Annotated in this window: 97 protein-coding genes, 2 tRNA genes, 1 other RNA gene, 2 pseudogenes and 1 riboswitch (2 of these 103 cut by a window edge); of the genes and pseudogenes, 43 read left to right on the forward strand and 59 right to left on the reverse strand. The window is 72.4% G+C overall.

The annotated features are described in order from the left end of the window. Positions 1-283: the 5' portion of a thioredoxin-dependent thiol peroxidase gene (bcp, locus tag OO52_RS14810; RefSeq protein WP_030651057.1), read on the reverse strand. 185 nt of this gene lie to the left of the window's left edge; only the first 283 of its 468 coding nucleotides appear in the window; the start codon lies at positions 281-283; its stop codon lies off the left edge, out of view. Between the two features lie 93 nt (positions 284-376). Between bcp and OO52_RS14815 the strand changes: the two genes are divergently transcribed. The 3 genes and pseudogenes from OO52_RS14815 to sugE all read left to right on the forward strand — a co-directional run bounded on the left by OO52_RS14815 (position 377) and on the right by sugE (position 1566). Further along, on the forward strand, positions 377-706 hold the full coding sequence (locus OO52_RS14815) for a DUF3618 domain-containing protein (RefSeq protein ID WP_030651059.1): 330 nt from the start codon (positions 377-379) through the stop codon (positions 704-706). A 22-nt stretch (positions 707-728) separates the two neighbouring features. Beyond that, positions 729-1088 carry a GroES family chaperonin gene (locus tag OO52_RS14820; RefSeq protein WP_014672972.1) on the forward strand — a complete coding sequence of 120 codons (360 nt, stop codon included), beginning with the start codon at positions 729-731 and terminating at the stop codon, positions 1086-1088. 57 nt (positions 1089-1145) lie between these two features. Then, a riboswitch (guanidine-III (ykkC-III) riboswitch) is annotated at positions 1146-1208 on the forward strand. Positions 1209-1244: 36 nt separating this feature from the next. Then, positions 1245-1566 (forward strand): annotated as a pseudogene (gene sugE, locus OO52_RS14825) (quaternary ammonium compound efflux SMR transporter SugE). 27 nt (positions 1567-1593) lie between these two features. Here sugE and OO52_RS14830 read toward each other — a convergent pair. Further along, positions 1594-4431 (reverse strand): transglycosylase domain-containing protein, encoded by a 2838-nt coding sequence (locus OO52_RS14830; protein WP_037670751.1) that lies wholly within the window; start codon positions 4429-4431, stop codon positions 1594-1596. Positions 4432-5664: 1233 nt separating this feature from the next. On the opposite strand from OO52_RS14830, the gene OO52_RS14835 reads away from it, so the two are divergent. From OO52_RS14835 to OO52_RS14850, 4 genes are read left to right on the forward strand one after another with little or no spacing between them, the layout of a single operon-like run. Next, positions 5665-6465 carry an ABC transporter permease gene (locus OO52_RS14835; protein WP_030657482.1) on the forward strand — a complete coding sequence of 267 codons (801 nt, stop codon included), beginning with the start codon at positions 5665-5667 and terminating at the stop codon, positions 6463-6465. Continuing rightward, positions 6458-7297, forward strand: coding sequence for an ABC transporter permease (locus tag OO52_RS14840; RefSeq protein ID WP_106971988.1), 840 nt, complete (start codon positions 6458-6460; stop codon positions 7295-7297). Before OO52_RS14835 ends, OO52_RS14840 begins: the two co-directional genes overlap by 8 nt. Before the next feature lies 1 nt (position 7298). Beyond that, positions 7299-8261 carry an ABC transporter ATP-binding protein gene (locus OO52_RS14845; protein ID WP_106971989.1) on the forward strand — a complete coding sequence of 321 codons (963 nt, stop codon included), beginning with the start codon at positions 7299-7301 and terminating at the stop codon, positions 8259-8261. A 9-nt stretch (positions 8262-8270) separates the two neighbouring features. Further along, positions 8271-8924, forward strand: coding sequence for a DUF1707 SHOCT-like domain-containing protein (locus OO52_RS14850; protein ID WP_030657476.1), 654 nt, complete (start codon positions 8271-8273; stop codon positions 8922-8924). 19 nt (positions 8925-8943) lie between these two features. Here the strand turns inward: OO52_RS14850 and OO52_RS14855 are convergent, their stop codons facing one another. The 3 genes from OO52_RS14855 to OO52_RS14865 form a co-directional block, all read right to left on the reverse strand. Beyond that, entirely contained in the window at positions 8944-9336 is a 393-nt protein-coding gene (locus OO52_RS14855) for a hypothetical protein (RefSeq protein WP_030657475.1), read from the reverse strand. 114 nt (positions 9337-9450) lie between these two features. Beyond that, positions 9451-10185 (reverse strand): ribonuclease PH, encoded by a 735-nt coding sequence (gene rph, locus OO52_RS14860; protein ID WP_014672980.1) that lies wholly within the window; start codon positions 10183-10185, stop codon positions 9451-9453. 77 nt (positions 10186-10262) lie between these two features. Beyond that, positions 10263-10496, reverse strand: coding sequence for a glucose PTS transporter subunit EIIB (locus tag OO52_RS14865; protein ID WP_014672981.1), 234 nt, complete (start codon positions 10494-10496; stop codon positions 10263-10265). Between the two features lie 155 nt (positions 10497-10651). Between OO52_RS14865 and OO52_RS14870 the strand changes: the two genes are divergently transcribed. Together OO52_RS14870 and OO52_RS14875 are read left to right on the forward strand one after the other, a co-directional pair. Next, entirely contained in the window at positions 10652-11938 is a 1287-nt protein-coding gene (locus OO52_RS14870; RefSeq protein WP_030657472.1) for a PTS transporter subunit EIIC, read from the forward strand. 154 nt (positions 11939-12092) lie between these two features. Next, the gene (locus OO52_RS14875) at positions 12093-13355 is read left to right on the forward strand and encodes a PTS transporter subunit EIIC (protein ID WP_030657470.1); all 1263 of its coding nucleotides are present in this window, start codon (positions 12093-12095) and stop codon (positions 13353-13355) included. A gap of 73 nt (positions 13356-13428) precedes the next feature. On the opposite strand, the gene OO52_RS14880 is transcribed toward OO52_RS14875, so the two are convergent. Then, positions 13429-14181 carry an MBL fold metallo-hydrolase gene (locus OO52_RS14880; protein WP_030657468.1) on the reverse strand — a complete coding sequence of 251 codons (753 nt, stop codon included), beginning with the start codon at positions 14179-14181 and terminating at the stop codon, positions 13429-13431. Positions 14182-14419: 238 nt separating this feature from the next. Here OO52_RS14880 and OO52_RS14885 point away from each other — a divergent pair, with 238 nt between their 5' ends. Further along, positions 14420-14878, forward strand: coding sequence for a type II toxin-antitoxin system PemK/MazF family toxin (locus OO52_RS14885; RefSeq protein WP_030657466.1), 459 nt, complete (start codon positions 14420-14422; stop codon positions 14876-14878). A gap of 6 nt (positions 14879-14884) precedes the next feature. On the opposite strand, the gene OO52_RS14890 is transcribed toward OO52_RS14885, so the two are convergent. The 8 genes from OO52_RS14890 to clpS form a co-directional block, all read right to left on the reverse strand. Further along, the gene (locus OO52_RS14890; protein ID WP_030657464.1) at positions 14885-15346 is read right to left on the reverse strand and encodes a hypothetical protein; all 462 of its coding nucleotides are present in this window, start codon (positions 15344-15346) and stop codon (positions 14885-14887) included. A gap of 169 nt (positions 15347-15515) precedes the next feature. Then, positions 15516-16466, reverse strand: a complete 951-nt coding sequence (locus OO52_RS14895) for a PLP-dependent cysteine synthase family protein (protein WP_030657462.1) — start codon at positions 16464-16466, stop codon at positions 15516-15518. A gap of 17 nt (positions 16467-16483) precedes the next feature. After that, entirely contained in the window at positions 16484-16762 is a 279-nt protein-coding gene (locus OO52_RS14900) for a MoaD/ThiS family protein (RefSeq protein WP_014672988.1), read from the reverse strand. A gap of 88 nt (positions 16763-16850) precedes the next feature. Continuing rightward, complete coding sequence (locus OO52_RS54210) at positions 16851-16946, reverse strand: putative leader peptide (RefSeq protein ID WP_309550412.1); 96 nt, start codon at positions 16944-16946, stop codon at positions 16851-16853. Between the two features lie 79 nt (positions 16947-17025). Continuing rightward, the gene (locus OO52_RS14905) at positions 17026-17448 is read right to left on the reverse strand and encodes a Mov34/MPN/PAD-1 family protein (protein WP_030657461.1); all 423 of its coding nucleotides are present in this window, start codon (positions 17446-17448) and stop codon (positions 17026-17028) included. Between the two features lie 178 nt (positions 17449-17626). Continuing rightward, the gene (locus OO52_RS14910; protein ID WP_030657458.1) at positions 17627-19045 is read right to left on the reverse strand and encodes an amino acid permease; all 1419 of its coding nucleotides are present in this window, start codon (positions 19043-19045) and stop codon (positions 17627-17629) included. A gap of 329 nt (positions 19046-19374) precedes the next feature. Beyond that, complete coding sequence (locus OO52_RS14915) at positions 19375-19980, reverse strand: DUF2017 domain-containing protein (RefSeq protein WP_030657456.1); 606 nt, start codon at positions 19978-19980, stop codon at positions 19375-19377. 10 nt (positions 19981-19990) lie between these two features. Continuing rightward, entirely contained in the window at positions 19991-20308 is a 318-nt protein-coding gene (clpS, locus tag OO52_RS14920; protein WP_004000915.1) for an ATP-dependent Clp protease adapter ClpS, read from the reverse strand. A 57-nt stretch (positions 20309-20365) separates the two neighbouring features. Here clpS and OO52_RS14925 point away from each other — a divergent pair, with 57 nt between their 5' ends. Next, positions 20366-21712, forward strand: a complete 1347-nt coding sequence (locus OO52_RS14925) for a nicotinate phosphoribosyltransferase (RefSeq protein ID WP_030657454.1) — start codon at positions 20366-20368, stop codon at positions 21710-21712. A 95-nt stretch (positions 21713-21807) separates the two neighbouring features. Then, positions 21808-22401, forward strand: coding sequence for an isochorismatase family protein (locus tag OO52_RS14930; protein ID WP_030657452.1), 594 nt, complete (start codon positions 21808-21810; stop codon positions 22399-22401). A gap of 78 nt (positions 22402-22479) precedes the next feature. Here the strand turns inward: OO52_RS14930 and OO52_RS14935 are convergent, their stop codons facing one another. Together OO52_RS14935 and OO52_RS14940 are read right to left on the reverse strand one after the other, a co-directional pair. Continuing rightward, entirely contained in the window at positions 22480-22800 is a 321-nt protein-coding gene (locus tag OO52_RS14935) for a hypothetical protein (protein WP_030657450.1), read from the reverse strand. Between the two features lie 121 nt (positions 22801-22921). Continuing rightward, entirely contained in the window at positions 22922-25279 is a 2358-nt protein-coding gene (locus OO52_RS14940; protein ID WP_030657448.1) for an immune inhibitor A domain-containing protein, read from the reverse strand. Positions 25280-25640: 361 nt separating this feature from the next. On the opposite strand from OO52_RS14940, the gene OO52_RS14945 reads away from it, so the two are divergent. After that, complete coding sequence (locus tag OO52_RS14945; RefSeq protein WP_030657446.1) at positions 25641-25877, forward strand: hypothetical protein; 237 nt, start codon at positions 25641-25643, stop codon at positions 25875-25877. A gap of 93 nt (positions 25878-25970) precedes the next feature. On the opposite strand, the gene OO52_RS14950 is transcribed toward OO52_RS14945, so the two are convergent. Both OO52_RS14950 and OO52_RS14955 read right to left on the reverse strand, forming a co-directional pair. Next, positions 25971-26696 carry an RDD family protein gene (locus OO52_RS14950; RefSeq protein WP_030657444.1) on the reverse strand — a complete coding sequence of 242 codons (726 nt, stop codon included), beginning with the start codon at positions 26694-26696 and terminating at the stop codon, positions 25971-25973. A 65-nt stretch (positions 26697-26761) separates the two neighbouring features. Then, on the reverse strand, positions 26762-28291 hold the full coding sequence (locus OO52_RS14955) for an RDD family protein (RefSeq protein ID WP_030657442.1): 1530 nt from the start codon (positions 28289-28291) through the stop codon (positions 26762-26764). A gap of 235 nt (positions 28292-28526) precedes the next feature. Here OO52_RS14955 and OO52_RS14960 point away from each other — a divergent pair, with 235 nt between their 5' ends. After that, positions 28527-28940, forward strand: a complete 414-nt coding sequence (locus tag OO52_RS14960) for an SsgA family sporulation/cell division regulator (protein WP_030657440.1) — start codon at positions 28527-28529, stop codon at positions 28938-28940. 20 nt (positions 28941-28960) lie between these two features. On the opposite strand, the gene OO52_RS14965 is transcribed toward OO52_RS14960, so the two are convergent. Further along, positions 28961-30367 carry an FAD-binding oxidoreductase gene (locus tag OO52_RS14965; protein WP_030657438.1) on the reverse strand — a complete coding sequence of 469 codons (1407 nt, stop codon included), beginning with the start codon at positions 30365-30367 and terminating at the stop codon, positions 28961-28963. Between the two features lie 92 nt (positions 30368-30459). Between OO52_RS14965 and OO52_RS14970 the strand changes: the two genes are divergently transcribed. Then, positions 30460-31932 carry a tetratricopeptide repeat protein gene (locus OO52_RS14970; RefSeq protein ID WP_030657436.1) on the forward strand — a complete coding sequence of 491 codons (1473 nt, stop codon included), beginning with the start codon at positions 30460-30462 and terminating at the stop codon, positions 31930-31932. A 9-nt stretch (positions 31933-31941) separates the two neighbouring features. Here the strand turns inward: OO52_RS14970 and hppD are convergent, their stop codons facing one another. After that, positions 31942-33090 carry a 4-hydroxyphenylpyruvate dioxygenase gene (gene hppD / locus OO52_RS14975; RefSeq protein WP_030657433.1) on the reverse strand — a complete coding sequence of 383 codons (1149 nt, stop codon included), beginning with the start codon at positions 33088-33090 and terminating at the stop codon, positions 31942-31944. A gap of 122 nt (positions 33091-33212) precedes the next feature. On the opposite strand from hppD, the gene OO52_RS14980 reads away from it, so the two are divergent. Next, complete coding sequence (locus tag OO52_RS14980) at positions 33213-33692, forward strand: Lrp/AsnC family transcriptional regulator (protein ID WP_030657431.1); 480 nt, start codon at positions 33213-33215, stop codon at positions 33690-33692. 21 nt (positions 33693-33713) lie between these two features. Here OO52_RS14980 and OO52_RS14985 read toward each other — a convergent pair whose 3' ends face one another. The 3 genes from OO52_RS14985 to OO52_RS14995 form a co-directional block, all read right to left on the reverse strand. Continuing rightward, entirely contained in the window at positions 33714-34505 is a 792-nt protein-coding gene (locus OO52_RS14985) for a S16 family serine protease (RefSeq protein WP_030657430.1), read from the reverse strand. A 74-nt stretch (positions 34506-34579) separates the two neighbouring features. Then, on the reverse strand, positions 34580-35692 hold the full coding sequence (gene menC / locus OO52_RS14990; protein WP_030657429.1) for an o-succinylbenzoate synthase: 1113 nt from the start codon (positions 35690-35692) through the stop codon (positions 34580-34582). Continuing rightward, positions 35689-36438, reverse strand: a complete 750-nt coding sequence (locus tag OO52_RS14995; RefSeq protein ID WP_030657428.1) for a chorismate synthase — start codon at positions 36436-36438, stop codon at positions 35689-35691. The genes menC and OO52_RS14995 overlap by 4 nt, the downstream gene beginning before the upstream one ends. A 102-nt stretch (positions 36439-36540) precedes the next feature. Here OO52_RS14995 and OO52_RS15000 point away from each other — a divergent pair, with 102 nt between their 5' ends. Continuing rightward, the gene (locus tag OO52_RS15000; RefSeq protein WP_030657427.1) at positions 36541-38109 is read left to right on the forward strand and encodes a PucR family transcriptional regulator; all 1569 of its coding nucleotides are present in this window, start codon (positions 36541-36543) and stop codon (positions 38107-38109) included. On the opposite strand, the gene dapE is transcribed toward OO52_RS15000, so the two are convergent. From dapE to OO52_RS15025, 6 genes and pseudogenes are all read right to left on the reverse strand, one after another. Next, entirely contained in the window at positions 38090-39145 is a 1056-nt protein-coding gene (gene dapE, locus OO52_RS15005; protein ID WP_030657426.1) for a succinyl-diaminopimelate desuccinylase, read from the reverse strand. The two genes, OO52_RS15000 and dapE, sit on opposite strands and share 20 nt — an antisense overlap. After that, positions 39142-40521, reverse strand: a complete 1380-nt coding sequence (locus OO52_RS15010) for an amino acid permease (RefSeq protein ID WP_167347958.1) — start codon at positions 40519-40521, stop codon at positions 39142-39144. Before OO52_RS15010 ends, dapE begins: the two co-directional genes overlap by 4 nt. 227 nt (positions 40522-40748) lie before the next feature. Continuing rightward, positions 40749-40916, reverse strand: a pseudogene (locus tag OO52_RS52645) (1,3-beta-glucanase); the annotation flags it as partial. A gap of 66 nt (positions 40917-40982) precedes the next feature. Continuing rightward, entirely contained in the window at positions 40983-41624 is a 642-nt protein-coding gene (locus OO52_RS15015) for an IclR family transcriptional regulator (RefSeq protein WP_030657424.1), read from the reverse strand. 631 nt (positions 41625-42255) lie between these two features. Continuing rightward, positions 42256-44055, reverse strand: a complete 1800-nt coding sequence (locus tag OO52_RS15020) for a DEAD/DEAH box helicase (RefSeq protein ID WP_030651591.1) — start codon at positions 44053-44055, stop codon at positions 42256-42258. Between the two features lie 139 nt (positions 44056-44194). Next, positions 44195-45640 (reverse strand): MFS transporter, encoded by a 1446-nt coding sequence (locus OO52_RS15025; protein ID WP_078876964.1) that lies wholly within the window; start codon positions 45638-45640, stop codon positions 44195-44197. Between the two features lie 176 nt (positions 45641-45816). On the opposite strand from OO52_RS15025, the gene OO52_RS50755 reads away from it, so the two are divergent. The 3 genes from OO52_RS50755 to OO52_RS15035 all read left to right on the forward strand — a co-directional run bounded on the left by OO52_RS50755 (position 45817) and on the right by OO52_RS15035 (position 46650). Beyond that, a tRNA-OTHER gene (locus tag OO52_RS50755) sits at positions 45817-45914 on the forward strand. An 18-nt stretch (positions 45915-45932) separates the two neighbouring features. Beyond that, a tRNA-Cys gene (locus tag OO52_RS15030) sits at positions 45933-46004 on the forward strand. Positions 46005-46134: 130 nt separating this feature from the next. Continuing rightward, positions 46135-46650 carry a GNAT family N-acetyltransferase gene (locus OO52_RS15035; RefSeq protein WP_030651596.1) on the forward strand — a complete coding sequence of 172 codons (516 nt, stop codon included), beginning with the start codon at positions 46135-46137 and terminating at the stop codon, positions 46648-46650. Between the two features lie 62 nt (positions 46651-46712). Here OO52_RS15035 and OO52_RS15040 read toward each other — a convergent pair whose 3' ends face one another. The 8 genes from OO52_RS15040 to OO52_RS15070 all read right to left on the reverse strand — a co-directional run bounded on the left by OO52_RS15040 (position 46713) and on the right by OO52_RS15070 (position 56362). Continuing rightward, positions 46713-47870: an SUKH-4 family immunity protein gene (locus tag OO52_RS15040; protein ID WP_030651598.1), complete on the reverse strand. Its 1158-nt coding sequence runs from the start codon at positions 47868-47870 to the stop codon at positions 46713-46715. Positions 47871-48096: 226 nt separating this feature from the next. After that, positions 48097-48225 carry a hypothetical protein gene (locus OO52_RS53970; protein WP_258055457.1) on the reverse strand — a complete coding sequence of 43 codons (129 nt, stop codon included), beginning with the start codon at positions 48223-48225 and terminating at the stop codon, positions 48097-48099. Continuing rightward, positions 48222-50531: a xanthine dehydrogenase family protein molybdopterin-binding subunit gene (locus tag OO52_RS15045; RefSeq protein WP_030651601.1), complete on the reverse strand. Its 2310-nt coding sequence runs from the start codon at positions 50529-50531 to the stop codon at positions 48222-48224. The genes OO52_RS53970 and OO52_RS15045 overlap by 4 nt, the downstream gene beginning before the upstream one ends. Further along, on the reverse strand, positions 50528-52492 hold the full coding sequence (locus OO52_RS15050) for a 2Fe-2S iron-sulfur cluster-binding protein (protein ID WP_030651604.1): 1965 nt from the start codon (positions 52490-52492) through the stop codon (positions 50528-50530). Before OO52_RS15050 ends, OO52_RS15045 begins: the two co-directional genes overlap by 4 nt. After that, positions 52489-53382, reverse strand: coding sequence for an FAD binding domain-containing protein (locus OO52_RS15055; RefSeq protein ID WP_030651608.1), 894 nt, complete (start codon positions 53380-53382; stop codon positions 52489-52491). The genes OO52_RS15050 and OO52_RS15055 overlap by 4 nt, the downstream gene beginning before the upstream one ends. 252 nt (positions 53383-53634) lie before the next feature. Beyond that, on the reverse strand, positions 53635-55272 hold the full coding sequence (locus tag OO52_RS15060; RefSeq protein WP_030651610.1) for a beta-N-acetylhexosaminidase: 1638 nt from the start codon (positions 55270-55272) through the stop codon (positions 53635-53637). A gap of 206 nt (positions 55273-55478) precedes the next feature. Further along, positions 55479-55760, reverse strand: a complete 282-nt coding sequence (locus OO52_RS15065) for a DUF3039 domain-containing protein (protein ID WP_030651613.1) — start codon at positions 55758-55760, stop codon at positions 55479-55481. Positions 55761-55789: 29 nt separating this feature from the next. Further along, the gene (locus OO52_RS15070) at positions 55790-56362 is read right to left on the reverse strand and encodes a YqgE/AlgH family protein (RefSeq protein ID WP_030651615.1); all 573 of its coding nucleotides are present in this window, start codon (positions 56360-56362) and stop codon (positions 55790-55792) included. 278 nt (positions 56363-56640) lie between these two features. On the opposite strand from OO52_RS15070, the gene murA reads away from it, so the two are divergent. Then, the gene (murA, locus tag OO52_RS15075) at positions 56641-57981 is read left to right on the forward strand and encodes a UDP-N-acetylglucosamine 1-carboxyvinyltransferase (RefSeq protein WP_030651620.1); all 1341 of its coding nucleotides are present in this window, start codon (positions 56641-56643) and stop codon (positions 57979-57981) included. A 333-nt stretch (positions 57982-58314) separates the two neighbouring features. On the opposite strand, the gene OO52_RS15080 is transcribed toward murA, so the two are convergent. The 6 genes from OO52_RS15080 to OO52_RS15105 form a co-directional block, all read right to left on the reverse strand. After that, on the reverse strand, positions 58315-58596 hold the full coding sequence (locus tag OO52_RS15080) for an HU family DNA-binding protein (RefSeq protein ID WP_014673024.1): 282 nt from the start codon (positions 58594-58596) through the stop codon (positions 58315-58317). A 321-nt stretch (positions 58597-58917) separates the two neighbouring features. Further along, a complete protein-coding gene (locus OO52_RS15085) occupies positions 58918-60333 on the reverse strand; it encodes an NAD-dependent malic enzyme (RefSeq protein WP_030651623.1) in 1416 nt (471 codons plus the stop codon). Between the two features lie 378 nt (positions 60334-60711). Continuing rightward, the gene (locus tag OO52_RS15090; protein WP_030651628.1) at positions 60712-63057 is read right to left on the reverse strand and encodes a HelD family protein; all 2346 of its coding nucleotides are present in this window, start codon (positions 63055-63057) and stop codon (positions 60712-60714) included. Between the two features lie 69 nt (positions 63058-63126). Continuing rightward, the gene (locus tag OO52_RS15095; RefSeq protein WP_196944902.1) at positions 63127-63894 is read right to left on the reverse strand and encodes an anti-sigma factor family protein; all 768 of its coding nucleotides are present in this window, start codon (positions 63892-63894) and stop codon (positions 63127-63129) included. A gap of 62 nt (positions 63895-63956) precedes the next feature. Next, positions 63957-64541: a sigma-70 family RNA polymerase sigma factor gene (locus tag OO52_RS15100; RefSeq protein ID WP_009188888.1), complete on the reverse strand. Its 585-nt coding sequence runs from the start codon at positions 64539-64541 to the stop codon at positions 63957-63959. A 250-nt stretch (positions 64542-64791) separates the two neighbouring features. Then, entirely contained in the window at positions 64792-65388 is a 597-nt protein-coding gene (locus OO52_RS15105) for a CGNR zinc finger domain-containing protein (protein ID WP_030651636.1), read from the reverse strand. Positions 65389-65915: 527 nt separating this feature from the next. On the opposite strand from OO52_RS15105, the gene OO52_RS15110 reads away from it, so the two are divergent. Beyond that, on the forward strand, positions 65916-67289 hold the full coding sequence (locus tag OO52_RS15110) for a nitrate/nitrite transporter (RefSeq protein WP_030651638.1): 1374 nt from the start codon (positions 65916-65918) through the stop codon (positions 67287-67289). Between the two features lie 86 nt (positions 67290-67375). After that, the gene (locus OO52_RS15115; RefSeq protein WP_030651641.1) at positions 67376-68527 is read left to right on the forward strand and encodes a uroporphyrinogen-III synthase; all 1152 of its coding nucleotides are present in this window, start codon (positions 67376-67378) and stop codon (positions 68525-68527) included. A gap of 370 nt (positions 68528-68897) precedes the next feature. On the opposite strand, the gene OO52_RS15120 is transcribed toward OO52_RS15115, so the two are convergent. Continuing rightward, a complete protein-coding gene (locus OO52_RS15120) occupies positions 68898-69374 on the reverse strand; it encodes an ATP-binding protein (RefSeq protein ID WP_030651644.1) in 477 nt (158 codons plus the stop codon). A gap of 228 nt (positions 69375-69602) precedes the next feature. Between OO52_RS15120 and OO52_RS15125 the strand changes: the two genes are divergently transcribed. The 3 genes from OO52_RS15125 to OO52_RS15130 are packed head-to-tail and all read left to right on the forward strand — an operon-like array spanning position 69603 to position 71038. After that, on the forward strand, positions 69603-70457 hold the full coding sequence (locus OO52_RS15125) for a helix-turn-helix domain-containing protein (RefSeq protein ID WP_030651647.1): 855 nt from the start codon (positions 69603-69605) through the stop codon (positions 70455-70457). Positions 70458-70466: 9 nt separating this feature from the next. Further along, entirely contained in the window at positions 70467-70670 is a 204-nt protein-coding gene (locus tag OO52_RS47220; protein ID WP_078629663.1) for a DUF397 domain-containing protein, read from the forward strand. A gap of 32 nt (positions 70671-70702) precedes the next feature. Further along, a complete protein-coding gene (locus tag OO52_RS15130) occupies positions 70703-71038 on the forward strand; it encodes a hypothetical protein (RefSeq protein ID WP_030651650.1) in 336 nt (111 codons plus the stop codon). Positions 71039-71042: 4 nt separating this feature from the next. On the opposite strand, the gene OO52_RS15135 is transcribed toward OO52_RS15130, so the two are convergent. The 3 genes from OO52_RS15135 to OO52_RS15145 form a co-directional block, all read right to left on the reverse strand. Further along, positions 71043-73193, reverse strand: a complete 2151-nt coding sequence (locus OO52_RS15135) for a bifunctional polysaccharide deacetylase/glycosyltransferase family 2 protein (protein WP_030651653.1) — start codon at positions 73191-73193, stop codon at positions 71043-71045. A 22-nt stretch (positions 73194-73215) separates the two neighbouring features. Next, positions 73216-73971 carry a hypothetical protein gene (locus tag OO52_RS15140; protein ID WP_030651656.1) on the reverse strand — a complete coding sequence of 252 codons (756 nt, stop codon included), beginning with the start codon at positions 73969-73971 and terminating at the stop codon, positions 73216-73218. 853 nt (positions 73972-74824) lie between these two features. Beyond that, the gene (locus OO52_RS15145) at positions 74825-75802 is read right to left on the reverse strand and encodes a LysR family transcriptional regulator (RefSeq protein ID WP_030651659.1); all 978 of its coding nucleotides are present in this window, start codon (positions 75800-75802) and stop codon (positions 74825-74827) included. A gap of 84 nt (positions 75803-75886) precedes the next feature. Here OO52_RS15145 and OO52_RS15150 point away from each other — a divergent pair, with 84 nt between their 5' ends. Then, entirely contained in the window at positions 75887-77194 is a 1308-nt protein-coding gene (locus OO52_RS15150) for an MFS transporter (RefSeq protein WP_234339747.1), read from the forward strand. A gap of 64 nt (positions 77195-77258) precedes the next feature. Here OO52_RS15150 and ssrA read toward each other — a convergent pair. From ssrA to ftsE, 5 genes are all read right to left on the reverse strand, one after another. Then, positions 77259-77628, reverse strand: a transfer-messenger RNA (tmRNA) gene (gene ssrA / locus OO52_RS46515). A 114-nt stretch (positions 77629-77742) separates the two neighbouring features. Next, positions 77743-78285, reverse strand: coding sequence for an SsrA-binding protein SmpB (gene smpB / locus OO52_RS15155; RefSeq protein WP_030651665.1), 543 nt, complete (start codon positions 78283-78285; stop codon positions 77743-77745). A gap of 80 nt (positions 78286-78365) precedes the next feature. Continuing rightward, positions 78366-79553 (reverse strand): S41 family peptidase, encoded by a 1188-nt coding sequence (locus tag OO52_RS15160; RefSeq protein ID WP_199819962.1) that lies wholly within the window; start codon positions 79551-79553, stop codon positions 78366-78368. 68 nt (positions 79554-79621) lie between these two features. Beyond that, positions 79622-80539 carry a permease-like cell division protein FtsX gene (gene ftsX / locus OO52_RS15165; protein WP_030651672.1) on the reverse strand — a complete coding sequence of 306 codons (918 nt, stop codon included), beginning with the start codon at positions 80537-80539 and terminating at the stop codon, positions 79622-79624. A gap of 42 nt (positions 80540-80581) precedes the next feature. Further along, entirely contained in the window at positions 80582-81271 is a 690-nt protein-coding gene (gene ftsE, locus OO52_RS15170; protein ID WP_030610589.1) for a cell division ATP-binding protein FtsE, read from the reverse strand. A 262-nt stretch (positions 81272-81533) separates the two neighbouring features. Between ftsE and OO52_RS15175 the strand changes: the two genes are divergently transcribed. Further along, positions 81534-81734, forward strand: a complete 201-nt coding sequence (locus OO52_RS15175) for a hypothetical protein (protein ID WP_030651675.1) — start codon at positions 81534-81536, stop codon at positions 81732-81734. 76 nt (positions 81735-81810) lie between these two features. Here the strand turns inward: OO52_RS15175 and OO52_RS15180 are convergent, their stop codons facing one another. From OO52_RS15180 to OO52_RS15195, 4 genes are all read right to left on the reverse strand, one after another. Further along, on the reverse strand, positions 81811-82740 hold the full coding sequence (locus tag OO52_RS15180; protein ID WP_030651678.1) for a hypothetical protein: 930 nt from the start codon (positions 82738-82740) through the stop codon (positions 81811-81813). Between the two features lie 294 nt (positions 82741-83034). Then, positions 83035-84141 carry a peptide chain release factor 2 gene (gene prfB, locus OO52_RS15185; protein WP_030651680.1) on the reverse strand — a complete coding sequence of 369 codons (1107 nt, stop codon included), beginning with the start codon at positions 84139-84141 and terminating at the stop codon, positions 83035-83037. A gap of 85 nt (positions 84142-84226) precedes the next feature. Further along, positions 84227-85453: a serine/threonine-protein kinase gene (locus tag OO52_RS15190; RefSeq protein ID WP_030651681.1), complete on the reverse strand. Its 1227-nt coding sequence runs from the start codon at positions 85451-85453 to the stop codon at positions 84227-84229. Between the two features lie 111 nt (positions 85454-85564). Then, entirely contained in the window at positions 85565-87310 is a 1746-nt protein-coding gene (locus OO52_RS15195; protein ID WP_030651682.1) for a serine/threonine-protein kinase, read from the reverse strand. A 396-nt stretch (positions 87311-87706) separates the two neighbouring features. Here OO52_RS15195 and OO52_RS15200 point away from each other — a divergent pair, with 396 nt between their 5' ends. The 7 genes from OO52_RS15200 to OO52_RS15230 all read left to right on the forward strand — a co-directional run bounded on the left by OO52_RS15200 (position 87707) and on the right by OO52_RS15230 (position 102196). After that, positions 87707-91429, forward strand: a complete 3723-nt coding sequence (locus tag OO52_RS15200; protein ID WP_030651683.1) for an FtsK/SpoIIIE domain-containing protein — start codon at positions 87707-87709, stop codon at positions 91427-91429. A gap of 232 nt (positions 91430-91661) precedes the next feature. Continuing rightward, complete coding sequence (locus tag OO52_RS15205; RefSeq protein ID WP_030651684.1) at positions 91662-93044, forward strand: ABC transporter substrate-binding protein; 1383 nt, start codon at positions 91662-91664, stop codon at positions 93042-93044. Between the two features lie 70 nt (positions 93045-93114). After that, positions 93115-94395, forward strand: a complete 1281-nt coding sequence (locus tag OO52_RS15210; protein ID WP_030651686.1) for a carbohydrate ABC transporter permease — start codon at positions 93115-93117, stop codon at positions 94393-94395. Next, a complete protein-coding gene (locus OO52_RS15215) occupies positions 94392-95300 on the forward strand; it encodes a carbohydrate ABC transporter permease (RefSeq protein ID WP_030651688.1) in 909 nt (302 codons plus the stop codon). Before OO52_RS15210 ends, OO52_RS15215 begins: the two co-directional genes overlap by 4 nt. Positions 95301-95454: 154 nt before the next feature. Continuing rightward, on the forward strand, positions 95455-97662 hold the full coding sequence (locus tag OO52_RS15220) for a bifunctional glycosyltransferase/CDP-glycerol:glycerophosphate glycerophosphotransferase (RefSeq protein ID WP_030651690.1): 2208 nt from the start codon (positions 95455-95457) through the stop codon (positions 97660-97662). Positions 97663-97787: 125 nt separating this feature from the next. Next, a complete protein-coding gene (locus OO52_RS15225; RefSeq protein ID WP_030651693.1) occupies positions 97788-99989 on the forward strand; it encodes a bifunctional glycosyltransferase/CDP-glycerol:glycerophosphate glycerophosphotransferase in 2202 nt (733 codons plus the stop codon). 5 nt (positions 99990-99994) lie between these two features. After that, positions 99995-102196 (forward strand): bifunctional glycosyltransferase/CDP-glycerol:glycerophosphate glycerophosphotransferase, encoded by a 2202-nt coding sequence (locus OO52_RS15230; RefSeq protein ID WP_030651696.1) that lies wholly within the window; start codon positions 99995-99997, stop codon positions 102194-102196. Positions 102197-102253: 57 nt separating this feature from the next. On the opposite strand, the gene OO52_RS15235 is transcribed toward OO52_RS15230, so the two are convergent. Continuing rightward, complete coding sequence (locus tag OO52_RS15235; protein ID WP_030651699.1) at positions 102254-102667, reverse strand: organic hydroperoxide resistance protein; 414 nt, start codon at positions 102665-102667, stop codon at positions 102254-102256. 74 nt (positions 102668-102741) lie between these two features. Between OO52_RS15235 and OO52_RS15240 the strand changes: the two genes are divergently transcribed. Beyond that, complete coding sequence (locus OO52_RS15240) at positions 102742-103233, forward strand: MarR family winged helix-turn-helix transcriptional regulator (protein ID WP_030651702.1); 492 nt, start codon at positions 102742-102744, stop codon at positions 103231-103233. Here OO52_RS15240 and OO52_RS15245 read toward each other — a convergent pair. Further along, positions 103181-104665: a glycosyltransferase family 39 protein gene (locus OO52_RS15245; RefSeq protein WP_030651707.1), complete on the reverse strand. Its 1485-nt coding sequence runs from the start codon at positions 104663-104665 to the stop codon at positions 103181-103183. The two genes, OO52_RS15240 and OO52_RS15245, sit on opposite strands and share 53 nt — an antisense overlap. 225 nt (positions 104666-104890) lie before the next feature. Between OO52_RS15245 and OO52_RS15250 the strand changes: the two genes are divergently transcribed. From OO52_RS15250 to galE, 3 genes are read left to right on the forward strand one after another with little or no spacing between them, the layout of a single operon-like run. Continuing rightward, a complete protein-coding gene (locus OO52_RS15250) occupies positions 104891-106162 on the forward strand; it encodes a glycosyltransferase family 87 protein (RefSeq protein ID WP_030651710.1) in 1272 nt (423 codons plus the stop codon). A gap of 44 nt (positions 106163-106206) precedes the next feature. Next, complete coding sequence (locus tag OO52_RS15255; protein ID WP_234339749.1) at positions 106207-107898, forward strand: glycosyltransferase family 2 protein; 1692 nt, start codon at positions 106207-106209, stop codon at positions 107896-107898. Next, on the forward strand, positions 107895-108875 hold the full coding sequence (gene galE, locus OO52_RS15260) for a UDP-glucose 4-epimerase GalE (protein WP_030651716.1): 981 nt from the start codon (positions 107895-107897) through the stop codon (positions 108873-108875). Before OO52_RS15255 ends, galE begins: the two co-directional genes overlap by 4 nt. An 87-nt stretch (positions 108876-108962) precedes the next feature. Here the strand turns inward: galE and OO52_RS15265 are convergent, their stop codons facing one another. Next, entirely contained in the window at positions 108963-109601 is a 639-nt protein-coding gene (locus OO52_RS15265; protein ID WP_030651719.1) for a TetR/AcrR family transcriptional regulator, read from the reverse strand. 202 nt (positions 109602-109803) lie between these two features. On the opposite strand from OO52_RS15265, the gene OO52_RS15270 reads away from it, so the two are divergent. From OO52_RS15270 to OO52_RS15285, 4 genes are all read left to right on the forward strand, one after another. Further along, positions 109804-110718 (forward strand): ABC transporter permease, encoded by a 915-nt coding sequence (locus tag OO52_RS15270; protein WP_030651722.1) that lies wholly within the window; start codon positions 109804-109806, stop codon positions 110716-110718. Continuing rightward, positions 110711-111610 (forward strand): ABC transporter ATP-binding protein, encoded by a 900-nt coding sequence (locus OO52_RS15275; RefSeq protein WP_030651725.1) that lies wholly within the window; start codon positions 110711-110713, stop codon positions 111608-111610. Before OO52_RS15270 ends, OO52_RS15275 begins: the two co-directional genes overlap by 8 nt. Positions 111611-111712: 102 nt before the next feature. Beyond that, complete coding sequence (locus tag OO52_RS15280; RefSeq protein ID WP_030651728.1) at positions 111713-113923, forward strand: CDP-glycerol glycerophosphotransferase family protein; 2211 nt, start codon at positions 111713-111715, stop codon at positions 113921-113923. Then, on the forward strand, positions 113920-115343 hold the 5' portion of the coding sequence (locus OO52_RS15285; RefSeq protein WP_030651731.1) for a glycosyltransferase family 2 protein. 241 nt of this gene lie beyond the right edge of the window; the window shows 1424 of its 1665 coding nt (coding positions 1-1424); its start codon is at positions 113920-113922; the stop codon falls past the right edge of the window. The genes OO52_RS15280 and OO52_RS15285 overlap by 4 nt, the downstream gene beginning before the upstream one ends.

The following is a 115343-nucleotide window of genomic DNA, read 5'->3' on the forward strand; positions in this document are numbered from 1 at the left end:
CGGCGAGGAGGGTGATCTTCAGGGACTCCTTGTCGCGGAACTTCGCCAGCTTCTCCGGGCTGTCGGGGGAGATGCCGATGACGTCGTAGCCGGCGCCGGCCAGCAGCTCCAGGTTGTCCGTGAAGTCGCAGGCCTGCTTGGTGCAGCCGGGGGTCAGGGCGGCCGGGTAGAAGTAGACGATGACCTTGCGGCCCTTGTGGTCCGAGAGGGACACCTCGGTGCCGTCGGCGTCGGGGAGGGTGAAGGCGGGGGCCACGTCCCCCGGCTGGAGTCGCTCGCTCATCGGGCCAGCCTAACCGGGGGGCCTTGCGGTGCGGCGCGGACCGGAGCTGACAAACTGTTCGGAACAGCATCAGCAGACTTCGGAGGCCGTACGGTGGCGGACACGTCGGACACCAGAACCCCGGCGCAGATCGAGGCGGACATCAAGCGCCGCCGTGAAGTGCTGGCCGAGACGCTCGACGAGATCGGGGTGCGGGTGCATCCGAAGACCATCGTCGGCGATGCGAAGGCCAAGGTCATCGCCAACGTCGACCACACGGTCGGACGGGCGTACGTGCAGGTCAACCGCGTCGTGAGTGAGGTACGGGCACAGCTCGTGAACGATCAGGGGGCGCCGCGTCTGGAGCGGGTGGTGCCCGTCGCGCTGGTCGTCGTGGGGGTCGTGGGGCTGCTCGCCCTCGGGGCCCGGCGGCGCAGGGACTGACCAGGACAGGTAGGTTCGAGCCGTGAGCGCCAACAGAAACGAGCACAGCACTCCCCACCACGACAAGCTGCCCATCCGGATGCTGCACGACCGGGTTCTCGTGCGGCAGGAGACCGGTGAGGGCGAGCGGCGGTCGGGGGGCGGCATTCTGATTCCCGCCACCGCGGCGGTCGGCCGGCGGCTGGCCTGGGCCGAGGTGGTCGCCGTCGGCCAGAACGTACGGACGGTGGAGCCCGGCGACCGCGTCCTGTTCGACCCGGAGGACCGGGCGGAGGTCGAGGTGCGGGGCGTGGCGTACGTGCTCATGCGCGAGCGTGACCTGCACGCCGTCGCCGCGGACCGGTTCGAGGGGTCGGAGGACTCCACGGGGCTGTACCTGTAGAACCACGGACGAAGAGGGCCGGTGACCATGGTCACCGGCCCTCTTCGTCATGGTTTTGCTATGTTCGGAAGGAACCCGACGAGACGCGCCGTACCGGGTCGAAGGCAAAGACGACGCACCCCGGAGAAGAGTCGCCGTGTCTCGGAGGTGCCTGTCATGGCCTGGGTTCTGCTTGTCGTCGCCGGTCTGCTGGAAGTCGGCTGGTCGATCGGGATGAAGTACAGCGAGGGGTTCACCCGGCTCGTGCCCCAGCCTGTTCACCGGCGTCGGCATCGTCGCGAGCATGGTCCTGCTGTCGTACGCGGCGAAGTCCCTGCCCATCGGTACGGCCTACGGCGTGTGGGTGGGTATCGGCGCGGCCGGTGCGGCGGTGCTCGGCATGGTGGTGCTGGGTGAGCCGGTCACCGCCGCCCGGATCTTCTTCGTGTGCCTGTTGCTGGTCGCCGTGGTGGGGCTGAAGGCGACCAGCGGTCACTGAGGCGTGAGGGGGGCGTCGGGTGTGGCGTCAGGTCCCGGGGAAGCCTCCCGTGCCCGTGTCCGCACCTGTGGTGCCGCCGCCCGGTGTGCCGCCGCCGGTGGTTCCGCCGCCGGTGGTCGTCCCGCCGTCGGCCGTGCCGCCGCCGTCCGTGGTCCCGCCGCCGGTGGTCGTTCCTCCGCCGGTCGGATCACCGCCGGTGGTGGCGCCCCCGTCCGTGGTGGTGCCGCCGTCGGTCGGGGTGCTGCCCGTGGTGCCGCCGTCGGTGGGCGTGCTGCCCGTGGTGCCGCCGTCGGTCGGGGTGCTGCCCGTGGTGCCGCCGTCCGTCGGCGTGGCGGTGGCGCCGCCGTCGTTCTGGCCGCCGTCGGTGCCGGGCTGGGCGGTGCTGGTGGCGGGCGGCTCCTGGACCTGGTCGGCGCCTTGCTGGAGCTCCAGGTCGAACTTGCTCGCCGGCTTGCCCTGCAGTGCGTCGCGCGTGTACTGCGCCCAGATCTGGGTGGGCGGGCCGCCACCGTTCATGCGCTGCTGGCCGAGCGCGCCGTACAGCGGCTGGTGCTTGGCCGTCACCGGGTCCTGGCCCATGACGGAGACCACCGTGGCGAGGTCCGGGGTGTAGCCGGCGAACCAGGCGGCGGTGTCGCTCTCGGCGGTACCGGTCTTGCCGGCCGCCGGACGGCCGGCGGCCTGCGCGGCCGTGGCGGTGCCGTTCTCGACCACGCTCTGCAGGACCGAGGTCGTGGTGTCGGCGGCCTCCCGGCTGACGGCCTGCTTGACCGGCTGCTCGGGCAGCTTGACCTCGTCGGTGCCGTCCTTGGTGATCTTCTCGACCAGCGTGTAGGTGCCGTGCTTGCCGTGGTTGGCGAGCGTGGCGTAGGCCTCCGCCATGTCCAGGACGCTGGCGGTGGCGGTGCCGAGGGCGATGGACGGGTACGGCTGGAGGTCCGGGGTGTCCGAGGGGATGCCCAGGTCGACTGCGGTCTGCTTGACCTTGGCGGGGCCGACGTCGACGGCCATCTGGGCGTACACCGAGTTCACCGACAGGTCGGTGGCCTTGCGGACGGTGATCGGGCCGTACGACTTCTGGTCCTCGTTCTCGGGGGCGTAGGCGCCGCCGTTCCAGCCCTGGACCGAGCGCCGGTTGGTGCCGTCGTAGACCGTGTTCGGGGTGATGCCGCGGCCGTCCTGGGTGGTGGAACCGTTCTCCACGGCGGAGGTGAACACGAACGGCTTGAACGTGGAGCCGACCTGGAAGTCACCGCGGGTGGCGCCGTTGGTGTACTGCTTCACGTAGTCGATGCCGCCGTACATCGCGACGACCTTGCCGGTCTTGGGGTCGACGGAGGCGCCGCCGGCCCGGACGTAGGTGTCCGCCTTGCGGTTCTTCTTGTCCAGCTTGGACATGAGCTGGTCGTCCACCGCCTTGACGAAGGCGTCCTGGCGGTCCTTCTGGATGGTGGTGGTGATGCGGTAGCCGCCGGCCGTGAGGTGGTCGGAGTCGATGATGTTGTTCGCGGTGAGGTACTGCTTGACCGCCTCCACGAGGTAGCCGCGCTGGCCGGACATGCCGGTGGAGACCGTCTGCTCCTTCGGCATCGGGAACTTCATGCCGGCGCGCTTGGACTCGCTGAGCCACCCCTTGGTGACCATGCCGTCCAGGACGTAGTTCCAGCGGGCGACGGCCGCCTTGCGGTTCTCGGGGTGGGCAACGACGTCGTACTCGCTGGGCGCGTTGACGAGCGCGGCGAGGTAGGCGGCGCGGGCCGGGTCGAGGTCGGCGGCGTCGCGGCCGTAGTACGCCTGGGACGCGGCCTGGATGCCGTAGGCGTTGCGGCCGAAGTAGCTGGTGTTGAGGTAGCCCTCCAGGATGTCGTCCTTGGACTTGTTCCGGTCGAGCTTGATCGAGATGAAGAACTCCTTGGCCTTGCGGGTGACCGTCTGTTCCTGGGCCAGGTAGTAGTTCTTCACGTACTGCTGGGTGATCGTCGAGCCGGACTGCTTGCCCTTGCCGGTCGCGGTGTTCCAGCCGGCGCGGAGCATGGCCTTGGGGTCGACGGCGGACTCGGTGTAGAAGTCCCGGTCCTCGGCGGCCAGTACGGCGTGCTGGGCGTCCTTGGAGACCTGGGCGAGGGTGACGTTCTCGCGGTTGACCTCGCCGTCGCGGGCGAGCTGTGAGCCGTCGGCGTACAGGTAGACGTTGCTCTGCTTGGTCGCGAACGCGTTGGCCGGCGGGATCTTCACCAGGGAGTACCCGACGAAGAACAGTCCGACGAGCAGCAGCACGCCGACGAAGAAGGTGCCGAGCACCATCCGCCAGGTCGGCACGATCCGTCGCCAACCGGTCCGCTTGGGCCGCTTGCCCTTCTTGCCCTTGCCCTTGCCGTCGCCTCCGGCGGGTTGACCGTCGGTGGCGGGGAGGGCGGTGGTGGAGGCTTCTGAAGCGGGGGTGGAGGGCGTGCCGGGGGTGGCTCCGGTGCCGGGGGCGGAGGGGCCGGCGACACCGGCTGCTGACGCGGCGGCGGCCTTGGCGGCCTGAGCACCGGCTCCCGTACCGGCGGCGGCCCCGGCTCCCGCTGCGGCGGTGCCGGCCGCGCGGGCGGCACGGGCGGCCCGTGCGGCGGCCGGGGAGGAGGGAGCGGCGGCACCGGCCGGGTCGGCGCGGTTCTCCCCGGCGGGGCGGGGAACGGTGGGGCGGGGGCTACGGCGGGTGGGGTCCGGCTCGCCGGCGGCGGCACCGGTGCCGCCGGGCTCACCGGAGCGGGGCGCGTTGACCCGCCGGAGCACCTGCGTGGTCTCGGGCGCCGGGGCGGCGTCGGCCTCCTGCCGGGCACCGGACCTCGGCCCGCGCGGCGGGGTGATACGCCGGAGCACCTGGGTGCTCTCGGCCGGCGGCTCCTGCCCGGAACCGCTCGGTGCCTCGGGAGCAGCCGACTCCCCGCTGCCACCTCCCTCACCGGCACCGGACGCCTTGCCGGCACCAGACGCCTTGCCGGTACCGGACGCACCGGGACGCGAGCCACCACCACCGGCGGCAGCACCACCGGCACCACCGCCGGCCGAAGCCCCACCGGACACCGGCCCACGACCGGACCCCGAGCCGCCACCGGGCACCGGGCCACGGCCGGACGCCGGGCCGGTACCGCCTGCCGGTGCCCCACCGGACACCGAGCCACCGCCGACTGACGGGCTGCCGCCGTCCCCCTGCACGCGCCCGGACTCCGAGCCACGACCAGCCCCGGAGCCACGACCGGACTCCGAACCACCGCCGGACGCCGGGCCGCGGCCGGACGCGGGAGCGCCTCCGGAGACCGCGCTGCCGCCGGCCCCCGCGGCCCCCGTCTGTTCCGTGCGGGCGCGGGCCGCCTGGCGGGCGCGGGCGATGGAAGCCGTCCGGTCCCGCTCCTGCTCGGCCGAGTCTCCGGTGCGGGAGCCGTCCCGGGAGGACGCGCCCGTGGTACCGGAGCGGTTCCGGGACCCCGGGCCCGGCGTACCGGCACCGGTACGGGACGGGGAGTCCGCCGGGTCGTTGCCGGTCTCGGCCGTCCAGCCCGGGCCACGCTCGGCCGTCTCGGGGTCACCCGCGCCGGCGCCACGGGGGCCGTCGGCTCCCCGCTCGCCGCGCTGCGGCTTCCCCGCGCTCTCGTTCCGCCCGGCACCGCTGCGGCTCCCGGCGCCCCCCGGAGCCCCATCGGCGCGCATGCCGTCGTCGCCGCTCACGGCACCCTCGCCCCTCCCGGGGTCCTCGGCGCGCGCACTGGTGTCGCTCCTGGTTCCCCCCACGGGTTCCGGTGGTGCGCTGCTGGGTTCGCGGCCTCCCGGGTTTCCGGGCCCTTCAGCCGGCAGCGGCCTTTTCGGTGCCACGCCTTCGTTCGGCTGCTGCGGCTGCGGCTCGTCGCTCATGTCGTGCACGGACTCCTGTTTCGCGTCGTACGTTCCCGTACGCCTCGTACGCTTCTGCGCTCCCCCTGTTTGAAGACTCTCGCACCTGGCGTTCCGTTCCCGGATTCCGGCACGCTTCCGACCGGAAATCGCGTGGCCGGCCGCCGGGCCTCCGGACTAGGCTCCTGCGCTTCGGTGTCGAGCGGTCCGAGGAGGTCGACTGGCGTGGGCGCGGGACGGTTGTACGCGGCCGTGGCGACAGGGGGATTCAGACGGTACGCGACCTACCGGGCCGCCACTGCGGCAGGGGTGTTCACGAACACCGTCTTCGGACTCATCCTCGTCTACACGTATCGCGCCTTGTGGGACGAGAAGCCGCATCTCGGCGGGTACGACCAGGCGCAGGCCGTGACGTACGTCTGGCTGGGGCAGGCGTTCTTGTCGACCCTCGCCATCGGGGGCGGCGGCGTCGAGGACGAGTTGATGGAACGCATTCGTACGGGGGACGTGGCGATCGACCTGTACCGGCCCGTGGATCTGCAGCTGTGGTGGCTGGCGGCGGATCTCGGCCGGGCGTTCTTCCAGTTGCTGGGCCGGGGCCTGGTGCCGTTCGTGTTCGGCGCGCTGTGCTTCCCGGTGTACCTGCCTTCGGACGCCGGCACCTGGGCGGCGTTCCTCGTCGCCGTCGTCCTCGCCATGCTGGTCGGCTTCGGCATCCGCTACCTGGTGGCGCTGAGCGCGTTCTGGCTGCTGGACGGCACCGGTGTGGTGCAGATGGCGTGGCTGCTGGGCTTCTTCTGCTCGGGCATGCTGCTGCCGCTGAACGTGTTCCCGGGCGCGCTCGGTGACGTCGTACGGGCCCTGCCCTGGTCGTCCCTGTTGCAGGCCCCGGCGGACATCCTGCTGGGGCACGCGGACCCGCTGCCCACCTATCTCTTCCAGGCCGCGTGGGCGGTGGCGCTGCTGGGGGCCGGGCGGCTGGTGCAGTCGGCGGCGACGCGCCGGGTGGTGGTGCAGGGTGGCTGAGAGCAAGGCCCCCGGTACGGGCCACCGGCTGGCCGAGGGGGTGCGGGCGTACCGGCTGATCGCGGGGATGTGGGTGCGCTCCACGATGGCCTACCGCGCTTCCTTCGCCATGACCACGTTCGGGAACTTCGCGGCGACCTTCCTCGACTTCGTGGCGATCATGCTGATGTTCTCCCGGGTGGACGCCCTGGGCGGCTACGCGCTGGCCGAAGTGGCGTTCCTGTACGGCCTGTCCGCGACCTCCTTCGGGCTGGCGGACCTGTTGATCGGGTCGATGGACCGGCTGGGCCGGCGCGTCCGGGACGGCACGCTGGACACCCTGCTGGTGCGGCCGGCGCCGGTGCTGGCGCAGGTGGCGGCCGACCGCTTCGGGCTGAGGCGGCTGGGCCGGGTGACGCAGGGGGCGCTGGTGCTGGGCTGGTCGCTGACCCGGGTGGACATCGACTGGACGGCGGGCAGGCTGCTGCTGATGCCGGTGATGGTGGTGAGCGGCTGCGGCATCTTCTGCGCGGTGTTCGTGGCGGGCGCGGCGTTCCAGTTCGTGGCGCAGGACGCCTCGGAGGTGCAGAACGCGTTCACCTACGGCGGTACGACGCTGCTGCAGTATCCGCCGACCGTGTTCGCGAAGGAGCTGGTGCGCGGGGTGACCTTCGTGCTGCCGCTGGCCTTCGTCAACTGGCTGCCCGCGACCTATGTGCTGGGGCGGCCGTATCCGCTGGACCTGCCGGGGTGGACCGCGTTCACTCCGCCGCTGGTGGCGGTCGCCTGTGGTGCGCTCGCGGGGCTGGCCTGGCGGGCGGGGCTTCGTTCGTACCGGAGTACTGGGAGTTAGCGTGAGTGACTTCATCGCACTGGAGAAGGTCGAGAAGGTCTTCGAGGTGCGCCGGAAGACGGGGTTCCTCCGGCGGGAGCGGCGCGAGGTGCGGGCGGTGGACGCGCTCTCGTTCACCGTGGCGCGCGGTGAGATGGTCGGGTACATCGGGCCGAACGGCGCCGGGAAGTCGACGACGATCAAGATGCTGACCGGGATCCTGACGCCGAGTGCCGGGCGGCTGCGGGTGGCGGGCATCGATCCGGCGCGGGAGCGGTCGCGGCTCGCGCACCGGATCGGGGTGGTGTTCGGGCAGCGGACCACGCTCTGGTGGGACCTTCCGCTGATCGACTCCTACCGGCTGGCGCACCGCATGTACCGCATCCCGGACGCCCGTTACCGCGAGAACCTGGACCGGCTGGTGGAACTGCTGGACCTGGGTGCCCTGTTGGACGTGCCGGTGCGGCAGTTGTCGCTGGGCCAGCGGATGCGCGGTGACATCGCGGCGGCGCTGCTGCACGATCCGGACGTGCTGTACCTGGACGAGCCGACGATCGGTCTGGACGTGGTGTCGAAGGCGAAGGTGCGGGAGTTCCTGCGGGAGGTGAACGCCGAGCGCGGCACGACGGTGCTGCTCACCACGCACGACTTGCAGGACATCGAGCAGTTGTGCTCCCGGGTGATGGTGATCGACCACGGGCGGCTGGTGTACGACGGCCCGCTCGCGGGGCTGCACGAGGCCGGCGAGAGCGAGCGGACGCTGGTGGTGGACCTGGAGCGGGAACTGCCGCCGGTTCAGGTGCCGTCGGCCCGGGTGGTGCGGGTGGAGGGCCCCCGGCAGTGGCTGGCGTTCCCGGCGGGGCAGTCGGCGGCGCCGATCGTGGCGGATCTCGCGGCCCGGTATCCGCTGGTGGACCTGTCGGTGCGGGAACCGGACATCGAGGCCGTCATCGCCAGGATGTACGCCGAGAAGGCGGTCTCGTAGGCTGCCGGCATGAGCGACGACGCAGTCCCGGATCTCCGGGCGTCCGACGCCGACCGTGACCGGGTCGCCGAGATCCTGCGGGACGCCCTGGCCGAGGGGCGGCTGGACATGGGGGAGTTCGACGAGCGGCTGGAGGCGGCGTACAAGGCGCGGACGTACGGAGAGCTGGCGCCGTTGACCCGCGATCTGCCGGCGGCCGGCGCGGTCGCCCCGGCCCTTCCCGTCTCCTTCGTCAAGTCCCCTGGGACGACCGGTGGTTGGGCGGAGCGGATCACTGGTGCCGAGGGCTCCTCGACGGGTGCGGTGGCGATCCTCTCGGGGTTCGAGCGCAAGGGCCGCTGGACGGTGCCGAGGCGGTTCTCCTGTTTCACGTTCATGGGCGGCGGCGAACTCGACCTGCGGGAGGCGAACTTCGCCGCCGGCGAGGTCGAGCTCTACTGCGTGGCGGTCATGGGCGGGGTCCAGGTGATCGTGCCGCCCGGCGTCGAGGTCGTCGTACGCGGCATCGGCGTGATGGGTGGCTTCGAGCACCCGAGGGACGACGAGCCGCCCGAGCCGGGCGCCCCCCGTGTGATCATCAGCGGCTTGGCGTTCTGGGGCGGAGTGGGTGTGGAACGCAAACTTCCGCGGGGGGAACGCAAGCGCCTGAGGAAACGGCGCTGAGCGGCCTGTCGGCGCTGCGCTAGGACGTGCAGACCTTGGTCAGCTCCCCCGCGGCGTCCGTCACCGGGCTGACGTCCGGTGTCTCGTCCCCGTTCCTGATGGCCGTACGCACGTTGTCGACCGCCTTGTTCAGGTCGTCCACGGCCTTGTTGACATCCGTGTTGTCCGTCTTGTCGCCGATCTTCCGCAGGCTCTTCTCGATGGAGTCGAGCGACTGGTCGGCCTGGGAGGGATCGTTCGCCGCGTTCTCCACGGCCTGCTGGAGATCGGTGACGTTGTCGGCGATGGCGTCGGCGGTCTGCACGCAGTCCAGCGCCTTGTCCACGGCGTCGCAGCCGGTCGTGAGGCCGGCGGCGAGCGCGGCGGTCGCTACGGCGGCGACAACGGTGAGTCGGCGTCGGCTGGCGGCCATGGTGGTGTCCCTCCCCTGATACGGCTGGCCGGGCGCACGCTGGTGAGCGCGCGCCCGTACCCACAGGGACGTCGCTGGGGTCCGCCGGGTTGCCCCTCGGTCTTGGGGACTTCTTTACGCGCGCGTGGCCGCCAGTGCCGCCTGCTGGATCACGGCCAGCTCCCGGCAGCCGGTGACGGCGAGGTCGAGCAGGGCGTCGAGTTCCTCGCGGGCGAACGGCGCGGCCTCGGCGGTGCCCTGGACCTCGACGAACCGGCCGTCGCCGGTGCAGACGACGTTCATGTCGGTGTCGGCGCGCACGTCCTCCTCGTAGCAGAGGTCGAGCAGCGGGACCCCGCCGACGATGCCCACGGACACGGCGCTCACGGTGCCGGTGAGCGGCTGCCGGCCGGCCTTGATCAGCTTCTTGCCCTGGGCCCAGGCCACGGCGTCGGCCAGTGCGACGTACGCGCCGGTGATGGCCGCCGTACGCGTGCCGCCGTCGGCCTGGAGGACGTCGCAGTCGAGGACGATGGTGTTCTCACCGAGCGCCTTGTAGTCGATGACGGCGCGCAGGGAGCGGCCGATGAGCCGGGAGATCTCATGGGTGCGGCCACCGATCTTGCCCTTGACGGACTCGCGGTCGCCGCGGGTGTTGGTGGCGCGGGGCAGCATGGCGTACTCCGCGGTGACCCAGCCCTCGCCGCTGCCCTTGCGCCAGCGCGGAACGCCCTCGGTGACGGAGGCGGTGCAGAAGACCTTGGTGTCGCCGAAGGAGACGAGGACGGAGCCCTCGGCGTGCTTGCTCCATCCGCGTTCGATGGTGACCGGGCGGAGCTGTTCGGGGGTACGGCCGTCGATGCGAGACATGGCGATGAGCCTAGCCGCACATGGGGAAGGGGCTCCTCCGGCGTCGGGAAGAGCCCCTTCGGGTGAACCGGTGCGGCTCACATCATGTCTTCGATCTCCGCGGCGATCGGGTCGGCGTCGGTGCCGATGACGACCTGGATGGCCGTGCCCATCTTGACGACGCCGTGGGCGCCGGCGGCCTTCAGAGCGGCCTCGTCGACCAGAGCGGGGTCGGACACCTCGGTGCGCAGCCGGGTGATGCAGCCCTCGATCTCCTCGATGTTGTCGATGCCACCGAGCCCGGCGACGATCTTCTCAGCCTTGCTGGCCATGTTCCTTCTCCCTGCTCCGAACCGCTTTGTCGCAGTAACCCACAGTTGGCCCATCTTCGCGAGCGGTCTTGCCGTCCGTGTCGAATGATGGCGATCACGACAGCGGAACCGTCCGTCGACTGGTCTACACCACCGTGGGGAAGGTCGCCAAACCCATGAGTGCAGAGAGCACGGCAAGTCCCGCCAGGGTCCGCTGGAACCGTCTGTTCCAAGGCATGCAGAAGATGGGCCGCAGCCTCCAGTTGCCCATCGCCGTGCTGCCGGCGGCGGGCATCCTGAACCGGCTGGGGCAGCCGGACGTGTTCGGCCGGGACGGCCTGGGCTGGACGAACGTCTCCAAGGTGATGAGCGGCGCGGGCGGCGCGCTGCTGGACGGACAACTGGGGCTGCCGCTGCTGTTCTGCGTGGGCGTCGCGATCGGCATGGCGAAGAAGGCCGACGGTTCGACGGCGCTCGCGGCGGTGGCGGGCTTCCTCGTCTACTACGGCGTCCTGCGGCAGTTCCCGGAGACCTGCCCGGCGGGCGCGAAGGTGGTCGTCACGGGCTGCCAGGCGGCGAACGGCACGGTGTCCTCGTTCACCTACCAGAACCCGGGCGTCTTCGGCGGCATCGTCATGGGCCTGCTGGCCGCCCTCTTCTGGGCCCGCTACCACCGCACGAGACTGGTGGACTGGCTGGGCTTCTTCAACGGGCGCCGGCTCGTACCGATCGTCATGGCCTTCGTCGCGATCGTGTTCGCCGTGGTGTGCCTGTTCGTCTGGCCGCCGGTCGGCGCCGCGCTGGAGAGCCTCAGCGAGTGGCTGCGGGACGCCGGGTCCTGGGGCGCGGGCGTGTTCGGGGTGGCGAACCGGGCGCTGCTGGTGGTGGGCCTGCACCAGTTCCTGAACGTGCCCATCTGGTTCCAGTTCGGCAGCTACACCAAGCCCGACGGCACGGTGGTGCACGGCGACATCAACATGTTCCTGCAGGGCGACCCGAACGCCGGCCAGTTCACCTCGGGCTTCTTCCCCATCATGATGTTCGCGCTGCCGGCCGCGGCGCTGGCCATCACCCACTGCGCCCGGCCGGAGCGCCGCAAGGAGGTCGGCGGCCTGATGCTCTCGGTCGCGCTGACCTCGTTCGTGACCGGCATCACCGAGCCGCTGGAGTACTCGTTCCTCTTCATCGCGCCCGCGCTGTACGCCCTCCACGCGGTGCTGACCGGTGTGTCGATGGCGGTGACGTGGGCGCTGGGCGTGCACGACGGCTTCAGCTTCTCGGCGGGCCTGATCGACTACGTCATCAACTGGCGGCTGGCGACGAGACCGTGGGCGATCATCCCGATCGGGCTGTGTTTCGCGGCCGTGTACTACCTGGTGTTCCGCGTCGCGATCACGCGCTTCGACCTGAAGACGCCGGGGCGGGAGCCGGCGGACGAGGTGGAGGACGTCACCAAGGTCTGAGCACACAGCGCGTAGTGCCGCGGTAGCGGATTCGCGGGTTCCTTACGCCGCCTTCATCGTGCTACAACAGGTCTACACCACAAGTGGTGTAGACCAGAGACGCTGCCGTCCCCTTCCATGGTTCCCGGGCGGCGCCTTGCCCGATGGAGGAAGTATGAGCACCGCCACCGAGACGGCGGCCCCGGCGGCGAAGCCGGGGAAGAAGCGGGGTGCAGGCCTGTTCCAAGGCCTGCAGAAGGTCGGTCGCAGCCTACAGCTGCCGATCGCCGTCCTGCCCGCCGCAGGCATCATGGTCCGCCTCGGCCAGGACGACATCTTCGGCAAGGACGGCCTGGGCTGGGACAAGGTCGCCGCCGTGTTCAACAACGCGGGCGGCGCGCTGACCGGTTCCCTGCCGCTGCTGTTCTGCATCGGTGTGGCCATCGGCTTCGCCAAGAAGTCCGACGGTTCCACGGCCCTCGCCGCGGTGGTCGGCTTCCTCGTCTACAGCAAGGTCCTCCAGGCCTTCCCGCTGACCGAGCAGCACATAGAAAAGGGCAAGATCGTCGAGGCGACGTACAACGACCCCGGCGTCCTCGGCGGCATCATCATGGGTCTGCTCGCGGCCGTGCTGTGGCAGCGGTTCCACCGCACGAAGCTGGTCGACTGGCTCGGCTTCTTCAACGGCCGCCGGCTCGTGCCGATCATCACGGCCTTCGTCGGCATCGTGCTGGGCGTCTTCTTCGGACTCGTCTGGGAGCCGATCGGCAACGGCATCGCGCACTTCGGCGAGTGGATGACCGGTCTCGGATCGGGCGGCGCGGCCCTGTTCGGCGCGGTGAACCGCGCGCTGATCCCGGTCGGCATGCACCAGTTCGTCAACACCGTGGCGTGGTTCCAGCTCGGCGACTTCAAGAACGCCTCGGGCGACATCGTGCACGGCGACATCACCCGGTTCCTCGCCGGTGACCCGTCCGCCGGCCTCTTCCAGACCGGCTTCTTCCCGATCATGATGTTCGGCCTGCCGGCCGCCGCGCTCGCCATCGCCCACTGCGCCCGTCCGGAGCGCCGCAAGGCGGTGCTCGGCATGATGGTCTCGCTCGCGCTGACCTCGTTCGTCACCGGCGTCACCGAGCCGATCGAGTTCTCCTTCATGTTCGTCGCGCCGCTGCTGTACGTCCTGCACGCCGTGCTCACCGCGGTGTCCATGGCCGTCACGTGGGGCCTGGGCGCGCACGCCGGGTTCAACTTCTCCGCCGGCCTGATCGACTACGCCCTCAACTGGCACCTGGCGACCAAGCCATGGCTGATCATCCCGGTCGGCCTCGTGTTCGGCGCGATCTACTACGTGACCTTCCGGTTCGCCATCCTCAAGTTCGACCTCAAGACCCCGGGCCGTGAGCCCGAGGACGAGGTCGAGGACCTCGCCAAGGCGTGAGGCCGGCCGCCACGGCATGACAGGGCCCCCGGAGCCGCGATGCTCCGGGGGCCCTGTCGTGCGCGCGATGGCCTCAGATCTCGTACGTCTGTCTCGGCGCCGCCAGGTGTACCGGTCCGCTGAACACCTCGCGGGCGTCCCGCAGGTTCACCAGCGGGTCGGTCCACGGCGGGATGTGGGTGAGGACGAGCCTCCGTGCGCCCGCGCGAACCGCCGTCTCCCCCGCCTCCCGGCCGTTGAGGTGCAGGTCGGGAATGCTCTCCTTGCCGTGCGTGAACGCGGCCTCGCACAGGAACAGATCGGTGTCCCGGGCCAGCTCGTCCAGCGCCGTGGTGACGCCCGTGTCGCCGGAGTACGTCAGGGACTTGCCGCCGTGCTCGATCCGGATGCCGTAGGCCTCCACGGGGTGGCGGACCCGCTCGGTGTGCACGGTGAACGGGCCGATCTCGAACGTGGACGGCTTGACCGTGTGGAAGTCGAAGACCTCGCTCATCGAGGAGGCGGAGGGGGTGTCCGCGTAGGCCGTGGTCAGGCGGTGCTCCGTGCCCTCGGGGCCGTAGACCGGGATGGTGTCGCACCGGCCGCCGTCGTGCCGGTAGTAGCGCGCCACGAAGTACGCGCACATGTCGATGCAGTGATCGGCGTGCAGATGGCTGAGGAAGATCGCGTCGAGGTCGTAGAGACCGCAGTGGCGCTGCAGCTCGCCAAGGGCGCCGTTGCCCATGTCGAGGAGCAGCCGGAAGCCGTCGGCCTCGACGAGGTAGCTCGAACAGGCCGATTCCGCGGACGGGAACGACCCCGAGCAGCCGACGACGGTGAGCTTCATGAAGCAGAAACCTCCGTTGGCGGGTAACCGGTGGGCGGGACGTAAACCCCTTGCGGGGCGGGGGCTGTCGGGGGTCGTGCGGTTCGTCGAGCGTAAGGGGCGAAAGCGCGGGTCGCTCCTCCGCCAGGGGCCGTTGTGGGCGAACTCACCTGTGCTGTCACCGGTTCGGCTGGACGCAGGGCGCACAAGGACAGGAAGAGGGCGCGCGATGTTCGGCGTGCGCCGGTAACGTCGTCGTATGGACACGTCCTGGTGGCTGGCGCTCGCGGCGGTGGTACTGCTCGCGCTGGTCGCCACGCTCGTCGACGGCTGGGGCCGCGGCCACCGGCCCGGCGGACGACGCCTGCGGCCCCCGGGCCGGCCGGGCCCGCGGACGGCGCACGCCGTACGGCCCTCCCCCGGGGACATCTGGTGGGCGGAGGTCCCCTACGAGGACCGGACCGAGGCCAAGGACCGGCCCTGTCTGGTCCTGGCCGTGCGCGGCAACCGGGCCACCGTCGCCAAGATCACCAGCAAGTACCACGACGAACGCTGCGGGGTGATCCCGCTGCCGCCCGGCGCGGTCGGCGACGCCCAGGGACGGCCCAGCTTCCTGGAGACCGACGAGCTGCGCGAAGTCCCGGTGGACGGCTTCCGCCGCCGCGTCGGCGTGGTCGACCCGGTCCTGTGGGACCAGGTGCGGCACCTGGCGGGTTAGGGCACCTCAGCTCACGCGGACGGTGACCGTCCAGTCCTCGATGCCCTTGCAGGAGACCTGGCCCGGTGCGGTCGGCTCGGCGCACAGCGGGCGGGACGACGTGAGCTTGACGGTGCCGGCGGCCACCGCCTGGTACGCGGCCGTGGCGTCACCCGGCTGGAGCACGAAGCCCGCGTTGACGGCCTTCAGCGCCGTACCGCTCGCGGCGACCGGCTGCCAGGGGCGGGCCCTGGTGCCGTCCAGGGTCAGCCGCACCTCGCCGCCCTCGGTCACGCAGACGGTACGGCCGTGATCGGCGGCCGTCAGCTCCACGTGACCGGTGCAGTCGCCGGCGGACCGGATGGGCGACGGCGTGCCCGTGCGGGGCGGCGCCGACACCTTGTCGCTGCTCCCGGTGTCCTGCTGGGAGCCGCAGCCCGCGAGGAGCAGCGCTGCCACCGCGGGGGCGAGGAGCGTCGTACGGCGCATGGGGTCCGCCTTTCTGCCGGAGTCCTGGTACGGATGTGACGTACCACCGGCGCGCGCGGATCCACAGCCAGGCCCTGCCGCGCGAGCGCGGCCGAGCCGGCAACCGACGACAACGCGGCGGATGTGCGTGCCAGGCCCCGCGCCGCCGGGATGATCCGGACGGCGGGGCCTAGGCCCAGAGCTGGCCCTGGAGTGTCGCGATGGCCTCTTCCGTGGTGGTCGCCGTGTAGACGCCCGTGGAGAGGTACTTCCAGCCGCCGTCGGCCACGATGAAGACGATGTCGGCGCTCTCGCCCGCCTTGACGGCCTTCCGGCCGACGCCGATCGCCGCGTGCAGGGCGGCGCCGGTGGAGACGCCCGCGAAGATGCCCTCCTGCTGGAGGAGTTCGCGGGTGCGGGTGACCGCGTCGGCCGAGCCGACCGAGAACCGGGTGGTCAGGACGGACGCGTCGTACAGCTCGGGGACGAAGCCCTCGTCGAGGTTGCGCAGACCGTAGACCAGGTCGTCGTAGCGCGGTTCGGCGGCGACGATCTGGACGCCCGGCTTGTGCTCGCGCAGATAGCGGCCGACGCCCATGAGGGTGCCGGTGGTGCCGAGGCCGGCCACGAAGTGGGTGATCGAGGGCAGGTCGGCGAGGATCTCGGGGCCGGTCGTGGCGTAGTGGGCGCCCGCGTTGTCCGGGTTGCCGTACTGGTAGAGCATCACCCAGTCGGGGTGCTCGGCGGCCAGTTCCTTGGCCACGCGCACGGCGGTGTTGGAGCCGCCGGCGGCCGGCGAGGAGATGATCTCGGCGCCCCACATGCCGAGCAGGTCCCGGCGCTCCTGCGAGGTGTTCTCCGGCATCACGCACACCATCCGGTAGCCCTTGAGCTTGGCCGCCATGGCGAGGGAGATGCCGGTGTTGCCGGAGGTGGGCTCGAGGATCGTGCAGCCCGGGGTCAGCCGGCCGTCCTTCTCCGCCTGCTCGATCATGTGCAGGGCGGGCCGGTCCTTGACCGAGCCGGTGGGGTTGCGGTCCTCCAGCTTGGCCCAGATCCGCACGTCCGGGGCCGGCGACAGCCGCGGCAGGCGCACCAGAGGGGTGTTGCCCACCGCGGCCAGCGGGGAGTCGTAGCGCATCGCTGCTCAGCGACCGATCAGCGCATGCCGCCGGCGACGGCCGGCAGGATCGTCACATTGTCGCCGTCGGACAGCTTGGTGTTGATGCCGTCCAGGAAGCGGACGTCCTCGTCGTTGAGGTACACGTTGACGAAGCGGCGCAGCTGGTCGCCGTCCACGATGCGGGCCTGGATGCCCGCGTGCCGCGACTCCAGGTCGGCGAACAGCTCGGCGAGGGTGCTCCCGTTGCCCTCCACCGCCTTCTGACCGTCGGTGTACTGGCGGAGGATGGTGGGGATGCGGACCTCGATGGCCATGGTTGCGGGCTCCTGTCGGGAAGTGTCGGAAGGTGTGGGCGCGCGGCGGGGCACGCCGCGGCTCACGGCCGTACGGCGGCGGGGAACGTCAACAGATGGCGCTGTTCAGCCTGCACAGATCGACGTGCAGCCGCGCCACGAGCAGCGTGCCCGGCGCCTTCTCGCTCACGTCGTTCAGAACCATGGGCTCATCGTATCGATTCCCGGTCCGGGTCCCGGAGTGTGATCCCACATCCCGGACTAAATCCGACCGATTGCTGAGATCAGTACGCCTCGACGACCTTGACCTCCTCCTCGGTGACCTCCCCTTCCAGGATGCGGAAGGAGCGGAACTGGAACTCTCCGGCGCCGTCGGTGTCGGCGGTGGACACCAGGACGTAGTGCGCGCCGGGCTCGTTGGCGTAGCTGATGTCGGTGCGGGAGGGGTACGCCTCGGTCGCGGTGTGGGAGTGGTAGATGATCACCGGCTCCTCGTCGCGGTCGTCCAGCTCGCGGTAGAGCTTGAGCAGGTCCTGGGAGTCGAACTCGTAGAAGGTGGGCGAGCGGGCCGCGTTGAGCATCGGGATGAAGCGCTCGGGGCGGCCGGAGCCCACCGGTCCGGCGACCACGCCGCACGCCTCGTCGGGGTGGTCCTCGCGCGCGTGGGCGACGATCTGGTCGTAGAGCGCCTGGGTGATGGTCAGCATGGGGGCCAGGATAAGCAGAGGGGCCGTCCCGTACCGAGGAGTGGTACGGGACGGCCCACATCGCGGACGTCCTGAGCGGCGGCCGGCGGGGGCGCCACGAGAGCTCCCGACGGCCGGACGTCCTTTTCCGGAGGTCTTCCGGGGGTCTCCCGGGGTCTTCCGAGGATCGTTTCCGGGCTCAGCCCACCTTCTCGAACTCCGGCTCGCGGCGGTCCGCGATGGACGGCGTCCGGGACTTCAGCACCAGCCAGCCGATGCCGAGGGCGACCGCCCAGACCGCCATCACGTACAGGCAGACGCGGGAGTCGGCGTCGTAGGCGATCAGGCCGGTGACGAAGAGCAGGAAGGCGATGGCGATGTACGAGCACACCGCGCCGCCGGGCGCCGGGAAGGAGCTGGCGGGCAGCCGGCCCGCGTCGACCGCGCGGCGGTAGAGGACGTGGCTGATCAGGATCATCAGCCAGGTCCAGATGCCGGCCGCGGTGGCGACGGAGGTGACGTAACCGAAGGCCTTCTCCGGGACGACGTAGTTCAGGACGACGCCGATGCCCATGAACAGCACCGAGACGGTGATGCCGAGGGCCGGGGTCTTGGACGCCGACAGCCTGCTGAAGACGCGGGGGGCCTCGCCGTTGTCGGCCAGCGTGCGCAGCATGCGGCCGGTGGAGTACATGCCCGAGTTGCAGGACGACAGGGCGGCGGTGAGCACCACGAAGTTGACGATGCCCGCGCCGGCCGGGATGCCGATCATCGCGAACGCCTTCACGAACGGGCTGACGCCCTCCGTGAACTCGGTCCACTTCACCACACAGAGGATGACGGTGAGGGCACCGACGTAGAACAGGCCGATGCGCCAGGGCAGCGTGTTGATGGCCTTGGGGAGGGTCTTCTCCGGGTTCTCGGATTCGCCCGCGGTGACGCCGACCAGCTCGACGGCGAGGTAGGCGAACATCACGCCCTGCAGGGTCATCAGCGAGGAGCCGATGCCCTTGGGGAAGAAGCCGTCGAACTGCCACAGGTTCGACACGTGCGCGGTGTCGCCCGCGGCACTGAAGCCGAAGGTGAGCACACCGATACCGATCACGATCATGCCGATCAGGGCGGTGACCTTGACCATGGAGAACCAGAACTCCAGCTCACCGAAGAGCTTCACGGAGATCAGGTTGACCCCGAAGAGGACCACCAGGAAGACGAGCGCCGTCACCCACTGCGGAATGGCCGGGAACCAATAGTTGATGTAGATCGCGGCGGCCGTCAGCTCGGCCATGCCGGTGACGACCCACATCAGCCAGTACGTCCAGCCGGTGAAGTAGCCGAAGAACGGGCCGAGGAACTCGCGGGAGTAGTCCGCGAACGAGCCCGAGACGGGACGGTAGAGCAGCAGTTCGCCCAGGGCCCGCATGATGAAGAAGATGATCACGCCCGCGAGGGCGTACATGAGGATGAGGCTCGGGCCGGCCTTCTCGATGTTCGCGCCTGCCTTGAGGAAGAGCCCGACACCGATCGCGCCGCCGATGGCGATCATCTGGACCTGACGGCTGCCGAGCCCGCGCTCGTACCCCTCCTCAGGGGCGGTGGTGACCTTCTCAGAGGTCATGTGTGGTGCGCCTTTCTCCATGCCGACCCGGGCCTTTCGTCGGCCTCGGATCGGGTCTCGATCCCCCCGGATGATGGAGTTGTCTGCCTGGCCGACGGTCGTCGGCTCGGTGGCGCACCCGGCCGAACGTGGGTGGTGTCGGCCGGGCGGTCGTGAAGATTTATCACGGCCGCAATATTGATCACAGGGGCGCGATGTGGCGCATCACACAGGTAAAAGCGGACAAAGAGCGCTCGAATGCGGCAAAACAGGCCGCGAAGGTGACGGGATCGTTATCCGGATCTGAGCGTCCTCTGAGCGAACACTTCCGGGTGACAAAACCGTACGAACTACGGCATCAGGGTCGTCACCAGGGTCTCCTGGAGCCCGCCGAGCCACAGATAGGCCAGGACCATCGGCTTGCGCGGGTCCTCCTCCGGGAGCCGGTAGAGCAGGTCGGTGTCGTCCTCGTCGGTGATCTCCAGCCGGGAACCGATCGCCAGCCGCAGATCGTTGAGGGCGCCGAGCCACTGCCGGGACTCCTCCGGGGACAGCTTGAGCACCGCCCCGCCCTCGTCGACCGGGGCGAGCGCGTCCAGGCTGCGGATCACCCCGAGCGCGTTCTCCCGCTTGCCGGCACGCAGGTCGTTCTCCGTGAAGCGGCGGAACTCGGCGGAGTGCGCCCGCCGCTCCTCCGCCTCGGCCGACGAGGCGGGCACCTCCTCCGGGTCGCTGTAGGCGTCCGGGAAGAGCCTGCGGAGCACCGGGTCGGCGGGCGGCTCGCTCGGCCCCTCCGCGAACAGCTCGGCGAGCGGGTCGTCCGGGGCGTCGGCGCCGGGTCCGGGACCGATGAGCTCCAGGAGCTGGACGGCCAGCGACCGGATGATGGAGATCTCGACGTCGTCGAGGGCGACGGCCGCGCCGCCGCCGGGGAGCGGTTCGAAGTGTCCGGGCATCTGGGTGCGTTTACTTCCGGTCCTGCTGGAGGGTGGCCCACAGACCGTAGCCGTGCATCGCCTGCACGTCGCGTTCCATCTCCTCGCGACTGCCGCTGGAGACGACCGCCCGGCCCTTGTGGTGGACGTCGAGCATGAGCTTGGTGGCCTTGTCCTTGGAGTAGCCGAAGTACGTCTGGAAGACGTACGTCACGTAGCTCATGAGGTTGACCGGGTCGTTGTGGACGATCGTGACCCAGGGGACGTCGGGCTCGGGTACGGCGAAGACCTCCTCCGCCGACTCGGTGCGTTCGATCTCTACGGGCGCGGGTGACGTCACACAGCCCATGCTGCCACGGCCCCCATAAATCGTCACACCGACGAAAAGGGAGTACGATTCCTCGCCATGAACACAGCGGACCTTGGGCTGCCGGTGGACGTTCCCTCGACAGCGCTCTTCACGGACCAGTACGAGCTGACGATGCTGCGCGCCGCCCTGAAGGCCGGTACGGCCGAACGGCGCAGCGTGTTCGAGGTCTTCACCCGGCGGCTGCCGAACGGGCGCCGCTACGGCGTGGTGGCCGGCACCGGCCGCGTCCTGGACGCGGTGGAGAACTTCCGTTTCGACTCCGGCGTGCTCGGCTTCCTGCGCGAGCGGGACATCGTCGACGAGGAGACGCTGCGGTGGCTCGCCGACTACCGCTTCAGCGGTGACATCTGGGGCTACCCGGAGGGCGAGGTGTACTTCCCGGGCTCGCCGATCATGCGCGTCGAGGGCACCTTCGCCGAGTGCGTCCTGCTGGAGACGGTGATCCTCTCCATCCTCAACCACGACTCCGCGATCGCCGCGGCCGCCTCCCGGATGGCCTCCGCCGCCGGTGACCGCCCGCTGATCGAGATGGGCGCCCGCCGCACCCACGAGCTGGCCGCCGTGGCCGCCGCCCGGGCCGCCTACGTCGGCGGCTTCGCCACCACCTCCGACCTGGCCGCCGGCTTCCGCTACGGCATCCCGACCGTCGGCACCTCCGCGCACGCCTTCACCCTGCTGCACGACCGCGAGCGGGACGCCTTCCAGGCCCAGGTCGACACCCTCGGCCGCGGCACGACCCTCCTGGTGGACACGTACGACGTCGCCGAGGCCGTCCGTACGGCGGTGGAGGTGGCCGGCCCCGAGCTGGGCGCGGTCCGCATCGACTCCGGCGACCTGCTGCTGGTGGCCCACCGGGTGCGGCAGCAGCTCGACGAGCTGGGCGCGACCGGCACGAAGATCGTCGTGACCTCCGACCTGGACGAGTACGCCATCGCCTCGCTGGCCGCCGCGCCGGTGGACGCGTACGGCGTCGGCACCCAGCTCGTGACCGGATCCGGGCACCCGACCTCCTCCATGGTCTACAAGCTGGTCGCCCGCGCCGAGTCCGCCGACCCGAGGGCCCCGCTGCTGCCGGTCGCGAAGAAGTCCAGCGGCGGCAAGACGTCCGTCGGCGGGCGCAAGTGGGCGGCGCGCCGGCTGGACGCGGAGGGGGTCGCGGAGGCCGAGGTCGTCGGCACCGGGCCGGTCCCGGCCGAGCTGGCCGACCGGCAACTGCTGGTGCAGCTGGTCAAGGGCGGCGAGGTCGTCGCCCGGGAGCCGTTGGACGTGTCCCGGGACCGCCACATCACGGCCCGCGCGAATCTGCCGCTCTCCGCTATCCAGCTGTCCAGGGGGGAACCCGTCATTCCGACGGAGTACGTCCACGGGCGCTCGGGTAGCTAGAGCGGGACCCCCGTCCGCCCCTGGACGCCCCCTCCCGCGGGAGCCCGGAATTCTCTAGGCTCAGTTACTTCACTCTCAGTCGAAGGACACCCACCATGCGCCGCGCCTTGATCGTCGTAGACGTGCAGAACGACTTCTGCGAGGGGGGCAGCCTCGCGGTGGCCGGCGGTGCCGACGTGGCCGCCGCCATCACCGAGCTGATCGGCCAGGCGGCGGGCACCGGATACCGGCATGTGGTGGCCACCCGCGACCACCACATCGCGCCCGGCGGCCACTTCGCGGACAACCCCGACTACGTCCGCTCCTGGCCCGCGCACTGCGTCGCGGGCACGGAAGGGGTGGGCTTCCACCCGAACTTCGCCCCGGCCGTCGCCTCCGGCGCGGTGGACGCCGTCTTCGACAAGGGTGCCTACGCGGCCGCGTACAGCGGCTTCGAGGGCACCGACGAGAACGGCGTCCCCCTGGCCGACTGGCTGCGCGCCCGGGAGATCACGGAGGTGGACGTGGTGGGCATCGCCACGGACCACTGCGTACGGGCCACCGCCCTGGACGCCGCGCGGGAGGGCTTCCGCACCCAGGTGCTCCTGGACCTGACGGCCGGGGTGGCGGGCGAGACCACCGAGCGGGCCCTGGAGGAGCTCAGACAAGCGGGCGTGGAACTCACCGGCAAGCCCGTGGTGAGCGGCTAGGAGAGCGCCCGAAGGGGCGCGGGGCGCTGCGCGACCGGCCACCACGCGGCCGCACCCGGTGACGTACGGCCGCTCCCCTCACCGCGCCACCGCCGGCCCGCGCAGCAGCGCCCGGATCGGATGCCACAGCTCGTTGACGATGACACCGTTGTCGGCCGGGGCCGTACGCCATATCAGGCCGTCGGGATGGTGCAGGACCGCCGTGATCTCGTCCGGTGTCGGAGGCTCGGCGTTCCCCCGGAGGTAGATCGCCCGCAGGCCCAGGTTCCGGAGCCTGGTCAGGGCCCGGGCACGGTTCTGGGCGTGCACGAGAACCCGCACCCCGGCGGAGCCGTACGGCAGGTTCAGCGCCACCACCACCGTGCCGTTCGGCAGCTTGCAGAAGCCTCCAGCGGCCATGCGGTCACATCCCCGTTCCGGTCGGTGTCAATAAGCGGTCCACAGGACGCACCTAAACACGACCGGCGGCAACCCGCCAAGGGGTTGCCGCCGATACGCCTCTGACCTGCGGTGATGCGGACTACTTCACCGCGGGACCGACCTTGAGCTGGATCGTGGAGCCGTCCTTGGCCTCCTTGACGATCGTGATCTTGGTGTTGGTGTCAGTGACCTTCACCCCACCCGTCGGGTTCGACGGGTCGTAGTAGGTGCTGGTGTGGTCGTTGAAGACCCGGACACCCTTCGAACCCTTGATCTTGAGCGCGACGTCGGCCTTGTGCAGGGTGATGCCGTCCGTGCCGTAGATGCTGAACGGCGAGTCGTAGGCCTGGATGCGGTTGCGCAGCAGCGTGCCGTCGGTCCACTTCAGCGCCTTCGGGTGCGAGTCGATCGGCAGGATCAGACCGGTGCCCGGGTGGCCGTTGGCGGCGTTCGTGTTGTTGTCCGCCTGGGAGGTGTCCCACTTCCAGATCAGCAGGCCGTTCTGGTACGGGTAGTGCTCCACCCAGTCCGGGCGCGACGCGAAGCCGAAGTTGTACGGGCCGGTCTTCAGCGTCTTGTCGTACGACACGTACTGCCGGTTCTCGGCGATGTAGTACTGCTTGTAGTCCTTGGTGAAGGACGCACCGATGCGGGAGAAGCCGGCCGCGGTCCAACCGGCGTCCGCGGTCTCGGCGTTGTCCGAGAACAGCGGGGTGCCGTCGGCGGTCACGGCGATCTCGTCGGCCGTGAAGCCGTTCTCCGCGACACCGCCGTCGGTGGCGTAGCGGAAGCGCAGGTCGATCTTCTTGCCCGCGTAGGCGTCGAGGGGGAACTGCAGCTTCTTGTGCGTCTGCGAGAAGCCGCTCAGCGCCGGCTTGCCGCTGGCGTCCTTCGGCAGGGCCTGGCCGTCGGCCGTGCCGTCCAGGGCGGTCCAGTTGGCGCCGCCGTCGGTCGAGACCTCGGTGTAGACGTAGTCGTAGCCGGCCTCGGTGGCCCACCAGCCGTCCAGGGTGAGGCTCGCCGAGGACTTGCCGGTGAGGTCCACGGAACGGGTCAGCGTGTTCTTCAGGTTGTTGCCGCTGCCGCTCCACCACTGGGTGGCGCCCTGCGCCGGCTCGGTGATGGTGGTGGTGACCGCCTTGTCCGGCAGGGTCACCACGAGCGCCTGCTTGTCCCAGGTGTTGTACTCGGCGACGCCCAGCTTGTGCGTGGACTGCTTGCCGGCCTTGGCGGTGTCGTAGTTCAGCCAGCCCAGCTGGAGCTTGTCCCAGGCGTTCATGTCGCCCGGCAGGTCACCGATGGACTCCTTGCCGGTGCCCAGCCAGGAGCCGGAGGACATCAGCGTCCAGAAACCGGTGGAGTTGTCGCCGCCGGCGGTGTCGTACTCGTCCGGCAGACCGAGGTCGTGGCCGTACTCGTGGGCGAAGACGCCGAGGCCGCCGTTCTCCGGCTGGATGGTGTAGTCGCCGACCCAGATGCCGGTGTCGCCGACCTGCGTACCGCCGAGCTTGTTGCTCTCGGGACCGGTGGCGCCGGCGTCGGTGCCGAAGGCGTACCAGCGGTGGGCCCAGATCGCGTTCTCGCCCTCGGCGCCGCCGCCGGCGGACTCGTCCTCACCGGCGTGCACGATCTGGAAGTGGTCGACGTAGCCGTCCGGCTCGTTGAAGTTGCCGTCGCCGTCGAAGTCGTAGCGGTCCCACTCGTCGTACTTGGCGAGGTCCTTCTTGATGTCGGCGTCGGTGCGGCCGGCCTTCTTCTGCTGGGCGACCCAGGCGTTCAGGCCGTCGCTGACGACGTTCCACACGCTCGGGCAGTTGGTGTCGCCGCAGGCGTTGTTGCCGTAACGGGCCTCGTTGTAGGGGACCTTGACCCAGTCGGTGACCTCACCGGAGACCGAGTAGCGGCCCGAGGACTGCTTCTCGTAGTACTTCTTCAGCGACTCGGTCTTCTTGCCGGTGCCGAAGTAGAGGTCCTGGTAGTGCTTCTGGTTGTAGTCCTTCTGCCAGGCCGTCGAGTTGTCCTTCTTGCGGTCCGGCGCGGCGATCTTGTTGTGCAGCGGGCCCGGGGTGCCGCCGAACTTGGGGTCGGTCTGGTCGCCGAACTCCACCAGGATCGTGAAGATCTTGTCGGTCTTCTCGCGGCTCAGCTCGACGTACTTGCTCTGGCCCTTGCGGCTCTTGAGCTCGACGACCTTGGAGCCGTTGCGCTCCTTCGCGGTGGCCTTGCCCGATATGAGCTGGTTCAGGGCCTCCTCACGCTGGGCCTCCTGGGTCTTGCTCAGGGGGCCGTCCAGGTCGTGCGCGCGCTGCTTCACCGGAGCCGGGTCGTGCCGGTTGGCCGCGGCGGTGTGGGCCTGGGTGCCCGCCTCCGCGACGGCGAAGGTGGCGAACGTGGCGGAGGCCGCCGCGAGCGTCACGCCGATGGCGGCCGCTCTGAACGTCCAGGATCTGCTGGTCACTTGAGTTCCTCCCCCGCGCCGCGCACACGGACAGAGGGTTCCGGGTCATGGAGGAATCCGTGCGCGCACGATCAACGCGTGTAGTCAAGTGACGACATTTGACTAGAGGTTTAGCTGAAAAAACAGATCTTGACTTGAGCAGGACAAGTGCACTATGCGGAGGTGGCGTTCGCTTTACGGACGCGTGTCACCTCGCCAAACGGGCGCAGGGGGACGCCCCTTTGGCCAGGACGGTGACTCCATGCGCCCCCTGTGCACCGGTACCGTGGGTTAGGTCAGGCTTACCGGGCGTCCCGCTCGGGCATGCAGGCCAACAGAGTGGCACCCCAATCTTCCGAAGACTGCCGAGGACACGATTGCCATGCCTCGTCCGACTGCCGCACAGCTCGCCTACGGTTCCTGCACCGTGATCTTCTCGACGCTCGCCATGCTGCTGCTGTCCCAGACGAGTTCGGGCCTCGGGGTCGCCGTCATCGCCCTCGCGGCCCTCGCGCTGGGCCTGCTGGTCGCCCTGACGGTCCCCGTCCCCGGGGCGCGCTCGGAGCGGGCGCCCGCCGAGCCCGTGGCGGAGGAGGAACGTATCCCCACGACCCTGTGACGCACAGGGGCACAGCGTCGCACGGCCGCGACGGTGGCGGTTCCGGGACGTCCCGGAACCGCCACCGTCGCGGCTGCACCCCCGGCGGACGGCTCAACCGGTGCTGACCACCACCGTCTTGGCCGCCTTGTCGTGCAGGCCCTGTTTGTACGGCTTGTCGAAGAAGCTCCAACCACCCGAGATGGCCGTCCAGATGCAGGCGCAGCAGAAGGCGAACGGCACCCACAGCACCAGGGAACGGATCAGCATGGTCTGCACGGAGGGGGTGGCGCCGTTCTCCAGGTTGGCCACCCGCAGGCCGAGCCACTTCTTGCCGAGGGTCTGCCCCGACCTGGTCATCATGAAGGTGTCGTACGCGATGTAGAGCACGGCCGCGATGAAGGACTGGGCGAGGGACCTGCCGACCTGCATCCGCTCGCCGTCGACCGTGTACTCGCTCACCCCGAACGCCCAGGTGAGCAGCAGTACGACGATGCCGACGAGGATCAGGTCGATGATGCGCGCGAGCGTGCGCTTGCCGCTGTCGGCGAGCGGGGGCATGCCGGCCAGCGGGTCGGCGGGGTAGCCGCCGGGGCCGTAGGGGCCGCCGCCCGGACCGCCGCCGTAGGGGCCACCGCCGTAAGGACCGCCACCGCCGTGAGGACCGCCCGGACCGCCGCCGTAGGGACCGCCCGCGCCGTCGCCGGGGGGAGGGGGCTGGGCGCCGCCGTACGGGGCGTCGTACGGCGAGCCCGAGCCCTGGTCCGACGGGGGCCGCTTCCTGAAGGGATCGTCCTCGGGGGGCTGCTCTCCGGAGCCGGGGGGCGGTTCGGTGCTCATGGCCCGAGTGGAACCCGAAGATCCCGGCCCCGCATCCGGCAGACGGCCGGACGGAGTACGCGCGCTCAGCCGGCCACGAAGGTGTGGGCCGCCTTGTCGTGCCAGCACTGGTGCCAGGGCCGGTCGAACAGGCACCACAGCACGCCCACGATCCCGACGGCCAGCAGGCCCGGCACGCTGAGCACCAGCCAGCGGCGCAGCGCCGCGCCGAACGTCGGGGGCTCGTGCGCCTCGATGTCCCGGACCTCCAGACCGCACAGCTTCTTGCCGAGGGTGCGGCCCCACTTGGCCGTGGGCAGCACCTCGTACAGGACACCGGCCAGCAGGAGGACGGCGAGGACGATGCCGAGGCTGGTGCCGGTCGTGCCGTCGAGCAGCCAGACCGTGACCTCGTGGCCGGACAGCCGGGCGGCGTCGATCTTCTGCTGGACGTGGTCCACGGCCCGGGTGCCGAGCGGGACCGCGGCGGCGGCCGTCACGGCGCCGATGGCCAGCAGGTCGATCAGCCGCGCGGCGAGCCGCTTGCCGAGTCCGGCGGGGCGGGCGGCGGCCTGCCGGCGCGCGGCGGCCTGGAAGAGGTCCTCCACCGGCGGCTTCCACGGCGCCACGGGCTGCTCGTCCCCGCCTCCGGCAAGCTGATGCACCTGCTGCGCCCAGGAGGCCTGCCCGCCACCGGGTCCGCTGGTCAGCGGGGTGACGGGGGCACCGCCCTGGACGGGACCCGCCTGGTGCGGCACCGACGGGGCCACGGAGGCGGGAGCCGGGGCGGCCGGGGAGGGCTGGGGCGCCGGGGCGGGCTGCGGGACGGACGGTGCCTGCGGTGCCTGGGCCGCCGGGGCGGGCTGCGGGGTGGAGGGTGCCTGCGGTGCCTGCGGTGCCTGGGCCGCCGGGGGTGTCTGTGCGGCGGCGGCGCGGGCCGCGGCGGCCTTTCCGGCGCCGAAGCCGGAGTTCACGGGCGCGCCGACCGGGCCCTGCGTCCCGAAGCCGGCCGGGCCGCTGTCGGTGCCGGACGGGGCCGGCGGGGCGGACGGGACCGGGCGGAAGGTCATCGTGCCGTCGTCGGTGCGGTCGGCTGCCGCCGGGCCGGGGATCGGGCGGCGGAAGATGAAGGTGCCGGGGTCGTGGGGGTCGTCCTCCGTCGGCGGGATCGTCGCGGTGCCGTCGGTACGGCCCGTGGCACGGCCGTCGGGGGCGATGGGGGCCTCGGCCGGCACCCTGGGATCGGCGCCCCAGGGCTGACCGGGCTGAGCGGGCTGACCGGGCTGACCCGGCGCACCCGGCTGGCCCCACTGCGCTCCCTGCGCGGGCTGCACGGGATGCCCGCTCTGCCCGCCCTGCCGACCCGCGCCGTCCGGCTGTTCCCCGTCGGGCGGGTCCTCGTCGAAGAAGTGCGGACCCGTTTCCTCCACGGACGGGGACGCCGGTCGGGCGCCGGGGGGCGGGGTGAGCGGTTCGCCGTTCTTCGGCGCCGGGCGGCTCGTGCCAGGCACCCAGGAGGCGCCGTTCCAGTACCGGACGTAGCCGGGGATGGACGGGTCCGGGTAGTAGCCCTCGCGGGGCCGGTCGTCACCTGGGGCCGGGGTTGGGGCGCTCATGTCCGTCGTCCCGTATCTGCTCGGGGGTGGGATGGGGGCCTCCACATCTATCAGACCCGGGCATCCCCCACCGCCAGTCCCGCCGGACCCACCCCTTTCCGGGCAACGCCGTGACGGACTCCCCCGGCTCGCGAAAAGAATTTCCCCGAACGCGCGTAATGGCCCGGCCCCTGTCCCCTCTCCTTCCGGTGCGGGCCCCGTCCGAGCGGCCCCGACGCGAAAGGAGACGCAGGTCATGCAGCACACCGTGGTGGAGCGCGAACTGGAGCTGAGGCTCATCCTGTCGCCGGAGCGGAGCGTCCCGGTGCCGGCCCGGCTCGGCTACCGCTCCGACGACCCCTACGCCGTCCACATCACCTTCCACATCGACTCCGAGCACCCCGTCGACTGGACGTTCGCCCGCGACCTGCTGGTGGAGGGGGTGTTCCGGCCGTGCGGGCACGGGGACGTGCGGGTGTGGCCGACGAAGGCGAACGGGCGCAGTGTCGTCCTGATGGCGCTGAGTTCACCGGACGGCGACGCGCTGCTGGAGGCGCCGGTCCCGCAGGTGTCGGCCTGGCTGGAGCGGACGCTGCGGGCGGTGCCGCCGGGCACGGAGGGCGGGCAGCTCGGCATCGACGACGCGCTCGACCAGTTCCTCGCCCGGTGAACGGCCCCGGGAAGGAGGCGTCAGAAGAGCTTGCCCGGGTTCAGGATGCCCAGCGGGTCGAAGACCTGCTTCACCGCCCGCTGCATCTCCACCCCGACCGGGCCGATCTCCCGGGCCAGCCACTCCTTCTTCAGGACGCCGACGCCGTGTTCGCCGGTGATGGTGCCGCCCAGCTCCAGGCCGAGGGCCATGATCTCGTCGAAGGACTCACGGGCCCGGCGGGACTCCTCGGGGTCACGGGCGTCGAAGCAGACGGTGGGGTGCGTGTTGCCGTCGCCGGCGTGCGCGCAGACGCCGATCGTGAGGCCGTACTCGGCGGCGATCCGCTCCACGCCCTCCAGCATGGCGCCGAGCCGCGAGCGGGGCACGCACACGTCGTCGATCATCGTCGTGCCCTTCACCGCCTCCAGCGCGGTCAGCGAGAGCCGCCGGGCCTGCAACAGCATCTCGGACTCGGCCGCGTCCTCGGCCGGGACGACCTGGGTCGCGCCGGCGGCCTCGCACAGGGCGCCGACGGCGGCCAGGTCGGCGGCCGGGTCCGGGGTGTCGAACGCGGCCAGCAGCAGCGCCTCGGTGGTCTCGGGCAGCCCCATGTGGGCGAGGTCGTTGACCGCCTTGACCGTCGTACGGTCCATGAGTTCGAGGAGCGACGGCACGTGACCGCCCTCCATGATCCGGCAGATGGCGTCGCAGGCGGCCGCCGCGGAGGCGAACTCGGCGGCCAGCACGAGCTGCCGGGGCGGCTTGGGCTTCAGCGCCAGGACGGCCCGGACGACGATGCCGAGGGAGCCCTCGGAGCCGACGAAGAGCCGGGTCAGGTCGTAGCCCGCGACCCCCTTCGCCGTGCGCCGGCCGGTGGACATCAGGCGGCCGTCGGCGAGGACGACGTCCAGGCCGAGGACGTATTCCGCGGTCACGCCGTACTTGACGCAGCACAGGCCGCCGGAGGCCGTGCCGATGTTGCCGCCGATGGTGCACATCTCCCAGCTGGAGGGGTCCGGCGGGTAGTACAGGCCGTGTTCCTCGACCGCGCGGGAGAGGGTCGCGTTGACCACGCCCGGTTCGACCACGGCGATCCGGTCGACGGGGCTGATCTCCAGGATGCGGTCCATCTTGGTGAGGGACAGCACGACGCAGCCCTCGGTGGCGTTGGCGCCGCCGGACAGGCCGGTGCGGGCCCCCTGCGGGACGACGGGGACGCGCAGCTCGGTGGCCGTGCGCATGACGTGCTGGACCTGTTCGACGGTGCGCGGGAGGACGACGACGGCGGGACTGCCCGCCGGGCAGAAGCTCGCCATGTCGTGGGCGTAGGAGGCCGTGACGTCGGAGTCGGTCAGGACGGCCTCGGGCGGCAGGCCGGCCAGGAGCCGGTCGGTGAGGTTACCGGTGTGCTCGTCGCGGGGTGCTTCGATACGGCTCATGATCACAGCGTGTCACTCGCGGCCATCGGTGTGAACCCCGCCCGCGCCGCCCCGGGGCCGCGCGGATGTGCTCGTCGTATTGACGCACAGTGAGCGCCATGGACAACCGACAGTGCGTGGGTACGTCCCTGGTACCGGAGCCGCCGGCGCCGCGCCGGCCCCGGCGGGCGCTGCGGCGGGTGCTGGTCGCCTCGCTGGCGGGCGGTGTCATGGCGGGCACGGTGCTGATGCTGCTGCCGCACGAGCGCCGGCACGGGCCGGCCGCGCCGCCCGCCGCCGGTCCGCAGGCGCGGCCACGGGCGCAGGTGCCGGCGCTGACGACGGTGACCTACGGGGTGCCGGCCGCGCTGCCCGGGCTGACGGCGCTCATCGGGCGGCAGGAGCAGCGGGTGCGGGCGCAGCCACGGGACGCCCGGGCGTGGGCGGTGCTGGGGTCGGCGTACGTGGAGCGGGGGCGCCGGGCGGGTGACGTGGCGGACTACCCGAAGGCCGAGCGGGCGCTGCGGACCTCGCTGGAGGTGCGGGGCGGCCGGAACACCGAGGCGCTGGACGGGCTGGCCGCGCTGGCGCTGGCGCGCCGGGACTTCCCGGCGGCGAAGAGCTACGGCGAGCAGGCGCTGAAGGCGGCGCCGAAGCGGTGGCAGGCGTATGCGCCGCTGATCGACGCGTACACCGGGCTCGGGGACTACGAGAAGGCCCGCTCCACCCTGGACAAGCTGCTGGCCCTGCGCACCGACGCGACGGCGCGGCCGGCCGTGATGGCGCGGGCCTCGGCGGTGTACCGGGACCGGGGCTGGCGCGAGGACGCGGTGGCCCAGCTCACCGACGCGGCGGCCGCCGCGCGGACCCCGGCGGAGCAGGCCGCGTGGCTGACCGGGCTGGGGCAGCTCGCGTGGGAGCGCGGGGACCTGCCGGACGCGCTGCGGCACTTCGAGGCCGCGCTGCGGCTCGATCCCGACCAGCGGGCGGCACGGGCCGGGCGGGCGCGGACGCTGGCCGCGCTGGGGCGCACGGCGCAGGCGCTGACCGCGTACCGGGCCGCCGTCGCGAAACAGCCGGACCCCGCGGACCTGCTGGAACTGGGCGAGCTGTACGAGTCGCTGGGGCAGCCCGGGGTCGCCGAGGAGCAGTACACGCGGATGAAGGCGGCGGTACGGCGGGCGGTGTCCGGCGGGGTGGACGAGGAGCTGCTGATCGGGCGGTTCGAGGCGGACCACGGGGACCCGTGGGACGCCGTGGAGCGGTTGCGGGAGGAGTGGAAGCGGCAGCCGGGGATCGAGGTGGCCGACGCGCTGGGCTGGGCGCTGCACCGGGCCGGTGAGGACGAGGAGGCGCTGACCTACGCCACCACCGCGACGGACAAGGCGAAGGGGGGCGGGGTGCGCAGCGCGCTGTACGCGTTCCACCGGGGCGTGATCGAGGCGGAAGTGGAGCGGTACGGTCCCGCGCGGCGGCATCTGGAGGAGGCCCTGCGCATCAACCCGTACTTCTCGCCGCTGAAGGCGCCGATGGCGCGGGAGGCGCTGCGGGAGCTGGGCGACGTACCCGACGAGCCGCCGCCCAGCGAGTAGCGTCCGCCGTTACAGGTTGCCCCGCTTCTCCTGCTCGCGCTCGATCGCCTCGAACAGCGCCTTGAAGTTGCCCTTGCCGAAGCCCATGGAGCCGTGCCGCTCGATGAGCTCGAAGAACACGGTCGGACGGTCCTGGACCGGCTTGGTGAAGATCTGCAGCAGGTAGCCGTCCTCGTCGCGGTCGGCCAGGATCTTCAGCTCGCGCAGGGTCTCGACCGGCACGCGGGTGTCGCCGACCCACTCGCCGAGGGTGTCGTAGTAGGAGTCGGGGGTGTCGAGGAACTCGACGCCGGCCGCGCGCATGGTGCGGACCGTCTGCACGATGTCGCCGGTGTTGAGCGCGATGTGCTGGACGCCCGCGCCGCCGTAGAACTCCAGGTACTCGTCGATCTGGGACTTCTTCTTGGCGATGGCGGGCTCGTTGATCGGGAACTTGACCTTGAGGGTGCCGTCCGCGACCACCTTCGACATCAGCGCGCTGTACTCGGTGGCGATGTCGTCGCCCACGAACTCCTTCATGTTCGTGAAGCCCATGACCTTGTTGTAGAAGGCCACCCACTCGTTCATCCGGCCGAGTTCGACGTTGCCGACGCAGTGGTCGATGGCCTGGAAGACGCGGTGGGCGGGCGGCTCGACGATCGGCTCCGCGGCGGTGTACCCGGGCAGGTAGGGGCCGTCGTAGCCGGTGCGCTCGACCAGGGTGTGGCGGGTCTCGCCGTAGGTGGCGATGGCGGCGAGGACGACCGTGCCGTGCTCGTCCTTCAGCTCGTACGGCTCGGTGACGCTCTTCGCGCCCTGCTCGACGGCGTACGCGTACGCGGCGCGCGCGTCCGGGACCTCGATGGCCAGGTCGATGACGCCGTCGCCGTGCGCGGCCACGTGCTGGGCGAGGAAGTGGCCCCAGGTGCTGCTCGGCTTGATCACGGAGGTGAAGACGAAGCGGGCGGAGCCGCTCTCCAGCACGTAACTGGCGGTCTCGCGGCTGCCGTTCTCCGGTCCGGAGTAGGCGACCAGCCGCATGCCGAAGGCGGTGGAGTAGTAGTGCGCCGCCTGCTTGGCGTTGCCCACGGCGAAGACGACCGCGTCCATTCCCTTGACCGGGAAGGGGTCGTCCTGCCGGGCGGTCGTCTCGGGAGTGAGGTGTGTGGTCTGCGTCATAGCGGAAGGGTGGCTCTGCTCTGCAAGGTGCGCAATAGTTCGCGCTATCGCTGGGCAATCCGACCAGCGGTACGGCCGTCTCGGCGGTCTTTCTGTACAGGATGACCATCTCAGGGGGTCCCGTGGCGATCGATCATCTGGACGGGCGCATCATCGTGCTGCTGGCCCGGGAGCCGCGCATCGGGGTGCTGGAGATGTCCCGGCGGCTGGGTGTGGCGCGCGGGACCGTGCAGGCGCGCCTGGACCGGCTCCAGTCGAACGGGGTCATCCGCGGCTTCGGCCCGCAGGTGGATCCGGCGGCCCTCGGCTACCCGGTCACCGCGTTCGCCACCCTCCAGATCCGGCAGGGCCAGGGCGCCGACGTACGGGCGCACCTGGCGACCGTGCCCGAAGTGCTGGAGCTGCTGACGACCACCGGCAGCGGGGACATGCTGTGCCGGCTGGTGGCCCGCTCGAACGCCGATCTGCAGCGGGTGATCGACCGGGTCGTCGGCTTCGACGGCATCGTCCGGGCCTCCACGGCGATCGTCATGGAGAACCCCGTTCCGCTGCGGATCATCCCGCTGGTGGAGCAGGCGGCGGCGGACGCCGAACGGTCGTAGGCGGCGGCCCGTGCGGGTGGGCTAACAGCTCGGGACCGAGCCCTTGCCCTTCTCCAGCGCCACCAGGGAGTCGACCGCGCCCTTGAGCGTGGTCACTGGGACCAGTCGCAGCCCCTTCGGCAGCTCCGCCTTCGCGTCGGCGCACTCCGCCTTCGGCACCAGGAAGACGGTGGCCCCGTCCCGGCGCGCGGCCTGGGTCTTCAGGGCCACCCCGCCGACCGCGCCGACCTGGCCGGCCGCGTCGATCGTGCCCGTACCGGCGATGACGCGGCCCCCCGTGAGGTCGCCGCCGCTGCCGTCGCCGTTCAGCTTGTCGATGATCCCCAGGGAGAACAGCAGCCCCGCGCTGGGTCCGCCCACGTCGGCGAGCCGCAGCGTGACCCTGACCTTGCCGGCGCCGAGCCCGAGGTACTTCAGCGCCGCCTGGGTCGCCGCGTCCTGGGACTGCCGCATCTGCGCCTCGTTGTGCCGCTCGATCTCCTTGACGGTGTCGCCGCTCGGGTAGACCGAGTCGCGCGGCAGCACCGCGCGGTCGGTGCGGAACCAGCCGTCGACCACGTCACCGAGCCTGACCTCGGCGTCCGGACCGGTCGCCTCGATCGTGGTCATCCGCAGCTGGCCGCTGGTCCTCCGGGTCTCCGCCCCGGAGACCGTGATCACCGGGGTGCCCTGGTTCCGCCCGAGCACGTTCGCCGTCATGCCGGGCTGCGCCACCGAGAACGGCAGCGGCGCGAAGGCCGTCGTGGCCAGCAGGGCCACGACGGGCAGTGCGCAGACGGCGAGGGCCTGGGGGCGTGTGAGACGTGAGAGCACGAGGTCAATCTAACGTGACAACCACGTGCCCCTTCCGCCGCGTGCGGGTGCCTTCATGCCGCGGGAAGGCCCCGTCATGCCGTGTAGAGGTCCCGTCGGGCCCTGGTGAACCGGCGCAGCGCGTCCGGCAGGGGTGTGACGCCGATGCCGGGGCCATCCGGGACGGGCAGGTGGCCGTCCGCGCCGAGGACGAACGGCTCGGTGATGTCCTCCGCGAAGTAGCGGCTGGACGCCGAGGTGTCCCCGGGCAGGGTGAAGCCGGGCAGCGCGGCCAGGGCGAGGTTGGGCGCGCGGCCGATGCCGGTCTCCAGCATGCCGCCGCACCACACCGGCACGCCGTGCGCGTGGGCCACGTCGTGGACCCGGCGGGCCTCCAGGTAGCCGCCCACTCGGGCGGGCTTGACGTTGACCACCCGGCAGGCGTCGAGGGCGATGGCGGACGCGGTGTCCCGGGCGTGGTGCAGGGACTCGTCCAGGCAGACCGGGGTGCCCAGCCGCTTCTGCAACCGGGCGTGGGCGTACAGGTTGTTCTCCTCCAGCGGCTCCTCGATGAGCAGCAGCCCGAACGCGTCGAGCCGCCGCAGGTGCTCGGCGTCGGCGAGGGTGTAGGCGGTGTTGGCGTCGACCTGGAGGGGGAGGTCGTCACCGAAGCGGTCGCGGACCGCCCGCACCGGCTCGACGTCCCAGCCGGGCTCGATCTTCAGCTTGATGCGGACGTACCCCTCGGCGAGGTACCGCTCGACGTCGTCCAGCAGCTCGGGCACCGAGTTCTTGATGCCGACGGAGACCCCGGCGGGCACCCGGTCCCGTACCGCGCCCAGGTAGGTCGCGAGCGACATGCCGTGGCCGCGCAGCTCGGCGTCGAGCACCGCCGTCTCCAGGGCCGCCTTCGCCAGCTCGTGGCCCTTGATCTTCGCCATGGCGGGGGCCAGCGCGGCCGTGGTGAGGTGCGGGAGCGCGGCCACGCGGGGCAGCAGGAAGTCGCGCAGCACGATCTCGGCGCCGGCGACGAACTCCGAGCAGTACAGCGGCTCGGGGTCGGCGGCGAACTCCGACCAGCCCTCGGCGGAGTCGGTGACGACGCGCAGCAGGAAGGTGTCCTTCGCCGTCATGGTCCCGAAGGACGTACGGAACGGGGTGACCAGCGGGATCGCCACATGCACGATCTCCACGCGCTCCAGTTTCACGCGACCTCCTCCGGCCCGGTGAGCGTGTACCAGCCGGCGCGGGACATCCCGGTGGCCCGGAACCCCTCCACGAAGGCCTCCAGGAACACCTCGCGCACCGCGTGCCGCCAGCGCAGCGCCAGGGCGGGATCGGCGGCGCGCAGCGCGACGACGTCGTCCGGGACCCGGCACCAGACGTGCCGTCCGGCGCGCCGGACGAGCGGCCCGCCGTCGGGGGCGGTGCGCAGGACGGGCCCGTGCGGCTCGGCGTCGTACGGCGTTGCCCGCGCCGTCAGGTCCCAGGTCACCGTCAGCCGGTCGCTCTCGTCGCCGTCGTTCACGCCGTCGGTCATGGGGCCGTAGAAGTCGACCAGGTACTCGGTGCCGACGGCGCCCAGCTTGACCAGGTTGAAGCGGGCGTTGCGGCCGACCAGCGGGTCGAAGGTCCAGCGCATGGTGCGGGCGCCGAGGGCGACGGCCCACTCCCGCTGGGCCAGCTTCAGGCGGTGCCCGAGACCGGTCTCGGCGGCGGCCACCAGCGAGTACGTGCTCCGGTCCGGGCCGAGCACGGCGACGGACGCCCCGGCGAGCCGCTGCCCGTCGTGGGCCGCGTGCACGGCGCCGCCGGCGTGCACCAGGCTGTGCAGGACCTCGGCCGGGTAGGGCGGGGCGGTGCGGGGCGTCCGCCAGACGTCGCTGAAGTGGTCGGCGACGGCCGCGAGCCCGGCGACGTCGTGGACGGTACGGATGGTGGCTCCTCCTGTCATGGGACGAGTCTCGGAGTCGCCGGTGGCGGATGTGTTGTGCGAGCGGCCAAGGCACGCGTACGTTCGTTGCACCATCCGCCAACCGGCATGCTGAGGACCCTCATGGACGCCTGCACCCTCGGCGACCTCCTGGACGTCGTCGGCGCCCCCACGCTGCGCCTGCACACCGCCCCCGCCGGCCTCGCCGCCCCGGTCACCGAGGCGGTCCTGTACGAGGGCCGTACCCCGCTCCCCCGGCTGCCCGGCGCGCTGCTGCTGGCGGTCGGGGTTCGGGCGGCGGACGCCGGGCCGCTGCTTGGGGCGGCGGCGGAGGCCGGGCTGACCGGGGTGGTGGTGCGCGGCGCGGACGGGCCGGTGGCGGCGGCGCGGGAGCACGGCGTGGCCCTGCTGTCGGTCGCCGAGGACGCGGCCTGGCACCGGGTCCATCTGCTGCTGGCCTCGGCCGTCGCCGCCCGGCCCACCGCCCTCGCCGCCGACTCCGGGGCGGGCGACAGCGGGCTCGGCGACCTGTTCGCGCTCGCCGACGCCATCGCGACGGCCACCGGCGGGGCCACCGCCATCGAGGACCCGCGCCAGCGGATCCTCGCCTACTCCACGGTCCCCGGCCAGCCCGTGGACGAGGACCGCCGGCAGGGCATCCTCGGCCGGCAGGTGCCGGCCAGCGCCGAGAACACCGAGCAGTACCGGCGGCTGTTCGCCGCCGACCGGCCGGTGCGGCTGCCCGCGCTGACCGGCAGCGGCCTGCCCCGGCTGGCGATGCCGGTACGGGCCGGCGGGGAGACCCTCGGCTCGGTGTGGGTGATCGACGGCGGCTCGCTCGCCCCGGACGCCGAGGACACCCTCGCCCAGGGCGCGTCCACCGCCGCGCTGCTCCTGCTGCGCGCCCGGGCGGCCCGGGAGCTGGCCCGGCACCGGGGCGGCGACCTGCTGCGCCGGCTCCTGGACGGCACGGCGGACGACCCGGCGACGGCCGCCGCCCGCCTGGGCGTGGACGGCCCGGCCCGGGTGGCGGCCTTCGCCCTGGACTCCGCCGCGAGCGTCCCGGACGCCGAACGCACCGCGCTGCGCCTGCTGGACGTCGTACGCCTGCAGTGCGAGGCCCGCTACGGCCGGCACGCGTGCGTGCTGCTGGACGGGGTGGTGTACGCGGTGCTGCCCGGGCCGGGAGAGCGGCACCGGGCGCTGGCCGGGGACATCGTGGCGCGGGCCGGACAGGCGCTGCGGGCGCCGGTCCGGGCGGCGCTCGGCGAGGTGGTGCCGGACGCGGACGGGCTCACGGACTCGCGGGCGGACGCCGACCTGGTGCTGCGGGTCCTGGACGCGGACCTGCCGGTGGCCGTGGTGGACGAGGTGCGCGCCCGGGTGACACTGCTGCGGCTGACCGAAGTGATGGAAGAACGCCGGGAGTTGAGCGCGGGCGCGTGGCGGCGGGTGCTGGCCTACGACGCCGGGCACGGCACCGAGTACGCGCGCACGCTGGTCTGCTGGTTCGACGCGGGCTGCGACATGGCCGGCGCGGCGAGGCTGCTGGCCGTGCACCCCAACACCTGCCGCTACCGCCTCAAGCAGCTCCAGCAGCACGCCGGGGTCGACCTGGACGACCCCGACGAACGGCTGGTGCTGTGGCTCCAGTTGCGGACGCTGGCCGGGCTCAGCGCAGCCACGCCCTGAGCCGGGCCTCGCACCGCTCCAGGTGCGCCACGGGCACGTACTCCCCCGCCGTGTGCGCCAACGAGGGGTCCCCGGGGCCGTAGTTGAGCGCGGGCACCCCGAGCGCGGCGAACCGGGCCACGTCCGTCCACCCCAGCTTGGCCCGGGGCTCGGCCCCGAGCGCGGCCACCAGTGGGCCCACCCGGTCCAGGTGCGGCAGCGCCCCGCCGACGACCTCGGTGACCCGCACCTCGTACTCCGGGAACAGCCCCCGCACGTACTCCTCCGCCTCCTGAGCCGAACGACTGGGTGCGAAACGGCAGTTGACGGTCACGACACACTCGTCGGGTACGACGTTCCCGGCGACCCCGGCACGTACGGCGACCGCGCTGAGCCCCTCCCGGAACTCCAGGCCGTCGATCACGACCCGCTCCGGGACGTGTGCGTCGAGCCGCTGGAGCACCTGCCCCGCCTTGTGCGCGGCGTTGGTGCCCTGCCAGGCGCGGGCGGTGTGCGCGCGGGCGCCCCTGACCACGATGTCGGCGGTCAGGATGCCCTGGCAGCCGGCCTCGACACCGGCGTCGGAGGGTTCCATGAGGATCGCCAGGCCGGCCTCCTCCAGCAGCCCCGGCCGGGCGGCGGCGATCCGGCCGAGCCCGTTGCGCTCCCCTTCGACCTCCTCGCACTCGTAGAAGACGTAGGTGAGGTCGCGGGCGGGCTCCGGCACGGTGGCGGCGAGCCGCAGCGCGACGGCCACCCCGCCCTTCATGTCACAGGCGCCGAGCCCGTGGACCCGCCCGTCGGCCAGCCGGGAGGGCAGGTTCCCGGCGGCCGGCACGGTGTCCAGGTGCCCCGCGATCAGGACGCGTTCGGCGCGGCCGAGGCCGGTGCGGGCGACGACGGAGTTGCCGACCCGCTCCACCGCGAGGTGCGGCAGGAGGCGCAGGGCCTGTTCGACCGTGTCGGCGATCCGCTCCTCCTCCCCGCTCTCGGAGGGCAGGTCCACGAGGGCACGGGTGAGGCCGACGACGTCGGTGGTGAGATCGAGGGCGGTCATGCGGGGTCTTCCTGGGTCCGGGCGAGCTTGGAGTGCCGGATGCCGTAGCAGCCGTAGACGACGACTCCGGCCGCCAGCCACGCGCCGAACGCGATCCAGGTGTCCGCGCCGAGGCTGCACAGCATGTAGCCGCAGAACGCGACGCCGAGCAGGGGCGTGACCGGGGAGAACGGCACCCGGAAGGAGCGGGGGGCGCCCGGGTCGCGCCGGCGCAGCAGGACGACGGCCACGTTGACGAGCATGAACGCGAAGAGGGTGCCGATGCTGGTGGCGTCGGCGAGGCTGCCGAGCGGGACGAGGGCGGCGAGGACGGCGATGAAGCCGGAGACGATGACGGTGCCCGCGCGGGGCACCCCGGTGCGCGGGTGCACCTTGGCGAACAGCGGTGGCACGAGTCCGTCCCGGGCCATGGCGAACAGGATGCGGATCTGCCCGTACTGCACGGTGAGCACGACGCTGGTGGTCGCGACGACGGCCCCGACGGACAGCAGGATCGGCCACAGGCTCCCGCCGCCGACCGACCGCACGAGCACCTCGCTCAGCGTCGCCTCGGTCCCCGCGAACTGGCGCCAGGGCATCGCGCCGAGCGCGGCGACGGCGACGAGGACGTACAGGGCGGTGACCAGGACGAGGGACAGGATGATCGCGCGCGGCAGGTCCCGCTGCGGATCGCGCGCCTCCTCACCCGCCGTGGAGGCGGCGTCGAACCCGATGTAGGAGAAGAAGAGGGAGGCCGCCCCGGCACTCATGCCGGCCGCGCCGAGCGGGAACAGGGGCTGGAAGTTGCCGGCCCGGAAGGCCGTGAAGGCGACGGCGCAGAACAGCACCAGAGCCGCGATCTTGACGGCGACCATGACGGTGTTGGCGACGGCGCTCTCCTTCGCGCCGCGCAGCAGCACCACCATGGCGAGGACGACGATGAGGGCGGCCGGGATGTTGAGCACACCGCCGGCGCCGGGCGGCGCGCTGAGGGACTCGGGCAGGGAGACACCGAGGGTGAGCTCCAGCAGTTCGTTGACGTACTGTCCCCAGCCCACGGCGACGGCGGCGACCGACACCCCGTACTCCAGGATCAGACACCAGCCGCAGACCCAGGCGACCAGCTCGCCGAGGGTGGCGTAGGCGTAGCTGTACGACGAACCCGATCCGGGGATCATGCCGGCCAGCTCCGCGTACGACAGCGCGGAGAACAGGGCGGTGACGCCGGCCAGCACGAAGGAGACGACGACGGCGGGACCGGCCTGAGGCACGGCCTGCCCCAGCACCACGAAGATGCCGGTGCCCAGGGTGGCCCCCACGCTGAGCAGGGTGAGCTGGGCCACGCCCATCGTCCGCTTCAGCGGACTCCCGGCGGCTTCACCGACGAGGGTTCCCATGCTCTGCCGCCGGGTGAGCCTGCCTGCCGTACGTCCTGTCCGCCGATCTGGTGCGGCGACTGTCCCCACTCTGTCCACCGTGCCGTTCCCTCCGCCTCGGGGTTGCCTGGCCCTTGATGATGCGGAGGGGCGGGCGCCGGGGGGTGTGCGGATCGGCCAAAGGTTGGCGAGCGGGGTTGGAGGGGCGGCCAAGGGGGTGGCCGAGTGCGGGCGGTGCGAGCGAATGTGTCGCGGCGCGGGGTGATGAGCAGGTTGCCGTTCCCGTTCAGTGCGACGTTGCCGGTGCTCGACGTCATCGTCTCGAACTCGCCGGTGCCCCGGTTGGCGGCCCTGCCGGGGTTGGACATCCCGGTGTCGTACTGCCAGTCGGTCGTGTTGACGTCGGAGCTCGCGCTGTTCACCGCGCCCTTTCGGGGCGCTGCGGTGGCGTCGGCTGCGAGGGGCTCAGCGCTGCGAGAGGCTCAGCGCAACGCTTCGGCGACCTCCTTCGCCGCCTCCACCACGCGCGCCCCCACCCGCTCCGGCACGGCGTCCGCGAGCATCACGACGCCCACGCTGCCCTCGACCCCCGTCACCCCGACCAGGGGCGCGGCGGCTCCGCTCGCCCCCGCCTCCAGCTCCCCGTGCGTGAGCGTGTACCCGGGGTCGGAGGACGGCGACTGCCGCGCGGCGAGGATCGCCTTGCCGGCCGCGCCCCGGTCCAGCGGGTGCCGGAACCCGGCCCGGTAGGCCACGTGGTAGTCCGTCCAGGTGGGCTCCACCACCGCCACGGCCAGCGCCTCGGACCCGTCCACGAGCGTGAGGTGCGCCGTCGCCCCGATGTCCTCCGCGAGCGACCGCAACGCGGGCAGCGCGGCCTCGCGTACCAGCGGGTGCACCTGCCGTCCGAGCCGCAGCACGCCCAGTCCGACCCGGGCTCGCCCGCCCAGGTCACGCCGTACGAGTGCGTGCTGCTCCAGCGTCGCGAGCAACCGGTACACCACGGTACGGTTCACGCCCAGTTTGGTGGACAACTCGGTGACGGTCAGCCCGTGGTCCGTGTCGGCCAGCAGCTTGAGGACGCGCAGTCCCCGGTCGAGCGTCTGAGAGGTCTCCGCGGTCACGACGCCCACTCCTTCGGCGGTGAGGTCGGCAGCCCCTGCTCGGCGGATGCGTCACCACCGAGTCCCGTCGGCGACGCGCTTGAGAGGCCGCCGATCGGCAGGACGGCCCGGCGGCTCCCGGGCCGAGTCGCTTCACGGCTGCGCTCCGCGGCGGCGCTGCCACGGGGCGTGTGCGTAGCGGGACAGTAGCGAAGCCGGTTCGCTGAGCGGAAGTCTTCGTCCAGAATCCGGGCAAGCCCAGATCCGGCCTGCCTCGATTCGTCCGGATACGCACACACGAAGACGGCAAGGAGACCCGACCGACCGAGCCCTCACCCGGGGCCCGCTGCGAACCCCCAGAACGGCACCCTCCCACCGGACCGGGCCATTCCACCCACCCGGGGCCAGGGCGAACCCCAGGGCGGCACCCTCCCACCAGAGACCGAGCCACCCCACCTACCGCCGGGGCGGAGCCCCTGCGCGGCACCCTCCGAGCGGACCGAACCTGCATCCGTGGCCCAGGACGGCACCCTCCCACCGGACCGAGCCGCCCCACCCACCCGGGGTCCGGGGCGGAGCCCCCGGGCGGTGCCTTTTCGGCGGACCGAGTCGGGTGGGCGGGTGGGCGAAAATCCACCAAGCCAGCGCAGCGTCACCGCATGCGCGTAGCCCACTCCCGCACCTTCTCGATCCGCTGCCGCAACTGCCCCGCCGTGGCCTCCGCGCTCGGCGGCCCCCCGCACACCCGCCGCAGCTCGGTGTGGATCACCCCGTGCGGCTTGCCGCTCTGGTGCACGTACGCGCCCACCAGCGTGTTGAGCTGCTTCCGCAGCTCCATCAGCTCCTTGTGCGTGACCACCGGCCGCCGCTCGGCCGGCAGCTCCAGCAGGTCGGCCTCGGTGTCCGGCTTCTTCCGGCTGTGCGCGATCTGCCGAGCCTGCCGCTTCTGCAGCAGCAACTGCACCTGCTCGGGCTCCAGCAGCCCCGGAATCCCCAGGTAGTCCTGCTCCTCCTCGCTACCGGGGTGCGCCTGCATGCCGAACTCGGCGCCGTCGTACAGCACCCGGTCGAACACGGCGTCGGACTCCAGCGCCTCGAACGGCAGCATGTCCTGCTCGCCGGTGTCCTCGTCCTGCTCCTTGTTCGCCTCCTCCATCTCCTTCTCGGATTCGGCGTACGGGTCCTCCTCGCCCTCCTTCTTCGGTTTGTCGAGGGCGTGGTCCCGCTCCTTCTCCATCTCGTTGGCGAAGGTCAGCAGGTCGGGCACGGTCGGCAGGAACACGGACGCGGTCTCGCCGCGCCGCCGGGACCGTACGAAGCGCCCGACGGCCTGCGCGAAGAACAGGGGCGTCGAGATGGTCGTCGCGTACACGCCCACCGCGAGCCGCGGCACGTCGACGCCTTCGGACACCATCCGCACGGCGACCATCCACCGGTCGTCGCTCGCGCTGAACTCGTCGATCTTCTTCGACGCGCCGGCGTCGTCCGACAGCACGAGCGTCGCCTTCGTCCCGGTGATCTCCCGGATGAGCTTGGCGTACGCGCGCGCGGATTCCTGGTCGGAGGCGATGACGAGCGCGCCCGCGTCCGGGATGGCCTTGCGGACCTCGGTCAGCCGCTGGTCGGCGGCGCGCAGCACGCTCGGCATCCAGTCGCCGCGCGGGTCGAGGGCCGTACGCCAGGCCTGGCTGATCGCGTCCTTGGTCATCGGCTCGCCGAGCCGCGCGGCGACCTCGTCACCGGCCTTGGTCCGCCAGCGCATGTTGCCGCTGTAGGAGAGGAAGATCACCGGCCGGACGACCCCGTCCGACAACGCCGAGCCGTAGCCGTACGTGTAGTCGGCGGCGGACCGCCGGATCCCGTCCGCCCCCTCCTCGTACGTCACGAAGGGGATGGGGTTGGTGTCGGAACGGAACGGCGTACCGGTCAGCGCGAGGCGCCGCGTCGCCGGCTCGAATGCCTCCAGACAGGCCTCGCCCCAGGACTTGGAGTCACCGGCGTGGTGGATCTCGTCCAGGATCACCAGCGTCTTGCGCTGCTCGACCCGGTTGCGGTGCAGCATCGGACGCACCCCGACACCGGCGTACGTCACGGCCACGCCGTCGTACTCCCTGCCGAGCGGGCCCGCGCTGTACTCGGGGTCGAGCTTGATCCCTATCCGGCCGGCGGCCTCGGCCCACTGCTTCTTCAGGTGCTCGGTGGGCGCGACCACGGTGACCTGCTGTACGACGTGGTGGTGCAGCAGCCAGGAGGCCAGCGTCAGCGCGAAGGTCGTCTTTCCGGCGCCGGGCGTGGCGACGGCGAGGAAGTCACGCGGCTGCTCCTGGATGTACTTCTCCATCGCCCCCTGCTGCCAGGCACGCAGCTTGCTGGCGGTACCCCAGGGGGCCCGGCCCGGGAAGGCGGGCGAGAGGTGGTGGGAGGAAGTCGACGAGGCGGCGGTGGTAGTCACGGTCTCCGAGCGGGGTAGGGCGGCTACGTATGACAACCGGGCCACCCTACCGGCGCCGCCCTGCGCTCAACGCGCGGACGACCCCGGGTCGCCCGTGGGTGGGAGCGACGTCACAGCGGCCCCCGCCGCCCCACCGCACTCACCGCGCCGGGGCCGTGCGCTCCCGCAGCCGCGTGGTCACCCAGGCCCCCGCCACCGCCACCACCGCCATCGGCAGGAAGACGGCGGCGAAGGCGGCGGGATGCCCGCCGTCGGCCCCCGTGGTGGCGGCGGTGCTCCCGCCGCCCAGGGCCGCGAAGGCCGCGCCGGTGGCTGCCAGGAGGACGACGTTGGAGAGGGCGTCGGAGATCTGGAGCGCGGCGGAGTTGGCGCCGGCCTCCTCCGGGGCGGAGAGCTGGAGCAGCAGCACGCTGGTGGAGGAGATCACCAGGCCCATCCCGAAGCAGCCGACGCCCCAGGCGGCGGCCACGGTCCACACGGGCACGGAGTGCAGGAGCACGCTCGGCGCGGTGACGATCGCGGCGGCGACCAGCACCATGCCCACGGTCATCAGCCGCTCCCGGTACGGCGCCAGGCGCGGCCGGGACTGCACGAACGAGCCCAGCGCCCAGGTCCCGCCGCCGGCCGCCAGGGAGAACCCGGCGAGCGTCGGGGACAGCCCGCGCTGGGTGACCAGCATCAGCGGCACGAAGGACTCGGCGGCGATGAAGGACCCCGCGGCGAGCCCGCGCAGCAGCACGACGCAGGGCAGCCCGCGGGCGGCCCGGTAGGTGCCGTGGGGCAGCAGCCCGAGCACGGCGGGCACCAGCAGGGCCGCCCCCGCCAGCCCCGGGAGCAGGGCGAGGGGCCGCAGGTCCTGGGCGGCGTACTGGAGGAGCCCGGCGCCGAGGGAGATCCCGAACGCGAGCCGGATCCGCCGCCGGTCGAAGGAGCCGGCGCCGGCCTCCGCGTCCACCGGGCCGGCCGCCCGCCGCCGTATCTGGGGCAGGGCGAGGGCGAGGGGGAACACGACGAGGGCCGGGATGCCGAGGAAGACCCAGCGCCAGCCGAGGTGCTCGGTGACGGCGCCGGAGCCGAGCGGTCCGACGATGGAGGGGACGACCCAGCCGGCGGCGAAGGAGGCCATGATCGCGGGCCGTAGCCGCTCCGGATAGGCGCGTCCCACGACGACGTACAACGCCACGATGACGAGCCCGCCGCCGAGCCCCTGCACGGCCCGGCCCAGGATGAACGTCCACATGACCTGCGCGGTCCCGGCCACGACGAGCCCCACCGCGAAGGCCGCGATGCCGGTCGTCAGCGCCCCGAGCGGTCCCCGCCGGTCGGACCACTGCCCGGCGAGCACCATCCCGAAGAGGCTGGTGGTGAAGTACCCGGAGAAGGCGAACGCGTACAACGCCAGCCCGTCCAGCTCCCGCGCGGCGACCGGCATGGCGGTCCCGACGGCCGTCGCCTCGAACGCGATGAGCACCACGACGGACACGATCCCGACACTCAGCGCCCGGTACGCCTTGCCCAGCACACCGCCGTCCTGCTCGGCGGGCGGATCGAGGACGGCGGGCTCACGGGATCCAAGGGCACTCATGTTCGCCAGAGTAAGGCCCGCAACCGACTTTGGCCCCTGTCAGGAGTCCGACCCCCACTAGGCCCTTGGTCGTACGCCCGCCCCGCTTCGTGAACGCCGTGTGGCAGTCCCGTTGCACCCCGCCCCATCCCCTTGAGCCCCCGCCCCGGCCCCCGTACGTTCATCAACACGAACACGGCCGTGTGCCCGAGTGGTTCAGAAACTCGCCTGCGCAGCATCCATCAGCGAGCTCCGCTCGCGGGGAGTCACGCGGGTGCGATCCCCGCCACGGCCGAGAACGACAACAGAACACGGCCGTGTGCCCGAGTGGTTCAGGGACTCGCCTGCAAAGCGAGTTACGCGGGTTCGATTCCCGCCACGGCCTCGAGTGCCTCGACGAGGCCGGACGAGAGAGGGTGGCACCCCGGGAGGGGTGCCACCCTTTTCGTCGACCGTCACTCGGGCTGTGCAGGAGGTGTCGGCATACTCGTCGAACGTTCTCTCCAGGAGGCAGTGTGACCGCGCTCGAGCCCGAAACCATCCACACCGACCGGCTGACCCTGCTGCCCCTGCGGGTCGAGCACGCCGGCGAGATGGCCGCCGTGTTGTCCGACCCCGGCCTGCACACCTTCATCGGCGGCAGCCCGGACTCCGCCCAGGCCCTGCGCGCCCGCTACGAACGCTGGACCGCCGGCTCCCCGGACCCCGCCGTGTCCTGGTGCAACTGGGTGATCCAGCTCCGTGACGCCGCCTGCCTGACCGGCACGGTCCAGGCGACGATCACCACCGACGACCGCGGGGCAGCCGCGGAGATCGCCTGGGTGGTGGGCACCCCCTGGCAGCGGCGCGGCATCGCCGCCGAGGCGGCCCGAGGTCTCGTCACCTGGCTCCGGCAGCACCCGGTGCACACGGTCGTCGCCCACATCCACCCCGACCACGCGGCGTCCGGCGCCGTCGCCACCGCGGCCGGACTCACTCCCACCGACCAGTGGCACGACGGAGAGATCAGGTGGCGGCTGGTCCTCGGCTGACCGCCCGGCCGCCGGCGTCGCCACACCCCGGCCCAACGCGGACAGGGACCGGGGTGGCCGCCTCAGAACACCCCGCCCGCCTCGTCCTGGAAGAGGTCCGTCCAGTAGTGCCAGGTCGCCTCCGGTGAGGTGCCCGTCGGGTCGATCGCGTGCAGGGTGTGGATCATCAGGGCGACCAGGTGGTCGTAGGCCTGGGTGGACAGTTCGTGGGCGAGGTGGGCGTCGATCGTGCGCTCGTGGTGGATGAGCCACAGGGTGCAGGCCAGGGTGGAGACGTCGGTGTTGAGGGGGTAGAGCGTCGCCTCGGGCTCGTTGAAGGTGAGGACCGCGCCCGTTCTGCCGTCGATCACCAGGCTGTTGTCCTCCAGGAGTTGCCCGAGGCGGATCAAGTGGTCGCAGTGGGCCGGGAGTTCGGCGAGGGGGTAGTCGGGGCGTTCCTGGGTGAAGTACTCGCGGAGCGTGGGGAGCGGGACGTCCGTGTCGGCGTGGAAGAAGACCGCCTCCTCGGGCAGGCCCGTCTCGCGCAGGAAGCGGCGGGTCGGCTCGTGGGTGAGCGTCTTCGGGAAGTCGACCTCCTCGAAGCGGGCCACTCTGCCGTGTCCGAACTGCTGGTCCAGGACGCGCGCGGGGACGTCCAGTGTGAGGCCCGATGCCGTACCGGGGCCGGCGATGAGGGAGAGCGGACGGATCAGGGCCGCCGCCTTCCAGTACGGCGGGACCTCGCCGTCCGTCCCCTCCTCGAAGAGGGTGAGGAGGCGGCGGGAGGCCTCGGTCACGGTCCTGGGGCCGTACTGGCCCGCCAGGGAGGCGAACCGGCCGCGCAGGCCCGCCAGTTCCTCGGTGACCGCGGCGAAGCGCAGCAGCGTGTTCAGGGAGGGCGCGAAGGGGCGCGGGTCGGACGGGTCGAAGAGGTAGGCCGTCGTCAGCTCGCCCGTGGTCCCGTCGAGCAGGATCGACTGGCGCTCCATGCCGGCCGGGGTGAGCAGCTCGCCTATGACCAGCCGGCCGCGCAGCTCCTCCGCGAGGTGGAAGGGGCTGTCGGCGGCGTCGGCGAGCGTGCGCAGGCCGTGGGTGCGCAGCGGGGAGAAGGTCAGCAGGTCGGTCTGCGCGGGCAGTCCGGCCCCCGCGAGCAGGCCGCGCGTCGGCGCGTGCGTGACGTAGCGGTCCAGTTCCGCCTCGGTCAGCGTGATCGCCGGAACTTCGGCGTCCGTCGTGCTCATCGCTCCCCCGCGATCTCCCTGTGCGTGACAGGCCCGCGTACCCCTTCGTACGCCGCCCACGGGCAGGTGCCCCACTGCTCGGCAGACTACGCCGCCCCACTGACAACGACCCTCACGAGGAAGGACCTCAGACGGGCCGGGCACGTTGCGCGTCCGCGGGAATCGCCCGCGCCGCCTCCTCCGGCGTCCGGCCGGAGGACGGGACGCTCCCGGTGAGCCGGGCCCGTCAGGTGAAGTAGATCCCGCCCAGGACCACGGCCAGCGCCGCCACGGCGAACAGCAGGATCCACAGGAACAACTTGCCCACGCCGGGCGTGGGTTCGTAGCGCGGTTCCCCGGGCGGCGGCGTGCTCACCGGTCCGTCACCACCGCCGCCTGGGGGCGGATCGGGAGGCGGTTGACCGGGCGGCCGGTGGCGGCGCGGACGGCGGAGGCGATGGCCGCCGGGGCCGTCACCACCGGGACCGCGCTGACGGACTTGGCGCCGAAGGGGGCCACCACGTCGCGTTCCTCCACCAGTTTCACGATCCGGATGTCGGGGGCGTCCAGGGCGGTCGGCAGGGCGTAGCCGGTCAGGTCGGGATGGCGGATGAGGCCGCGGGGTGTGCGGAGGTTCTCGGTGAGGGCGATGCCCACGCCCTGGGTGACGCCCGCCTCGATGCGCGCGGCGAGTTGCGCCGGGTTCAGGACCCGGCCCACGTCCTGGGCGACCGCCAGCTCCACCACCCGGACCGAGCCCAGCTCGACGTCGACGTCCACCACCGCGCGGATCGCGCAGAAGGCGAGGCCGACGAAGGCGTCGCCCTGGCCGGAGGCGTTCAGGGGCTCGGTCGGATGCGGGCGGCACTGGGCGGTGGCCCACAGCTCCTTGCCCTCCATCGCCTCGGCGACGGTGGTCGACAGCACGCCGTCGTACGACGTGATCTTGCCGTCCGTGATCTGGAGCAGCTCGGTGGACATGCCGAACTTGTGCGCCAGGGGCTGGAGCAGTTGCGCGCGGACCATCTTGGCCGCCCGCTCCACCGCGCCGCCCGACACCCAGGTGTGCCGGCCCCGGCAGCCCGCGCCGGCCGGCGGCTGGTCGGTGTCGACGGGGGCGACGTGGACCTCCTCCACGCCGAGGGTCTCCTGGACGATCTGCCGGGCCAGGGTGGTGAAGCCCTGGCCGGTCTCCACGGCCGCGCACAGCACGGTCGCGATGCCGTCGTGGACCTTGACCGTCGCGGTCGACACCTCGTCGGCGCCCTCCGCGCCCAGCATGTGCACCATGCCCAGGCCGTAGCCGACGCCCCGGCGCACCGCGCCCGGCTCGCCCGCGCCCTCGGGGCCGCCCGGCAGCAGCCACTCCTCCTCGGGCGTGTCCTTGGGCAGCGCCGGGAGCGGGAAGTCCCGGACGGCCTGGAGGAGTTCGGCGACCGGGGCCGGGCAGGTCACGGTCTGGCCGATCGGGAGGACGTCACCGGTGGCGAGGACGTTGCGCAGGCGCAGTTCGGCCGGGTCCAGTGCCAGCTTCTTCGCCAGCTTGTCCATCTGCGCCTCGTAGGCGGCGCACACCTGCATGGCGCCCTCGCCGCGCACGTGCCCGGAGGGCGGGTTGTTGGTGCGGACGGCCCAGCCCTCGATGAAGGCGTTGGGGACGACGTACGGGCCGCACGCGAAGGAGACGGCGGCGGCGAGCGCGTCGGCGGAGGTGTCGGCGTACGCGCCCGCGTCCAGCAGGATCTGCGCCTCGACCTTCACCAGCTTGCCCTCGGCGTCGGCGTGGTGGCGGTAGCGCAGCAAGGTCGGGTGGCGGTGGGCGTGACCGAGGAAGGACTCCTCGCGGGTCGCCGTCAGCTTCACCGGGCAGCCGGTCTTCAGGGCGAGCAGGCCGAGCGGGAGCTGGAAGCCCTGGTCCTCGCGGTCGGCCGTGGCGCCGGGCACCCCGGTGACAACGATCTTCACCCGTTCGGGGGACAGGCCGTAGCAGGCGGCGGCCGTGTTGCGGTCGGTGTGCGGGTCGGTGGAGGCCAGGTACAGCTCCACCCCGCCGTCGGGGCGCGGTACGGCGAGACCGGCCTCGGCGCCGATCGGGGCCGGGTCCTGGCGGCCGATCCGGTACAGGCCCTCGACCACCACCTCGCCGACCGCCTCCGGGTCGCCGTGGTGCAGCGGGATGTGCCGGATCAGATTGCCGTCGGGGTGCAACGGCTCGGCCTCGAAGGCCTGTTCCGGGTCGGTGACCGGGTCCAGCACCTCGTACTCGACGATGACGGCGGCGGCGGCCATCCGCGCGGTGTCCGGGTGGTCGGCGGCCACGGCCGCGATGGGCTCGCCGTGGTGGCGTACGACCTCGGAGGCGAACACCGGCCGGTCGGGCGTGCCCCGGCCGTGGCGGGGCGTGCCGGGCACGTCCTCGTGGGTGACGACCGCGCGGACGCCGGGCATCTCGCGCGCGTGGGTGGTGTCGATGGAGACGATGCGCGCGTGCGCGTGCGGGGAGCGCAGGACGGCCGCCCACAGCAGGCCCTCGGCCCACAGGTCGGCCGCGTACGGGAAGGTGCCCTCGGTCTTGGCGCGGGCGTCGGCGTGCGGCAGGGACGCGCCGATGCCGTGCGGCAGCGCCTCGGCCTCGGGGGCGGCTTCCGCGGCGGTGGTCGCGGTGCCGGCTTCGTTGCTCACGCCTGGCCTCCGTCCTGGCCGTAGTGCTGGTCGTGCGGTCCCGGCGGCGTGCCGTACGGGTCCGGTGTGTCGTACCGGTCCGGGCCGCCGTACGCGTCGGGCGTGTCGTAGGGGTCCTGTCGCCGCGGGGTGTCGAACGCGCCGGGCGCCTCGAACGCCGACGGGTGGACGCCGCCGGAGCCGGGGCCCGCCTGGCGCGGGATACGGGCCTCGTCCGCGTCCGTCTCGGGTCCGGCGTGGGCCGCCTCGCGCTCGGCGACGACCTCCTGGACGGCCTCCAGGACGCCCCGGTAGCCCGAGCACCGGCACAGGTTGCCGCACAGGGCCTGCCGGGTCTCCAGTTCGGTCGGCGCGGGGTTGCCCTCCAGCAGGTCGTGCACGGTCATCGCCATGCCGGGCACGCAGAAACCGCACTGCACGGCTCCGCAGCGGGCGAGCGCGCGCTGTACGTCGGAGGGCTGCCCGTCCTCGGCCAGGCCCTCGACCGTGCGCACCTCGCTGCCGGCCGCGGTGACCGCCGGGACCAGGCAGGAGGCCACCAGGCGGCCGTCGACCTGCACGTTGCAGGCGCCGCACTCGCCCTGTGAGCAGCCGTCCTTGGCGCCCGCGAGGCCGAGCCGTTCGCGCAGCACGTAGAGCAGGGACTCGCCGATCCAGGCGTCGGTGACCGGGCGGTCGGTGCCGTTGACGCGCAGGACGTAGGAGGCGAGCGGGTGGTCGTCGTGTTGCGGGACCGGTACGGCGGCCCCCTCGGCGTCCTCCTGGGCGCCGGTGCCTTCGGAGGGGTCGTCGGGTACGGCCGCCTCGGCGGAGGGCTCCGGCGTCGGGGAGTGGGCCGCGCCGGGCGTGCCGGGGGCCGCGGTGGTGGCGGGCGCGTCGGCGGAGGCCGCGGGGTCGTCCGGTGCCGCCGGGTCCTCCGTGTCCGGCGTCGTGGCGGGCTGGGAGGGGGCCGCCGGGCCCGCCGGTGGTTCGTGGCCCGCGGGGGCGTCAGCGGGGCGTTCAGGGGCTTCGGCGGGGCCGTGGGCGTCGCCTTCCGGCGCCGTACCGGGCTCGGCCGACTCGTGCGCCGACGGGGCCGGTTCGGCGGGCGCGGTGGGAGCGGCCGTACCGCCGGGCGCGTCGGCGTCGGCGTGTCCGGAGTCCTGGGGCGCGGCCCCGTGATGACCGGCCCCGGCGTGACCGTTCGCCACGTGACCGTCCGCCGCGTGACCGGCCGGACCGTGCCCGTACCCGTTCTCCGCGCCGTACCCGCCCTCCGGAACGTACGCGTTCGCGGCGCCGTACCCGTCGTCCGAGCCGTGCCCGCTCTCCGCGGCGTACCCGTCCTCGGACGCGTACGCCTCCTCCGGGCCGTATCCGTCCTCCGCGCCGTACTCCTGCGGCGCGCCCGCCGGCTCGCTCCCGGAGGGGTACGCGTGGCTCGGGCCGTCCGTCGCCCAGGGGGCCGGCGCGCCGCCGGGCAGGGTGGCGGGCGGTGCGGCGCCCCACTGCTCGACCAGCGAGGACGTGGTGAACTCGCCCGATTCGTCCGGGAGGTCGCCCCCGGCGACGGGGATGGACCACTGCCCGGTGACGTCGTGCCCCGGGGCGGCCGGTGCCGCGGGCTCCTCGAAGGTCCAGTGCTGGGTGGCGGCGGGCTGGTAGGTGAACCGGTCGTCCGCGGCGTGCGGCGGGGCCGGTGCGGCGTTCGGGTCGGGCCACCGGCCGCCGCCGTCGGGCGCGGGCCAGGTGCCCGTGCTGCCGTCGGGGTGCGTGCCGTCGGTGTGCGTGGCCGTGATCCGCGGCGGCACGTAGCCGTGTCCGGGCGCGGCCAGCGGGCTGTCGCCGGACAGCAGGGCGTCGATGCCGCCCTCGGGGAGTTTGACGAAGGCGGTGGCGCCGTCGTCGTAGTCGCCCTGGGGCAGCGGGTCCCAGCGTCCGCCGCCCTGGGGCGTGCCCTCTCCGTGCTGGTCGTCGGTCACGACAGCGCCCTCCCCAGTGCTCGTCGGGCCAGCGCGGCGACAGTGCGCCGCAGGTGCAGTACGGCGGGCGGAAGCGGGGTCACCGAGCCGTCGGGCTCGGGGGCCGGGTCGGGGATGCAGGCCGCGGCGACGTACTCGCCGAAGGCGTGCAGGGCCTCCGGGACGAGCGCGCGGTCGTTGTCCCAGTCGATGAGCCGCGCGACCCACTGCTCGGCGTCCAGCGGCCGGAGCGGCATCGGCGCTATGGCTCCGACGGCGCAGCGCACGCCGCGCCGGGCCGGGTCGAGGACGAGGGCCACGGAGGCCAGCGCGCGGCCCGGGCCGGTGCGTCCGGTCGCCTTCAGGAAGACCTGCGGGGCGTGCAGCAGCGGTACGCGCACGTAGCCGATGAGTTCGCCGCCGCGCAGCATCTCCACGCCGGCCAGCAGGTGCGACACCGGGATCTCCCGGCGGGCTCCGCCCGGGCCCGCGATGATCAGCGTCGCTTCCAGGGCGGCCAGCACCGGCAGCGCGTCCCCGGTGGGGGCGGCGGAGGCGATGTTGCCGCCCAGGGTGCCCGCGTTGCGGATGTGCGGCGGGCCCGCGGCGCGCGCGGCGGCGGCGAGCGCCGGGATCAGGGCCGCGAAGTCGGGGCGGCCCATGCGCGCGTGCGTGAGGCCGGCGCCGAGCAGCGCGTGGCCGTCCTGGTACTGCCAGCCGCGGATCTCGCTGATCCGGCCGAGGCCCACCAGCGCGGCGGGCCTGAGCTGGCCGGAGTTGACGGCGGCCATCAGGTCGGTGCCGCCCGCCACGGGGACGGCGGTCGGCATGGCCGCGAGGGCCGCCACGGCCTCGTCCAGCGTCGTGGGCAACGTGACGGCCTGCGCCGCCTGCGGTGCGTGCGTGGTCAAACCGGCTGCCCCTTCCCGCTGCCCCACCTGGTCCCGCCTGTGTTGCCGTACGGTACGTGCTGACAGGGCGGACGACGCAACTCTGGCACATCTTCGCAACGTGCGAACGCGGGGGTCCGCTAGGAGGCGTTCGCCCGCCTCACCAGGGAAATGGTCCGTTTTCGCACGGCATCAGCGGTGTGCGCGGATTGCCACTCTTCGGTGATGCTGCCGGGGTTTTTCCGTTGCCTGTTCGGGGGCCGGCCCGCGCTGTCACCTGTTCGGGGGCGGCCCCTCGATCGGGCGGCCGAGCACGCCGGGGCGGCGCTGCCACGGGCGGGGCCCGGCCGGCGGCCGGTAGGCGACACCGAGGGCGTCAAGTCGCCCGTAGTGGGCGGCCATCCGGCGTTCGAAGCCGGCGTAGTCCCGGTCCGCGGGGGCGGGCAGCGGGCTCCAGGCGACCTCGGCGAAGGCGGCCAGCCGGGGGAAGGCCTGGTAGTCCACGCGTGCGGTGTCCTCCAGCACCTCGGTCCACACGTTGGCCTGGGTGCCCAGCACGTGCCGGGCCTCCTCCTCGGTGAGCCCGTCCGGCACGGGCTCGAACCGGTAGACGTCCTCCAGGGTGCGCACGAAGCCGATCGGCACGGGCTCGTCCTCGCCGGGGGCCTGACGGTGGTCCAGGTACACGTACTGCTCGGGGCACATGACCACGTCGTGGCCGGCCCGCGCGGCGGCCACGCCGCCTCCGTAGCCGCGCCAGGAGGAGACGGCGGCGCCGGGTGCGAGGCCGCCCTCCAGGATCTCGTCCCAGCCGATGAGGCGGCGCCCGCGCGCGGCGAGCCAGGCGTCGAAGTGCCCGATGAACCAGGACTGCAGCTCGTCCTCGTCGGCGAGGCCGAGGTCGGTGATGCGGGCCTTGGCGGTGACGGACTCGGTCCACTGCTCCTTGCGGCACTCGTCGCCGCCGACGTGGAAGAACTCCGAGAAGGCGGCGGCGTCCGCGGGGAACAGCTCCAGGACCTCCTCGAACACCCCCTCGTAGAAGCGCAGGGTGGTGTCGGTGGGGGCCAGGACGTTGGACGAGATGCCCCAGGTGTCCCAGACGGAGAGGGCGGTGGTGTCGACGACGTCGGTGTTGCCGAGTTCGGGGTACGCGGCGATGGCGGCCTGCGAGTGTCCCGGCACGTCGATCTCGGGGACGACGCTGATGTGCCGCTCGGCGGCGTAGGCGACGATCTCGCGGATGTCGTCCTGGGTGTAGTAACCGCCGTGGGGCTTCTCGTCCCACAGCGGTGAGGCCCGGTGGCCGAATTTCGACCGTGTGCGCCAGGAGGCGACCTCGGTCAGTCGCGGATAGCGCTTGATCTCGATGCGCCAGCCCTGGTCGTCCGTCAGGTGGAGGTGCAGGACGTTGAGTTTGTGCGCGGCCATCAGGTCCAGGTAGCGCAGCACGCCCTCCTTGGGCATGAAGTGCCGGGCGACGTCGAGGAGCAGGCCGCGCCAGCGGAACCGGGGGGCGTCCTCGATGACCTGGTGCGGGACGCCGAGGGCGGTGTCCGGGCGCACGGGGGCGCGCCGGAAGGCGTCGGGGCCGAGGAGCTGGCGCAGGGTCTGCGCGCCCCAGAACACGCCGGCGGGCCCGCCGCCGCGGATCTCCACGCCCCGGTCGGCGGCGGCGCTGAGCCGGTACGCCTCCGGTTCCAGCGTGTCGTCCAGCAGCAGTCGCACGCCGTCGCGGGCGTCCCGCGGCCCGGGGCGCAGCGGCAGGCCCAGGGCCGTGCCGAGGGTGGCCCGCAGCCAGCGTTCGGTGCGCTCGGTGCCCGGACCGGCCCACAGCGTGGTGTCCGGGCCGAAAGGCACGGCGGACCCCTCCGGTCCCTCGATCGCGCGCGGCGCCGGAATCAGTTCCACGACATCAGCCCCTCCCGCGTTGCGTGTGACGCAACACTCCTGCCGCCCTGCACAACGCATGCACCGTCGTCCCGAAGGCTAGGCACTGCGCGAGGGCCCCCACAAGAGGTCTGGACCACTCGGCGGCCGGAAAACACGAAGATCCCCGGAACGCGCCTCACGCGCGCCCCGGGGACCTCACCGTCCGCGGGGGGACAGGACGCGACCTACTTGTCGCCGCCCTTGCCCTCGTCGCCACCGCTGCCCATGGACTCGTAGATCTCCTTGCACATGGGGCAGACGGGGTACTTCTTGGGGTCGCGGCCCGGCACCCAGACCTTGCCGCACAGCGCCACGACGGGGGTGCCGTCGAGGGCGCTCGCCATGATCTTGTCCTTCTGGACGTAGTGGGCGAAGCGCTCGTGGTCGCCGTCGCCGTGGGACACCTGTGGCGTCGGCTCTACGAGGGTCCCCGTACCAGTCCCGCGCTCGGGCTCAAGAGTGCTCATACCAGCAAGGGTACTGAAGCTCACAGGCATCAGTTGAGCGACGGGTCGTCCGGATACGTGGCCACCATCGCCAGCTCGTTGCGCTGGCGGCGCAGCACCTCGCGCCAGAGTCTCTCCGGGGCCGGGGAGGACACGTCCCCCGGCTCGGACTCGACGACGTACCAGGCGCCCTCCACCAGCTCGTCCTCGAGCTGGCCCGGGCCCCAGCCGGCGTACCCGGCGAAGATTCTCAGGGATCCGACGGCGGAGGCGAGCAGTTCCGGCGGTGCCTCCAGGTCGACCAGTCCGATCGCGCCGTGCACCCGCCGCCAGCCGAGCGGCGCGCCGTCCCCGTTCGCGCCGCCGGGGATCACGGCGACGCCGAGCGCCGAGTCCAGCGAGACGGGGCCGCCCTGGAAGACGACGCCGGGCTCGCCGGCGAGGTCGGCCCAGTCCTCCAGGATGTCGCCGACGACCACCGGGGTGGGCCGGTTGAGGACGACACCGAGGGAGCCCTCCTCGTCGTGGTCGAGAAGGAGCACCACCGCACGGTCGAAGTTCGGGTCCGCCAGGGCGGGGGTGGCCACGAGCAGCCGCCCTGTGAGCGAGGACACCTCGGTCATGCCAGACATGATCCCGCATCTTCCCCCGGTGTGGGGAGCCAATCGGGGGCACGGGAGTGAAGGCAGCTCAGGGCGTACGGGAGCGCCCCCGGCGCATGTCCCCGCGCCGGTGACCCGATGTGCCCGGCAGGGAACGGTTCGTGTTGTGACACAGCTATGACGTGCCTGGGCGGTACTTGGGCTTACGGGCGGGGGGTAATCGGCGATTACCCTGTCTTCCCGGCCCGTGCGCACAGTGATCGGCCGGCCCCTGACCAACTCATCGGAACGCGAGATACATGACCGTCAACGACGATGTCCTGCTTGTCCACGGCGGAACCCCGCTGGAGGGCGAGATCCGTGTCCGCGGCGCGAAGAACCTCGTGCCGAAGGCCATGGTCGCCGCCCTGCTGGGCAGCGAGCCGAGCCGACTGCGCAATGTTCCGGACATCCGTGACGTGCGGGTCGTCCGTGGCCTGCTCCAGCTGCACGGGGTGACGGTCCGTCCGGGCGAGGAGCCCGGCGAGCTGGTGCTGGACCCGACGCGGGTCGAGAGCGCCAACGTGGCTGACATCGATGCCCACGCAGGTTCCAGCCGCATCCCGATCCTGTTCTGCGGTCCGCTGCTGCACCGCCTCGGCCACGCCTTCATCCCGGGCCTCGGCGGCTGTGACATCGGCGGCCGGCCCATCGACTTCCACTTCGACGTGCTGCGGCAGTTCGGCGCGACCATCGAGAAGCGGGCCGACGGGCAGTACCTGGAGGCTCCGCAGCGGCTGCGCGGCACGAAGATCCGGCTGCCGTACCCGTCCGTGGGCGCCACCGAGCAGGTGCTGCTGACGGCCGTACTGGCCGAAGGCGTCACGGAGTTGTCCAACGCGGCCGTCGAGCCGGAGATCGAGGACCTCATCTGCGTGCTGCAGAAGATGGGCGCGATCATCGCGATGGACACCGACCGCACGATCCGCATCACGGGTGTGGACAAGCTCGGCGGTTACACCCACCGTGCCCTTCCGGACCGCCTGGAGGCCGCGTCCTGGGCCTCCGCGGCCCTCGCGACCAACGGCAACATCTACGTCCGCGGCGCCCAGCAGCGCTCGATGATGACGTTCCTGAACACCTACCGCAAGGTGGGCGGTGCCTTCCAGATCGACGACGAGGGCATCCGGTTCTGGCACCCGGGCGGCCAGTTGAAGTCCATCGCGCTGGAGACGGACGTGCACCCCGGTTTCCAGACCGACTGGCAGCAGCCGCTGGTGGTGGCCCTGACCCAGGCCACGGGCCTGTCCATCATCCACGAGACGGTCTACGAGTCCCGCCTCGGCTTCACCTCCGCGCTGAACCAGATGGGCGCCCACATCCAGCTCTACCGGGAGTGCCTGGGCGGCTCCGCCTGCCGCTTCGGCGCGCGCAACTTCCTGCACTCCGCGGTCGTCTCCGGCCCCACCAAGCTCCAGGGCGCCGACCTGGTCATCCCCGACCTGCGCGGCGGCTTCTCGTACCTCATCGCGGCCCTGGCGGCCGAGGGCACGTCCCGTGTCCACGGCATCGAGCTGATCAACCGTGGCTACGAGAACTTCATGGAAAAGCTGATGGAACTCGGCGCGAAGGTCGAACTGCCGGGCAAGGCGCTCGGCTGACGGCCACGAACGACGAAAGGGCGGCCCCCTGGGTGGAAGGGGGGCCGCCCTTTCGTGTCTCCACCAGCGGCGCGCCCCGAAAAGGGCGCGGGGGAACCGCGCGACCAGCCACAACGGGCCCGCAGTCACCCACGGCACTCCAGCGGACCGGCGTAACGGCCACGAACGTCGAGAGGGCGGCCCCCTCTGCGGGGGGCCGCCCTTTCGACGTCTTCAGCCGTTCGCGCCCGAAGGGGCGCGGGGAACTGCGCGGCCAGCCACGACCGGCCCGCAGTCACCCACGGCGCTCCATGCCACGGCGCTTCAGTGGGACGGCGCCTCGAAGCGGAGCGTTTACTTGCCCTTGGCGGCTTCCTTGAGCTTGGAGCCCGCGGTGACCTTCACGCTGAAGCCGGCCGGGATGTTGATGGGCTCGCCGGTCTGCGGGTTGCGCGCGGTGCGAGCGGCACGGTGGGTGCGCTCGAAGGTCAGGAAGCCGGGGATGGTGACCTTCTCGTCGCCCTTGGCGACGATCTCGCCGACGGTCTCGGCGAACGCGGCCAGCACGGCGTCGGCGTCCTTGCGGGTCACCTCGGCGCGGTCGGCCAGCGCGGCCACCAGCTCACTGCGGTTCATGTTGTTACTCCCGTGTTTTTCTTGCCGTTGGGGTGTGCCACGCGGCTGAGCCGCCCGAGGCACTGCGATGCCGATGCGCTCGCGCCCTTGGGGGTGCCCCCTGGAACGAAGTCCCTGAGGGAGCATCCTGCCCCTACCTGCGGCGGGAAAGCCAATCCGGCACCCGTAGGAGTCGTGAGAACACCCTGGGGAGTCACACGAAAAGCGCCTGCTCGGCCGTCACCCTAGAGCGAGCCTGGCATCGCGGGGTTCCACGACGCGCCGGTGCGGGGGCCGCCGTGGTGATGCTCACAGCCCCCTGCACATTACGACACGCCGAGGTCAGACGGTCACGCCGGCCGCCTTGGCGGCCTCGCGGACCGCCCCGGCCACGGCGCCCGCGACCTTGTCGTTGAAGACGCTGGGGATGATGTAGTTCGGGTTCAGCTCGTCCTCGGTCACCACGTCGGCGAGGGCCTTCGCGGCGGCGAGCATCATCTCGGTGTTGACCGTGCGGGACTGGGCGTCCAGCAGGCCGCGGAAGACGCCCGGGAAGACCAGCACGTTGTTGATCTGGTTCGGGAAGTCGGAGCGGCCGGTGGCCACGACGGCCGCGGTCTGCCGGGCGATCGCCGGGTCGACCTCGGGGTCCGGGTTCGCGAGCGCGAACACGATGGCGCCCTCGGCCATGGCGGCCACGTCGGTGCCGTCCAGGACGTTCGGGGCGGAGACGCCGATGAAGACGTCGGCGCCGCGCACGGCCTCCTTGAGGGTGCCGGTGAGGCCCTCGGGGTTGGTGTTGTCGGCGATCCAGCGCAGCGGCGAGTCGGACGGGGCGTTCACCAGGTCCTCGCGGCCGGCGTGGACGACCCCGTGGATGTCGGCGACGACGGCGTTCTTGAGGCCGGCGGCGATCAGCAGCTTGAGGATGGCCGTACCGGCCGCGCCCGCGCCGGACATGACGACCCGGATGTTCTCGATCGCCTTTTCCGCGACGCGCAGGGCGTTGGTCAGGGCGGCGAGCACGACGATGGCGGTGCCGTGCTGGTCGTCGTGGAAGACGGGGATGTCGAGGGCCTCGCGCAGCCGGGCCTCGATCTCGAAGCAGCGCGGCGCGGAGATGTCCTCCAGGTTGATGCCGGCGAAGCCGGGGGCGATCGCCTTGACGATCTCCACGATCGCGTCGGTGTCCTGGGTGTCCAGGCAGATCGGCCAGGCGTCGATGCCGGCGAAGCGCTTGAAGAGGGCCGCCTTGCCCTCCATGACGGGCAGCGCGGCCTTGGGGCCGATGTTGCCGAGGCCGAGCACGGCGGAGCCGTCCGTCACGACCGCAACGGAGTTGCGCTTGATGGTGAGGCGGCGGGCGTCCTCGGGGTTCTCGGCGATGGCCATGCAGACCCGGGCCACACCGGGCGTGTAGACCATGGAGAGGTCGTCACGGTTGCGGATGGGGTGCTTCGACGCCATCTCGATCTTGCCGCCGAGGTGCATGAGGAACGTACGGTCCGAGACCTTGCCCAGCGTGACGCCCTCGATGCCGCGCAGCTTCTCGACGATCTCCTCGGCGTGGGCCGTGGAGGTGGCCGCGATGGTCACGTCGATGCGGAGCTTCTCGTGGCCGGACGCGGTGACGTCGAGGCCGGTCACCGAGCCTCCGGAGGACTCCACGGCGGTGGTGAGCTGCGAGACGGCGGTTCCGCTCGCGGGCACCTCCAGCCGGATGGTCATCGAGTAGGAGACGCTGGGCGCCGTTGCCATGGCCGACTTCCTCTGCTTTCACCGTGTCGCGAGTTGTGCCGTCCGATCGTCGCACCTACCGCTCAGTACGTGGTAGTCGCCCTGGGTTACGGACGTTTTGTTCACGCGGGGTTCCCCGGCGGGTGCTGGATTCGGAAAACCACTTCCACCATACGAGAAACGATCAGTCGGGGAAAGAGGCGCGCGGGGCAAAGAAAGAGACCCACGTCACTGTGGTGACGTGGGTCTCTCACACGTTCATGACACCGACCCGCCATGCTCGCCTCGCGGCAAGTGGTCCCTCGAAGGGACGAAGGTTGGGCCCGGGGGCTTGGATCGGGCCGGTGCCACACCAAGGCTAACAAACGGATCCCGTAAGGCCATTCCCGTACGGGAGGTTCAGTCTCTGAGCAGATCCGGGACCCCCGCCGCGTCCGGCTCGTCCCGCTCCCCCGACACCACCGTGAGCTGCTGGGTGGCCCGGGTCAGCGCCACGTACAGCACGCGCAGGCCGGCGGGCGACTCGTCGGCGATCTCCGCGGGCGAGACGACGACCGTCGCGTCGTACTCCAGGCCCTTGGCCTCCAGGCTGCCGAGGGCCACCACCCGGTCGCCGAGACCGGCCAGCCAGCGCCGGGCCTCCTCGCGCCGGTTCATCGCGACGACCACGCCGACCGTGCCGTCCACCAGCCCGAGCAGCCGCTCGGCCTCCGCGCGCACCGTCCGCTCCAGCGACTCCCGTACGACGGTGAAGCGCGGCTGCACGCCGGTGGAGCGCACCGCCGACGGGGCCTCGGAGCCGGGCATGGCGAGCGCCAGGACCTTGGCGGCCAGCTCGGCGATCTCGGCCGGGTTGCGGTAGTTCACGGTGAGCTGGAAGCGGCGCCGGGGCCGGGTGCCGAGGGCCTCGTCGCGGGCCTCTGCCGCCTCGTCCGGGTCGGACCAGGAGGACTGCGCCGGGTCGCCGACGACCGTCCAGGTGGCGTGCCGGCCGCGGCGGCCGACCATGCGCCACTGCATCGGCGTGACGTCCTGCGCCTCGTCCACGATGACGTGCGCGTACTCGGTGCGCTCCTGCGCCAGCCGCTCGGCCCGCTCCCGCTGCGACTCCTCGCGCACCGGCATCAGCTCCTCCAGGCCGGTGAGCTGGTCCAGCGGGTCCAGCTCCCGCTTCTTCCGGGGCCGGGCCGGGGCGCCGAGGATCGCCTGGAGCTCGTCCAGCATGGCGATGTCGTGCACGGAGTACCCGTCCCGCCGCAGCGAGCGGGCGACCTTGCGGACCTCCCCGGGGTTCAGGACGCGCCGGGCCCAGCGGCCGAGCCGCTTCTCGTCGGCCATGGCGGCGAGCACGGCCTTCGGGGTCAGCTCGGGCCACCAGGCGTCGAGGAAGGCGATGAAGGAGTCCTCGCTCGTGATGTCCTCGTCGAAGGAGGAGCGCAGCTCGGCGGCCAGCTCCGGGTCGGTGTGCCGGGTGGCGGCGCCGGAGCGGTCCCACAGGGCGTCCAGGAGCAGCTTGCGGGCGCGCGGACGGAGCAGGTTGACGGGCGCGGTGCCGCCGAGGGCGGTACGGCGGATGCGTTCCAGCTCGTCGGCCTCCAGTTCCAGGCGGCGCCCGAAGGCGACGACGCGCAGGCGGCCGGGCGGACCGGTGACCGTTTCCTCCGCCGGAGCTTCCGCCGGCGCGGCAGGCCCCAGCTCCAGGGCGCCCCGGGCGGCCTTCCGCAGCACCTTCAGCATCCGGTACGAGCCCTTGGCGCGGGCCACGGCCGGGGAGTCGTACAGCGTGGCCTCCGCACCGTCGACCAGCGAGCCGATCGCGCGGATCGCGACCTGGCCCTCCTCGCCGAGCGAGGGCAGCACGCCCTCGGTGTAGGCGACGAGCAGCGGGGTCGGGGAGACGATGAGGATGCCGCCCGCGTAGCGTCTGCGGTCCTGGTAGAGCAGGTAGGCGGCGCGGTGCAGGGCGACGGCCGTCTTGCCGGTGCCCGGGCCGCCCTCCACGTAGGTGATGGAGGCGGCGGGGGCCCGGATGACCATGTCCTGCTCGGCCTGGATGGACGAGACGATGTCCCGCATGGTGTGGCCGCGGGCCTGCCCGAGCGCGGCCATCAGGGCGCCGTCGCCGATGACGGGCAGCCGGTCGCCGTCCAGGAAGGCCGTCAGCTCGGGCCGCATCAGGTCGTCCTCCACGCCGAGGACCCGGCGCCCCTTGGAGCGGATGACCCGGCGCCGCACCACCCGTCCCGGCTCCACGGGCGTGGCCCGGTAGAAGGGGGCGGCGGCGGGGGCGCGCCAGTCGATGACCAGCGGGGAGTAGTCCTCGTCCAGGACACCGATACGGCCGATGTGCAGGGTCTCGGCGATGTCGGCGGTGTTGTCCGGCCGTACGGCCCCCTCCGCCGGCTCGACCGCCGTGTAGGCCCCGTCCGGCCCCTTCTTGCCGTCCTTGCCGAGCAGCAGGTCGATCCGGCCGAAGAGGAAGTCCTCGAACTCGTTGTTCAGCCGGTTCAGGTGGACACCGGCCCGGAAGACCTGCGCGTCCCGCTCGGCGAGCGCCCCCGGAGTGCCGACCTGGCCGCGCTTGGCCGCGTCGCGCATCAGGAACTCGGCCTCGTGGATCTTCTCCTCCAGGCGCTGGTACACCCGGTCCAGGTGTTCCTGCTCGACACTGATCTCTCGGTCGCGGACGGAATCCTGTGCGTCGTGTACCGAGCCGACCGCGGACTGCTGAACCTGAGCGGCCACCGGGCCCCCTTCTGACGTGCTGGGCAGCCGTCAACCGTACGCGAAGGGGACCCGTCGAAGCTACGCCGACTACGCGTCTACCTGGACCAGCTTCTTGCCCTCGAACGTCACCACCTCGAAGTGGTCGATCTCGTTGGGCTGGAACGCCGCGGCCCCGCCGATGTAGAGCGGTTGCTTGGACTGCTCCGTCTTGGCGTCCGGGACGCCGTACCCCCAGTTCGGCACGGACCACGACGACATGGTCACGCGCTGCCCGTTCTTGGCGACGAGCACCAGGGAGCACTTCAGCGGGCCCTTGACGTTCTTCAGCTCCAGGACCGCCTGGGTGCCCCAGTCCTTCGGCGCCATGGCGACGGTCGCGCTGACGTGGGTCGACGCGTCCGTGGCGGACTTCTTGTCGGACATGGTCCGGAAGGTCGCCTGGGCCGGCGTCGCGGTGACCTGCCCGCCCCCGTCCGAGCCGCCGTTCACCGCCACCGCGGCCAGCGGCCCGGCGATGATCAGCGCGGCGGCCGCCGCGATCATGTAGAAGCTGCGCCGGCGCTTCTGGGCGCGCTTCTCGGCGACCTCGTCCACCAGCTTCTCCACCAGCCGCGGGCTGGGTTTGGCGGACAGCGACTCGCCGATCGCGGGCGTGCTGCCGGAGCCCGGCAGGTCCGCGAGCGCGGCGAGCATCGGCTCCATCCCGGCCAGCTCGTCCAACTGCTGGGCGCACCACTCGCAGCCGGCGAGATGGGCCTCGAAGGCGGTTGCCTCGGCGTCGTCGAGAATCCCGAGGGCGTAGGCGCCGACGGTCTCGTGCTCGCTCGGCACCGAAGATCCCTGACTGGGGTTCATGGGCCCAGACATACCCGGACCACCCGGTCCGAATCCCTGCATCCCCCCGTACCCGCTGCTCATCACGCCGTCACCCCCCGCTCCTCCAGTGCCAGCTTCATCGACCGCAGGGCGTAGAACACCCGGGAACGGACCGTTCCGCTCGGTATGCCCAGGGTCTCGGCCGCTTCATTGACCGTACGCCCCTTGAAGTACGTCTCGACGAGCACCTCCCGGTGGGCCGGGGTCAGGTCGTCGAGCGCGTCCGACAGCGTCATCAGCCACAGCGCCTTGTCGATCTCGTCCTCCGCGGGGATGACCTCCAGCGGCGACGGATCGACCTCCTGCGGCCGGGCCTGCCGGCTGCGGTGGCCGTCGATGACGATGCGGCGCGCGACCGTCACCAGCCAGGGGCGTACCGAACCGGTCGCCCGATTGAGCTGACCGGCGTTCTTCCAGGCACGGATGAGCGTTTCCTGTACGACGTCCTCGGCGCGCTGCCGGTCACCGGCGACCAGCCGCAGGACATACGCGAGCAGGGGGCCGGCGTGCTCCCGGTACAGCGCACGCATCAGCTCCTCATCCGGCTCCGAGGGCTGTGAGGACATGCGATGTCGGGCCCTCGCTCCACGTTCATTGGCCACGGCCGCATCCTTGCGCACGCCCACCTCCGGTGTCCGGGGGTTCCCCCAGTCGGTCGCTCGCCCACCCGTACGGACGGGGGCGGCCCGGTGTTCAAACCCGAGTGACAGATTTCTTGGGGGTGACGTGACGAGCGGGACATGCGCACACATTCCCACCGCGCGATCTTCACATCTCCGACACGCGAGTGAGGCTGCCGGGAGATTCCCGTGTACGGGCCATCCAAACCCGGTGTTGCAGAAATCACTCCGGCTGTGTGGCGGGAGGGCCGGGGGATCAGGTTCGGGTGAGGGCTGCCGTTCGGCGGCGGTGGCGGGCCACTCGTTCGCGGTTGCCGCAGGCCTCGCTGGAGCACCAGCGGCGGCGCCGGCCGCGGGAGGTGTCGAGGTACACGAGCGGACAGTCGTCCCCCTCGCACTCCCGTACGGCGGCCCGCGCGACGGGGTCGGTGAGCAACTCGACGGCGTCCCGGGCGACGAGGGCGAGCAGCGCGGCACAACTGGGCGGCCCGGCCAACTCCCGTACGAGTCCGCCGCCTTCTGCGCGTACGGCGACGGGCGCGGGGGTCGCGCCGAGGGCCAGCTCGTTCACGCGCCCGAGCGCCCGCCCGTACGACGACGCGTCTCCGGGGCACGGCCCGCGCACCAACGCCCGCACGCATCCGCGCAGTTCGCGGAACGCGGCCGGCCAGGACGCATCGGCGTGACCGAGCGCCGTACCGTCGGGCACGAGCCCGGCCCCCTTGATCCACGCGCACAACGCGCCGACGCCGTCGAGCCGTTCGCCCGGATGCGTGGTGGCGAGGAGATCCAGGCACACCCGCCCGGCATCGAACCGCGGCGCGTACGCGGAGGGGGCGCTCCCGAGTGCCATGTGCCAGTCACCGCCTAGGCAGGAACCGTGCGGGGTCTCCCCCCACAGTGCCCGCGCGGAGGAAACACCGGAACCCCTCGCACCGCGCCGGGACGAGATCTCACGGAACCTCGGGGGCCGACGCCCGGCACGCGGGAGGGCGTCGCGGCCCACGTCCGGCACTGCCGGGAGCAGTGGGAGACGTCCGGGCCGCGCAAGCGCAGCCGAGCGCGGGGGGAGCTGGCAGCCGACGACAACGCGGCAGACGCGCGTGCCAGGCCCCGCGACGCCGGGATGATCCGAACGCCAGGGCCTAGCTAGCCCTGGGCGGGCCGCGGTCCGGCCACCCGCGCGGTCACGCGTCGCAGGCCTGTTCCGCGGCACCCCGCGGTGACGGCGGCGGTGAGCCTCACCGGAGGTTCCCCGGCCGAGTGAGAGCAACGTTCCCTTCCGGTCACTCACAGGCACAGGCCGGAAACGCGTCCTCCCTACCTTCGGGCTGAGTCAGTGGTCGGCAGACCGAGCAGCCGGAGCACCGTGGAGGCGTGATGACAGGCCCAGCCCCAACCCGTCGCAGTGGCCGCTGGATCGAGCGCTGGGATCCGGAGGACGAGGCGTTCTGGCAGGCGACCGGGGAACGGATCGCCCGCCGGAACCTCTGGTTCTCCGTCCTCTCCGAACACATCGGCTTCTCCGTCTGGACCCTGTGGTCGGTCCTGGTCCTGTTCATGGGCCCGGAGTACGGCCTCACCCCCGCCGACAAGTTCCTGCTGACGTCGGTGGTCACGCTGGTCGGCGCGGTGGTCCGGGTGCCGTACACCTTCGCCGTGGCCGTCTTCGGCGGCCGTAACTGGACGATCGTCTCGGCGAGCCTGCTGCTGATCCCGACCGTCGCCGCGTTCGTGGTCATGGAGCCGGGGACGTCGTACTCCACGTTCCTCCTGGTGGGCCTGCTGGCCGGTATCGGCGGCGGCAACTTCGCCTCCTCCATGACCAACATCAACGCCTTCTTCCCGCTCAGGAAGAAGGGCTGGGCGCTCGGCCTCAACGCCGGCGGCGGCAACATCGGCGTCCCGGTCATCCAGCTCGTCACGCTCGCCATCATCGGCGCGAGCGGCGGCCCCCGCGTGCTGCTCGGGATCTACATCCCGCTGATCGTCGTGGCCGCCGTACTCGCCGCGCTCTTCATGGACAACCTGTCCTCGGTGAAGAACGACACCGGCGCGGCCAAGGACGCCGCCCGTGACGCCCACACCTGGATCATGTCCTTCCTCTACATCGGCACCTTCGGCTCCTTCATCGGCTACAGCTTCGCCTTCGGCCAGGTGCTGACGAACGGGTTCGGCCGGACGCCCCTCCAGGCCGCGTACCTCACCTTCATCGGCCCGCTGCTCGGCTCCCTCATCCGCCCCCTCGGCGGCTGGCTCGCCGACCGCTACGGCGGCGCCCGCATCACCCTGTGGAACTACGTCGGCATGGCCGCCGCCACCGCCGTGCTCATCGTCGCCAGCATGCAGAAGTCGCTGCCGCTGTTCGTGTCCGTGTTCGTCGTCCTGTTCGTGCTGAGCGGACTCGGCAACGGCTCGACGTTCAAGATGATCCCCGGCATCTTCCAGGCCAAGGCGCTGGCCAAGGGCCTGGAGGGCGAGGCGGCGGTCGCCCACGGCCGGCGGCTGTCCGGCGCCTCCATGGGCCTGATCGGCGCGGTCGGCGCGCTCGGCGGCGTCGGCATCAACATGGCCTTCCGCCAGTCCTTCCTCTCCTACGGCTCCGGCACCGGCGCGTTCGTCGCCTTCCTCGCCTACTACGGCGTCTGCTTCGCGGTCACCTGGGCCGTATACCTTCGTCGTACGGCGGCGCGGGTTCCTGCCGCGGCTGCCGCGTCGGAGGCGAAGGCCCAGCTCAGCTATGCCGAGGTGTGACGTAACACCGGCGACATCGAGCCGAACCGAGCCTGTCACGCATCGTTGACAGGCTCGATCGGCGTGCCGGTCAGCTAGGAGAGCCCATGTACGACGAAGAGCAGCAACCCGAGCACGGCCCCCTCGCCGGGTTCACCGTGGGCGTCACCGCCGCGCGCCGGGCCGAGGAGCTGGGCGCCCTGCTCCAGCGGCGCGGCGCCACCGTTCTGCACGCCCCCGCCCTGCGGATCGTGCCGCTCGCGGACGACGGCGAACTGCTCGCCGCCACGAAGGAGATCATCGACCAGGTGCCGGACGTCGTGGTCGCCACCACGGCGATCGGCTTCCGCGGCTGGGTCGAGGCCGCCGACGGCTGGGGCCTCGGCGAACAGTTGCTGGGCCGGCTGCGCGGGGTCCGCCTGCTGGCCCGCGGCCCCAAGGTCAAGGGCGCGATCCGCGCGGCAGGCCTCACCGAGGAATGGTCACCCTCTTCCGAATCCCTGGCCGAGGTACTGGACCGCCTCCTGGAGGAGGGTGTCGACGGCGACCGCATCGCCGTGCAGCTCCACGGCGAGCCGCTCCCCGGCTTCGTGGAGTCGCTGCGCGCCGCCGGGGCGGAAGTGGTGCCCGTCCCGGTCTACCGCTGGATGCCCCCCGAGGACCTCAGCCCGCTCGACCGGCTCCTGGACGCGGCCGTCACCCGCGGCGTGGACGCCCTCACCTTCACCAGCGCCCCCGCGGCGGCCTCCCTCCTCTCCCGCGCGGAGGACCGCGGCCTGCTGGACGACCTGCTGTCCGCCCTGGCCCACGACGTCCTCCCCGCCTGTGTGGGCCCGGTCACCGCGATCCCGCTCCAGGCCCGCGGGGTGGACACGGTCCAGCCGGAACGCTTCCGCCTCGGCCCGCTGGTCCAGCTCCTGTGCCAGGAGCTCCCGGCCCGCGCCCGGTCCCTGCCCATCGCCGGGCACCGGGTGGAGATCCGCGGCCACGCGGTCCTGGTCGACGGCGACCTCAAGCCGGTCCCCCCGGCCGGCATGTCCCTCCTGCGCGCCCTCGCCCGCCGCCCCGGCTGGGTCGTCCCCCGCGCCGACCTCCTCCGCGCCCTCCCCGGCGCGGGCCGCGACGAACACGCCGTCGAGACGGCGATGGCCCGTCTCCGCACGGCCCTCGGCGCCCCGAAGCTGATCCAGACGGTGGTGAAGCGGGGCTACCGGCTGGCCCTGGACCCGGCGGCGGACGCGAAGTACTCGGACGCGTGAGCCGGCGTCCGGACCCTGTTCACAAGTAGGTGGCCGAGTGGACGTAGAGGCACTCGTGCCGCGGGACGATCAAAGAGAAACGGCGCGCGGTTCCGCCATCGCCGTGCGGAACCCGGGGTCGTCCCGGCTGCCGGCGTTGTGCAGGGCGACGAGGGCGGCCTGGCAGCGGGAACGCAGGTCGGGTCGCCGCTCGATCTCCACCTGTGCCTGCCAGTAAGCGAGCCAGTACTGAAGGTGCGCGCCAGCGCGATGCGAACCGCCGCCGGAGTTCCCTCGGGGTGCGGGATCAGCTCGTGGCCGTAGTCCGGTTGTGTGATCACGCGGCCGCTCCTCCGTGCGCACGTGCTCGGCTTCCTGCACGTACTGGGCATCACGGACAGCGACCTGGCGTCCGGCGCGGCCGTACCCCGCCCACCTCGAACCACAGCAGCTTCCCGGCGCCCCGGTCCAGCGGGCTGTCGGCCAGGGACAGGCCGCCCCAGGAGTCGGCGTACTCCTGCACGAGGTGCAGCCCGCGCCCCTCTTCGGCGTCCAGCGGTGGCACCGGAACGCGATCCCAGGGCGGCTGCCCGAAAGGCGCCGGGATGCACGGGTGACTGTCCCAGACGCCGACCCGCAGCCGGCCGTCCGCGAGGGCGGTGAGCCGGAGGGAGGTGGGGCCGGTGCTGTGCCGGTAGGCGTTGCCGACCAGCTCGGACGTCAACAGTTCCACGGTGTCCAGGACTTCGTGTCTGTCGTGCCCGTTCAGCACGGCCCGTACGGTCATACGTGCGACGCGTGCCGCGCGGGGATCATGCGGCAGCCGAAGGGCGTACACCCAGGTGTCGGGCAGGGATACGGTGCCCATGAAAACCTCCGGTGAGAGAAGGGAACGGGCTCGCTCAACTGGTCACGCCGGGCGGTGGCTCTGCCTGCGGAGCAGGTGCGCTTCCGGCTTACGAGCGCTGGGAGTTGAGGGGTACGTCGTAACCGTAGGGCAGCTGGTTAGATGCATCTAACGGAACTGGCTAGATGCGTCCATACTTCACTCTTGTGAGGGAGCGCAACGCCGCTTCGCGGCCGGGAAGGAGACGTCGTGCCGCCCACCAACAGCCCTACGCTGCGGCAGCGAAGGCTGGGTGCAGAGCTGCGAAAACTCCGGGAGCGGGCGGGACTCACCGCCACAGGTGCCGCCGAACTGCTCGGCGTCAACCAGTCGCGTGTCAGCATGATCGAAACCGGCCGCACGCCCATCAGTGCGGACCGGCTGCGCTCCATGGCGCACGTCTACGACTGCTCGGATGAAGCGCTCATCGACGCCCTTGCCGCGATGACGGGACGACGCGCCCGTGGCTGGTGGGAGGAGTACCGCGAACACCTGCCTGCCGCGCTGGTCGACCTGGCCGAACTGGAGCACCATGCCACCGCGTTGCGGGTGGCACTCATGATCCATATCCCGGCACTTCTGCAGACCACCGACCACGCCCGTGCCATCTTGCAGTCGGCAGCACCGCCGATGCGGCAGTACGAGATCGAACACCGCCTCACACACCGCATGAAGCGGCAGGGCGTGCTGCACAGGACGGATCCCCCGCCGTACACCGCGGTCATCCACGAATCGGCGCTCCACATGAACTTCGGTGGCCCGGCCGTAGCCCGGGGGCAGCTCAAGCACCTGCTCGACATGAGCGAACTCCCGCACGTCACCGTTCGCGTCATCACCTTCGGAGCGGACGACTTCCCGACCACCGGCCAGCCCTTCGACTATGTCGAGGGCCCCGTCCCACAGCTCGACACCGTTCAGCTGGACTCGCATCACGGCGCCTGTGAATTCATCGACGCCGAGGCTCCGCTGAACAAGTACCGGGCTGTGCTGAACCGGATGGAGTCCTGCGCGCTCGATCCCGCCGAGACGCGCGACTTCATCCATCACCGCATCCAGAACCTGTAAGGAGAAACCATGCCGACCCTCCACTGGCGGAAGTCCACCTACAGCTCCGACGGCTCGAACTGCGTGGAGATAGCCACCACCCCCACCACCATCCACATCCGCGACTCCAAGACCCCCACCGCCCGCCACCTCACCCTCACCCCCTCCACCTGGGCGGACTTCCTTCCCTGCCTCCGAGCGGACCAAGGCTCTGGAACTCCTCAAGTGGTTTGAGACGGGCGGCTCCTCGCGTCCACCCTGGCCGTATGAAGGGACTCGCGGGATTCGGCAAGAAGCAAGACCTCGTGCTGGTCATCCGGGACTCGGACCTGGTCGCGGCCGCGCTGCGAGAGGCGTTGGACGGGGCTTCGGAAGCGGAGCGGGCGGGGCTGGAGCGGGCGGTCGCGCTCGTCGGGGCCACCGCCGGCGCCAGTGAGGGACGGCTGCGTGCCGACTGGGTCCGCGCCAGGCTGGCCGACGTCGGGTTCACCGGGGACCTCGCCTCCGTCGCCGCCGTGAAGGCACTGCGTCAGGCCGAGCCTGGTCTGAGCCTGCTGGCGGCCGTCCAGTTGCAGAAGGACGCCGTGGCCCATCGGGAGTAGGTGGTCAGCCGACCGGCGTCGCCTCCGGGATCGGGGGCCGCTCCGCCGGCGGTGCCGCCACCCCGCCCGTGCGGCGGAGTTTCTGCCAGCGCAGTCGGCCGCCGGTGAGGGCGGTGATCCAGGACTGGAGCAGGACGACGTACATCAACTGGCGGTAGAGGAGCTGCTGGAGGGGGAGGGAGAGGAGCGGGGTGAGGCGTTCGCGGTCCAGGTGGAAGGCGTACGCCGCGCAGAGCGCCTGGACGGCCAGGACCGCGCACCAGGCCAGGACCGTCTTGGCCGTCGGGCCGAAGACCAGGCCGTAGACCAGGAAGAGGTCGATCAGCGGGGCCAGGAGCGGGGCCACGACCATGAACAGGGAGACGAGGGGCAGGCCCACTCGGCCGAAGCGGCCCGACGGGCCCCGCTCGAACAGCGCCCGGCGGTGCTTCCAGATGGCCTGCATGGTGCCGTACGACCAGCGGTAGCGCTGGGACCACAGCTGCTGGACCGACTCGGGCGCCTCCGTCCAGGCGCGGGCCTTCTCGGCGTACACCACGCGCCAGCCGTCGCGGTGCAGGGCCATCGTGACGTCGGTGTCCTCGGCGAGCGTGTCGTCGCTCATGCCGCCGACCCGTTGCAGGGCCGAGCGGCGGAACGCCCCGACCGCACCTGGGATCGTCGGCATGCAGCGCAGGACGTCGTACATGCGGCGGTCGAGGTTGAAGCCCATCACGTACTCGATGTGCTGCCACGCGCCGATGAGCCGGTTCTTGTTGCCGACCTTGGCGTTGCCGGCGACGGCGCCGACGCGCGGGTCGGCGAAGGGCTGGACGAGTTCGCGGACGGTGGCCGGTTCGAAGACGGTGTCGCCGTCCATCATCACGACCAGCTCGTGCCGGGCGTTCGCCAGGCCCCGGTTGAGGGCGGCCGGCTTGCCCGCGTTGGCCTGGCGGATCACCCGTACGTCCGGCAGGTCCAGCGCCTCCACGATGTCGGCCGTGCCGTCCGCCGAGCCGTCGTCGATGACCAGCACTTCCACGGGGTGCTCGCTGCGCGTCAGTGAACGGACCGTGTTCTCGATGCACTTGGCCTCGTTGTACGCCGGCACCAGCACCGACACCGGCTCGGTGACCGGCTCCTCGCCCCAGCGGAAGCCGGGCCGCCGGGTGCGGCGGGCGTGCGCGCCGGACAGCAGCAGCATCAGGCCGAAGCGGGCGAAGACGAGACAGCCGACGACGGCGAGGCCGGCGACGAGGACCGTGGTGATGTCGTCGGACGCCTTCACCAGCAGGATCCAGGCCTTCCCCTTCCACAGGTCGAGGCCCGTGACCCGGGTGTCCGCGCTCGGGGCCCGCAGCGCCCCGGTGAGGGTCTGGAAGGTGTAGCCCTGCTGCTGGAGCCGGGGCAGGAGCCTGTCGAGCGCCTGGACGGTCTGGTGCCGGTCGCCGCCCGAGTCGTGCATGAGGACGACCGCGCCCCGGCCGCCGTGGGGCGTGACGTTGCGGATGATCCGCTCGACGCCCGGCTTGCGCCAGTCCTCGCTGTCGGCGTCGTCCACGACCGTGAGGTAGCCCCGGCTGCCGATGTACCGCGTGACCGGCCACGACCGGTTGTCGATCGCGTTGGCGGAGGAGGAGTACGGCGGCCGGAACAGCGAGCTGCGGATGCCGGCCGCCCCGGCGAGGGCGAGCTGGTTCTGCGACAGCTCCCAGTCGATGCGCTTCGGGGAGTGGTACGACAGGTCGGGGTGGCCGAAGGTGTGCAGGCCGACCTCGTGCCCCTCGGCGACCATGCGCCGGACCAGCTCCGGGTGGCGCGAGGTCATGGTGCCGGTGACGAAGAAGACCGCGTGCGCGTGGTGCTTCTTCAGCACGTCGAGCACCTTCGGGGTCCAGGTCGGGTCGGGGCCGTCGTCGAAGGTGAGGACGATGCGGTGGTCGGGTATGCGCAGGCTGTCGCTACGGCCGTTGCGCGTGTCGATCACCGGACCGCCGTCCAGGATGCGCTGCGGAACCCGGTCGTTCGCCGCGGAGGGCCGGATGCGGTGGTCGGCGAGGATCTCGTTGTGCACGTAACCGCGCAGCATGAGCATCGCCAGGGTCGCCACCAGGACCAGGAGGGGGAGCAGGTAGCGCAGCGGCAGCCGGGTACGGCGGCGGGGGTGTGAAGCCATCTGAGGGTGTTCCGCCCGGTCGTCAGAGGGAGAGCTTGGGGTGCGGGCGCCGGGTGTGACCGGGCGGGGTGTGGGTACGGCCCGACGGGGTCGGCGTGGGGGCCGGAGCGGTGGCGGTGCCGGTGGCGGAGGGTGCCGGGGACACGGCCGTGGCCGGGGCCGACGGGGTCGGGGAAGCGGTGGTGCCGGCGTCGGTGGCGGGCGCGGAGGCGGTACCGCCGTCCGGCCCGGTGGACGCGGAGGCGTCGGCGGGCGCTCCGCTGCCCGGTACGACGGTGCCGCCCGCCTCGGCGCCGACGACGGGTGCGGTCACCGTGCCGGCTCCCGGCGGGGTCGGAGTCGTGGAGACGCTGGGCAGCGGCGAGGTGTCCACCTTGCCGGCCGGCTTGTCCTCGTGCTGGCCCGGCACCGGCAGCCAGGGGGCGGCGGAGTTGCCGGACAGCAGGGTGGCGACGATGACGGCGGCGTACCCGGCGCAGGCGACGGCCACGGCCACGCCCAGACGGCGGAAACGGCGGCTACGGCGGCCCGACTCGTCCACGAAGACCGGCCCGTCGGAGCCACGCGGGTCCCGTACGGCCGGCTCCGCGCCCACGGCACCGAGCCGGACGTCGTCGAGCTGGATGGTCTCGTCGTGCGGGGTGGAAGCGAGGGCGGGGGCGGGGATGGGCGCGGGGGAAGGTGCCGGGGAATCTCCGGCGCCGTCGGAGGTCTCGGAGGTCTCGGAGGGCTCCTTGGCGGCGGCGCGGTCGGCCGACTTGACGGGGGCGGCGGGCATCCCGGGTCCGGCGGGGCCAGCAGACTCAGCGGGCATCCCGGGTTCGGCGGGGCCAGCAGCCTTGCCGGCCCCTACAGGTTCCACGGACTCGCCGGGCTCGATGGGCTCCGCGGACTCGATGGGCTCTGTGGGCTCGGCCGATTCAGCGGGCCGCTCCGATTCGGCGGACGCCTCAGACCCGGCAGACGCGTCAGCTTCAGCGGGCCGCTCCGATTCGGCAGACGCCTCGGATTCGGCGGACGCCTCAAACCCGGCAGACGCCTCGGATTCGGCGGACGCCTCAAACCCGGCAGACGCCTCAGATCCGACATGCTCAGACCCGGCAGACACCTCAGCCCCGGCCGACTGCCCACGCTCAGCAGAGTCAGAGTCGTCCGGCTCACCGGGCCCGGCAGACGCAGCCGACTCGGCATCCGTCTCGACGGACTCCGCAGCTTCACCGGGCTCGACAGCGCCTTCGGCACCGGAGTCGGCCAGGGCCACCGTGGCCCCCGTGACCTCACCGGCGTCGCCATCGGCATCATCGGCACCGCCGCCGGAGTCCACAGCCCCCGCGACCACACCGGCGTCCGATTTCATCCGCTCGCCGCCCCCGCCCACCGGCTCACCGCGTCCCGCGGACGCCGGCTCTCGCCCCTCAGGTTGGGCGTCTTCAGGACACTTTTTCACGCGCGTTCATCCCCCCACGGGACAGTTCCGGGCGCGCTCGCGATCCCGGGCATCCGTCGACCGAACCAGGCCCCCACCCGGTCCGAGCGCCCCCATTACCACCCTGAGCCCGGGCCAAGAATGTAACGCACGCGAAGGAGTGCTGCGCGCCGGGTCGGTACGGGCGGAGCCCCGTCACCGCCCGTCACTTGGCGTTCATCACGTCCTCGTCCATGGCCGGAATCCATCCGTCGACGGGCCGCCGCAGCCACCCCTCCACCCGTGCGATCTCGGCCACCGCCTGACGCAGGGCGGTCAACCCGGGATGAACCAGTCCCTTCCGCCAGACCAGGGAGACGGGCGACAGCGGGACGGGGTCGACGAGGGGCCGTCGTACCGTCCCGGGCAGTGGCGGGAAATCCACGACGGCCAGCACCGGATTGCGGGTCTTCGCCATGATGCGGCCGAACTCCTCGTCGCCGACGGCCAGCGGGAGCGGCGGGGCGAGCCGGATGACGCGGTCCTGGAAGAGGCGCAGGGCCAGGTCGGTCCACTCCCGGGTGCGCGGGTTGCCGGCACCGGCGTACACCGTCTCACCGGCCAGCGCGGACAGCGGCACCCGTGTCGAGGCCGCCAGCGGGTGGTCCTCGGGCAGCACCACGGCCATCGGCTCGTACCGCACCGGCTGCTGTTCCAGGCCCGAGCGGAGCGCCGGGTCGAGGCCGGCGAACCGGCCGAAGGAGACGTCCAGGCGACCGGCGAGCAACTCGGCGGCCGCCCCGGTGAGGCCGCTCTCGTAGCGGGCCATCAGCTCGCAGTCGGGGGCGAGTTCGCGGGCCCGGTGCAGTACGCGGCGGCCGGTGGCCAGGCCGGGCGAGTTGAGGTCGACCAGCAGCGGGCGCGCCTGGCCGGCGGCGAACGCGGCGAGCAGGTCGTCCTGGGCGGCGAGGACCCGGCGCGCGTGCGGCAGCAGACGCTCGCCGTCCGGGGTCAGCGTGACCTGCCGGGTGGTCCGAACGAACAGCTCGGCGCCCAGTTCCCGTTCGAGCCGCCGTACGTCCCGGCTGAGCGCCTGCTGGGCGACGTAGAGACGGGCCGCCGCCCGGGTGAAGTGCAGCTCCTCGGCGACGGCGACGAAGGAACGCAGCAGGCGGGGGTCCATGTGGGCGGCGGAGGCGGGCATGCCGGCGAATTTACAACGTGGGCGCGTGAATCGGGACGCAGAAGGTGTTGGACCCGGTGATCCGCTCCGGGTGACTGTGGGGCCATGCCCCAAGAGACGGTCCAAGACGCCCAGGACGGCAAAATAGGCAGCGAGAGACGACAACGCGGTGCATATCGCCGCTTGTTCCGTCTCCCCGGCACCCGCGCCTTCACCACCGGCAACCTCCTCGCCCGCCTGCCGATGGGCATGTTCAGCGTGAGCGCGGTCGTGATGATCGCCGGGTCCCGTGGCTCGTACGCCCTCGCCGGTGCCGTCACCGCGGTGGGGCTCGCGGCGACCGCGCTGGCCGGGCCCTGGCTCGCCCGGCTGGTCGACCGGCACGGGCAGGCCCGGGTCGCGCTGCCGGCCACGGTCGTGTCCGTGCTGGGCAGCCTCGCGCTGCTGCTGTGCGTCCGCTACGACGCCCCGGACTGGACCCTGTTCGCCGCCTACGCCGGCACGGCGGCCACCCCCAACATCGGCGGCCTGTCCCGCGCCCGCTGGGCCCATCTGCTGCGGGACGAGCCCGCCGCGCTGCACACCGCGAACGCGTTCGAGCAGGCCGCGGACGAGCTGTGCTTCATGCTCGGGCCGGTGCTCGCGTCCTTCCTGACCGGCACCTTCTTCCCGGAGGCGGGCACGCTCACCGGGGCGGCGCTGCTGCTCGCCGGCATGCTGCTGTTCCTCACCCAGCGGGCGACCGAGCCGCCGCCGGTGCCGCGCTCGCAGGGGCCCTCGCCGCTGCGCAGCCCGGGCATCCCGCCGCTGCTGGTGTGCTTCACCGCGACCGGCGCGGTGTTCGGCTCCATGGAGGTCGTCACGATCGCCTACGCCGACGCGCAGGGGCACCGCGCGGCGGCCGGTGCCGTGCTCGCGCTCCAGGCGGCGGGCTCGTGCGCGGCGGGGCTGGTGTACGGGGCGCGGAAGCCGGCGGGGGTGCGCTTCTCCTGGTGTCTGGCGGCCATGGCCGGGCTCATGACCCTGCCGTGGCTCGCGGCCGCCACCCGCTCCCTCCCTGTGCTGGCGGCGGCCCTGCTGGTGGCGGGGATGGCGACGGCGCCGACCATGGTGACGGCCATGACGGTGGTGCAGCGGCGCACCCCGGCGGACCGGCTCAATGAGGGGATGAGCCTGATGGTGACGGGCTTGCTCACCGGTATCGCGTGCGGCTCGGCGACGGGCGGCTGGGCGGCGGAACACCTCTCCCCCACCACCGCGTACGCCGCACCACTGGCCGCCGCCACCCTCGCCCTGGGGCTGGCCGCGCTCACCGGCGCCGACCGGGTACGGGAGCGCCCCGGAGGGGCGCGACCAGCCACGACGCACCCGCAGCCGGGAGCAGACCCGCGCCCGCGGGGCGCCACCCCATGACAAAGGCCCCGCCGCTAGGAGCGACGGGGCCTCTGCCCACATGGGGTCGACCCCCTAAGGGGCCTCGTGGAGATGGCGGGAATCGAACCCGCGTCCAACGGTGCAGAATCAGGGCTTCTCCGTGTGCAGTCCGCTGCGATTTTCTCAGCCCCGGAGATCACGCGGACAAGTCTCCGACGGGCTCAGTCACTGTTTGATTTCCCTCTACACCCCGTGACCGGGCCTAGAGGTTTAGTTCCCTAGCTGATGCCAGGATCCGGGTCGGGAACAGCCCCGGGCTGACACTTCGCAAGTCGCTACTTAGGCAGCGAGGGCGAAGGAATCGCGCTTGGTGTTGGCGATTATTTTTTGCGACATATGGTTTACGAGATCATTGCCGCTTCCTCGACACGCTTCCCCTGCTTCGACAGCCGCTGTCGAAACCGATCATCCCCATGTTGATTTTTCAATCCCCTCCGGGGAGGGGCTCGCGCACCCTCTGTGGAGTGCACTGCCATCGTACGTGACCAACGCCCGACGATGCCAGCCTATTCCGGCCGGTCGGCCGGCTAGACGCCGCGCTGCCTGCGCTTCGCCGCCGCGATCGCCCGGTCCGCCTCCCGCCGGTCCTGCTGCTCGCGCAGCGTCTGGCGCTTGTCGTACTCCTTCTTGCCCCGCGCGAGAGCGATCTCGGCCTTCGCCCGGCCGTCCTTGAAGTAGATGGCGAGGGGCACGATCGTGTGTCCCGTCTCCTGGGACTTCGACTCCAGCTTGTCGATCTCCTCCCGGTGCAGGAGCAGCTTGCGCTTGCGGCGCGCGGAGTGGTTGGTCCAGCTTCCCTGGTGATACTCGGGGATGTGGGCGTTGTGCAGCCACGCCTCGCCCCGGTCGATCTGGACGAAGCCGTCGGTCAGCGAGGTCCGTCCCTCGCGCAGCGACTTGACCTCCGTGCCCATGAGCACGAGTCCGGCCTCGTAGGTGTCGATGATCGCGTAGTCGTGCCGGGCCTTCTTGTTCTGGGCGACGATCTTGCGCTTGCCGCCCTTCTCGCCGTCCCTGGCCTTGGCGGCCCCGCCGCCCTGCTTGGGCTGGGACTCCTTCGGTACGTACATTCCCTTGCTCATAGTGCCGCCATTTTCGCACCACACAGGGGGTGTGCGTACAGCCGATTACGCATGGCCACGCGGCGCGGCTACGACGGGTCGCCCAGCCCGGTGAGCACCGTCTCCGCGCGTGGCAGGGCCTGCTCCGGCCCCGCCTCCAGGTCGGGGGTGATGCCCCGGCCGTCCACGGCGCGGCCGGCGGGGGTGCGGTAGTGGCCGACGGTCAGCTCGGCCACCGAGCCGTCGGGCAGCTTCGTCGGCATCTGGATCGAGCCCTTGCCGAAGGTGCGGGAGCCGATCACCACCGCGCGGCCCCGGTCCTGGAGAGCGCCGGTGAGCAGCTCGGCCGCGCTCATGGTGCCGCCGTCGACGAGGACGACCAGGGGGCGGGTGGTGTCGCCGCCGGAGGCGGCGTGCAGGGCGCGCTGGGCGCCGTCGACGTCGTAGGTGGCGACCAGGCCGCCGTCCAGGAAGGCGGAGGCGGTGTCCACGGCCTCGGTGACCAGGCCGCCGGAGTTGCCCCGCAGGTCCAGGACGGTCCGGCCGTCGGCGGGGGCGGCGCGCAGCGCCTCGCGGACCGCGTCGGCGGAACCCTTGGTGAACGCGGCGATCTTGAGCACGGTGACGCCGCCGGGCAGCCGGCGCGCGGTAACTGAGTCGGTGGACAGCCGGGCCCGGTGCAGGGTCTCGGTCCACGCGCGCGTGCCGCGCTCCAGGCCGAGGGTGACCGTCGTACCGGCCGGGGCGTCGTCGGTGTCGCCGCGCAGCGCGTCGCCGCGGAGCAGGGCGACCACCTCGGTGACCGGCCGCCCGTCGACCTTTTTGCCGTCGACGCTGCGCAACCGGTCGCCCACCCGGATCCCGGCGTCGGCGGCGGGCGAGCCGGGCTGCACCCGGGTCACCTCGATCCCGCCGTCCGCCTCCTGCCGCGCCCACAGGCCGACGCCGGTGTACCGGCCGTCGAGCGCGTCCTGGAACTCCTCGTACTCGCCCTCGGAGTAGACCGCGGCCCAGCGGTCCCCGCTGCGGCTGACGGCCCTTTCCGCCGCCTCCATCGGGGACTTGCCGTCGGCCAGCGCCTGCGCGGCGGCCCTCTCGACGGCCTCGTGCCGGGCGGCCGGACCCGCCGGGCCGGCGGCGGACTTCCGCGCGGGACCGTCGGATTCGGGGAAGGAACCGGTGGCGGCACCGGCGATCAGCACACCGGCGAAGACCAATGTCAGGGTGGCCCCACGGCGGACGCGGCGGGGCTGACAGAACAGGTCACGGCCTGACATGGCGGCGAGTCTAGGGCAACGCGAAGGGGCCGTACGGCCCGATGACCGTACGACCCCGTTGGCATGCGTCACACCTTCAGATACTTGCGCAACGCGAAGAACGCGGCGAGCGACGGCATCAGGACACTGGTGGCGAGAATCAGCGGCAGCTTGGTCAACACCGCGTCCCAGCCGACGAAGTTGATGAGCGTGAGCTTGTGGGACAGCTCCATGCCGTGGTCGATGGTGAAGTACCGGCCGACGACCAGCGCCACACAGGCGAGGCCGCCTCCGATGAGTCCGGCGACCGCGGCCTCGGCGATGAACGGCGCCTGGATGTAGAAGCCCGAGGCGCCGACCAGGCGCATGATCCCGGTTTCGCGCCGTCGGCTGAACGCCGAGACGCGCACGGTGTTGACGATGAGCAGGAGAGCGACGATCAGCATCATCGCCATCACGCCGAGCGCGCCCCGGTTCATCAGGTTCAGCAACTGGAAGAGGTTGTCCAGGATGCCCTTCTGGTCCTGCACCGACTGCACGCCGTCCCGCCCGTTGAACGCGGACGCGATCACCTGGTACTTCTGCGGGTCCTTGAGCTTGATCCGGTACGACTCCTGCATCTGGTCCGGCGTCAGCGAGCCGGCCAGCGGGGAGTTGCCGAACTGCTCCTTGTAGTGCTTGTACGCCTCGTCCTGCGACTCGTGGGTCACCTTCTCGACGACCGGCATCTTGTCCAGGTCCGCGAGGATCTGCTTCTTCTGGTCCTCGGTGACCGCGCCCTTGGCGCAGTGGACGTCGTTCTCCGCGTCGTGCTTGTTGCACAGGAAGATCGAGACGTTGACCTTGTCGTACCAGTAGCCCTTCATGGTGCTCACCTGGTCGCTCATCAGCAGCGAGCCGCCGAACAGGGCCAGGGACAGGGCGACGGAGACGATGACGGCGAAGGTCATCGTCAGATTGCGGCGGAGACCGACACCGATCTCCGACAGGACGAACTGGGCGCGCATGGCGGGTTCTTCAGGCCTTTCCGGAACTGGGTGCTGGTGCGGTCAGTGCTGGTAGCCGTAGACGCCGCGGGCCTGGTCGCGGACGAGGCGGCCCTTCTCCAGCTCGATGACGCGCTTGCGCATCTGGTCCACGATGTTCTGGTCGTGCGTCGCCATGATGACGGTGGTGCCCGTCCGGTTGATGCGGTCGAGCAGCTTCATGATGCCGACGGAGGTCTGCGGGTCGAGGTTGCCGGTGGGCTCGTCGGCGATGAGCAGCTTCGGCCGGTTGACGAACGCGCGCGCGATGGCGACGCGCTGCTGCTCACCACCGGACAGCTCGCCGGGCCTGCGGTCCTCCTTGCCGCCGAGCCCGACGAGATCGAGCACCTGCGGCACGGACTTGCGGATCTCGCCGCGGGACTTGCCGATGACCTCCTGGGCGAAGGCCACGTTCTCCGCGACCGTCTTGTTCGGCAGCAGCCGGAAGTCCTGGAAGACCGTGCCCAGCTGGCGGCGCATCTGCGGCACCTTCCAGTTGGACAGGCGCGCGAGGTCCTTGCCCAGCACGTGCACCTGGCCGTGGCTGCACCGCTCCTCGCGGAGGATGAGCCGCAGGAAGGTGGACTTTCCGGAGCCGGAGGACCCCACGAGGAAGACGAACTCGCCCTTCTCCACCTCCAGGGAGACATCCCTGAGTGCGGGGCGGGTCTGCTTGGGGTAGACCTTGGAGACATTGTCGAATCGGATCACGGATGCACCACGGGTCGCCGGGGGTAGATGAGCGTGACCATACGCGAACCGGGTGTGCAAGTGCAGTCGCGGGTTGAGGTTGGGCAAGACTTGTACGTTTTTGTACCGGCCGCTTTCCGCGCCCCCTTCCCGGAGGCCCCGCGCACGCGCCGCGGGAACCTGGCACAGTGGAAGGGAAACGAAGGACGACGGGAACGCGGGGGAACGTTCTCGTCCCCGTGAGCGTTGTGCATGTGATGGCCGGTGCAAGGAGGGCGAGCGCATGACGTACGACCGGTTGGTGTGCGCGAACTGCGCGGCGCCCGTGAGCGAGGGCCGGTGCCCGGTGTGCCGTGCCAACCGCGAGCGACTGCAGCAGGAGGGCTTCCTCGGAGGCCTGAGCGGGTTGAACCCGATGGCGCTGATCGCGCTGCTGGCGGTGCTGATCGCCGCGGTGGCGCTGCTGGCCCACCAGACCGCCTGACCGACGCGTCACAAAGGGCCCGGAGCCGAGGCTCCGGGCCCTTGTGCGTGTGCCGTGCGTGACCTTGTGGCTACGGTCAGGCGGCGGCGCCGCCGCGGCCGCTCGCCAGGCGCGGCAGGACGCGGAAGCCGATGCCGCCGGCGATCATCGTGGCGGCGCCGATGAGCAGGAACGCGGTCTGGCCGGCACCGGTCTCGGCGAGCTGCTTGTCGCCGCCCTGGGCCGAGGTGTCGGAGCCGGTGTCGGTCAGCGCCGAGGAGCCCTCGTCCTGCGGGACGTTGTTGTTGCCGCCGTCGGGGCCGGTGTGGTTGCCGCCCGTGGTGGAGCCGCCCGTGCTGCCGGAGCCACCGGTGCCGCCGTCGGTGGAACCGCCGCCCGTGGAACCGCTGGTGCCGCTGGTGCCGCTGTCGCCACCGGAGCTGTTGCCACCGGAGTTGCCGTTGCCGCCCGAGTTGCCGTTACCGCCCGAGTTGCCATTGCCACCCGAGTTGCCACCCGAGTTGCCGTTGCCGCCGGAGTTGCCGTTGTCGCCGCCGGTGGAGGCGTCACCGCCGCTGCCGTTGCCGCCGGAGGCGCTGTCGCCACCGCCGATGGAAGCGTCGCCGCCGATGGAGGCGTCACCGCCGATCGAGGCGTCACCGCCGATGGAAGCGTCGCCGCCGATGGAGGCGTCACCGCCGATCGAGGCGTCACCACCGGAGGTGACGTCACCGCCGCTGGCAGCCGAGCCGTCGGTGCCGGCCGAGCCGGTGACGGAGCCGCCGTCGGTCCCCAGGGTCGTGCCCTCGGTCACGCCGATGGTGGCGCCCTCGATGGATCCGCCGTCGGTGCCACCGTCGGTGTTGCCACCGTCGGCGCCGACACCGCTCACGCCGAGGCTGATCGGGCCCGCCTGGACATCGAGGTCCAGGGCGGAAGCCGCGCCGGCGGCGGTCAGCGACGCACCGGCCGCGATCACGGCGCCGGCGGCTATCCGCGCGACCCGGATCCGCGTCTTCTTCGTCATATGGTTGCTACCCCCAGTAGCTGTTCGTCAATGAGGCGGCGCGTGGGGCGTGCCGTGATCGACGGAGGCAGCTGGTGACGAAGTGGCGTCAACTCGATCCCCCGGTTCACATGCGCCCCAAGGTACGCATGCCGCGCCTCACCCTTCCGATTTTTCAAAGCAACGTCAAGGGCGTTGCGGGCGCAATGTCCGGTGGGGTGGCGTTTGCGGAGAGTTGAAGCCTGTGAGTGTGACGTAAAACCCAGACATATGACAACTGCCGCCCCTGGGGCGGCAGTTGTCATATCGACAAAGTTACTTCTCCTGCTGCTTGCGCCAGCGAATCCCGGCCTCCAGGAACCCGTCGATCTCGCCGTTGAACACGGCCTCCGGGTTGCCCACCTCGTACTCGGTGCGCAGGTCCTTGACCATCTGGTACGGGTGCAGCACGTACGAACGCATCTGGTTGCCCCAGGAGTTGCCGCCGTCGCCCTTGAGGGCGTCCATCTTGGCCTGCTCCTCCTGCCGGCGCCGCTCCAGCAGCTTGGCCTGGAGGACGTTCATCGCGGTGGCCTTGTTCTGGATCTGCGACCGCTCGTTCTGGCAGGAGACCACGATGCCGGTGGGCAGGTGCGTGATGCGGACCGCGGAGTCGGTCGTGTTCACGCCCTGGCCGCCGGGGCCCGAGGAGCGGTACACGTCGATCCGCAGGTCGGACTCGTCGATCTCGACGTGGTCCGACTGCTCGACCACGGGCAGCACCTCCACGCCCGCGAACGAGGTCTGGCGGCGGCCCTGGTTGTCGAAGGGCGAGATGCGCACCAGGCGGTGGGTGCCCTGCTCGACGGAGAGGGTGCCGTAGGCGTAGGGCGAGTGCACGGCGAAGGTGGTCGACTTGATGCCGGCCTCTTCGGCGTACGACGTCTCGATCAGCTCGGTCTTGTAGCCGCGCTGTTCGGCCCAGCGCAGGTACATGCGCTGGAGCTTCTCGGCGAAGTCGGCGGCGTCGACGCCACCGGCCTCGGCGCGGATGTTGACGAGCGCCTCACGGGAGTCGTACTCGCCGGACAGGAGGGTGCGGACCTCCATCTCGTCCAGCGCCTTCTTCACCGCGACCAGCTCGGACTCGGCCTCGGCGCGGGTGTCCGGGTCGTCCTCCTCCTCGGCCATCTCGAAGAGGACCGCGAGATCGTCGATCCGGCCGCGCAGCGCCTCCGCCTTCCTGACCTCGGCCTGGAGGTGGGAGAGCTTGCTGGTGATCTTCTGCGCCTCGTCCGGGTTGTCCCACAGGGACGGGGCCGCCGCCTGCTCCTCGAGCACGGCGATATCTGCCCTCATCTTGTCGAGGTCCAGGACGGCCTCGATCGACTCCATGGTCGAGGAGAGGGACTTCAGCTCTTCGGATACATCGACGACTGCCACGCCATCCAGCGTAACGGCTCCGCCGAGCGCCGGGGGCCGGGCCGCCCCCCGTACCGCCGTCGCCCCCTGGCGGGCGGGACTCGGGTCAGGGGGCCGACGTGCTGTGGGTGGCGGGGGCAGGCTGGTCGTCGTCCCCGCCGGAGGAGGCGAACCAGGCGCCGGCGGCCACGACCGCGGCCACCACCACCCCGGCCACTCCCAGAGTCACCCGGCGCCGCCGCACCGCGGCCTTGTGGCGGGCCGAGCCCGGCCGGGGCGCACCAGCGGCCCGTGGCGCGCGAGCGGTCCCGTGCGCACCCCCCGCCAGCTCGTCCGGCCCCGGTACCCGCATCGAGGTGTGCGTGTCGCGGTTGGAGTCGGGCTTGGCCCCGGGGACCAGGGACACCGCGCCCCGCCGACGTACCGGCTCACCCTGCGGGGCTGACGGCTCGGACTCCTCGGCGTCTTCCTCGGACAGGTCCGGCTCGTCCACGTCCAGCGGGGGCATCCCGGCCAGCGTGGGGAGCTGCTCGCGCAGCCGGGCCGCCAGCTCCGAGGCGCGCAGCCGGGAGGCCGGGGCCTTGGCCAGGCACTGCACCAGCAGCTGCCACAGCTCCTCGGGGATGCCGGGCAGCGGTACGACGGTCTCGGTGACGTGCCGCCGCAGGACCGCGCCCGGGTGGCCGCCGCCGAAGGGCGTGAAGCCGGCCAGCAGCTCGTACAGGACCGTGGCGAGCGCGTAGATGTCCACGGCGGCCCGGGGCGGCAGGCCCTCCACGATCTCCGGGGCCAGGTAGTCCGGCGTACCGATGATCTTCGTGGCGCGGGTCCGCCGCGGCGAGTCGATCAGCTTGGCGACGCCGAAGTCGGTGAGCAGGGCGGGGTGGGAGCCGCCCGGCCCGATGGGGCCCTGCATGTCGAGCAGGACGTTCTCGGGCTTGACGTCCCGGTGGACGACCCCGGCCGCGTGGGCCGCCGCCAGCGCGTCGGCGACGTCGGCGACGATCGCCACGGCCGCCTCGGGGGCCATCCGCCGCTCCCGCTCCAGCCGGGTGCGCAGGTCGGTGCCGCGCACGAGGTCCATGACCAGGGCCAGGTCGTTGCCGTCGACCACCAGGTCGCGCACGGTGACGATGTGCGGGTGCTCCAGGCCGAGCAGCGCGGTGCGCTCCTGCACGAAGCGTCCGACGAGCTCCTGGTCGGAGGCGAGGTCCTCGCGCAGGAGCTTGATGGCGACGGGGCCGTCCGGTCCCTCGCCCAGCCACACCGTGCCGGCGCTCCCCCGCCCCAGGATCTGGTTCGCGGTGTACCGGCTGCCGATCTTCCGTGCCAAGACTGCTCCTACAGACGCGTGTTGTCGCCAAAACTACGCGTCCGACGAGCCAACCTTCACCGCGGAGACGGAAATCACCCGGCAGATGTCGACAAATCTCCGAACCAGCGGTCAGTTTCCGCTGCCGGAGCCGCCCAGGTCCTTGATCCAGCCACCGGCCTTGCCGATCCAGTCGGACATCTGCTCCCAGTAGCCCTTGCCGGTGCCGATCCAGTCCTGCAACGGGGTCAGCTCCCAGATCAGCCAGCTCGCCACGATCAGGATGACGATCGTGAACAGGCAGCCCTTCAGACAGCCCAGCCCGGGGATCTTCATCGGGTTGGCGCTGCGCTGCCGCGGCTCCCGGGGTTCCCGCGCGGGCCGCTGCGGCGCGGGCGGGGCAGGGGGCGCGTACCGCTGCGGCTGCTGGGGCTGCTGCGGCGGGGCGTACTGCTGGGGCTGCTGCTGCGGATAGCCGTACCCGGCGCCCTGCCGGTTCTGCCGGCCGCGCGGCTGCGGTTGCTGCGGGCGGGGCTGCGGGGCCGGGCGCGGCTGCTGCTGGGGCCGGGCCACCTGCCGCTGAGGACGGCGGCGCAGCGGGTCCTCGTCCGGGTCCAGGTACTGGATCTGCGTCTGCTCGTTGCGGTCACGGGCGGCCCGTAGCTGGGTCTGCCACGGATGCGGCTGCTCGCCCTGCTGCCCCTGTCCCTGCTGGCCCTGGCCGTACTGGCCCTGCTGCTGGCCGTACTGACCCTGCTGGCCCTGCGGGACGGGCGGCAGGACCGCCGTCGGGTCCGCCGCGCCCGTGTTCGGGAGCACGGCGGTGGGGTCGGCGGCGCCGGCCGGGCCGCCGGTGTGCGGCAGCACGCTGGTCGCCGCATTCGGGTCGTACGCCCCCTGCGGCGCGTTCGTCGGCAGCACCTGCGTGGGGTCGGCGGCGCCGGGCACACCCGGGACGGCGGCCGGGGCCGGGTCGGGGGCGAGCAGCGCGCCGACACCCTCGGCGGCGGCGATCTGCGCGGCGTTCGCGTGCACCCCGACGCCCTCGGCGACGACCCGCAGCCCGCGCGCGAGGTTCTCGGCGCTCGGCCGCTCGTCCGGGTTCTTGCGCAGGCAGCGCTCTATGACCGTCCACAGCGGCTCGGGAACGGTGGAGGGGCGGCGCGGCTCGGCGCTCAGGTGCTGGTGCAGGACTTCGAGGGCGGAGCCGCCGGAGAACGGCGGACGGCCGGTGACCAGCTCGTACAGCAGGATGCCGGCGCCGTAGACGTCGACGGCGGAGGTCTGCGGGCGGCCCTCGGCGGACTCCGGCGCGACGTAGGCGGGCGTGCCGACGAACTCGTGGGTGCGGGTCAGCCCCGGGGAGTCGGCGAGGCGGGCGATGCCGAAGTCGGTCAGCATCGGGTGCATCTGGCCGCCGTGCTGCATGAGCAGCACGTTGGCGGGCTTCAGGTCGCGGTGGACGACGCCGTCGGCGTGGCTCGCGGCGAGCGCGTCGGCGATCTGGGCGGTCAGCAGGGCCGCGGCGACCGGGGTGAAGGGACCGTTCTCGCGCAGGTAGCGGTGCAGGTCGGGGCCGTCGACGAGGTCCATGACCAGCGCCAGCAGATCGCCCTCGACGACCAGGTCGCGGACCCGGACGATGTTCGGGTGGGTGAGCCGGAGCAGCACGGACCGCTCGCGCAGGAAGCGCATCACGATGTCCGGGTCGCTCGCCAGCTCCTCCTTCAGGACCTTGATCGCGACCGTCTCTCCCGGCTGTCCGGGCACGGCCGCCTCGGCGCCCGCGGTCTCGCGCTGGCGGGCACGCCAGACGGTGCCTGTGGCGCCGCGTCCGAGCGGTTCCTCAAGCAGGTACTTGCTGCCGACTGGCCGCACGTCTCGCGCTCCCTGCTGGTTGCTGTTGCTTCGCTTGCCTGCGTTCCGGTGTTCCGACCCACTGTAGGCCGTGCTCCACGGCACCACGCACGCGTTCACGACCACGTTCGCGGGCTCGACGGGAAGACGCGCGTCCCGGTCCGCTGGTTGCCGGGGATGGACGTGACCGATCTCAACTGATCGCCGGTGGCGTATTGGTCAGGCATTTTTGGGGGCAGAGCCGACCAATCAAGATCACTTCTGCCCGGGTCACGGGCGCGTTGTCGGTGGCAGGTGCGAGGATGCGTGCAGCAGCTCCCTGGGATGCCTTCAGTGGCTGCTGGCCGACGTGCTCGTGTGGGGGTGGGGGGAAGTCCGCGCCCGCGCAGATCCGCGCAGAAGGGACCGCTGACGCCGATGCAGATCCGGCTGACCGTCGTAGACCCGCTCGGCCCGTCCCCGCAGCGGGGCCGCGCCGCGAGCCGCGACGTGCTGGTCACGGCTCCCGCGGGCACGGAGCTGGCCGCGGTCGCGTCGGCGCTGGCCGGGGCGGTCACCGGAGAGGGCGGCACGGGCCGGGAGGCCGGCGGCGCGTCCGTAGTGCTGTACGCGGGCACCGAGCGGCTCGACCCGCGCCGCAGCACCCTCGGCGAGCCTCCGCTGGTCGACGGCGCCGTGCTGTCCCTGGGCGCCCCGGCGGCACCCGAGCCGCATCCCGAGCTGGACGACGCGCCGACCCAGTTGCACGTGGTCGCCGGCCCCGACGCGGGCGGGGTCCATCTGCTGCACGGCGGTCGGATCACGGTCGGCCGCTCCGCCGACGCCGACGTCCCGCTGGACGACCCCGACGTCTCCCGTCTGCACTGCGTGGTCACCGTCGGCGCGGACGGCCTGGTCTCGGTCGCCGACCTCGGCTCCACGAACGGCACCTCCCTCGACGGCGTACGGGTGACGGAGCGGCCGGTACGGGTCCCCGCCGGGGGCCTGCTGCGGATCGGCGAGTCCGCCCTGCGGGTTACTCCGTCCGGGGGACCAGGGATGCGGGTGCGGACGGTGGCCGACGGGGAGGGGTGCGTGCGGGTTGCCGTGGGCGGGGAGCGCGGGCCGTCGGGTGCGGATCCGCTGGGCCCCGGATCCGCGGGCCCCGGCACCGGGCGGTCGCCGTCGGCGGGTGCGGCTGATCGGGGGCGCGGCGCGGGGCCGGCTGCTGCGCCTGGTGCGGGTGGCCCCGGCGGGGCGGGAGCGGCTTCCGGCGCCGGTGGTGGGTACGGCGGGGCAGGAAGCGCGGCCCGGGGCGCGGGGTACTCCCCCGACGCCGGGGCACCTTCCGCCGGTGGGCGTTCCGGTGCGCGGGGGTCCTCCGGGAGCGCCCAGCACGCCTACGACCCCCACGGCACCGCCGGCTGGGACGCGGGGGCCCAGGAGCACCGGCGCGGGCAGTCGCCCGTGGTGCCGGGGCAGGCCGGCGCGCCCGGCGTGGAGAGCCGGAGCGAAGGCTTCACCGGTGCGCCCGGCGCGGCGTCCGGCGGGGACACCCACGCGGGCCGGTTCGGCGTCGCCGGTACCGGTGACGAGGACGCGCGGGCGCGCGGGCGCAAGGGAACCCCGCTCAGGGGCACCGACCTCCCGCAGGGCGTCCGGCGGCGCGGGCTCGGCGCCTGGGCGCGTCGGCTGGCGGGCGGGCGCGGGGAGCAGCCGGCCGGTCCGGAGTCGTACGACGGTACGGCCGCCCCCGCCGGTGACACCCCCGCGGCCGATGTGCCACGGCAGCCCGAGACCTGGCCGGACCCGGCCGCACTGCTGCTCACCGCGCTGGGCCCCGGGCCGCGGCTGTGGGAGCGCGGGCCGGGGCACCCCGAGGCGCTGACCGTACGGCTCGGCACGGCCGACCGGAGCACGCCGGACGGCTCGGACCTGCTGCCGGCGGTGCCGGTGACGGCCGCGCTGCGGGAGGCGGGCGCGCTGGGCCTGGCCGGTCCGCGCCCCCGGCTGTCCGGGCTGGCCCGCGCGGTGCTGGCCCAGCTCGCCGCGCTGCACTCACCCGACCTGCTGGAGATCGTGCTGATCAGCGCGGACCACTCGCGGCCGGTCGTGGACCGTACGGCCGAGTGGGCCTGGCTGGGCTGGCTCCCGCACGTCCGGCCGGGCCACGGCCAGGACTGCCGGCTGCTGCTGGCCTACGACCGTGAGCAGGCGGCGGCCCGCGTGGAGGAACTGCTGCGCCGGGTGGAGGACCACGCGGCGACGGGCCGTACGACGGCCCACCCGACGCCCGCGCGCGACGCGGCTCCCACGGCGGGTACGACGAGCGCCCAGGGGCCGACCGCGACCTCCGGCGCTCCGACCGCCCCGGGCCCGGCCGGCACCGGCGCCCACCACGGACCGGACGCCTCCCCCAGAACCTACGGGACGTACGGGACCTATGGCGGCCCGGGACACGCGGTGCGCCCCGCCGCCCCCGAGGGCCCCGGGGACACGCCGGACGCCGGAGGCCCCGGCGCGCCCACCGCTCCCGCTTCTCCCGCTCACGCCGAACCCCCCACCCGTCGCCCCTCCTGGGCCAAGGAAGCCCCCGGTGCCGGTGGTGGCTTCGCCGGACCGTTCACCGTTGTCGTCGTGGACGGCGACCCGGGCGGGGCCGCGCTGCGGGAGGCGCTCGCGCGGCTGGCCGCGGCCGGCCCGCGGGCCGGGGTCCACGTGGTGTGTCTCGCCGAGACCCCGACCGCGTCGCCCGCCTCCCCGGTGGCGGAGACGTACGAGGCCGCCTGCGCGGTGACGCCGACGTTCCGGCACTGCGGTGCCGTGGCGCTGCTCAGCGGAGACGTCGCCGCCACGCTGCGGCTGATGCGGGTCGCGCCGGGCGGCCCCGTCGCCCCCGGTTCGCCCGCCACCGTCGACGCGGTCTCCGCCGCCTGGGCGGAGCGGTTCGCGCGGGCACTCGCACCGCTGCGTCCGGACGGCCCCGCCGGCGAGCACCACGCGCGCGTGGCCACGCCACTGCCCCAGTCGGCCCGCCTGCTGGACGAGTTGGGGCTGGCCCGGGCCACCCCGGCGTCGCTGATGGCCCGCTGGGCCGACGCGGCCGACGACACGCGGTCGCTGGGCGGGCGGGCCCGCGCGGTACTGGGTGCCGGGCCGCGCGGGCCGGTCACCGTGGACCTCGTGGCCGACGGGCCGCATCTGCTGATCGAGGGGCCGGCCGGCAGCGGCCGTACCGAGCTGCTGCGGGCCGTGGTCGCCTCGCTGGCCGCGGCCGAGCGGCCGGACCGGCTGGCCATGGTCCTGCTCGACGGCAGGGACGGGGTCGGCACGGGCGCCGGCCGCGGCGAGGGCCTGCGCGTGTGCACGGACATACCGCACGTGACCACGCACCTCATCGCCAACGACCCCGTGCGCATGCGGGAGTTCGCGCAGTCGCTGGCCGCCGAGCTCAAGCGCCGGGCGGAGCTGCTGGGCCGGACCGACTTCGCCCAGTGGCACGCCGGGCAGGAGGTCTCCGGCCGGTTGGTCACCCAGCGCACGCCCCACCCCGGTTCCGCGCCCTCCGGTGACATCGAGACGCCCCCCAGCTCCACCCTCCGGCTGCGGCCGGGCGCCGCCGCCCGGCAGCGGGCCGCGGCCGTGTCGCCGTTGCCCCGGCTGGTGGTGGTCGTGGACGACCTGGACGCGCTGGTCTCCCCGGCGCTCGGCTCGCCGGGCCGGCCCGCCGCCGGGTCGGTGATACGGGCGCTGGAGGCGGTGGCCCGGGAGGGCGAGCGGCTCGGCGTCCACCTGGTGGCGGCGGCCGGGACCGGCGGCCGTACGGCGGAGTCCGAGCCGGCGCGCCGGGCCGCGCTGCGCGTCACGCTGGACGCCCCGCAGCCGGGCCCGGACCAGCCGGCGCCGGGCCGGGGCGCGCTGGCGTACGCGGACGGGCGGGCCACCGGTTTCCAGGGCGGCCGGGTGACGGGCCGTATCCCGCGGACCGCGACCCAGCGGCCCACGGTCGTCCCGCTGGACTGGGAGCGCATGGGCGATCCGCCGACCCGCCGGCCCGTGCGGGAGCTGGGCAACGGCCCGACCGACCTGGCGCTGCTGGCGAGCGCGGTGGAGCGGGCGGCCCGGGAGGTCGCGGCGGCGCAGGTGCCCTCGCTCCTCTGACGGCGCCCGTCACCCCTCCAGATGAACCCGGCCTCTCCCCGGCGAAGCGGCCCTCTCCCCGCGCCGTCGGATGTCCGCGGGCATGCACCCCTGGTCACGAGCCGGTCACGATGAGCCGGTGGACACCGCAGGCGCTCTTGCCCACCCGTCGCGGCCCGGCGTACACCGGACCGCACGGGACAGAGTTCTGACGTTCAACAGCGTTCAACGGAGAACGACGAACGGGGAAGTGATGCGCAGCAAGAGCAGCACGTTCCGGACACACAGGGCCGTCACCACACTCGCCGCACTGCTCACGGGGGCGCTCGCGCTCACCGCCTGCTCCGGCAGTGACGACGACAAGAAGGACAACGGGGACAAGAGCAGCGGGGCCGCCGCCGGCTCCACCGTCAACCTGCCGAAGCTGAACGGCGCCCATCTGGAGGTGGCCGCCGTCTGGACCGGCGGGGAGCAGGCCAACTTCAAGAAGGTCCTCGCCGAGTTCGAGAAGCGGACCGGCGCCAAGGTCACCTTCGTGCCCGCGCAGGACCCGATCATCAACTTCCTCGGTTCGAAGATCGCGGGCGGCCAGCCGCCGGACGTGGCGCTGCTGCCGCAGCCCGGCGCGATCAAGCAGGCCGTCGAGAAGGGCTGGGCCAAACCGCTCGGGGCCGAGGCCCAGCAGGAGCTGGCGAAGAACTACTCGCAGGGCTGGCAGGACATCGGCAAGGTCGGCGGCAAGCAGTACGGCGTGTACTACAAGGCCGCCAACAAGTCGCTGATCTGGTACAACGCCAAGGTCTTCGAGAACGCGGGCGCCCAGGAGCCGAAGACCTGGAAGGACCTGCTGACCGCGTCGCAGGCGGTGTACGACTCGGGTGTCACCCCGTTCTCGGTGGCCGGCGCGGACGGCTGGCCGCTGACCGACTGGTTCGAGAACGTGTACCTGTCGCAGGCGGGGCCGGAGAAGTACGACCAGCTCGCCCAGCACAAGATCAAGTGGACCGATCCGTCGGTGAAGCAGGCGCTGACCACCCTCGCCCAGATCTGGGGCAAGAAGGACTACCTGGCCGGCGGCCAGAAGGGCGCGCTGCAGACGGAGTTCCCGCAGTCGGTCACCCAGACCTTCACCGGTGGCGACCAGCCGAAGTCCGCGATGGTGTACGAGGGCGACTTCGTGCAGGTGAACATCGGGGAGACCAAGGCGAAGGTGGGCACGGACGCGAAGGTGTTCCCGTTCCCGGCGGTCGGGCAGTCGGCGCCGGTGGTCTCCGGCGGTGACGCGGCGGTGATCCTGAAGGACTCCAAGGCGGCGCAGGCCCTCGCCACCTTCCTCGCCTCCCCGGACGCGGCCACGATCCAGGCGAAGCTCGGCGGGTACCTCTCGCCGAACAAGAACGTGCCGATCTCCGCGTACCCGAACGCGGTGCAGCAGAAGATCGCCAAGGCCCTGATCGCGTCCGGCGACGACTTCCGCTTCGACATGTCCGACCAGGCCCCGCAGGCCTTCGGCGGGACGCCCGGCAAGGGCGAGTGGAAGGACCTCCAGGACTTCCTGAAGAACCCGCAGGACGTCGCGGGCGCCCAGGCGAAGCTGGAGAAGGACGCGGCGGCGGCGTACGGGAACGGGGGCTGATCCGGTCATGGCGTCGGCAGCGGCGGCCGGGGCCCCACCGGGCCCCGCCGCGCCCCGCAGTCGCAAGAGCGTGACCGGCACCCGCAGGACCGTGGCGGTGCTGTTCCTGCTGCCCGCGCTGGTGCTGCTGGGCGCGCTCGTGGTCTACCCGATCGGGTACTCGCTCGTCCGCAGTTTCTACAACGCCTCCGGCGACGGCTTCGCCGGGTTCGACAACTACCAGACCCTCTTCACCGACGACGGCATCCGCACCGCGCTGAAGAACAACGTCCTGTGGGTGGTGTTCGCGCCGACGGTCTCCACCGCGCTCGGCCTGGTCTTCGCGGTGCTGACCGAACGGGTGCGCTGGGGAACGGCGTTCAAGCTGGTCGTCTTCATGCCGATGGCGATCTCGATGCTGGCCGCCGGGATCATCTTCCGGCTGGTGTACGACCAGGACCCGGACAAGGGCGTCGCGAACGCGGTGTGGGTGGGCGTGCATGACACGTTCGCGCAGTCGTCGGCGTTCCCGAAGGCGCACCCGGGCCGTGAATCGCCGCTGGTGGCACAGGGCGGGGGCTTCGTCACCAAGGCCGCCGTGCGCGCCGGGCAGCCGGTCGCCCTGCCGCTCGTCGGCGTCGCCCCGGACCAGTTGCCGGACGACGCGAAGAAGGCCGCCGCCGCGCGGCCGGAGCCGGGGAAGGTCACCGGCACCACCTGGCAGGACTTCACCCGGGGCAAGGGCGTCGGCAAGCTCGGCGCGCCCGATCCGTCCGAGGTGGGCTATGCCGGGATGCGGATCGAGGCGGTGAAGGACGGCAAGGTGGTCGCCTCGGCGAAGGCTTCCGCCGACGGCACCTTCACCCTGCCCGCGGCGGCCGACGGGGCGCGGCTCCGGCTGCCGGCGAGCAACTTCAGGGAGCCGTACAACGGGGTCGACTGGCTCGGCCCGGCGCTGGTCACCCCGGCGATCATCGGCTCGTACGTGTGGATGTGGGCGGGCTTCGCGATGGTGCTGATCGCGGCCGGGCTCGCGGGCGTGCCCCGGGAGCTGCTGGAGGCGGCCCGGGTGGACGGCGCCACCGAGTGGCAGGTGTTCCGCAAGGTCACCGTGCCGTTGCTGGCGCCGGTGCTGGCGGTCGTCGTCGTCACGCTGATGATCAATGTGCTGAAGGTGTTCGACCTGGTGTTCATCATCGCGCCGGGCTCCTCCCAGGACGACGCGAACGTGCTGGCGCTGGAGCTTTACCGCAAGGGCTTCGCGGAGGGCCAGCCGGGCGTCGCGAGCGCGATCTCGGTGTTCTTGCTGCTGCTGGTGATCCCGGTGATGCTGTTCAACATTCGTCGGCTCAGGCGGGAGGTACGGCGATGACGGCGACCGCCGGAAGCATCGGGAAGGCCGACCCGGTCGGGGCGGTGAAGGCCAGACGGTCGGTCGCGTCCCGGATCGCGGAGCGGCTGAGCGGCGGGCTGGTCCGCGTGGTCCTGATCGTCGTGGGCCTGTTCTGGCTGGTGCCGACCATCGGCCTGCTCATCTCCTCGCTGCGCACCCCGCAGGACATGAGCGCGAGCGGCTGGTGGACGGTGTTCACCAAGCCGTCCCAGCTCACCGTGGACAGCTACCAGAAGCTGCTGGAGAACTCCGACATCACCAACTCCCTGGTGAACACGGTGCTGATCACGGTCCCGGCGACCGTCCTGGTCGTGGTGGTCGGGGCGCTCGCCGGGTACGCGTTCGCGTGGATGGAGTTCCCGGGCCGGGACTGGTGGTTCCTGGGCGTGGTGAGCCTGCTGGTGGTGCCCGTGCAGGTGGCGCTGATCCCGATCGCCGAACTGTTCGGCAAGATCGGGCTGTTCGGGACGATCCTCGGGGTGATCCTGTTCCACACCGGCTTCGGTCTGCCGTTCGCGGTGTTCCTGCTGCGGAACTTCTTCGCGGAGATCCCGCGCGAGCTGCTGGAGGCGGCCCGGCTGGACGGCGCCGGTGAACTCCGGCTGTTCGCACGGGTGGTGATGCCGCTCGGCGGGCCGGCCATCGCGAGCCTCGGCATCTTCCAGTTCCTGTGGGTGTGGAACGACATGCTGGTGGCGCTGGTGTTCACCAAGTCGGGCACCCAGCCGATCACGGTGGCGTTGCAGACGCAGGTACGGCAGTTCGGCAACAACATCGACGTGCTGGCGCCCGGCGCGTTCATCTCCATGGTGATCCCGCTGGCCGTGTTCTTCGCGTTCCAGCGGCAGTTCGTGTCCGGGGTGATGGCGGGGGCGGTCAAGTAGCCGCGGAAGGGGTGTCTCGCGCGGGGCGGGCCGTCGGCGGCCCGCCCCTTCGCGTGCACCTGGGGTAGCCCGAATGCCGTAGGGGCCGTAACCAAGTCACTCCATCGGCCGTTCCCGGGCAGAACGCCCGCGCCGACCGACCCATGGATGCCCCTTGCCCAGGTTCAGTGTCATTGTTCCCGCGTACAAGGTCCAGGCGTATCTCTCCGCGTGCCTGGACTCGGTGCTCTCGCAGTCGTATCCCGATCTGGAACTGATCGCCGTGGACGACTGCTCACCCGACGCCTGCGGCGCGATCATCGACGAGTACGCGGCCCGGGACGCCCGCGTGAAGCCCGTCCACCTGGCCGAGAACCAGGGGCTGGGCCGGGCCCGGAACGCGGGGCTCGCCGAGGCCACCGGCGACTACCTGGTCTTCCTGGACAGCGACGACACGCTCACCCCGGACGCGCTGCGGGCGATCGCCGACCGGCTGAAGGAGACCGGCGACCCGGACGTCCTGGTCTTCGACTACGCGCGCACCTACTGGGACGGCAGCCAGGTGCGCAACCAGCTCGCCGCCCAGCTCACCGAGCAGGGCCCGGCGCCGTTCCGGCTGGAGGACCGGCCGGGGCTGCTGCGGGTGCTGATGGTGGCCTGGAACAAGGCGTACCGGCGGGAGTTCGTCGCCCGGCACGGCTTCACGTTCCCGCCGGGCTACTACGAGGACACCCCGTGGACCTTCCCGGTGCTGCTGACGGCCGAGTCGCTCGCCACCCTGGACCGGGTGTGCGTGCACTACCGGCAGCGCCGGCGGGGCAGCATCCTCGGCACCACCAGCCGGAGGCACTTCGACCTGTTCGAGCAGTACGACCGGGTGTTCGCGTACGTCGAGGAGCGGCCCGAACTCGCCCGCTGGCGCCCGGAGTTGTTCCGGCGGATGGTCGATCACTTCGCGGTGGTGTTCACCAGGCGGGGCCGGCTGCCGCGCGGCAGCCACGGCGAGTTCCTGCGCCGGGCCCGCGCCCACTACCGCCGCCACCGCGTGCCGGGAGCGCGCCCGCGGCTGCGGCACGGCCTGATCCGCTTCGGGCTGCACCGCACGTTCCGCGCGCTCCGGCTGGCTGCGGCCGTCCGCCGACGCGTGCTGAGGACCGCGCTGAAGCTCGCCCGCGCCCTGCGCACCGGCGCGCTCCGGCTGCACTACGGCATCCAGTTGCGGCTGCCGCTGCGGTCCGACCGGGCGGTGTTCGCGTCCCCGGAGGGGTACGGCGACCCGGCCGCGCTGGAGGAGGCGTTCCGGGCGCACGCCCCGCGGCTGCGCACGGCGTGGGTCGCCACGCCCGGGCGCGCGGTGCCGCCGGGCCCGCGCCGGCTGACGCCCGGCACGGCCGCCTACTGGACGGCGCTGGCCCGCTCCCGCTACCTGGTCAGCGACGCCCGCTTCGAGCGGCGGCTGCGCAAGCGGCCGGGGCAGGTCGTCGTCCGGGTCCTGGAGGGCACCCCGCTCGGGCACGCGGGCCTGGACCTGCTGGAGCGCCCGGCGGCGGCCCGTGACCTGGACTTCGCGGAGCTGCTGCGGGACGTCGACCAGTGGGACTACGTCCTGTCCGGCAACCGGCACGCCACCCTGACCTGGGAGCGGGTCCTGCCGGGCGGCTACACCACGCTGGAGTACGGGCTGCCCCGCAACGACGTCCTCCAGCGGGCGACCGCGGCGGACGTGGCCCGGCTGCGGGCGTCGCTGGGCGTCCCGGAGGGCGCGGTCGCCGTCCTGTACGCGCCCGCGCACCGCGACCACCGGCGCACCCAGGTCCCGCTGCTGGACCTGGAGCGGATCCTGCGCCGCCTCGGCCCGCGCTTCGTGATCCTCGCCCGGACCCCCGTCCCCGTCGAGGGCACCCGGATCGTCGACGTCTGTGGCCATCCGGACCTGGCGGAGCTGTGCCTCGCCTCGGACGCGCTGCTCACCGACTACGCGCCGGTGCTGTTCGACTACGCGGGCCTGGACCGGCCGATCGTGGTGCACACCGAGGACTGGGCGGCGTACGAGGCGTGCCGCGGCGCCTACTTCGACCTGCGGGAGTTTCCGCCGGGCGCGGTGGCGCGCAGCGAGGACGAGCTGATCGACATCTTCGCCTCCGGGCACTGGCGCGGCTCGCGCTCGGCGCAGCTACGGGCGGCGTTCCGGGAGCGGTTCTGCCCGTGGGACGACGGGCACGCCGCCGAGCGGGTGGTACGGCGGGTGGTGCTGGGCGAGACGGAGCCGCCGGCGGCGGTGCCCCTGGCGGACCGCGTCCCGGCCCCGTCGTCCTGCGCGCGCGCCCCGCTGGCCACCGTGCCGCAACCTTCCGGCCCCCTCCCCGTCACCGAGAGCCGCTGAACGGCGTTGGTCCTTCCGGGAGTTCCCATGCCCCTCGGCTCGACGCGGCCCACCCCGAGCCGGCCGTCCACCTGGCGTCCGGCGGGACGGCCCGGCCGCGTCCGCAAGACGACAGAAAGAACAGAATGCCCCGCTTCAGCATCATCGTCCCGTCCCACGGGGTCACCGGCCGGCTGTCCCAGGCGCTGGACTCGGTCCTCGGCCAGTCCTTCGGCGACCTGGAGCTGATCCCGGTCTGCGACGCCCCCGACGCCCCGGCCGCCGAGGTCGCCGCCGGGTACGCCGAGCGGGACTCCCGGGTGACCCCCGTCCACTCGCCGCCGTCCGCCGGGCTGAGCGGGGCGCGCAACGCCGGGATCCGGGCGGCGACCGGCACGTACCTGCTGTTCCTGGACGGCGACGACCTGCTGCTGCCGGGCGCGCTCGCGGCACTGGACGTCCGGCTGTCCGAGACGGCCGGCGTGGACGTGCTGTACGCCGAGCACGAGCGCGCCCCCTGGTGGGAGGGCGAGCCGACGAACCCGGCCGCGCCGCTGCTCGCGGGGGCCCCGAAGGGTGCCTTCGCCCCCGCCGACCGGCCCGCGCTGACCGGGGTGCAGCTGCCCGCGTGGAGCGCCGTCTACCGCCGTGCCTTCCTCACCGAGCGGGAACTCGCCTTCCCCGAGGGCCACTTCACCGACCTCGGCTGGGGCGGGCTGGTGACGGTCGCCGCCGAGCGGATCGCGGTGCTGCGCCGGACCGTCGTACGGCACCGGCTGCGCCGCCAGGGCAGCCGGCTCAATCTGCCCGGCCCGCACCAGCACACCCTGCTCGACCAGGTGGAGCGGGTGCTGACGCGGGCGGCCGAGCGCGACCTGCCGGCCGAGCGGACCGGACCACTGTTCGACCAGTTGTTCGCCGTGGTGCTGAAGACGGCGTCCCGGCCGGAGCGGCTGCTCTCCGGACGCCGGGCGTTCTTCCGCCGCGCGGCCCGCCTCTACCGGCGCCACCGGCCGGCCGGCCACCGGGTGCCGGGCGGCAGCCTGGGCGTGCAGCACCGGCTGCTGGCGGCGGGCGCGTACACCGCGTTCCGCGCCCTGCGCGGCGCCAACCGGGCGGCCGGCGACGCCGCCGGCCGGCTGCCCCGCCCGCACATGCTGCGCACCCGGCTGCGCTACGCCCGCGACCTGCGCCGCCCGCTCGACCCGAACCTCGCGGTCTACTGCGCCTACTGGGGCCGCGGCTACGCCTGCAACCCGGCCGCGATCCACGCCAAGGCCCGTGAACTCGCCCCGCACATCCGCTCGGTGTTCCTGGTCGAGGCCGGCCAGGAACACGCCGTGCCCCAGGACGTCGAGTACGCGGTCATCGGCTCCCGCCGCTACTGGGAGGTGCTGGCCCGCGCCACGTACCTCGTCAACAACGCCAACTTCGCCGAGGGCGTCGTCAAACGGCCGGGCAGTGTGCACGTGCAGACCCAGCACGGCACCCCGCTGAAGACGATGGGCGTGGACCAGTCGACGTACCCGGTGGTGGCCGCGCAGTCCGGCAGCTTCGCCAAGCTGCTCGGCCGGGTCGACCGCTGGGACTTCAACCTGTCGTCCAACCGCCACTCCACCCAGATGTGGGAGCGCGCCTTCCCCGGCTCCTACGAGCACCTGGAGTACGGCTATCCGCGCAACGACGTCTACTACACGGCGACCGCGCGGGACGTGGCCCGGATCCGGCGGGAGCTGGGCATCCCGGAGGGCAGGACGGCCGTGCTGTACGCGCCGACCCACCGTGACCACCACACCGGCTTCGAGCCCGGCCTCGACCTGGAGGCGTTCTGCGCGGCGGCCGGCGAGGACGTGGTCGTGCTGCTGCGCGCCCACTACTTCTACGACCGGGGCGGCGTCCGGGGCTCCGACCGGATCATCGACGTCACCGCGCACCGCTCCTCCGAGGACGTGTGCCTGGCCGCGGACGCGCTGGTCACCGACTACTCGTCCATCATGTTCGACTACGCCAACCTGGACCGGCCGATCGTCGTGTACGCCGACGACTGGGACGTCTACCGGGAGACCCGGGGCGTCTACTTCGACCTGATGGCCGAGCCGCCCGGGCTGGTCGCCCGGACCCCCGAGGAGCTGGCCGCCGTCTTCCGCGACGGCTCGTACGCGGGCCCGGAGGCCAGGGCGCTGCGGACCGCGTTCCGCGAGCGGTTCTGCCAGTTCGACGACGGGCGGGCCGCCGAGCGGGTCGTGAGGCGGGTGCTGCTCGGCGAGCCGCCGGAGGCGGTCCCGGCCGTGATCCCGCTCGCGGAACGCATCCCCGCCCCCGCCGCCGCGACCCTCGTGAGGAGCTGACCCACGTGCCCCGCTTCAGTGTGATCGTGCCCTGTTTCAAGGTGCAGGGATTTCTGCGCGAGTGCCTGGACTCGGTGCTCGGGCAGTCCTTCGGCGACTTCGAGCTGATCGCCGTGGACGACTGCTCCCCGGACGGCTGCGGCGCGATCCTGGACGAGTACGCCGAGCGCGACCCGCGCGTGAAGGTGCTGCACCTGCCGGAGAACGTGGGCCTGGGCCGGGCCCGCAACGCCGGCATGCCGCACGCCACCGGCGACTACCTCTTCTTCCTGGACAGCGACGACACCCTCACCCCGGGCGCGCTGCGGGCCGTCGCGGACCGGCTCGCCGAGGCGGAGGACCCGGACGTGCTCGTCTTCGACTACGCGCGCACCTACTGGTGGGGCGGTACCCGGCGCAACGTCCTCGCCCACGTCCTGGCCCAGGCCCCCGGCACGTTCAACGTCTCGGAGTACCCGCAGGTCCTCGACCTGCTGATGGTGGTCTGGAACAAGGTCTACCGGCGCGAGTTCGTCACGGAGAACGACTTCGCGTTCCCGCCGGGCTACTACGAGGACACCCCCTGGACCTTCCCGGTCATGCTCAGCGCCCGCCGGATCGCCGCCCTGGACCGGATCTGCCTGAACTACCGGCAGCGCCGGCAGGGGAACATCCTGTCCACCACCAGCCGCAAGCACTTCGACATCCACGACCAGTACGAGCGGGTCTTCGCCTTCGTGGCCGAGCGGCCGGAGCTGGCGGACTGGCGGCCGTATCTGCACCGCAAGATGGGTGAGCACTGCCTGGACATCCTGGCCAAGCCGGACCGGCTGCCGCCCGCCGACAAGGCCGAGTTCTTCCGGCGTACGGCGGAGATGTTCCGCCGGCACCGGCCGGAGGGCGCCGCGGTGGACGGCGAGGTCGCCGTGCTGACCGGTTCCTGGACCGGGTACCGGGTCAAGCGGCAGGCGGCGCGGGCCGGGCGGGAGGCGGCCCGGCGGGCGGACCGGGCGCGCCGGGCCGCCGCCGCGCGGGCCCGTACCGGCTGGACGGCCCTGCACGCCCGCCGGCCGCTCGACGAGAACCTCGTGGTCTACTCGGCGTCCTCGCACCGGGGCCTGCTCGGCGACCCGGCGGCGATCCACCACACGGCGCGCGAGATCGCCCCGCGGCTGCGCGGGGTGTGGGTGGTGCGGGACGCGGAGACGGCCGCGCAGTTGCCGCCCGACGTCGAGCACGTGGTCGCCGGCTCCCGGCGCTATCTGGAGGTGACCGCGCGCGCGAAGTTCTTCGTGAACGACGTCAACTGGCCCGGCGCCCTGGCCAAGCGCCCCGGCAGCGTGCACATCCACACCCATCAGGGCACCCCGCTGAAGTACCTGGGCGCCGACCTGCTGGACAAGCCGGGTGCCCGGCTCGGCTTCGACGTGCCGCAGATGCTGCGCCGGGCCGACCGCTGGGACTACAGCCTGGTCGCCAACCTCCACTCCGAGCTGGTCTGGGAGCGGGCCTACCCCTGCCACTTCACCTCGGTGCGCACCGGCAGCCCGCGCAACGACGTGCTGGTTAACGGCGGGCCCAGCGACTTCCGGGAGCGGCACGGCATCCCGGCGGACCACACGGTCGTGCTGTACGCGCCGACCCGGCGGGACTACCGCCGCGGCGGGTACGTGGAGCGGATCGACCTGGCCCGGTTCGCGGCCGACCTCGGCGAGGGGCACACCCTCGTGGTCCGGCTGCACCCGTCGCTGGCGAACGGTCCCGCGCGCGGCATGGGCCTCACCGAGCTGGCCCGGCGCGGGGTCGTGGTCGACGCCACCGACGAACCACGGCTGCCGGAGGTGCTGCTCGCGGCGGACGCGCTGGTCACCGACTACTCGTCCGTGATGTTCGACTACGCCAACCTGGACCGGCCGATCGTGGTGCACGCCGACGACTGGGCGGCGTTCACGGCGAGCCGGGGCACGTATCTCGACGTCACGGCCGAGCCACCCGGCCATGTCGCGCACTCCTACCGGGAGCTGGCCTGGCTGTTCGCCTCGGGCGGGTGGCGGGACGAGGAGTCGGCGCGGCTGCGCGCGGACTTCCGGGCCCGGTTCTGCGCGTACGAGGACGGGCGGGCCGCCGAACGGGTCGTACGGACCCTGCTGCTGGGCGAGCGGATGCCCGCCCCGGCGCCCCGGATCCCGGGCCAGGCGGCGTCCCCGGACGCGCTGACGTCGGCCTAGCGGGAACGCCGAAGGGGCCGGCCCCGACCGGGCCGGCCCCTTCGGTGCACGCGGTGCCTACTCGACGACCAGGTCGACGTCGATGTTGCCGCGGGTGGCGTTGGAGTAGGGGCAGACCTGGTGGGCGCTCTCGACCAGCTTGCGGCCGGTCTCCTGGTCCACGGTGTCGGGCAGCTCGACGCGCAGGGTCACCTTCAGCCCGAAGCCCTCGCCCTGCTTGCCTATGCCGACCTCGGCGGTCACGGCCGCGTCGCTGACGTCGACCTTCGCCTGGCGCCCGACGAGTCCGAGGGCGCTGCCGAAGCAGGCGGCGTACCCGGCGGCGAAGAGCTGCTCCGGGTTGGTGCCCTCGCCGTTGCCGCCCAGCTCCACCGGCGGGGCCAGCTTGAGGTCGATCCTGCCGTCGGAGGAGACGGCGCGGCCCTCGCGGCCATGCGTGGCGGTGGCGACAGCGGTGTAGAGCGCGTCCATGAAGACCATCCCTCTCGGGTGTGCGGTTCGTTGTGACCACAAGTAGAGCACACAACTAGATTGTGCGCAACTAAATGGGCCGCAAGAGCTATCCTGGACGCATGAACGACACGGACTTGCTGCGCCTGGACCGCCAGATCTGCTTCTCGTTGCACGCGGCGTCGCGCGCCTTCAACAGCGTCTACCGCGTGATCCTCAAGGACCTCGGGCTCACCTACCCCCAGTACCTGGTGATGCTGGTCCTCTGGGAACACGGCGACCTGCCGGTCAAGAAGCTCGGCGAACAGCTCAGGCTCGACTCCGGCACGCTGTCCCCCCTCGTCAAGCGGCTGGAGGGGGCCGGCCTGGTGCGGCGCGAGCGCAGCACGGAGGACGAGCGTTCGGTCCGGGTCCACCTCACCGAGGAGGGCACGGCACTGCGCGAGCGGGCCCTGGAGGTGCCCCACCGGATCATGTCGGCGACCGGCTTCGACCTGGCGGAGATCGTCGACCTGCACGCCCGCCTGGAGCGGCTCACGACGGCCCTGGACGCGGCGGCGGAGGCGGAGGCGCGAGCAGCGGGCTGACCGGGCGGACGTACAGCCGTACCGTCGCCCCGCCGCGCACGGCTTCGTCCTGGCCGATGAACTCCCGCCCCAGCACGTCGGCCTTCACCCGCTCGACGGGATCACGCGGGACCCAGCGGCCGGCGAGCAGCTTCCGGTCCGCGACGACCCACACCCGGTCCACCCGCGCCAGCCTGCGGCGCACCTCCGCCGGCCCGGCCTCGCGCCCGTACAGCGTCCCGGACCCGGCCGCCCCCGCCACCAACGCCACGTCCCTGATCCCCCGGAACGCCCCCGGATACGTGAGCGCCACGTTCCGCGTGGAGGCCGGCAGGAACAGCACCTGATCGCCGGGCGCCACCTTGCGCGCGACGACACGGGAGACGGCACCGAGGTCGTCCGGCCGGCTCCCCGGGTCGCGGTCCTCCTGGAGGAGGGGGAGCTGGTGGAGGAGGGAGAGGGCGATGGCGAGGACGCCGGCGAGGGGGACGGAGGGGGACGGCGCGAGGGGATTCCTGGTCAGCGCTCCCGCCACCCGCTCCGCCCCCGACGCCACCAGCAACGGTGCCCCCGACAGCGCGTACAGCACGTACCGGTCGACGTACAGCGGCGAGAACTGGGACGCCAGCATGAGTGCCACCGGCGGCACCGCCACCAAGGGCAGCGCGACGCCCGCACAGGTCGGTTCGCCCCGCCGCCCCACCAGCCCGACCAGCCCCACCACGGCCAGCGCGAGACACACCCAGAACACTTCGTCCGTCGGCCCCAGGAACCTCCGCAGCAACCTTTCCGCTGTATCCGCCGTAGGCGTCCGCAACCAGGCCACCTGCGCCGACTGCCCCCGCGAGACCACCACCATCGGCACCAGCGCCACTACGACCACCGCCGCCGCGCTCCCCCACCCCCGCCACACCCGCGCCCCGGCCCGCGCCAGCGCCAGCGTCACCGCGTGGGCGAGGAGCAGCAGCACCGCGAACTCGTGGAGCCAGCAGGTGAGTCCGAGGACCGCGCCGTACGGCCACCAGGACCCGCCCCGCACGGCCCGGACGAACAGCAGGGTCGCCCCGGTGGCGCCGGCCGCGACCAGGGCGTAGGAGCGGCCCTCCTGCGCGTAGTGGCCGGCCATCGGCGCGACGGCGTAGAGCAGTCCGGCCCACAGGCCGACCCGCGGCCGGGCCAGCCGGGCGCCGAGGGCGGCCACCAGGCCCGCCGTGGCGGCCGCCGCGCACACCGACGGCAGCCGAAGGGCCACCTCCCCGGGGTGGACGGCGAGGACCGGCCGCAGCAGCAGGTAGTACAGGCCGTGCACCGCGTCCACCTCGTGCAGCAGGAGCCAGATCCGCGGCACCGTACGGCGTCCGACCTGGAAGCTGACGGCCTCGTCGCGCCACATCCCGCCCCGGTCCAGGCCCCAGAGCCCGAGCGCGAGCATCACCAGCGCGGGCACTCCCACGACGGCGGCCCGGTGGAACCGGGTGTTCCCGGGTGTCCCGTGCGGGGGGTGACTCGTTGCACCCGTCGGTACGTCCGTGGTCGTTCCAGCCGCCCGACGCGACTGCGCTTTCGCAGGAAGCCCGACGTTCACCATGGCCCGATCTCTTGCGATTAGCCAATATTTGCGGTCCTTGACGGCGTATCAGCATCAATACACCATCCGTACCGCTTAGGCTCCCATGTGATGAACCGTCTCCGTGTCACCCCCGGCCCGGTCCTCACCCTCGCCGTCCTGTGGCTCACCACCCGCGCCCTGATGCTGTGGCTGCTCGTCCACGGCGGCGCCCGGCTGCTGGGCGGCGGTTCGGTGACCCGTGAGGTGTGGCGGCTGTACTTCCACTGGTACGGCGTCCTCGCGCACGGTTCGTTCCCGGTGCACGACACGCTGTGGCAGTACCCGCCGGGCGCGGGGGCGGTGCTGCTGGCGCCGGGGCTGCTGCCGGGCCTGACGTACTTCGAGGCGTTCGTGCTGCTGACGCTGGCCGTGGACGCGCTGACCGTGGCGGCGCTGCTCCGCGCGGGCGGCCGGCCCGGGCGCAGCCTGCTCGGCGCGGCCGTGTGGACCGGCGGCCTGCCCCTGCTGCTGCACATGCCGCTCGCCCGGTACGACGTCCAGGTCACCGCCCTGGCCGTACTGTCGCTGCTGGCCTCGGCGCGCTCCCCGCGCGCGGGCGGTGTGCTCGGGGCGCTGGGCGCGCTGGTGAAGGTGTGGCCGGCGCTGGTGCTGCTGGGCACGCCCCGGGGCCGGCCGACACGCACGGCGTGGGCCTGGGGGGCGTGGGCCGGGGCCGGCTGCCTGGCCGTGCTCGCGGCCCTCTTCACGCATCCGCTGTCCTTCCTGCGGGAGCAGGGCGGCCGGGGCGTGCAGATCGAGTCGCTCGGCGGTACGGCGCTCAATCTGGCCCGGCACGCCGGCTGGCCGGGCCGGGCCCGCTACCAGTACGGCGCGATGGAGATGACCGGCCCCCACGTGCACGCCGTCGCCACCGCCTCGCTGGCACTGACGGCGGTCTCCTTCGGGCTGCTGGTGCTGTGGCGGGTGCGGGCGCGGCACTGGAGCGAGGCGACGCCGTACGACGCGGCACTGAGCGCGGTGCTGCTGTTCACGGTCACCAGCCGGGTCATCAGTCCCCAGTACATGATCTGGCTGATCGGGCTGGCCGCCGTGTGCCTGACCTCGCGGCACACCCGCCAGCGGCCGGTGGCGGTGCTGATCCTCCTGGCGTCCGCGCTGAGCACGGTGGCGTTCCCGATGTACTACCGCGAGGTGATCGACGGCAGTTGGGCCGGGTGCCTGCTGATGCTCGCCCGGAACGGGCTGCTGGCGGCCGCCGCCGTGCTGTCCTTCGTCCGGCTGTGGCGGTCCGCGCGGCCGCCGGCCGGAAAACCGGTGCCGAGGACGCAACCCCGGCCCGGTTCCGACCGTCTTCCGGAGCGAGCACTAAGCGCCTCTTAACGGGGTATTACCGAATTTTTCTACGCTCCCGGCCCGTGGACCCCATGCACCCAGAACCGCGAGACCCGCACCCGGCCCCGCCGACGGCACCTGGACCGCCCCCGGTGCCGGCGGCTCAGGTGGCCGTGGTCGTCATCGGCTACAACGACCGCGCCCATGTGGGGGAGGCCGTGCGCTCGGCGCTGGCGCAGGGACCCGCGGTCGCCGAGGTGATCGCCGTGGACGACTGCTCCACGGACGGCAGCGACGGACTGCTCGCCCGGCTGGCCGCCGGCGAGCCGCGGCTGCGGGTGGTGCGCCGGAGCGTGAACAGCGGCGGCTGCGGCAGTCCGCGCAACACCGGGATCGACGCGGCGACCGCGCCGTACGTGATGTTCCTGGACAGCGACGACGTGCTGCCGCCCGGCGCGGTGGACGCGCTGCTGGCGGCGGCAACGGAGGCGCGCGCCCAGGTCGCGAGCGGTCTGTGCGTGCGCCGGGAGCTGCCGTCGGGGCGCGAACAGCCCTGGCAGGCACCCCTCTACACGGCGCACACCGTCCTCGCGCGCCCCTCGCAGCGCCCCCGGCTGGTCCACGACACGCTGTGCGTCAACAAGCTGTACCGCACCGGCTTCCTGCGCGACCACGGCATCCGCTTCCCCGAGGGCCGCTTCCTCTACGAGGACTTCGTCTTCACCGCGCGCGTGCTGGCCGCGTCCCCGCGCATCGCGCTGGTACCGGACCGGGTGTACGTCTGGCAGGTACGCCGGTCGGCCGGGCGGCTGTCGCTCTCGCTGGACCGGGGGCGCATCGAGAACTGGACGGCGCGTGTCGAGGCGGGCGCGCTGGCGTACGACATCCTGCTGGGCGCCGGGCAGAAGGAGCTGGCGCGGGCGGCCCGCGCCAAGTTCCTCGACCACGACGTGCGCATGTACGCGCGCGAGCTGGGGTTGCGCGACGCGCTCTACCAGCGTGCGTGGTGGACGCACACCCGGGCGTACCTCGCGCGCTACGACGCGGCCGACTGGGAGCTGGACCCCGCCGCCCCTGGCCGGCTGCTCGCACGGGTCGTCATGGCCTCCCCCGAGCCGTGCGACCTGCCCCGCCTGCGCGAACTCGCCGCCCGCCCGGCCCGCCTCCTGCCGCCGTACGCCCGCACCCCCGAGGGCGACCCGGTCTGGTCCGCCGACCTCCCCGAGGTCTCCCTGGCCCCCTTGCTGACCAGGCCCGTCGCCACGCTCCCGCTCGCGGTGGACGCGGACCTGCACCTCCGCGCGCGGGCCTCGCTGCTGCGCCTGCGGCTGCACGAGCTGTACGGGAAGGTGGCCGAGGCGGGCCCGCCCGAGGTGGACGTGGAGTGGCAGGCCCGCGAGGGCGACCGCACGCGCGGACGCACGACGGTGGCGCTGACGCCCTCCGGCCCGGACGGCTGGTCCGCCGAGGTGCCCGTCGACCCGGCGGGGCTCGGCTCGGGCACCTGGGACCTGCGGCTGACCCTCCGCTTCGCGGACGGCACCCGGCGCGAGGTCACGGCGCACGCCCTCGCGGGCGCGGGCCGGCTGCGCCGACGCGCCGTGCCGAGCGTCCTGCACGGCGTGCTCCTGGCACAGCCGTACGCCACGCACTCCGGCGCACTGGCCCTGCGGGTGGCCACCGGGCTCCACGGCGTGCTGGCCGTGGTCCGCGGCCGGCTCCGCCGGCTGCTTCACCGGGACACGGGCCGACCGACGAACCGACGAGGGGATGGCCGTACATGACCTGGCTGATCACCGGCGGCGCCGGATACATCGGGGCGCACGTCGTACGGGCGATGACCGAGGCGGGCGAGCGCGCCGTCGTCTACGACGACCTGTCCACGGGGATCGCCGAGCGGGTACCGGACGAGGTGCCGCTGGTGCGCGGCTCGGTGCTGGACGCGGAGCGGCTGGCCCGCACGCTCGCCGGGCACGAGATCACCGGGGTGGTCCACCTGGCGGCGAAGAAGCAGGTGGGCGAGTCGGTGGACCGGCCGCTGCACTACTACCGGGAGAACGTCGAGGGCCTGCGCGTGCTGCTGGAAGCGGTGACGGCGGCGCAGATCCCGTCGTTCCTCTTCTCCTCCTCGGCCGCCGTGTACGGCATGCCCGACGTCGCCCTGGTGACGGAGGAGACCCCCTGCCGCCCGCTGTCCCCCTACGGCGAGACCAAACTCGCCGGCGAGTGGCTGGTCCGCGCCACGGGACGGGCGACCGGCCTCGCCACGGCGTCGCTCCGCTACTTCAACGTGGCGGGCGCGGCCGGGCCCGAGCTGGCCGACACCGGCGTGTCCAACCTGATCCCGATGATCTTCGAGCGGCTCACGGAGGGGGCGGCGCCGCGCATCTTCGGCGACGACTACCCGACGCCCGACGGCACCTGCGTCCGCGACTACATCCACGTGGCCGACCTGGCCGAGGCCCATGTGACCGTGGCCCGCGCGCTGCGCTCCGCGCCGGGCGCCGACCTGACCCTGAACATCGGCCGGGGCGAGGGCGTGTCCGTCCGGGAGATGGTCGACCGCGTCAACGCGGTCACGGGCTACGACCGTCCCCCGACCGTCACCCCGCGCCGCCCCGGCGACCCCGCGCGCGTCGTCGCCTCCGCCACCCGCATCGCCACGGAACTGGGGTGGCGGGCCAAGTACGACGTCCAGGACATGATCACGTCGGCGTGGGAGGGCTGGGTACGGCGGCATCCGGAGGCGGCACGGTCGTAGGGGACCCGCCGTCGGGGCCCGGGCCGTACGCCGGCCGCGGGCCTGCGGCGACCGCTCGCGCGGTTCCCCGCACTCCTTCGGGGCGCTTCACAGCGCCTTCAGCGCACCCGCCGTCGCCCGGGCCAGCTTCTCCAGGTAGCCCTTGGGCAGCTTCGGGGAGCGGATGACCACCGAGCGCCAGTACAGCGGCCCGGAGATCAGGTCCAGGGCCAGGTCGGGGTCGACGCCCGCGCGGAGCTCGCCACGCCCCTCCGCCGCCGCCACGATCCTGCTCGCCACCCCTTCCTGCCCGTCCCGCAGCGCCTTCTGGAAGGCCTCCGCGATCTCGGGATTGCGGGCCGCCTCGGCCTGGAGGTCGGGAATGATCTGGGACGCGACCGGATGGCGCAGGGCACGGGACGTGACCTCGTACAGAAGGCGCAGGTCCCCCTCCAGGGAGCCGGTGTCGGGCACCGGGAACCCGGTCACCGCCATCGCCGAGACGACGTCCAGGACCAGGTGGAGCTTCGAACGCCACCGCCGGTAGACCGCCGTCTTGCCGACCCCGGCCCGCCGGGCGATCCCCTCGATGGACATGCGCGCGTAACCGACGGCCGCCAGTTCCTCGAAGACGGCGGCGCGGATCGCCTCGGTCACGTCCTCCCGGAGCACGGCCGCCCCGGCGGGCGCCCGGCGGCGCGGACGCGCCGGCGGCTCGTCGGCGGACTCGGCGGCGTTCGTCGTCATACCCACAGCATAGGGCGTTACGACGAAACGGTTGCGTTCCGACGTCTGTTGGACTTACGCTCGCGTTGCGACGATACGGTCCCGTCCCGACGTAAGAGAACGTGAAGAGAAGCGTAAGGAAACGCCGGACGACGGGCACGGACGCGGCGCTCCCGGCGAAAGTCGGGCGCAGCACCCCCTCCCCCGAGCGAAAGCAGCGGATGTGAGCCAGGTCCTCCACACACCGCCCCCCACCCGGGCCCCGGCAGACGACGATCTCGCGGCGCTGGCCGCCCGGCACGGCCTGTCGGTCAGCGGCGCCCGCCCCACCCTGCCGGAGTACGTCCGCCAGCTGTGGGCCCGCCGCCACTTCATCAGCGCCTTCGCGACCGCCAAGCTCACCTCGCAGTACAGCCAGGCGAAGCTCGGCCAGGTCTGGCAGGTCATGACCCCGCTGCTGAACGCGGCGGTCTACTACTTCATCTTCGGCGTGCTGCTCGGCACCAAGCACAACGTGCCCGACTACGTGCCGTTCCTGGTCACGGGCGTGTTCATCTGGACGTTCACGCAGAGCTCGATCATGGCGGGCACCCGGGCCATCTCCGGCAACCTCGGCCTGGTCCGCGCCCTGCACTTCCCGCGCGCCGCCCTGCCGATCTCCTTCGCGCTCCAGCAGCTCCAGCAGCTGCTGTTCTCGATGGTCGCGCTCATCGTCATCCTGCTCTGCTTCGGCGTACCGGTCTCCGCCTCCTGGGTGCTGGCCCTGCCGGCCCTGGCGCTCCAGTTCACGTTCAACGCCGGCGTGTCGATGGTCCTGGCGCGGATGGGCGCGAAGACCCCGGACATCGCCCAGCTGATGCCGTTCGTGCTGCGCACCTGGATGTACGTGTCCGGCGTGATGTGGAGCATCGACAAGCTGGCCGACAAGGACGACCTGCCGCACTTCGTCACCGTCCTGCTGGAGATCAACCCGGCCGCCGTCTACATCGACCTCATGCGGTTCGCGCTGATCGACAGCTTCCACGCGAGCCAGCTGCCCCCGCACGTGTGGGCGGCGGCGATCGGCTGGGCCCTGGCCGCGGGCATCGGCGGCTTCATCTACTTCTGGAAGGCTGAGGAGACGTACGGCCGTGGCTGAGCGCAGCGAAGAGAAGGTCCCCACCGTCGTCGCCGACCGCGTCGACATCGTCTACCGGGTGAACGGCACCGGCGCCGGCCGGGGCTCCGCCACCGCCGCCCTCAACCGCATCCTCCGTCGCAAGCAGACCGAGAAGGCGGCCGGCGTGCGCAAGGTGCACGCGGTGAAGAAGGTGTCGTTCGTCGCCCACAAGGGTGAGGCGATCGGGCTCATCGGGACGAACGGGTCCGGCAAGTCGACCCTGTTGAAGGCGGTCGCGGGTCTGCTCCCGGTGGAGAACGGGCGCATCTACACCGACGGCCAGCCCTCCCTGCTGGGCGTCAACGCGGCCCTGATGAACGACCTCACGGGCGAGCGGAACGTCTTCCTCGGCGGACTCGCCATGGGCATGTCCCGGGAACAGATCAAGGAGCGCTACCAGGACATCGTCGACTTCTCGGGGATCAACGAGAAGGGCGACTTCATCACCCTGCCGATGCGCACGTACTCCTCCGGCATGGCGGCCCGGCTCCGCTTCTCCATCGCCGCCGCCAAGGACCACGACGTCCTGCTGATCGACGAGGCGCTGGCCACCGGCGACCGCTCCTTCCAGAAGCGTTCCGAGGCGCGGATCCGCGAGCTGCGGCAGCACGCGGGCACGGTCTTCCTGGTCAGCCACAACAACAAGTCGATCCGCGACACCTGCGAGCGGGTCCTGTGGCTGGAACGCGGCGAGCTGCGCATGGACGGGCCGACCGAGGACGTCATGAAGGAGTACGAGGCGTTCACCGGCGACAAGAAACCGGCCCCGAAGAAGCCCGCACCGAAGGCGGATGTCACAAAGCCGAAGCCGGATGCCACAAAAGCGGGCACACCGCAACCGGACGCCCTGAAAGCCGGTCTTCCTTCCTGAGCGCAGCTCTTACGCCAACCGCAGTTATCCCTTTCATCCGCTTAATGACAGTATGTTATGAAGGGTGCGCCGGGAGACGACGAGTCGAAGGAGTCCATCGCGATGCCCCAGTTGAGCGTGATCGTCTACGGGCCGAACGCACAGGGGCATCTGACCGATCTGCTGGACTCCTTGGCGGCCCATCCCCTCACCGACGCCGAGGTGATCGTCGCCGCCGTCGGCGACTGGGCCCAGGAGACGGCCGAGCGCCAAGCACCCGAGACGATCGTCGTCCCGCTGCCGGACGGCACCGGTGACCCGGCGGCCCGGGCGGCCGGCGCCGCCCGCGCGGCCGGCCGCTGGCTCCACTTCGTCCACGCCAAGGACGGCCTGCCGGCCGGCGCGCCCCGCCTGATCGCCGAGCGGACCGCCGAACTGGACGCCACCACCTCCGCCGAACCCGTCGACGTCCTCCTCTTCGACCACGTCACCACCACCTGGCAGACCGCCGCCAGACCCTCCCGAGACGGCCGCCACCTGGCCGCCGTCGGCCGGTCGGGCCGGCCCCTGGACGAGGCCGCCGACCTGCTGCGACTCACCCCGCTGCTCGGCAACCGCGCCCTGCGCACCGCGTTCTGGCGAGCCCAGGAGGAGCGGCTGAACACCGACGACGAACAGCGCGCCGCCCACGCGGCCCTGCTGTACGCCGGCCGGGTCGCCTGCCTCAACCAGACGGCGTACGAGCACCGCGTGCTGCGCCCCGAGAGCCTCCCGCCGCGCGCCCCCGAGGACCGGCTCCGGCTCATCGACCGCTACGAGTCCCTGCTCCCGCTCACCAAGGACCGCCGCGGACCCCGCGCGGCGCTGTACGGCCTGATGGTGCGCGACCTCATCCGCACCTTCGCCCGCGAGGACCTGCCCGACCCGGTGGCCCGCGAGTTCTTCCGCCGCGCCTCCGTGGCCGCGGTCCGCTGGCGCCCCGAGGACCACCGGCGCCCGGCGGGCCTGGAGGGCGTGCGGCACGCGCTGCTGGAGGAGGGCGCGTACACCAAGTACCGGGCGTTCCAGGCCGCCAACCGCACCCGCCGCGCCGCCCGCAAGGCCGTACGCGCCCGCAAGCGGCAGCTGAGCACCAGGGTCCGCGACCACCAGTACCAGCGCGCCCTGCGCCGCCCGGTGGACCCGCAGCTCGCCGTGTTCGCGGCCTACTGGGAGCGCGGTGTGGCCTGCAACCCGGCCGCCATCGCCGCCAAGCTCGCCGAACTCGCCCCGCACATCCACCCGGTGTGGGTGGTGAACAAGCAGAACGAGGCCCTGCTGCCACCCGGCACCGACCACGTCGTCCCCGGCACCCGCCGCTACTGGGAGACCCTCGCCACCGCCAAGTACCTGACGAACAACGTCAACTTCCCGAACGCGGTGGTCAAACGCCCGGACGCCGTCCACCTCCAGACCCACCACGGCACCCCGCTCAAGCGCATGGGCCTGGACCAGATGGACCACCCGGCCGCCGCCAAGGGCCTGGACTTCGCCGCCCTGCTGAGCCGGATCGACAAGTGGGACTACAGCGTCAGCGCCAACAGCCACTCCACCCGCATGTGGGAACGCGCCTACCCGTCCCGCTACACGTCCCTGGACTACGGCTATCCGCGCAACGACGTCTTCTACACGGCCACCGCCGCCGACGTCCGCGCGGCCCGCGACCGCCTCGGCATCGCCCCGGGCAGGACCGCCGTCCTCTACGCCCCCACCCACCGCGACTACGAGGCCGGCTTCACCCCCCGCCTCGACCTCGCCGCCCTCGCCGACCGCCTCGGCGACAACACCGTCCTCCTCGTCCGCGCCCACTACTTCTACGGCGGCGCCGCCTCCCCGCTGACCGGCCTGCGCCGCTCCGGCCGGATCATCGACGTCTCCTCCTACGACCCCGTCGAGGAGCTGTGCCTGGCCGCGGACGCGCTGGTCACGGACTACTCGTCGATCATGTTCGACTACGCCAACCTGAACCGTCCGATCGTGGTCTACGCCGACGACTGGGAGACGTACCGCACCACCCGCGGCGTCTACTTCGACCTGATGGCCGAGCACCCCGGCCAGGTCGCCCGCACCCAGGAGGAACTGGCCGAGGTCTTCCTCTCAGGGGCCTGGCGCGACGAGAGCGCGGCCAAGGCGCGGGCCACGTTCCGGCGCCGGTTCTGCGAGTACGACGACGGACGCGCCGCCGAACGGGTCGTACGCCGGGTGTTCCTGGACGAACCGGAGCACGCGCTGCCGCCCGTGCTCCCCATCGAGGACCGCACCCCCGCCCCGACGCCCGAGGAGGCCACGGCATGACCCGCCCCGACGTCACGGTCACGGTCATCGTCTACAACGACGCTGCCCGCCTCCCCCGCGCGGTCGCCTCGCTGCGCGCGCAGACCCACGCGAACATCGAGATCGTCATCAGCGACGACCACTCGACGGACGAGACGCCCGCGGTGGCCCGGGAGCTGGCGTCCCAGGACCACCGCATCCGCTGCATCCGGCTGCCGGAGAACAGCGGCGGGTGCAGTGCCCCGCGCAACCGGGCCATCGAGATCGCCCGGGCGCCGTACCTGATGTTCCTCGACAGCGACGACGAACTCCCGCCGCGCGCCGTCGAGTCGCTGCTCGCCGCGCACCGCGAGCGGGAGGTCGACTTCACCATGGGCGCGGTCCGCCGGGTCCGGGTGGACAACGGCCGCACCTCGACGTGGATGCCGCACCTGGTCGCCGAGCGGCGCACGCTGGAGGGCATCGAGGCGGACCCCCGTCTTCTGTTCGAGCACCTGTCGACGAGCAAGATGTACGCGCGCGCCTTCCTCGACCGCCACCAGCTCCGCTTCCCGGAGGGCATCCACTACGAGGACCAGCTCTTCTCCGCGCAGGCGTACTGCCTGGCGACGGCGTTCACGATCATCCCGGACCCGGTGTACGTCTGGTACATCGAGCCGTACGCGGACGCGTCCTCCGCCTCCATCTCCAACCAGCGGCACAAGATCTCCAACGTCAGCGACCGCGTGCACGTCCAGCGGCTGATCGACGAGTTCCTGGTGAGCAGCGGGCACGCGGGGCTGCGGGAGGACAAGGACTACAAGTTCCTCAAGCACGACTTCCGGATGTACGCCGGTGACCTGCCGTACCGGGACGAGGAGTGGCTGACGTCCTTCGCGGACATCATGAACCCCTACCTGGACACGCTCTCCCCCGAGGCGTACGGCCGGCTGCCGCGCGCCGAGCGGGTGGTGCTGGAGCTGCTGCGGGACGGCCGCCCGGCCGAGGCCCGGCTGGCGGCGCGCGGACTGGGGCACGCGGTGGCGCCGCGTCGGGTGACGACCGACGGTACGGGGGCGCCGTACTGGGGTGACACCGTGCCCTCGACGGACCGCGCCCGCCGCGAACTGGACGTGTCCGAGCTGGAGTTGGACACCCGGCCGTTCCCGACCGCCCTGTTCCGTCACGAGATCACGGAGCTGACGCCCGGTGCGGGAGCGACCCTGACCCTGGCGATCCGCACCTACGACCCCGGTCTGCGCCTGCCGGTCGGCCCCCAGCGCGCGTCCCTGCTCCTGACCCCCGGCCGGCGCCGCATGACGATCCCGTTCCGCCTGGACCCGGTCCGGCCCGGCGTCTTCGAGGGCACGGTCCACCTCGACCTCGCGTCCGCGCCGGTCCCGCTCCACGGCTTCCAGGGCGTACGACACCCCCTGGTCCGCCTGGACCAGCAGGGCCTGTC

The organism is Streptomyces flaveolus (assembly GCF_000716535.1).
Classification (GTDB): Bacteria; Actinomycetota; Actinomycetes; order Streptomycetales; family Streptomycetaceae; genus Streptomyces; species Streptomyces flaveolus_A.

Coding starts and splice junctions, on each gene's coding strand:
- OO52_RS14850 (WP_030657476.1), top strand. CDS start 8,271: ATGAGCGACGACGCAGTCCCGGATCTCCGGGCGTCCGACGCCGACCGT.
- OO52_RS15235 (WP_030651699.1), bottom strand. CDS start 102,667: ATGGACGCGCTCTACACCGCTGTCGCCACCGCCACGCATGGCCGCGAG.
- OO52_RS15000 (WP_030657427.1), top strand. CDS start 36,541: ATGGACGCCTGCACCCTCGGCGACCTCCTGGACGTCGTCGGCGCCCCC.
- ftsX (WP_030651672.1), bottom strand. CDS start 80,539: ATGCGCGCCCAGTTCGTCCTGTCGGAGATCGGTGTCGGTCTCCGCCGC.
- OO52_RS14880 (WP_030657468.1), bottom strand. CDS start 14,181: ATGAAGCTCACCGTCGTCGGCTGCTCGGGGTCGTTCCCGTCCGCGGAA.
- OO52_RS15160 (WP_199819962.1), bottom strand. CDS start 79,553: ATGTCAGGCCGTGACCTGTTCTGTCAGCCCCGCCGCGTCCGCCGTGGG.
- galE (WP_030651716.1), top strand. CDS start 107,895: ATGACCTGGCTGATCACCGGCGGCGCCGGATACATCGGGGCGCACGTC.
- OO52_RS54210 (WP_309550412.1), bottom strand. CDS start 16,946: ATGGTTCTGAACGACGTGAGCGAGAAGGCGCCGGGCACGCTGCTCGTG.
- OO52_RS15040 (WP_030651598.1), bottom strand. CDS start 47,870: ATGAGCACGACGGACGCCGAAGTTCCGGCGATCACGCTGACCGAGGCG.
- OO52_RS15080 (WP_014673024.1), bottom strand. CDS start 58,596: ATGAACCGCAGTGAGCTGGTGGCCGCGCTGGCCGACCGCGCCGAGGTG.
- OO52_RS14960 (WP_030657440.1), top strand. CDS start 28,527: ATGCAGCACACCGTGGTGGAGCGCGAACTGGAGCTGAGGCTCATCCTG.
- OO52_RS15250 (WP_030651710.1), top strand. CDS start 104,891: ATGAACCGTCTCCGTGTCACCCCCGGCCCGGTCCTCACCCTCGCCGTC.
- OO52_RS15085 (WP_030651623.1), bottom strand. CDS start 60,333: ATGGCAACGGCGCCCAGCGTCTCCTACTCGATGACCATCCGGCTGGAG.
- rph (WP_014672980.1), bottom strand. CDS start 10,185: ATGTCTCGCATCGACGGCCGTACCCCCGAACAGCTCCGCCCGGTCACC.
- OO52_RS14905 (WP_030657461.1), bottom strand. CDS start 17,448: ATGCTGACCATCACCCAGGCGCTCTACGACCAGATCGTCGCCCACGCG.
- OO52_RS15240 (WP_030651702.1), top strand. CDS start 102,742: ATGGGCCGCAAGAGCTATCCTGGACGCATGAACGACACGGACTTGCTG.
- OO52_RS15280 (WP_030651728.1), top strand. CDS start 111,713: ATGCCCCAGTTGAGCGTGATCGTCTACGGGCCGAACGCACAGGGGCAT.
- OO52_RS14945 (WP_030657446.1), top strand. CDS start 25,641: ATGCCTCGTCCGACTGCCGCACAGCTCGCCTACGGTTCCTGCACCGTG.
- OO52_RS15070 (WP_030651615.1), bottom strand. CDS start 56,362: ATGACCGAGGTGTCCTCGCTCACAGGGCGGCTGCTCGTGGCCACCCCC.
- OO52_RS15140 (WP_030651656.1), bottom strand. CDS start 73,971: ATGCCCGCCGCCCCCGTCAAGTCGGCCGACCGCGCCGCCGCCAAGGAG.
- OO52_RS14890 (WP_030657464.1), bottom strand. CDS start 15,346: ATGCGCCGTACGACGCTCCTCGCCCCCGCGGTGGCAGCGCTGCTCCTC.
- OO52_RS15065 (WP_030651613.1), bottom strand. CDS start 55,760: ATGAGCACTCTTGAGCCCGAGCGCGGGACTGGTACGGGGACCCTCGTA.
- OO52_RS15265 (WP_030651719.1), bottom strand. CDS start 109,601: ATGACGACGAACGCCGCCGAGTCCGCCGACGAGCCGCCGGCGCGTCCG.
- smpB (WP_030651665.1), bottom strand. CDS start 78,285: ATGTACGTACCGAAGGAGTCCCAGCCCAAGCAGGGCGGCGGGGCCGCC.
- OO52_RS15205 (WP_030651684.1), top strand. CDS start 91,662: ATGCGCAGCAAGAGCAGCACGTTCCGGACACACAGGGCCGTCACCACA.
- OO52_RS14935 (WP_030657450.1), bottom strand. CDS start 22,800: ATGGCCGCTGGAGGCTTCTGCAAGCTGCCGAACGGCACGGTGGTGGTG.
- dapE (WP_030657426.1), bottom strand. CDS start 39,145: ATGACCGCCCTCGATCTCACCACCGACGTCGTCGGCCTCACCCGTGCC.
- OO52_RS14895 (WP_030657462.1), bottom strand. CDS start 16,466: ATGCGCTACGACTCCCCGCTGGCCGCGGTGGGCAACACCCCTCTGGTG.
- OO52_RS14900 (WP_014672988.1), bottom strand. CDS start 16,762: ATGGCCATCGAGGTCCGCATCCCCACCATCCTCCGCCAGTACACCGAC.
- OO52_RS15095 (WP_196944902.1), bottom strand. CDS start 63,894: ATGAACCCCAGTCAGGGATCTTCGGTGCCGAGCGAGCACGAGACCGTC.
- OO52_RS14855 (WP_030657475.1), bottom strand. CDS start 9,336: ATGGCCGCCAGCCGACGCCGACTCACCGTTGTCGCCGCCGTAGCGACC.
- OO52_RS15255 (WP_234339749.1), top strand. CDS start 106,207: ATGCACCCAGAACCGCGAGACCCGCACCCGGCCCCGCCGACGGCACCT.
- OO52_RS15180 (WP_030651678.1), bottom strand. CDS start 82,740: ATGACGAAGAAGACGCGGATCCGGGTCGCGCGGATAGCCGCCGGCGCC.
- hppD (WP_030657433.1), bottom strand. CDS start 33,090: ATGACGCAGACCACACACCTCACTCCCGAGACGACCGCCCGGCAGGAC.
- OO52_RS14865 (WP_014672981.1), bottom strand. CDS start 10,496: ATGGCCAGCAAGGCTGAGAAGATCGTCGCCGGGCTCGGTGGCATCGAC.
- murA (WP_030651620.1), top strand. CDS start 56,641: ATGACCGTCAACGACGATGTCCTGCTTGTCCACGGCGGAACCCCGCTG.
- OO52_RS15130 (WP_030651650.1), top strand. CDS start 70,703: ATGAAGGGACTCGCGGGATTCGGCAAGAAGCAAGACCTCGTGCTGGTC.
- OO52_RS15215 (WP_030651688.1), top strand. CDS start 94,392: ATGACGGCGACCGCCGGAAGCATCGGGAAGGCCGACCCGGTCGGGGCG.
- OO52_RS15110 (WP_030651638.1), top strand. CDS start 65,916: ATGACAGGCCCAGCCCCAACCCGTCGCAGTGGCCGCTGGATCGAGCGC.
- OO52_RS15150 (WP_234339747.1), top strand. CDS start 75,887: ATGCCCCAAGAGACGGTCCAAGACGCCCAGGACGGCAAAATAGGCAGC.
- OO52_RS14930 (WP_030657452.1), top strand. CDS start 21,808: ATGCGCCGCGCCTTGATCGTCGTAGACGTGCAGAACGACTTCTGCGAG.
- OO52_RS15145 (WP_030651659.1), bottom strand. CDS start 75,802: ATGCCCGCCTCCGCCGCCCACATGGACCCCCGCCTGCTGCGTTCCTTC.
- OO52_RS14970 (WP_030657436.1), top strand. CDS start 30,460: ATGGACAACCGACAGTGCGTGGGTACGTCCCTGGTACCGGAGCCGCCG.
- OO52_RS15115 (WP_030651641.1), top strand. CDS start 67,376: ATGTACGACGAAGAGCAGCAACCCGAGCACGGCCCCCTCGCCGGGTTC.
- OO52_RS14955 (WP_030657442.1), bottom strand. CDS start 28,291: ATGAGCGCCCCAACCCCGGCCCCAGGTGACGACCGGCCCCGCGAGGGC.
- OO52_RS15225 (WP_030651693.1), top strand. CDS start 97,788: ATGCCCCGCTTCAGCATCATCGTCCCGTCCCACGGGGTCACCGGCCGG.
- OO52_RS14915 (WP_030657456.1), bottom strand. CDS start 19,980: ATGCCCGGACACTTCGAACCGCTCCCCGGCGGCGGCGCGGCCGTCGCC.
- OO52_RS14950 (WP_030657444.1), bottom strand. CDS start 26,696: ATGAGCACCGAACCGCCCCCCGGCTCCGGAGAGCAGCCCCCCGAGGAC.
- OO52_RS14870 (WP_030657472.1), top strand. CDS start 10,652: ATGAGTGCAGAGAGCACGGCAAGTCCCGCCAGGGTCCGCTGGAACCGT.
- OO52_RS15135 (WP_030651653.1), bottom strand. CDS start 73,193: ATGGCTTCACACCCCCGCCGCCGTACCCGGCTGCCGCTGCGCTACCTG.
- OO52_RS15025 (WP_078876964.1), bottom strand. CDS start 45,640: ATGAGTGCCCTTGGATCCCGTGAGCCCGCCGTCCTCGATCCGCCCGCC.
- clpS (WP_004000915.1), bottom strand. CDS start 20,308: ATGGGCTGTGTGACGTCACCCGCGCCCGTAGAGATCGAACGCACCGAG.
- OO52_RS14910 (WP_030657458.1), bottom strand. CDS start 19,045: ATGACCTCTGAGAAGGTCACCACCGCCCCTGAGGAGGGGTACGAGCGC.
- OO52_RS14995 (WP_030657428.1), bottom strand. CDS start 36,438: ATGACAGGAGGAGCCACCATCCGTACCGTCCACGACGTCGCCGGGCTC.
- OO52_RS14875 (WP_030657470.1), top strand. CDS start 12,093: ATGAGCACCGCCACCGAGACGGCGGCCCCGGCGGCGAAGCCGGGGAAG.
- OO52_RS14925 (WP_030657454.1), top strand. CDS start 20,366: ATGAACACAGCGGACCTTGGGCTGCCGGTGGACGTTCCCTCGACAGCG.
- OO52_RS15175 (WP_030651675.1), top strand. CDS start 81,534: ATGACGTACGACCGGTTGGTGTGCGCGAACTGCGCGGCGCCCGTGAGC.
- OO52_RS14885 (WP_030657466.1), top strand. CDS start 14,420: ATGGACACGTCCTGGTGGCTGGCGCTCGCGGCGGTGGTACTGCTCGCG.
- OO52_RS15105 (WP_030651636.1), bottom strand. CDS start 65,388: ATGGCACTCGGGAGCGCCCCCTCCGCGTACGCGCCGCGGTTCGATGCC.
- OO52_RS15120 (WP_030651644.1), bottom strand. CDS start 69,374: ATGGGCACCGTATCCCTGCCCGACACCTGGGTGTACGCCCTTCGGCTG.
- OO52_RS15200 (WP_030651683.1), top strand. CDS start 87,707: ATGCAGATCCGGCTGACCGTCGTAGACCCGCTCGGCCCGTCCCCGCAG.
- OO52_RS15010 (WP_167347958.1), bottom strand. CDS start 40,521: ATGGGAACCCTCGTCGGTGAAGCCGCCGGGAGTCCGCTGAAGCGGACG.
- OO52_RS47220 (WP_078629663.1), top strand. CDS start 70,467: ATGCCGACCCTCCACTGGCGGAAGTCCACCTACAGCTCCGACGGCTCG.